Genomic DNA, 110,805 nt, shown 5'->3' on the forward strand with positions numbered 1-110,805 from the left:
TGCCGTAGCCGAGGAACGCCCACGTGGCGAACCCGTAGGCGAGGCCGGCGGCCCAGCCGAGCGGCCCGAGGCCCGCGGTCGCCCCCACCACGGCCAGCAGGAGCACCTGCGCGACGGCCCAGGCTGCGGGCTCCCGTACGACGACGGGAGTCCTGGTGTGCTGAAGTGTGATCATCAGGTGCCCCTAACGAACTTCGTGCGGCGGAGGTGTTGTGAGTGACACGTACGGCGAGTGCGTTCTGGCTCAATGAATCCGGAAGAGGTGAAGTCCGTCCGGCGGAGCTGGCGGAGCCCGGCCCGGGCGAGGTCGAGGTGCGCACGCTGTTCTCGGGGGTCAGCCGCGGCACGGAGACGCTCGTGCACCGCGGAGGTGTCCCGGAGAACCAGTACGCGGTGATGAGGGCTCCCTTCCAGGAGGGCGACTTCCCGTGGCCGGTGAAGTACGGGTACCTCAACGTGGGTGTCGTTGAACATGGCCCCGAACGACTGCGCGGGCGCACGGTGTTCTGCCTGTACCCGCACCAGACCCGTTACGTGGTCCCGGAATCGGCCGTCACGCCCGTGCCGGACGCCGTTCCCGCCGCCCGCGCGGTGCTGGCGGGCACCGTCGAGACCGCGGTGAACGCGGTGTGGGACGCGCGGCCGTTGATCGGCGACCGGATCGCCGTCGTCGGCGGGGGCATGGTCGGGTCGAGCATCGCGGCGGTGCTGGCGACGTTCCCCGGCGCCCGCGTCGAGCTGGTGGACGCCGACCCGGCCCGTGAGGCGACCGCGCGGGCACTCGGCGTCGGTTTCGCCTTGCCGGGCAACGCTCTCGGCGACTGCGACCTCGTCTTCCACGCCAGCGCGACGGAAGCGGGCCTCACGACCGCGCTCGGCCTGCTCGCGCCGGAAGGGAGGGTCGTCGAGCTGAGCTGGTACGGGGACCGGAAGATCGCCGTGCCGCTGGGCGAGTTCTTCCACTCGAAGCGGCTGACGATCCGCAGCAGCCAGGTCGGCACCGTCGGCCGTCCCGACCGCTCCTACGCCGAACGCATGGCGCTCGCGCTCGACCTGCTCGCCGACGCCAGGTTCGACGCGCTGGTCACCGGCAGCAGCCCGTTCGAGGAGCTGCCGGACGTGCTGCCGAAGCTGGCCGACGGCACGATTCCGGCGCTGTGTCACCGGATTGACTACGGTCTCGGTCATGTTCCCGAGTGACACGACCGTCGACGTCCGCGACCGGCGGGTGGCCGTGCTCCCGGTCGGCAGCACCGAGCAGCACGGCCCGCACCTGCCGCTCGCCACCGACTCGGTGATCGCGTGGACCATCGCGTCGGAGATCGCGGCGCGGTACCCGGTGCGGCTGCTGCCGCCGATCCAGTTCTCCTGCTCGCAGGAGCACGCGGACTGGGCGGGCACCGTCAGCATCACCGCCAGCACGCTCATCTCAGTGGTCACGGACATCGCGGCCTCCCTGCGGCGCACCGGAGTCACGGGCCTCGTGCTGGTGAACGGCCACGGCGGCAACTACGTCCTGCAGAACGTCGTGCAGGAGGGCGAAGGGCTGGCGCTGTTCCCCGGCCGCGACGACTGGGCGTTCGCGCGGGAGAAGGCCGGGATCGAGACCCCGGCTTTCAGCGACATGCACGCGGGCGAACTGGAGACGTCCGTCCTCCTGCACGCCCACCCCGACCTCCTCCGGCCCGGCTACGAGAGCTCCGACCACCTGGCGGAGGACCGCAGGCACATGCTCACCCTGGGGCTGGCCCCGTACACGTCCTCCGGCGTGGTCGGGCGTCCGTCCCTCGCGTCAGCGCGCAAGGGCGAGCTGCTGCTCGCGGGTCTGACCGAGTCCTTCGGGAACTACCTCGGCCTGTTCGACCTCGGCACGGCGTGACAGGAACAGCACGACGGAACCGGGCAGCGCGGCGACCAGCGCCAGCACGCCGTAGACGACGCCGGTGGTGAAGCCCTGCTGGGCGCCGAACCCGGCGGCGCCGAACGCCACCGCGAGAAACGCCTCGCGCGGCCCGAACCCGCCGATGTTGACCGGGATCGCCATGATCAGCAGCGCCAGCACCACGACCGGCGCGAGCTGCGCCACCGTCGCGTCCGCCCCGGCGGCGCGGGCCGCCACGACGAACATCGCCACGTAGCCCGCGACCGCCGCCGCCGACAGCGCGACGAGCGCGGGCCAGGTCCGCAGCGACAGCAGGCGGATGCCGTCGGCGAGCGTGGCGACGAGGACGCGGCGCACCGGCCGGACGAACCAGCCGGCGACCAGCGCGGCGGCCAGTCCGGCGACGGCGAGCCCGGCCGTGGCGCCGTCCAGGCCGAGGTCCAGACCGGGAGCGGGGTAGGCGAGCAGCACCGCGAGGCCGATCCCGATGAGCACGACCTGCCCGGCGAACCGCTCGAAGAACACGGCGCGCACACCCCGTCCGACGTCACCGGACTCGCGGCCGTGGTTGAGCGCGCGGTGCACGTCGCCGAGCACGCCCGCGGGCAGGACGGCGTTGATGAGCTGCGCCCGGTAGTAGTCGCTGATCGCGCCGCGCAGGCACAGCGTCAGGCCGAGGCGGCGGGCGACGATCACCCAGCGCCCGGCGCTGGCCACCGTCGTCACGAGCCCGATCGCGAGCGCGGCGGCGACGGAGTGCGCGTCGATCGCGCGCAGCCCGTCGACGAACGCCCCCGTGCCCAGGCGCAGGCCCAGGCCGACGAGGATCGCCGCCGCCAGCACGAGACGGAGCCACGGCCAGAACTTCTTCATCACACAGCTCCCGGTATTGCCAGCAGGTCGACGTGGTGGACCACAGCGGACACCGTCGACCTGCGGCGCAGGTAGTCGGCGGCCTCGGTGGCGAGTGCGGGTTCCTGCTCCACTGCGGCGCCGACCCAGCCCTTCAGCCACTCGGCCTGCAGGGCGTCGCCGTGCGTGCGCCAAGGGCTCGGTGCCGTGTGGACCGTCGCACCCAAGGCGCGGAACGCCTCCTCCGCGACGGCCGGTGCGTCCGGCCCGAGGAGCCGCCGTCCGTCCACGACGCGGCGCTGGTGGGCGTTGAACGCGTCCTGGAAGGCGACGTCGAGCGGGTCGGCCGGGTCGAACTCGACCCGGCCGGCGACCGAGAGCGTGAACAAGGCGGGCACATGTGCTTCTACGGAGGCGGCGGCCAGAGCGTTCACCTCGTCCGCGGTGAGCAGGTCGAGCAACGCGGAGCAGGTGAGGAGGTCGGCGCCCGCGAGGTCGGCGGCACGCAGCGTCGTGAGGTCGCCCTCCCGCGTCTCGGCGGTGACGTTCTCGACGGCGTTCATGCCGGCCTCCGCCAGCGCGAGCAGCCGGGGGTCGCGGTCGTGCAGCACCCAGTGCTGCGCGCCGCCGAGTCTCCCGGCGAGCCATCGTCCCATCGATCCCGTTCCACACCCGAGGTCACGGATCGTCAGGGGGGTTCGGTTCACCAGAGTTTCGCGGACGATCTCCACGAGCCCGGCCGAGCGCGCTCGCGCGTCGGCGGTTTCCCGCAGTGCCAGCCATTCCGGGGCGAAGGTCATGGCGGCAGAGTAGCCAGCACCCTCCGCAGGTCCTCTGTGGACACGTCCCAAGTGGACAGAGAACGGCGTCGCGACCGGGCGCGGGCGCGCAGCTCGTCCCGGAACCGCTGGTCGTTGAACCAGCAGGTCAACGCGCCTTCCCAGGCGCTCACGTCACCCGATCGGACGAGCAGTCCGCCGTCCCCCAGCGCGTCCGGGACAGCACTCGCGATCACCGGCAGACCGCGGGCGAGCGCCTCGGTGACGACCATGCCGTACGTCTCGGCGCGGGAGGCCAGCACGAACAGGTCCGCGCGGTCGTACGCGCTGGTCAGCGCCTCGCCGGTGAGCGGCCCGGTGAAGCTGACGCGCTCGTCGCGCGGCAGCTCGCGCAGGAACGGCCCGTGCGGGCCCACGCAGGTGAGCCGCCAGTCGGCTTCGACCTTCCGCAACGCGCTGATCAGCACGTCGTGGCCTTTGCGGGGTGTGACCGACGCGACGCAGAGCAGGTGGTGGACGCCGTCGGTCCCCGTCGCGAGCGGCGCCGGGTCGGTGCCGGGGACGACGACGTGGACCGCGGCGAGACCGTGCCGGATCCTGATGTCGCGGGCGGCCGCCGGGCTCGTCGCGACGACCGCGCTCGCGGCCCGCAGGACCTCGCGCTCGCAGCCGTCCAGGAACCGGGCGGTCGCCGGGTCGAGCCCCGTCTCGTCGGCGAGCGGCAGGTGCACGAGCACGACGAGCCGCAGGCGCCGGGCGTGCGGCACGACGACCTCCGGCACCCCGCAGGCGACGAGGCCGTCGACCAGGACGACCTCACCGTCCGGGATGCCCGCAAGCGTTTGCTCCAGCGGTCCGGTGTCAGCGGGCCGCGGCCAGGTCCCGGCGACGAGCAGGTGGTCCATGCCCGCGCCGACGCGCAGGTCGTAGACGTTGCCTCCGCTGGGACCGGCCGGGTCGCCGACGTCAGCCGGAAGGACGAAGCGCACGTTCGTAGCTCGCCCACGCCACGTGGGACTCGTGGAGTGTGACGCTGATCCCATCGATGCCGTGCGCACCCTCGCCCAGGGCACCCTCGGAGATCTTCTCCGCGAGCTGGTCCGCGATGTGCTTCGCGAGCCACTCCGTCGAGGTGTTGATGCCCGCGAACTGCGGTTCTTCGTCGAGGTTGCGGTAGTTGAACGCCGCCAGGACCTTGTTCAGCTCCTGGGTCGCGAGTCCGATGTCGACGACGATGTTGTCCGAATCGAGCTCGGCACGTTTGAACGTCGCGTCCACCAGGAACGTTGCCCCATGCAGACGTTGTGCCGGACCGAAGACCTCGCCGCGGAAACTGTGGGCGATCATGACGTGATCGCGGACGGTGATGCTGAACAGGATGACCTCCGCTGTGCGGTCGGGTTACGGTGCGAAGTCCGTCCGAGCGTAGCTGCACGCTCGGAAGGCACCTGGTGACGAGGGGACCGTAGATGTTCGAAGATGCCTTCAACGAGGAAGACGTGGCGGAGTCCGACCTGGTGACTCGCAGAGGCACCTTCCGGGCAGTGGCGTTCCGCGCCGACGGCCACGAGCACATGGCCCTCGTCTACGGCAAGACGAAGCTGCGCGAGAACGTGCTGGTGCGCATCCACTCCGAGTGCATGACCGGCGACATCTTCGGCGCCATGCGGTGCGAGTGCGGCGAGCAGCTCGACGCGGCGCTGAACACCATCGTGCGTGAGGGCAACGGGATCCTCATCTACCTGAGAGGCCACGAGGGCCGCGGAATCGGTTTGGTGGCGAAGGTCCGCACGCACGTCCTGCAGGACGCCGGGATGGACACGCTGGACTCCGCCACGTCCCTGGGGTTGCCCGTCGACGTGCGGGACTACACCCCCGCGGCGCGGGTGCTGAAGCACCTGCGGGTCCAGTCGGTCCGGCTGATGTCCAACAACCCCGACAAGATCGCGGCACTGGAGGACAACGGCATCACGGTCACCTCGCGCGTGCCGTTGCTGATGCCGCCGAACACGCACAACATCGCGTACCTGACGGCCAAGCGCGACCGGCTCGGGCACGACCTCCCGCAGGTCGACTCGTTCACCCTGCCGCACGCCCGCTGACCGCCACTGCCGCACCGGGCCGCTGCGAGCCGGCCCGGTGCCGTCCCGGGGGTCAGACGGTGACGACGACCTTGCCGAGCGACCGTCGCGAGTGGACGTGCTCGATCGCGGCGACGCCCTCCGACAACGGGAACTCCCGCTCCACCGGCGGCTTCACCCGCCCCGCCTCGATCAGCACGCGCAGCTCCTCGAAGACGTCGGCGCGTTCGGTCGCCAGCAGCGGCACGTACTTCTGCGACACGAACAGGTTGAGCGCGAGCGCGACGAGCGTCCGTTCGACCCCGCCCGTCAGCTTTCCCCCGGTCTCGGCACCGACCATGACGATCCTGCCCTTCGGGGTGGCCGCCCTGCGCAGCGTGGCCAGCGACCGACCGCCGCCGCAGTCCAGCACCACGTCGTAGGTGCCCGTGTAGTCGGCAACGGTGTAGTCCACGACCTCGTCGGCACCCAGCGACCGCACCAGGCCGACCTTGCCCGTGCTGCACACCCCGGTCACGTGTGCGCCGAGGGCCTTCGCGATCTGCACGCCGTACGAGCCGACACCGCCACCCGCGCCGAGGACCAGAACCCGTTGCCCCGGCTGGACACCGCGCAGCCCCTGCAGCGCGGTCCCGCCCGAGATCGGCACGGCCGCCGCCTCCGCGAACGAGACGTTGCCCGGCTTGCGCGCCAGCCGTGAGACACGGGCGACCGTGTACTCGGCGAACGCCCCGCTGCCGCACGTGCCGAACACCTCGTCGCCGACCGCGAACTCCGTGACGCCGGGACCGAGCGCCGTCACGACGCCGGCGACGTCACGTCCCGGGACCGGCGTTCCCGGACCGCGGAGCCCGACGGCCCGCACGAGGTAAGGCCGTCCGGCGAAGAGGTGCCACGTGCCCATGTCGACGCCCGCCGACCGCACCTCCAACAGAACCTCGCCCTTCCCGGGCACAGGCACGTCCAGTTCACCCAGCACCGCCGATCCGTATCTTCGTTGCACCACAGCCTTCACAAGTCCTCCTCCGGGTACTGGAACACGTCTTCGAGCGGCACCGCGAACACACGCGCGATCTTGAACGCGACCTCCAGCGAGGGCGAGTACTTGCCCTGCTCGATGGCGATCAGCGTCTGGCGCGTCACCCCGATGGCCGACGCGAGATCGGCCTGCTTCATCTCGCCGTGCGCGAACCGCAGCGCGCGGATGGAGTTCGTGACCTTCGTGGGCTTCACGGCATCCCCTGCCGGTAGGCCGAGACCTTGGCCGCCGAGCCGAGCACCGCGGACAGCACGAAGCACAGGTAGAGCACGTTCGCGATCCAGAAGTGCGGCGCCTCGACCATCGCGAGCACCAGCGCGCACACCCCGCCGATGGCGACGAACGACTGCCCGACGACGTCGCCGAACCGGCCGATCTCGCGGTCGCGCTCGTCGCTCTGCAGGCCGTCGTGGCGCGCGGCGATGCCGAACCAGATGCCCGACACGATGCCGGCGACGATGCCTAGCCCCATCGTCCACAGCATGGCGCCGATGTAGGGCACCTCGGCCAACGGCCGTCCGTCCACCTGGCTCAGGACGAGCACCGCGTACAGCGCGTACCCGATGATGGCGATCACACCCAAGGCCCACGCGCGCTTCTCTTCGAACGCCACGTCACCGCTCCTGATGTCAAAGAAACCTGACATCGCCAAGGTAAAACGAACCCGACACCGTGTCAAACATCTTTTACATGATCAGGTGACGGCCGGATGGCGGTCGACTACCTCCGTTCGGACCCGTTAGCGTGCGGCACATGCTTCGTCCGATCCTTCTCGTGTGCGCGCTCGCGCTCACGGCGTGCGGACACGCCGTGACGGGGGAGCCACCCGCGAACGCGAGGCAGCACACCCCGGCCGCGGCACCGCGCGTCGCCACGCCCGACCTCTGCCCCATGCCCGACAGCGGGTTCGACTGCGAGTTCCAGAAGCGCATCAAGGCGGCACAGGCGTACGCCGAGACCAGGCCGGGCACCGTCGGCATCGTGCTGCGCGACCGCAAGACCGGCGCGACCTGGCGCAACGACAGCGCGTCCGAGCTGACCTGGACGGCGTCGACGATCAAGCTCGCGATGGTCGTGAACCTCCTGGAACGCCACCGCACCGGGAACATCCGGCTGAGCGCCCAGGACCGCAGGCTGATGACCGCCATGCTGCACAGCTCCGACGACGACGCGGCGGACACGCTCTGGAAGCGCTACGGCGGCGCGACGTTCAACGCGGCGTTCGCCAGGTACGGCATGACGGAGCTGGCCGCCCAAAGAGGATATTCGTCCACCTTCCCCTACTGGGGCTTCGAGAAGTGCACGGCGAACGACCTCGACCGCCTGATCAACTACGTGCTGGACGAGCTCCCCGCCGAGGACCGCGCGTACGTCGTCGGCCAGATGCGCGACGTCGGCCCCGAGCAGCAGTGGGGCGCCTGGGGACCCGACTCCGGCACGAAGAACGGCTGGTCGGAGGAGGACAGCGGCTGGGTGATGAACTCGGTCGGGTTCATCGGGCCGGACGAGCGGTACACGGTCGCGATCATGAACAACCTCAAGGGCGAGGGCGGCTACGACGAGGGCCGCGCCACGGACACGGAGATCACCCGCATCCTGTTCCGCTGACCGCCGGCGAGCCGGCGTCCCGGAGCCGGCCTGGAACCGAGGATTCGAGCACGAGTGACCTTCTCGGCGTCACTGGGCCCCGGCCACGTCGCCCGGCAGCTCTGCCGGCCGGGCGAGCACCTGGTCTGGGCGATGTACCGGACCACGTTCCACTACGCCGTGGACGGCCTCGACCACCTCGGCGCACCGAGCCGTTCCCTGCTCACCCGCGACGCCTCCGCGGTCATGCGCGAGGTAGGCGATGCCTCGGCGATCGGACGCGGAGTCGGCGCCTCGGCGGCCGGGCGTGGAGGCGGCGCGCTGTCGATGGTGCTCGGCGGCAGCGACGAGAACGACTCGAAGACTTCCGCCGATCACCTGGTCTTCGGCCCGTCCGGCGACGCACTCGCCCCGGCGGCCATGTCCCGGTTCGAACCGGGCAGGAAGCAGGACCGGCTGTGGGCGCTGACGTCCGAGCGCCTCGTCGTCGCCGAGCGCCAGCTCCCCCCGGCTGAGCAGGAGAGGTCGATCCTGGGTGCCGTCGTCGGTCTCGGCAAGGCGGTCAGCTTTGGCAAGGCGGTCGGCTTCAGCAAGGCGGTCGGCGGATTCCTGACCGACCGCCGCCGGACGTACGGCGAGGGCGAACCGGTCACCGTGCCCGTCCACGACGTCGTGGCCGAGTTCCCGCGCACCTGCATCGCCGCGGCGGCACCGGACCGCGTGACGCTCACCGACGGCTCGGGGTTCGAGTTCCTCCTCGGCACCCCCGCCCCGGTCTCGGACGAGGTGGTCGTCCGCGAGCTGACCAGGTTCTGGCTGCGCCCCGGCGAACACCTCGTGCTGGGCCTGCCCCCGATCGCCGGCCACGTGGGCGGCGTGGTCGGCGGCACCCTGCACGTCCCGTGGACCGCCGTCGGCGACACCCCCGCCCTGGAGCCGGCCGAAACGCGCTGGCTTTTGCCCGCACCACCGTCCCCACCGGACTGGATCGACGACCCGGCCCTCGGCTACTGGCTCGAGGCCCCCGACACGTCCTGCGCCGCCGTCCGCTTGGCGGACCACTTCGCGTCCAGCCGCGGCAACGCCCGGCTCGCCGTGAGCGACCAGCGCGTGGCCGTCGTCTACCCCAGCCACCTGCTCGCGACCAAGCCGTCCACCGTGTTCACGACGTTCGCGGAGATCCCGCGCACCGCCGTGCGGTCGATGGAGCACGCCCGCGCCGGACTCAGCCTTCCGGCACGGCCGGTGGTGCGGCTGACGTTCGCGGACGGATCGGTGCTGACCCTGCGCCAACCGTGACCCGCCGCCAGCCCTGCCCCGCTGCCAGCCCTGCCCAGCCGTCAGCCCTGTCCTGCGGTCAGCGCGCGAGGTCCGGCACTTGGGCGACGACGTCGTCCGGTGCCGACAACCGCCACGCCTCGAACACCAGCTCGCCCAGCTCATCCGCGTCGATGCCGTCCAGGTGCACGACGACCCAGCCGAACCCGCCCGCCGTGAACTGCACCTCGAACACGTCGGGCCGCTCCGCCACGAGCGCCAGCTGCTCGGACAGCGTCTGCTTCAGCCCGACCGTCTGGGTGCGCGGCCAGAAGTAGCCGAACACCTTGCCCCGCACCCGGAACGTGTCGTACTGCTGTCCCGACGAGCGCTGCACCTCGGCGAGCGCGTCCACGATCCCGAAGAGCTGTCTGTCCGTCGTCGCCATAGCCGAAACCCCCCAAAGCCGAAGGCACGCAGTATAAATCGGTCAATTCTCTGACGGCCTCCTCAGGTGTTCGGCGATCAACGCCGCGTGGGACAACGGTGTGCTCAGATCCTGGACGTCGCCGTTCGTCGTGTAGTCGAGCAGCACGACGTCCTCCGAGCGCGTCAGCTCACGCAGCTGCGCGACCTCGGCCTGCAACCGGTTCTCCAGAACCCAGCGGTAGGCCGGTAAGTAGATCTCCCGCCGGGCCGAGAGATAGCCGAGCAGCCGCTCCCCCGCCAGCCCCGCCCGGTGCCCGCGCACCGGACCGAAACGACGCACCGTGCGCTTGAGACCCTTCATCGACGTGACGGCGAGCTTCGACCGGTCGACGTCGGCACCCTCGAAGACCTTCAGCGCCTGCCAAAGACCTTCCACGGACGCGCTCGTGACGCCGGGCGACAACGGCACCGGGATGTCGCCGTGCGGGTAGAACGGGCTGAACCGCACCCACGGGTCCGGGCCGCGGGAGGTCACGTCGACGACCACCGCGCCCGGACGTTGCACCTTGCGGCGCTTGCTCGCCACTTCGATCGGCATGGGTCCGAGCATGACAGGAGGGTCTGACAATTTCGGAAGCTCAGCGGACGGCCTGAGCGGTTTCCGCCGCAGGCGCCGGGGCGCGGTTGCGCTGGGTCAGCACCACGCACACGAGCACGACGGCCGATGTCGCGAGCGCGAGCCAGCCGACGGACTCGCCCAGGACGAGAGCCGACCACATCAGGGTCAGAACCGGTTGTGCCAGCTGGATTTGACCGATCTTCGCCACCCCGCCCGCGGCCAGTCCGGCGTACCAGGCGAAGAAGCCCAGGAACATCGAGATCAGCGCCACGTAGGCGAAACTGAGCCAGACGACGCCCGTCGCACGCGAGAAGTCCGCTGTGTACAAGGAGATCGGGAGAGTCACCGGCAGTGAGACGACCAAGGCCCAGCACACGGTCCGCGCGCCGCCGAGCTCACGCGAGAGCGCGCCGCCTTCGGCGTAACCCAAGCCGCACAACACGACCGCGACCAGCAGGTAGACGTCGGCGAGGCTGAGCGAGCCGGAGAAACCACCGCCGGTCGCGACGAACGCGAGGACCGCGAGCAGGCCCGCTCCGCTGGAGAGCCAGAACGCGAGCGGTGGACGTTCGGAGGCGCGCACGACCGCCCAGATCGCCGTGCACATCGGGAGCACCGCGATCACCACGGCGCTGTGGGCCGAGGTCTGGGTGGTGAGAGCCAGAGAAGTGAAGAGCGGAAAACCGACCACGATGCCGACGGCGACGACGACCAGGCGACGCAGCTGCGTTACCGACGGGAGCGGCGCGCGCGATAACGCGAGATATGCGATCGCCAGGACACCCGCGACGAGCGCCCGTCCGAACGCGACGAACCACGGGTCCAGTCCGGCTACTGCCAAACGAGTTGCCGGGAGCGAGAAGCTGAACCCCACCACGCCCAGCGCGCCGAGTGTTACCCCCGGCGGCACGATAACGTTACTCTTGGCCCTCATGAACGAGGATAACGCAGCCGTCCGCGTTATCGAGGACCTGAGAGCGACAGCACTCTCCGGGCACGTGGGCGACCGGATGCCGTCGGTCCGCGAGCTGATGGCCCGGCACCGCGCGTCGCCCGCGACGGTCCAGCAGGCCATCCAGCGGGTCGCCGCCGAAGGGCTCGTGGAGGTGCGGCCGGGCCGGGGCAGCTACGTCGCCCCGCGCACGACCACGGCCTCGCACGACCTGTCGTGGCAGGCGGTCGCGCTCGGCGAAGGCCGTCCCGGCGAGGACCTGGTGGCGAACCTCGTCGCCGTGCCCAAGCCCGAAGCCATCCCGTTGACCAGCGGTTACCTCGACCCCGACCTGCAGCCGACCGACGCACTCGGAGCGGCGCTCAGCCGTGCCGCGCGGCGACCCGCGTCGTGGGGACGGGTGCCCGTCGAGGGCAGGGAGGAGCTGCGCGCGTGGTTCGCGAGGGAAGCGGGCGGCGAACTGCGCAGCGGCGACATGACGGTGTGCGCCGGAGCCCAGGAAGCCCTCGCGACGGTGTTCCGCGGCCTCGGCGACCGCGGTGACGCCGTGCTCGTCGAGTCACCCACCTACCTCGGCGCCATCGCCGCGGCACGCGACGCCGGGCTCAAGGTCGTCCCCGTGCCGGCGGACCAGGACGGCGTGCGGCCGGACCTGCTGCGGGCCGCGTTCGAGCGGACCGGCGCGAAGCTCTTCTACTGCCAGCCGCTGCACGCCAACCCGCACGGCGCCGTGCTGTCCGACGACCGCCGCGCCGAGGTGATGCGCATCGTCCGCGACGTCGGCGCGTTCCTCGTCGAGGACGACTGGGCGCGCGGCTTCACGATCGACGGCACCGCGCCGCCGACGCTCGCCGCACAGGACACCGACGGCCACGTCGTCTACGTGCGCTCGCTGACGAAGGTGGCCGCGCCGGGGCTGCGCGTCGCCGTCATCGGCGCGCGGGGACCGGCGGGCACGCGACTGAAGAACACCCGGTCGCGCCAGGACCTGTACGTCGCGGGGCCGTTGCAGGAGGCCGCGATCGACTTCGTGACCTCCCCGGTCTGGCGCCGCCACCTGCGCACGCTCCAGCAGTCGTTGAGGTCCAGGCGGGACGCTCTGGCACGTGCGGTGGCCGAACACCTGCCAGAGCTCTCGGTCGCCAGGTCGTCCGGCGGCCTGCACCTGTGGGCTGAGCTGCCCGACGGCGTCGACGACCTGGAGCTCACGACAGCGGCCGCGGCGCGCGACGTGGTGGTGTTCCCGGGACGAGCTTGGTTCGCCGCTGAACCGCCGGGCAGTTTTCTCCGTTTGACCTACGGTGGCGCACCCGAGCACGTGCTCGCCGAGGGTGTCCGCCGGCTCGCGGACGCGATGTCCGCCGTGCGGAGATGACCGGCGCACGTGTCTTGCACGACTCAGTAACTTGACTGATTCCAGAAAAGACGGCAGGGTGGTTCTCGTGCCCACGGCTTCCGACTTCGAACGCATGCTGCGTGGAGCGTCACTGCGAGTGACAGCTCCGCGGATAGCGGTGCTGTCCGCCGTGCACGGCCATCCGCACGCCGACACGGATTCGATCATCGGTGTCGTACGTCAGAACCTGGGTGCGGTCTCCCACCAGGCCGTCTACGACGTGCTCCGCGCGTTGACGGCAGCCGGCCTGCTGCGCCGCATCGAACCCCAGGGCTCGGTCGCGCGCTACGAGGCGCGCGTCGGGGACAACCACCACCACGTTGTGTGCCGATCCTGCGGCTCGATCGCCGATGTCGACTGCACAGTCGGCCACGCACCGTGCTTGAACGCATCCGACGACCACGGCTTCGTCATCGACGAGGCCGAGGTCATCTACTGGGGCATCTGCCCCGAGTGCACGAACGCCGCGAGTAGTTCCTGAACACCCGGAAGGATTTCTGTGTCCGACAGCACTGACGCCAAGGTGAGCGAGTCGAAGGGTGAGTGCCCGGTCGCTCACAACCGGCGCAGCTACCCCAGTGAGGGCGGCAGCAACCGCGACTGGTGGCCCAACCAGCTCAACCTCCGGATCCTCCGCAAGCACCCGGTCCAGGCGAACCCCATGGGGGGCGACTTCGACTACGGCAAGGAGTTCCTGACCGTCGACCTCGACGAGCTGGCGCGCGACGTCGACGCCGTGCTCACCGAGTCGAAGGACTGGTGGCCCGCGGACTTCGGGCACTACGGCCCGTTCATGATCCGCATGGCGTGGCACAGCGCGGGCACCTACCGCACGCACGACGGCCGCGGTGGCGCGGGCGCCGGCATGCAGCGCTTCGCCCCGCTGAACAGCTGGCCGGACAACGGCAACCTGGACAAGGCCCGCCGCCTGCTGTGGCCGGTCAAGAAGAAGTGGGGCCGCAAGGTCTCCTGGGCCGACCTCATGATCTTCACGGGCAACCGCGCCCTGGAGACCATGGGCCTGCAGACCTTCGGCTTCGCCGGCGGTCGCGAGGACGTGTGGGAGCCGGACGAGGACGTCTACTGGGGCCCCGAAACCGAGTGGCTGGGTGGCGACAGCCGCTACAGCGGTGAGCGCGACCTCGAGTCGCCGCTCGCGGCCGTGCAGATGGGCCTCATCTACGTCAACCCCGAGGGCCCCAACAGCAACCCGGACCCGCTGGCCGCCGCCCGCGACATCCGGGAGACGTTCAGCCGCATGGGCATGAACGACGAGGAGACCGTCGCCCTCATCGCCGGTGGCCACACCTTCGGCAAGGCGCACGGCGCGGGCGACCCGTCGCTCGTCGGCGCCGAGCCCGAGGGCTCGCTGATGGACGCGCAGGGCTTCGGCTGGATCAGCACCCACGGCACCGGCAAGGGCCGTGACGCGATCACCTCCGGCCTCGAGGTGACCTGGACGCAGAAGCCCACCGAGTGGACGAACCTGTTCTTCAAGAACCTGTTCGGCTTCGAGTGGGAGCTCACCAAGTCCCCGGCCGGCGCCCACCAGTGGAAGCCGAAGGGCGACGCGGGCGCCAACACCGTGCCCGACCCCGAGGACGGCACCCTCAACCGCCAGCCGATGATGCTGACGACGGACCTCTCACTGCGGTTCGACCCGATCTACGAGCCGATCTCGCGCAGGTTCGCCGAGGACCACCAGGCGTTCACCGAGGCGTTCTCCCGCGCCTGGTTCAAGCTGACCCACCGCGACATGGGCCCGATCCAGCGCTACCTCGGCCCGCTGGTGCCGCAGGAAGAGCTGATCTGGCAGGACCCGGTGCCCGCCCGCGACTACGAGCTGGTCACCGCCGCCGACGTGGCGACGCTGAAGGCCAAGATCCTGGAGACCGGCCTGTCGGTCTCGCAGCTCGTGAAGACCGCGTGGGCCTCGGCCGCGTCGTTCCGCCAGAGCGACAAGCGCGGTGGCGCCAACGGTGCCCGCATCCGCCTGGAGCCGCAGCGCAACTGGGAGGTCAACGAGCCCGACCAGCTCGCCCAGGTCCTGCGCACGCTGGAAGGCGTCCAGGAGGCGTTCAACAGCTCCGCGACCGGCGGCAAGAAGGTCTCGCTGGCCGACCTGATCGTCCTCGGCGGCGCCGTGGCGATCGAGCAGGCCGCCAAGGCCGCGGGCCGCCACATCGAGGTGCCCTTCCTCGCGGGCCGCACCGACGCCACCCAGGAGCAGACCGACGTCGAGTCGTTCGCCGTCCTGGAGCCCAAGGTCGACGGTTTCCGCAACTACGGCACCAAGGCCAACCCGCTGCCGTCCGAGTACCTGCTGATCGACAAGGCGAACCTGCTCGGCCTCTCCGCACCGGAGATGACCGTGCTGCTCGGCGGTCTGCGCGTCCTCGGCGCGAACTACGGCGGCTCGTCGGCCGGCGTGCTCACCGACAAGCCGGAGACGCTGACCAACGACTTCTTCGTCAACCTGCTCGACATGGAGACGGAGTGGAAGTCGGTCACCGAGGACCAGGAGCACTTCGAGGGCCGCGACCGCGCCACCGGTGCGGTGCGCTGGACCGCGACGCGCAACGACCTGGTGTTCGGCTCGAACTCCGAACTGCGCGCCGTCGCCGAGGTGTACGCGAGTGACGACGCGTCCGACAAGTTCGTCGTCGACTTCGTGAAGGCGTGGAACAAGGTCATGAACGCTGACCGGTACGACGTCTGATCCTCGCTGGTTGTTCGAGTGCCCCTGGACCGGGATTTCCGGTCCAGGGGCACTCGCCTTTTGCGGGGAGTGCTCGGGCTTGTAGGGCTGGTCGAGGTAGCCAGGCTGGTCGAGGTGGCCGGGTTGAGCGGGTCGGGCGGGTTGGCCGGGTTCGCTGGTGAGATGGCGATGAGATCACCTCCGGTGTGGTTGAGGGTGGATGCGTCTCGGGCGGGTGTGCCCGGGGACGTGTGTCCGGGGTGGACGCGGCATTTGCGGCAGGTGTCCGGAGTGGACGTGGGGCTGGAGTGGCGCGGTGCTTTCGGGTGCGACACGTACCGGTGCGGGGTAGGCGGAACGCGTCTGGGGTGGGACGCGTCTGGGTCGGATGCGTCCGGGATGAGTGGATTTTTGGTGCGATGCCTCCCTTTCTGCCTCCGGCACTGGTGCTGCAGTGGCGGCGCGGCGGGTTGGTGGACGGTCTTGGGTGCGGCGGGCAAGGCGGCGGGTGCGGTGCGGAGAGGCGGGCGGCGGGGTGGGTGCGGTGGGGCGGCGGTGCTGGCTGGGGTCAGCGGTTGATGCGGGGCAGGACTTCTGTGGCTTCCGGGTCGCCTGCGGGGCGTTGGCGGAGCCTGGTCACCACGAAGAGGACGACGGCGATGGCCACCGCTGCCAGGACCAGCTTCTGGAAGATGCCCGCGTAGTCCTCCACTCGGTGCCAGTTCTCGCCCAACGCGTAGCCCGCGCCGACGAACACCGTGTTCCAGATCAGGCTGCCTGCCGTGGTGAGTGCCAGGAACTTCGGGAAGTTCATGCGTTCCACGCCCGCGGGCAGCGAGATGAAGCTGCGGAACAGCGGCACCATGCGGCCTAAGAACACCGCTTTCGTGCCGTGGCGGTGGAACCAGGCTTCGGTCTTGTCGAAGTCGGTGACGCGGACCAGCGGGATCTTGGCCACCAGCTTGCGAGTCCTGGTGCGGCCCAGGAGAAGGCCCGCGTAGTAGACGATGACGGCGCCCGCCACGGAGCCGGCCGTCGTCCAGAACAGGGCCTCCGGGAGGCTGAAGACGCCTTTGCTCGCGGAGAAACCCGCCAGTGGCAGCACCAGCTCGCTCGGGATCGGCGGGAACAGGTTGTCCAGGCCCACGACGATCGCGGCGCCCACGCCTCCCAGCGACTCCATCACGTCCACTGCCCACTCGGCCAGCATGTGTTCTCCCCCTCGGGTGGTTGGAATGTCGAGGTCAACGCTAGGAAGCGGGCAGGGGGCGGACCATGAGGTAAGCCGTCAGGATCGGTGGGGGAAACCGCATGACGCGATTGCGGGAAACCGCATTCGGGGATTGCGGGAAACCTCAATGCCGGGGTGTGGAGGGGTCGGTACGGTGGCTTTCGTGCAGCAGGACGAGCAGCTCAGTGCGGGGTCACTCGTCCGGGGGTGGTTCCGGACGCTCTACGGGGTGCTCATGGGATCCATGACCGCCCTGCCGGGGCTGGTGGCCGCGGTGCTGGGGCTCGGTGTCATGCGGATGACCGAGTTCGAGCTCGGGCGGATCGCGCGGTTCGGGCAGGGGGCGCACGCCGACCCGCTGACGGCGGGGAGGTGCCGGCGCTACCTCGGGGTGCGGTGGCTCGTGGGCGGGCTGGGCGCCGGGGTGGTGCTCATGCTGATGCTCTACCTCATGACGGCGTTGTCGATGGTCACGGCGTGGCTCTTCGACGGCAAGTGGGGGTTGGTCAGGGACGGCGACGTCGTCGACACCCAGCTGATCCTGATCGCGGCTGTGCCGGGGACTCTGCTCATCTTCGTCGCGCTGGCGGGCGTGAGCGGGGTGGCGGTGCTCGACCGGTGGCTCGCGACGACGATGCTCGGGCGGAGCCAGCAGACGTTGCTGCGGCAACGCGTCGCGGAGCTGACCAGCACGCGGGCCGAGGTCATCGAGGCGATCGACGACGAGCGGCGGCGGATCGAGCGCGACCTGCACGACGGTGTGCAGCAGCGGCTCGTCGCGCTCGGGATGATGATCGGCAGGGCGCGCCGGGCCAGGGACGACCAGCAGCTGCGGGAGCTGCTGCGGCAGGCGGCGGACACGGCCGGTGCGGCGATCGACGAGCTGCGCGAGGTCGCGACGCGGGTGTACCCCGCCGTGCTCGACGACTCGGGGCTGGACGCGGCGCTCGAGGTGCTGGCCGAGCGGGCGAGCGTGCGGGTCGAGGTGGCCAACGAGCTGCGGGGGTCGCCCGGCACCGCGCTGGAGACGGTGATCTACTTCGTGGTGTCCGAGGCCGTCACGAACGCGACGAAGCACGCCTCGCCGTCGGTCGTCGAGATCGCGGTGCGGACGGACGGGGACGAGATCGCGGTCGTGGTGTCGGACGACGGCGTGGGTGGCGCCGACCCGTCGGGCAGCGGCCTGTCGGGGCTCGCCAGGAGGGTCAAGGCGGTGGACGGCGACTTCGAGGTGACGAGCCCGCCCGGTGGGCCCACCAGGATCTCCGCGAGGGTGCCGTGCGCGTGATCCTGGCCGAGGACTCGACGCTGCTGCGCGAGGGCCTCATCCGCCTGCTGGCCGAGGAGGGCCACGAGGTCGTGGCGGCCGTCGGCACCGCGCCGGAGCTGCTGAAGGCCACCGAGGAGCACCGACCGGACATCGTGGTCACGGACGTGCGCATGCCGCCCGGCCATAAGGACGACGGCATGCGCGCCGCTCTGCAGATCCGGGAGTGCTGGCCGGAGGTGAGCGTCCTGGTGCTGTCGCAGTACCTGGAGAACCGCTACGCCACCGAGCTGATCACCGGTACCGGCGGCAAGGTCGGCTACCTGCTCAAGGACCGGGTGGCGCAGGTCGACGAGTTCCTGGAGGCGCTCGACCGGGTCGCGGCGGGTGGTGCCGCGTTCGACCCGGAGGTCGTGCGCAGGCTGCTCACCAGGACGTCGCACGTCGACCCGCTCGACACCCTGACGGCGCGCGAGAAGAACGTGCTCGAACTGATGGCGCAGGGCCTGACGAACACCCGCATCTCCGAGACCCTGCACGTGTCGCTGAGCTCCACGGAGAAGCACATCAACGCGATCTTCGACAAGCTCGGCCTGAGTGGCGAGGCCGGTCTGAGCAGGCGGGTGCTGGCCGTCGTGCGCTACCTGGGCAGCTGATGACCGGCGAGAGGAGAACCGAGAAGAAGACAACCGGCGAGAGGGCAGTCGGCGAGATGAAGACCGGCGAACTGCTCCGCACGCCCGGTGCGGTGCTCGCGCGTAGCATGTGCAACGACGCCGTCGTGCTGCCGGGCGAGTGGGTGGCGCGGTTCCCCCGCCGCGACCTGGCCGAGGCGCGGCGGCGGACGCGGGCGCTCGACCGGATCGGGCGGCTCGGGTTGCCGTTCGCGGTGCCGGAGGTCGTCGAGGACCGGCTGGAGCTGCCGCTGGGCGAGGCGCACGTCGTTCTCTCGTACGTGTCCGGCGAGCAGGCCGAGACGGCGAGCGACGACGCCGTCCGCGAGGTGCTGGACGCGCTGGCGTCGGTCGAACCGGACGACGAGCTCCGCGCCCTGCTCGACGAGCCGCTACGGCGCGCGGGCGGCGCGCAGGTCGCGGAGACGATCACGGAACTGGTGTTCCCGCTGCTCAGCGAGGACGAACGTGGCCAGGCCGCCGAGGTTCTGCGCCGGTTCGCGGACCTGCCGCGGGTGGCCGGGTTCGTGCACGGCGACCTGGCGCCGGTGAACCTCCGCTGGCACGGTGGCAGGGTCACCGGGGTCATCGACTGGGACTTCGCCTGCGTCGGCGACCCCGCACTGGACGCGGCCGCGTTCGCGCACTACGGCTGGCCGCTGGTCGGGCGCGTCCGGCCGGAGTTGTACGAACGGGCGCGCACGCACGCGGCGATGTTCCCGCTGACGGGCGCGGTGGCCGCGCTGCGGCAGGACCAGGACCCGGAGCGGTTCCTCGCCTGGTTCCGCCGCCGATGCGCGGTGCGCGAGCACCCTCCGTCGAGCTGACCGGACGGCCCGATAGACCTGCGATGAATTCGAAGCGAGGCAAGGACTTCACTCGGACGGACGAGTTGATCATTATGATGGTCGGGTGCCCTTGAGACGCCGACCGCTCGTGCTGCTCGCTGCGTTCGCACTCATCGGTGCGGTCACCGCGTGCACCAGCGAGATGGCCGAACCGGTGGGCCGACCCGCCACGCAGCTGCCGGCACCCACCGCCCAGACGGACACCCCTCCGCCGCGCGACCGGCTCAAGCTCACGGTCGAGAACGGCAGGGAGAGCCCCGGCACGGTGGTCACCGGCGTCGGTGACGCCGTCTACAACTACGCGCCCGCCGTGATGCTCGAGAACGGCAAGGTCCGCACGTGGTGGTGCAGCCAGATGGGCATCGCCCCGCCGAACGGTGACGACATCCTCTACAGCGAGGGCCCCGCCGTGGGCGGGCCGTTCACCACCGCGTACCCGGTGTTCTCCGGCAGCGGCGGCAGCTTCGACGCCATGCACACCTGTGACCCGTCGCTGGTCAAGATCGGCGACACGTACTACATGTACTACACGGGCGCGAGCAGGGACGACCACGCCAACGGCAGCTCTGCCGGTGTCGCGACCAGCAAGGACGGTCTGAACTGGACGCGGGCCAACGGTGGCCAGGCGATCCTCGGGTCGTCCGGCGACATCATCCGCGAGAACGTCTACGGCACCGGTCAGCAGTCGGCCATCTACCTCGACGGCTGGGTGTACCTGCTGTTCACGGACACCACCGGGTACGCGGGTGCCGCCAACGGTGCCGGTCAGTACGTGCTGCGGTCCAGGGACCCGCTGTTCACCAAGGACATCGAGACGCTGAGCCCGCAGGGGTTCAAGCCCGTGCGGCAGACCAACGAGGCCCGCACGCGGTCGGTCGTCGAGGCGTTCAGCGCGGACTGGATGTGGATCAGCGCCGCCTCGGCGTTCGCGATCGCCCACTCCACCGCCGACGGCACCACCATCACGTTCTGGAACAAGGAGTTCACCCGCCACCCGTACGACCCGGTGGTCATCCCCGGCGTGTGGAAGGAAGGTCCGGGACTGCTCCGCACGCCGGAGGGACACGCGCCCGTGCACGCGGGGGGCCCGTGCGACAAGGTGGCGATCGACGTCCTGCGCGCCACCTCGATGCACGAGTCCGGCGCGCCCACGAACATCCGCCACTTCGGCATCGACGCGCTGGGTCTCAACGGGTGCGCCACGCCGGAGGAGGCGGAGGTGCTCGACGGGTTCGCCGTGCCCTCCCCTGAACGCACCGCGGACGTCGTCGTCGACGGCAAGGTCGTGCGGTTCGAGCGGGGTTCGGCGGCGGCGAAGTACGCGCGCGGCGTGATCGGCTGGCGGCCGAAGATCGTCGACTCGTTCCAGGTGGCGGCGCGCGTCCCGGCGGCCGCGCCCGCGCTGGTCGGCCCGGACGGGCTGGCGGGTCTCCTGGTCGACGACAAGCTGGTGGTCATCGGCTCGCTCGAGGTCGCGGAGTCCAACTCGTCCGAGGTCACCGTTGTGACGCGGGAGCAGTGGGACCGCTACGAGCGTCTGCTCGGCTGAGCGACGCCCGTCCCGCGGCCTCGGCAGCCGTGGGACCGGGCGTGCGCGGAGCTACCCGGCGGGCGTCCGGCTGAGGAGCTCGGAGTAGAACGCGCGGAACGACCTGGCGGGCCTGCCGGTCACGTCCTCGACGGTCGTGGTGACCCGGTCCTCCGCGCCGTGGCTGATGGCCTCGTCGAGGCCGGCGAGCAGGGTGGCGAACTCCCGGGGCACGGTCTTCGCGAACCGCTCCGCGAGCTCGGCGGTGCCGATCGAGCGGTGCCGGACCACCCGGCCGGTGATCTCGGTGATGATCGCGGCGGCGTCGGCGTAGCTCAGCGCTTCCGGCCCGGTGATCAGGTGGTCGGTGTTGTGGGGCACCGGGTCGGTGAGCGCCCGTGCGGCGACGGCGGCGATGTCGCCGGCGTCGATGAACGCGACGCGGCCGTCACCGGTGGCCGAGACGATCTCGCCGGCGCGCACGCCCTGCGCCACCTGGTGGTCGCCGGTGAAGTTCTGCATGAACCACGACGGGCGCAGCACGGCCCACTCCGGCATCGTGCGCACCAGGGAGGGGAGAGCGCCCATCTCCGTGGCGCTCTCCGGCACCGCGGACGAGCTCAGGAGGACGACCCGCCGCACGAGTCGCGCCCTCGCGAGGAACGACTCTACCACCGGCACGGGGTCCACGACCCCGACCGGAGGGATGAGGTAGACGCCGTGTACCCCGTCGAGTGCGCCGTCGAACGTCGCGGGGTCGTCCCAGTCGAACCGGACCTGGCCGGGGTGCCGGGGTGTCCTGGTGCCCGCGACGGCGTCGGGCAGCATCCGGGCGAGACGGCTGCCGGTGGTGCCGGTGCCGCCGATGACCAGCACGCTCATGCCCACATCTCCTGCACGAACAGCGGGTTCCAGTAGTCGCGGTACGAGGTGATCTCACCGTCACGGGTTTCGAAGACCACGATGTAGGAGGCCCGGTACGGCTTGCCGGTGGCGACGACGACGCCCTCGGCGTCGAACTCGACGATCTGCACGTCCGGGTCGGCCGTCCGGTGCACGACCTGCTTCGGGAACGACCGGATGTCGAGCGTCTTCGGGTAGTCGCGCAGGTAGTCCTCGATCGCGGCGCGCCCTTCGAGCCGGGACGGCCAGCCGGGCGGGGCGAAGGGGAACTCCGCCACGCCGTCCTCGGCCCACAGGCCGGCGAAGCCGGTCATGTCCTTGTCGAGCAGCAGCTGCAACGCCTTCGGGATGAGGTCCACGGAAGTCCTCCGAACGAAATGGACGAGACGGTCCCGTCCCGTCCATCACGTTAGGCGGGACGGGACCGTCTCGTCCAGTCCTATGATGTGCGTCATGACCAAGCGCACCCCGACCGGCGCCGCCGTCCTGCAGCCGCAGGTGACGAAGGCGATCACCGAGGCGGTCCTCGACGAGCTCGCGCGCACCGGCTACGCGCGGTTGTCGATGGAGGCCGTCGCCAAGCGCGCGGAGGTCGGCAAGAGCGCCCTGTACCGGCGCTGGCCGTCCAAACAGGACATGGTGCTCGCGGCGCTGTCGGAGTTCTCCGTGCCGCTGGCGGAGGTCGAGGACACCGGGTCGCTGCGCGGCGACCTGCTCGCGACCGTGAAGGCGGTGCACGACTGGCTCACCCACCCGCGGTTCGCCACGATCCTGCCCGACCTCACCGCCGAGGCGGTGCGCAGCCCGGCGTTGTCCGAGGCCATCGCGAAGACCATCGGCGGGCCGCGCAGGGCACTCGGCGCCGTGACGCTGCGGCGGGCGATCGACCGGGGCGAGCTACCGCCCGACGTCGACTTCGAGATCGCGCTGGACCTGGTCGCGGCGCCGGTCTACTGGCGGCTGTCCGTCCGGCAGGTCGAGGTCGAGCCCGACTACCCGGAACGGCTCGTCGACCACCTGCTGCGCGCGCTTCAGTGCTGATAGCTGGGGTAGTCGATGTAGCCGTGCGGTGTCTGGAACCACGTGTCGCGCTCGGTGCCGACGAGCGGCAGGCCGAGCCGGAACCGTTCGACGAGGTCGGGGTTGCCGAGGTACGCGCGGCCGTAGCTGATCAGGTCCGCACCGTTGGCGAGCCAGCGCTCCCCTTCCTCACGCGTGCTCTCGTCCGGCCCGATCTGGCCGCCGGGGTTGAGGATGAACGCGGTCGGCCACGTCTTGCGCAGCTCCATCAGAGCCTCGTCGTCCACAGTGGCCAGAACGTGGATGTAGGCGATGTCCGGCAACGCCTTCAGCAGCTCGCGGTAGAGCGTCGGCACGTTCTCCTCGACGATGCCCTGGATCTCGCCGCCGGGTGAGAGCCGGATGCCGACGCGCTCCGGTCCGATGGCGTCCGCCGCCGCCTCGACCGCCTCGACGGCGAACCGGATGCGCCCGGCGATCGAGCCGCCGTAGCCGTCGGTGCGCTGGTTGGCGCTGGAGGACAGGAACTGCTGGATCAGGTACCCGTTGGCACCGTGCAGCTCCACGCCGTCGAACCCGGCCTCGACGGCGTTGCGGGCCGCGTCCGCGAACGCCCTGACCTGGTCGGCGACCTCCGGCGTCGACAACGCGCGCGGCACCGGCGCCGGCACCATCCCGGCCGCGGTGAACACGTGGGTGTCGGCCGCGATCGCCGACGGCGCGACGGGCTGGTGGCCCGCGACGTCGGTGTGCCCGATGCGTCCGCCGTGCATGAGCTGGGCGAAGACGCGGCCGCCGTTGGCGTGCACGGCGTCGGTGACGACCCGCCAGGCCGCGACCTGTTCCGCGGAGTGCAGACCCGGCATGAAGGGTCCGGCCTGGCCGACGGCGTTCGGGTGCACGCCCTCGGTGACGATCAGGCCCGCGGTGGCGCGCTGGGCGTAGTAGGTGGCCATGTCCGCCGTCGGCGTGCTGCCCGCGGCCCGTGCGCGGGTCATCGGCGCCATGACGAGGCGGTTCGGCAGTGTCAGGTTTCCGAGCTGGTAGCTGGTGAGAAGCATGGGGCTACGCTAGAAACCTGACACTAACGTCAGGGGTAGGTTTTGTGACGGGGGTCTCATGCGGATCGGCGAGCTGTCGAAACGCACGTGCGTGAGCGTGCGCGCGTTGCGCTACTACGAGGAGCAGGGACTTCTCGTTTCCGAACGCAGCGCGAGCGGCCAACGGCGGTACGGAGACGATGCGGTGGCTCGGGTGCAGTTCATCCAGCAGCTCTACGCCGCCGGCATCTCCAGTGCGTCGATCGCGGAGATGTTGCCCTGCATAGCGACGGGGGTGGCGTCGCCGGAGGTGCTGGCCAGGTTGCACGGCCACCGGGCGTCGGTGGTCAAGCAGATCGAGGACCTCCGGGCCACGCTCCGCCAGCTCGACCGGGTGATGGACGGCGCCACCAGGTCCGCCGAGTCGGGAACGCCTTGCCCGCCGCGGTACCACGAGCAGGACGGCGCGCGTCCGATGGCCGAGGCGTCTGCCGGGAGCCGGGCATGAGGACACCGCGGCTGGAGATCGAGTACTGCACCCAGTGCCGCTGGCTGCTGCGCGCCGGGTGGACCGCGCAGGAGCTGCTGACCACGTTCACCACCGAGCTGGGCGAGGTCGCGCTGATCCCCGGCACCGGCGGCGTGTTCGACGTGCGGCTGGACGGCGAGACGGTGTGGTCGCGCAAGGACCGGGACGGCTTTCCCGACCTGGCCGTGCTCAAGCAGCTGGTGCGCGACCGGGTCGCACCGGACCGGTCGCTCGGCCACTCCGACCGCAGGAACGCCTGACCGGTCACCCATGACCATCGCCTGGCTCGCCCAAGGCGACGACCTGGCCGAGCTGCACCGGAGTGGACGGTGAGTCAGTCGGTGCTGATGAACCCCTTGGACACCATCCAGTCCCTGGCGACCACGCCCGCGTCCTTGCCATCCACGTCGACCTGACGGCACAGCTCGATCATCTGGTCGTTGGTCAGCTCACGGCTGACGGTCTCCAGCGGGCCGCGCACGTTCGGGTGCCGCTCCAGGAACTCCGCCCGCACGGTCGGCGCCACGTTGTACTGCGGGAACGCCTTCTTGTCGTCGTCGAGGACGCGCAGCTTCTGCGCGGCGATCCGGCCGTCGGTCGTGAACACCTCGCCGACCGGGCACGTGCCCCCGGCGATCGCGGAGTAGATCGTGCCGATGCCGAAGTTCTTCACCTCGGTGGTCGTCAGGCCGTACGTCCGCTGCGCCGCCGGGAACCCGTCCTGGCGGCTGGTGAACTCGGTCTCCAGGCAGAACACCGCCTGGTCGGGGTTCTGGACGAGGAACGCGGCCAGGTCGGACGTCGTCCGCAGACCGTGCTGCTCGCCGTACGCCTCGGTGACGGCGAACGCGTACTGGTCGTTCAGCGGGGAGTAGGCGAGCCACTCGACGCCGAACCGTTCGAGGTCCGCCTTCTTGACGGCGTCGTACTGCGCCTGCTCACCGCCGGTCACCGGGGTCTCGTTGCCCTGGTAGTTGATCCAGCCGGTGCCGGTGTACTCCCAGACGACGTCGATCTCGCCGTTGATCAGCGCCTGCCGGGCGGTCTGCGAGCCCTTCAGGTCGGTGAGGTCGATGATGTCCGCGCCCGCGGCCGACAGCGCCATCTCGGCCATGTAGCCGAGCAGGATGTTCTCGGTGAAGTCCTTGGACCCCACGGTGATCTCGACGCCCCGCAGCGACTCGTCCGGCTGGATCGAGCCGGGGAACACCTTGTACGGCAACGCGGTGTTGAGGTCCAGGCCGCAGCCGGACAGCACCAGTGCCAGGACGAGCACGAGCCGTTTCATCGCGTCCCCTCCGGGCCGAACCACCGTTCGAGCACCGCCCCGACCCAGTCGACCAGCAGCGCGAGCGCCGCGGCCAGCACCGACCCGGTCACCAGCACCTTCATCAGGTTCAGCTTGTAGCCCGTGTCGATCAGCAGCCCGAACCCGCCCGCGTTGACGAACAGCCCGAACGTCGCCGTGCCCACCGCGAGCACCAGCGAGGTGCGCAGGCCGGCGAGGATCAGCGGGACCGCGAGCGGCAGCTCCACCCGCCACATCACCGCCGAGGACGACATGCCGATGCCGCGTCCCGCGTCCACAAGGGACGGATCGACCTGCTGCAAGCCCACGATCGTGTTGCGCAGCACCGGGAGCAGCGAGTAGAACGCGAGCGGCAGCGCGGCCACCCACAGCCCGCCCGACGCGCCGGTGACCAGGAACCACAGCACCAGCACGCCGAGCGCGGGCGCTGCCTGGCCGACGTTCGCGACGGCGAGGAACGCCGGTGCGAGCCAGCGCGCCCACGGACGGGTCGCGACGATCCCGGCCGGAACGGCGACCACCACGACGATCGCGGTCACCACGAGCGTCATGGCCAGGTGGTCGCGCAGCGCCGTCAGCAACGAGGACGCGTTCAGCGTGCCCTGCTCGGTCGCGGTCAGCTCGCCACCGAACACCCACGCCAGCACGCCGCCGACGATCAGCAGGACGAGGACGGGCTGCGCCCAGAAGCGGATCCGTTCCGCCGTCATGCGGTCGCCCGCAGCTGCTGGACGAACTCCGTCACCGTCGCGAGGTCGACCGTGCCGACGTACTCGCCCCTGCTCCCGGTGACGACCGCGCGGCCTCCCTCGGTGAGCATGGCCTCCAGGGCGTCGCGGAGCGTCGACTGCAACGACACGGAGTCCTGCACGGGGCTGCCGACGGAGGCGAGCGACGACGCGCGCCTCAGCTCGTTCTGGTGCACCCAGCGCACCGGCCTGTCACGGCGGTCGAGCACCAGCAGGAACTTCTCACCACGCAGATCCACAGTGGACGGGTCGGCGTCGGCCCGCGCGGTGACGGCCTGCCCCAGCTCGACGTCCCTGACCCTGGTCAGCGTCAGCGCCTTCAGCGACGCGCCCGCGCCGACGAACCCGGCCACCGTGTCGTCCGCCGGGTTGGTCAGGATCGCGTCCGGCGTGTCGTACTGCAGGATCGTCGACCTGTCGCCGAGCACCGCGATCTTGTCGCCGAGCTTCACGGCCTCGTCGAAGTCGTGGGTGACGAACACGATCGTCTTGTGCAGCTCGGACTGCAGCCGCAGCAGCTCGTCCTGGAGGTGGCCGCGGGTGATCGGGTCGACCGCGCCGAACGGCTCGTCCATCAGCAGCACCGGCGGGTCCGCGGCGAGCGCCCGTGCGACGCCGACCCGTTGCTGCTGGCCGCCGGAGAGCTGGCGCGGGTAGCGGCCGGCGAACTCCGCCGGGTCGAGCCCGACGAGGTCCATCATCTCTTCGACCCTGTCCGCGATCCGCTTCTTGTCCCAGCCCAGCAGGCCGGGCACGATGCCGATGCTCTGCGCCACGGTGAAGTGCGGGAACAGGCCCGCCTGCTGGATCGCGTAGCCGACGCGGCGGCGCAGCTCGTCCGGGTCGATCCGCAGCGCGTCCTCGCCGCCGATGGTGATCGTGCCGGACGTCGGCTCGATCAGCCGGTTGATCATCCGCATGGTCGTGGTCTTGCCGCACCCGGACGGGCCGACGAACACCACGATCTCCCCGGCCGGCACCACCATCGAGAAGTCGTCGACCGCGGGCGCCTTCTGCCCGGGGAACCGCTTCGTGACGTGGTCCAGCCTGATCTCGATGCCTTCTTCAGCCACGAACGCCCCTCGAGACGGTGAGACGGTTGACGAGCACGTAGACACCGTCGAGCAGCAGGGCGAGGACCACCACGCCGATCGTGCCGGTGAGGGCCTGGTTCATCGCGTTCGCGCTGCCCGCGTTGGCGAGACCGGAGAACACCTCGGACCCCAGGCCGGGTCCCTTCGCGTAGGCGGCGATCACCGCGATGCCCATCAGCATCTGGGTGGCCACCCGCATCCCGGCGAGGATCGCGGGCCACGCGAGCCGCAGCTCCACGCGGGTGAGCACGCCGACGCGGCTCATGCCGATGCCCCGTGCCGCGTCGCTCACCGCCGGGTCGACGCCCGCCAAACCTACGATCGTGTTACGAACTATCGGCAGCAGCGCGTAGAGCACCAGCGCGACCACCGTCGTGTCGGCGCCGAGGCCGAACACCGGGATCAGCAACGCCAGCAGCGCGAACGACGGGATCGTCAGGATGGTGCTGGCCAGCGCCGTGGCCAGCGCGGACCCCACCGGGCTGCGGTAGACGGCGACCCCGATCGCCACACCGAGCACCGCCGCCAGCACCGTGCACTGGACGACAGCGCTGACGTGCAGGAACGCCTGCAACGACAACCGGTCCCAGCGATCGGTCACGTACTCGAGCACAGTCATTTCCTCGTGGCCCCGCCCTCGAAGGTTGGCGTCCACCCAACACCACTGTGGACGGTCCGGCAACCTCTGCCCTCCGGCCCGCCCGTCTCAGGTGGCGGGAATCCGTTGCGGCTCAAGGCTGTTCTGGTAAACCTCCTCGGCTGGTCACCGGGTGGTCCGCTCCAGCGGGTTTCGAGCCACGACTCATACGTTCGTCACCAAACCGGAACGCCTTCGCACCTGCTCAAGCCCGCTGACCGCTTGGGGGATCTCTGAGATGTCGCACGAAGCTGAAGTGGACGGTGGCTGCCTCCCCGACCTGCTGCGCAAGCAGGTCGAGGTACAACCCGATCGCACGGCCGTCGTCTTCGGTGAGGAGAGCATCACCTACGGCGAGCTCTTCGAGCAAAGCTCGGCACTCGCCACACACCTGCGCAGACTCGGCATCAGCGCGGACGACTGCGTCGGCATGTTCGTGGAACCGTCCCTCGACCTCGTGGTCGGCGCCTGGGGCATCCTCTGCGCCGGCGGCGCCTACCTGCCGCTCAGCCCGGAGTACCCGGAAGAGCGACTTCGGTACATGATCGAGGACTCCCGCACGAAGGTCGTCGTCACGCAGCGCGCCCTCAAGCAGCGGCTGGCCGAGCTCGCGCCCGCCACGACCCGGATCGTCACGCTCGACGACTGCGACGAGGCGTTCGACGACGGCTTCTCCCCCGCGCACGACAGCCTCGCGTACATCATCTACACCTCGGGCAGCACCGGCAGGCCCAAGGGCGTGATGATCGAGCACCGCAGCATCGTCAGCCAGATGCAGTGGCTGCACGACGCGCACGGCATCGACAGCACCAAGCGCGTGGTGCAGAAGACGCCGATGAGCTTCGACGCGGCGCAGTGGGAGATCCTGGCGCCCGCGGTCGGCAGCACCGTCGTGATGGGCCGTCCCGGCATCTACCGCGACCCGGAGATGCTGATCGAGACCATGCGCGAGCACGCCGTCACGACGCTGCAGTGCGTGCCGACGCTGTTGCAGGCGTTGATCGACACCGAGGAGCTGCACACCGTCACGTCGTTGCGGCAGGTCTTCAGCGGCGGCGAGGCGTTGTCCCGCACGCTCGCGCAGAGCTTCGTCGACACGATGCCCGGCACGGCGCTGATCAACGTCTACGGCCCCACCGAGACGACGATCAACTCCTCGTCGCACGTCGTCGACCCGGCCGAGCTGGCGGAGGCGCCGAAGTCGATCTCGATCGGCCTGCCCGTCGCGAACACCACCTACCTGGTGCTCGACGCCAACCGCGACCCCGTCACGCCCGGCGAGATCGGCGAGCTGTACATCGGCGGCATCCAGGTCGCCCGCGGCTACCTGCACCAGCCGGAGCTGACCGCGGAACGGTTCGTGGACGGCCTGTTCCGCACCGGCGACCTCGTGACGCAGAACCTCGACGGCACCGTGCAGTTCGCCGGACGTGCCGACAGCCAGGTGAAGCTGCGCGGCTACCGCGTCGAGCTGGACGAGATCCGGCTCGCGATCGAGACGCACGACTGGGTGCGCAACGCCGCGGTCATCGTGAAGTCCGACGAGCGCACCGGGTTCCAGAACCTGATCGCGTGCGTCGAGCTGAACCCCAAGGAAGCCGCCCTGATGGACCAGGGCAACGCGGGCGCGCACCACCAGTCGAAGGCGAGCAGGCTGCAGGTCCGCGCGCAGCTGTCGAACCCCGGCGTGCGCGACGACGTCGGCGGCCGCGAGACGTTCGAGCTGCCCGGCGAGGAAGCCTCGTGCCTGCAACGGAAAGTCGTCTTCTCGCGCAAGTCGTACCGGTTCTACGAGGGCGGCCAGGTCACCGACGCCGACCTGGCGCGGCTGCTGGAGCGCAAGCCCGCCGGGGCGGGCACGAAGGACCCGGCGACCATCCGCTTCGCCGAGCTGGGCGAGATCCTGCGCTACTTCGGCGCGCACTTCAGCGACCAGCGGCTGCTGCCGAAGTACGGCTACGCCTCACCGGGCTCGCTCTACGCGACCCAGCTGCACCTGGAGCTGCACCACATCGCGGGCCTGCCGGCCGGGCTGTACTACTACCACCCGCTGCGCCACCAGCTCGTGCTGATCTCGGCGGTGCCGGAAAGCTCGCAGCCGCTGGCGAAGCTGCACTTCATCGGGCGCAAGGCCGCGATCGAGGCGGTGTACCTCAACAACATCCGCGAAGTCCTGGAGATCGAGACCGGTCACATGGTCGGCCTCTTCGAGGAGGTTCTGCCGGGCTACGGGCTCGACGTCACGGCCTCCGCGCACACCCCGGAGACCAAGGACCTGCTGGACGTCTCCGACGAGGACTACTACCTCGGCACGTACGAGCTGTGCGCGTACGACGGTGTCCGCGAGGACGACGTCGACATCTACGTGCAGACGCACCCCGGCCGCGTCACGAACCTGCCCGGCGGCCAGTACCGCTACGCCGACGGCGAGTTCGAGCGCGTGTCCGACGAACTGGTGCTGCGCAAGCACGTCATCGCGATCAACCAGGCCGTGTACGAGCGGGCGAGCTTCGGCGTCACCGCGGTCAGCCGCGCGCCGGAGACCTGGCGGCGGTACATCGACCTCGGCCGGACCATGCACCGGTTGTCCGCCAACGACGTCGACCTCGGCTTCATGTCGTCGGGCTACAGCTCCAAGTCGGACAACGACCTGCCGTCGGCCAAGCGCATCAACGGCATCCTCGCGGACATCGGCGAGGAGCCCGGCCCGTCGTACTTCTTCCTGGGCGGCAAGGTCTCCTACGAGCAGCGCCGCAGCCCCGGCATGAAGGAAGACGTCGTCCACATGAAGGGGCCGGCCGAGCTGATCCGCGACGACCTGGTCAACTTCCTGCCGGACTACATGATCCCCAACAAGGTCGTGGTGCTCGACCGGCTGCCGGTCACGGCCAACGGCAAGATCGACGTGAAGGCCCTGGAAGCGTCCGACAAGACCGACGTGGACGACCAGGACCGCCCGTTCGTCGCCCCGCGCACCCTCACCGAGCGCCGCATCAGCGAGATGTGGAAGAAGCTGATGAAGCGCGAGACGGTCTCGACGCACGACGACTTCTTCGAGACCGGCGGCAACTCCCTGATCGCGGTGGGCCTGGTCAACCGCATCAACAAGGACTTCGGCACGGCCCTGCCGCTGCAGGTGCTCTTCGAGTCGCCGACGATCGAGCAGCTCGCCCGCCGGGTCGACGGCCTGCACGACGGACCTGTCTCGCGGCTGGTCCCGTTGCAGCCCAACGGGGACGCGACGCCGGTGTTCTGCTGGCCGGGTCTCGGCGGCTACCCGATGAACCTGCGCACGCTGGCGAGCCGGTCGGAGCGGCCGTTCTACGGCGTGCAGGCGCACGGCATCAACGAGGGCGAGACGCCGTACCGCACCATCCGCGAGATGGCCGCCGCCGACATCGAGGCCATCAAGGAGGTGCAGCCGGAGGGCCCGTACACGCTGTGGGGCTACTCCTTCGGCTCGCGGGTCGCGTTCGAGACGGCCTACCAGCTCGAACAGGCGGGGCACGAGGTCGCGAACCTGTTCCTGATCGCACCCGGCTCGCCGAAGGTGCGGTCGGAGCGGGCGAGCGACGAGGCGTCCTACGACAACAGCGCGTTCGTCACGATCCTGTTCTCGGTGTTCGCGGGCAGCATCACGGACCCGAAGCTCGCCCGGTGCCTGGAGGTCGCGAAGGACGAGGACAGCTTCGCGGCGTTCATCAGCAGCGAGTTCCGCGACCTCGACAGCGAACTGGTCCACCGGATCATCAAGATCGTCACGGAGACGTTCACGTTCAAGTACACGTTCAGCGAGCTGGCCGAGCGCACGATCTCGGCTCCCCTCACCATCTTCAAGGCCCAGGGCGACGACTACTCGTTCATCGAGGGCAGCGAGGGCTTCTCCGTCACCGAACCGGTCGTGGTCGAGCTGCGGGCCGACCACTACAGCCTGCTGCGCGAGCCCGACATCGACGAGCTGCTGGCGTCGATGGAACGGCGTGCGACCGTCCAGCAGGAGGTCTCCCGCATCCCGGTGCAGCTGTCGGAGCAGCAGATGTCCGAGCTGATCGCCGCCGTCACCAAGGCCGTCACCCTCGCCATCACGGCGAACCAGTCGTGAGGAGGCTCCCGTGCCACACGTGAACATCAAGCACTTCCCGAAACAGCTCACCGCGGAGGAGTCCGCGGAGCTGGTCGCGGGCGTCACCGCGGCGGTCACGAAGGCGTTCGGCTGCGACGAGGGCGTCGTCTCGATCGCCGTCGAGCCGGTGGCTCAGGAGGAGTGGCAGGACCGGGTCTACGGGCCGGAGATCGCCGACCGCAAGGACCTGCTGCACAAGACCCCGAGCTACTGAGGCGCAGATGAACATCCCCCTGGTGTACAGCGAGGAAGTGGCCGAGGCGATCACGGCCGGGCAACCGGTCGTGGCGCTGGAGTCCAACGTCATCACGCACGGCCTCGACTACCCCGACAACGCCGAGACCGCGCGCCGGGTCGAGGACGCGGTCAGGGCGGGCGGGGCCGTGCCCGCGACCATCGGCATCGACAACGGCAGGATCCTCGTCGGCCTCACCGAGGACGACATCGAGCGGTTCGCGACCACTCCGGGCATCCCGAAGGTCAGCAGCCGCGACCTGCCGATCGTGCTGGCCCGCGGCGGGATGGGCGCCACCACGGTCGCCTCGTCGGTGATCGCCGCCGAGCTGGCGGGGCTGAGGTTCTTCTCCTCGGCAGGGATCGGCGGCGTGCACCGCGGTGCCGAACGCACGATGGACATCTCGTCGGACCTGGTGCAGTTCACCAGGTCCAAGGTCGCGGTCGTGTGCGCGGGGGCGAAGAACATCCTCGACCTCGGGCTCACGATGGAGTTCCTGGAGACGCACTGCGTGCCGGTCGTGGCCTACCGGTCCGACGACTTCCCGGCGTTCTACTGCGTCTCCAGCGGGCTGCGCAGCCCGCACCGGATCGACGACGCCGCGGTGCTCGCGCGGGCCGTCGAGAACCACTGGGCGGTCGGCAACCCCGGCGCGTTCCTCGTCACCACCCCGACCAGGCTCGCCGACGCCATCGACGGCGACGAGGTCGAGGCGGTGATCAACGAGGCCGTCGCACGGGCCGAACGCGAGGGCGTGAGCGGTCAGGCGATCACGAAGTACCTGATGCGGGCGGTCGACAGGGCCACGGAAGGCCGTTCCGCCAAGGCCAACCAGGCCGTGCTGATCAGCACCGCCGAGGTCGCCGCGGAGCTGGCCGTCGCGCACGCGAAGGAGTTCTCCTCATGAGCCGGTGCGTGGTCTTCGACCTGGACGGCACGCTCGTCGACACCCCGCGCGGGATCGTCACGACGTTCGCCGCCGTGTTCACCCAGCTCGACCTGCCCACGGCCGACTCCGGCACGATCCGCGGCACCATCGGGCTGCCGCTGCCCGCGGCGTTCGCGAAGGTGCTCGGCACCGCCGAGGACGACCCGGTGGTCGGGACGTGCGTCGAGCTGTACCAGTCGACGTTCCGCCGGATCGTGCTGCCGATGGCGACGCAGCTGGTCTTCGCCGGGGTGTACGACGGGCTGAGGACGTTGCGGGACAGCGGTTTCCTGCTGGCCGTCGCGACGAGCAAGTACATCCGCAACGCCGAGGCGCTGCTCACCGCCGCCGGGCTGCGCGAGGAGTTCTCGGTGGTGGTCGGCGCGGACCAGGTCTCGAAGCCCAAGCCCGACCCCGAGTCCGGCTTCCTGGTGCTGGAGAAGCTCGGCGTGGCCGCGGGCAACGCCGTGATGGTCGGCGACACGACGCACGACGTCCTGATGGCGCACGGTGCCGGGATGTCGTCGATCGCCGTCAGCTACGGCGTGCACAGCGTCGACCAGCTGCTCAACGCCAACCCCACCTGGCTCGTCGACTCGTTCGCAGGCGTCGTCGCCGCCGTGAAGGAGTGCTCGTGATCGAGGCGTACCTGGAGAAGAACGTCCACCTGTTGCCGCAGACCAACCAGCTGCGCGCGATGCACACGATCGTCCGCGACCGCAACGCCTCGCGTGAGGACTTCGTCTTCTACACCGAGCGGATCAACCGGCTGCTCGTCGAGGCGGGCCTGGACCTGCTGCCGTTCGAACCGCACGACGTCACCACCCCGGTCGGCGCGACCTACCACGGTCTGAAGCCGGCCGGGCGGCTCGTCGGCGTCCCGGTCATCCGCGCGGGCGAGAGCATGGAGGCCGGGCTGCGCGCGGTCGTTCCCGCGGCCCGGATCGGCAAGATCCTCATCCAGCGGGACAAGGTCACCAAGCTCCCGAAGCTCTACTACGCCAACCTCCCCGACGACATCGCGTCACGGCACGTGCTGCTGCTCGACCCGATGCTCGCCACCGGTGGCACGGCGAACGCGGCGATCCAGGTCCTCCTCGACCACGGCGTGCGGGAGGAGAACATCGTCTTCGTCACCTTCATCACGGTGCCCGAGGGCGTCGAGGCGGTGTGCTCGCGCTTCCCTCTCGTGCGGATCGTGACGTCCGCGATCGAGGAACGGCTCAGCGAGGACGCGTTCATGCTCCCCGGGATCGGCGACTTCGGCGACCGGTTCTTCGGCACCGACGACTGACGGGACGAAACCCATGCGGGACAAGAGGTTGCTGACCGACTCCGCGATCACGGCGCTGGCGCCGATGATCTGGGGCAGCACGTACCTCGTCACCACCGAGCTGCTGCCGCCGGACCGGCCGCTGCTGGCCGCGGTGGTCCGCGCGTTGCCGGCGGGCCTGGTCCTGCTGCTGTTCGGACGGGTCCTGCCGCGGGGCTCCTGGTGGTGGCGCGCCCTCGTGCTGGGCACGCTCAACATCGGCGCGTTCTTCTTCCTGCTGTTCGTCTCCGCCTACCACCTGCCGGGCGGCGTGGCGGCGCTCGTCGGCTCGGTCCAGCCGGTGGTCACGCTGGTGCTGGCCGCGCTGGTGCTCGGTGACAGGATCCGGCTCCCGCACGTGCTCGCATGCGTCGCCGCCACCGCGGGCGTCGCGTTGCTGGTGCTGAAGGCGACAGCCCAGCTCGACCTCGTCGGTGTGCTCGCGGCGCTCGGCGGCGCGGTGAGCATGGCGTCCGGCATCGTCCTCACGAAGCGGTGGCGGCGGCCGGAGGGCGTGAGCGTCCTGCTGTTCACCGGCTGGCAGCTCACCGCGGGCGGGCTGGTGCTGCTGCCCGCGCTGTTCCTGCTGGAGGGCCTGCCGGACACGATCACCGGCACCAACGCGCTGGGCTTCGGCTACCTGGTCGTGCTCGGCTCGCTGTTCGGCTACTCGGTCTGGTTCCGCGGCACCGAGCGGGTGCCCGCGATCGGGTTGTCGTTCCTGGGGTTCTGCAGCCCGATCGTGGCGACCGCGCTCGGCTTCGTGTTCCTCGGCCAGACCTTGTCGTTCCCGCAGTTCGCGGGCGCGGCGATCCTCATCGGGGCGATCGTGCTGGTGCAGCTCACCCCGGCGAAGGCACCGCCGCTGCCGGAACGGGAGCTTCAGCGCACGACGTCGTAGACGAGCTTCTGGATGCCGTTGGAGTAGGTCTCGCTCTCGACGACCTTCAGCAACTGCTTGTCCTTGTCGGTCTGGCTGAACAGCCGCTTGCCCGCGCCGAGCAGCACCGGGAACACCAGCAGGTGGTAGCGGTCGATCAGGCCCGCGTCGGACAGGTTGCGGTTCAACGTCGCGCTGCCGTGGATGGAGATCGGGCCGCCCTCGGTCTCCTTCACCGCGGCCACGTCGTCGAGCGACCGCAGGATGGTGATCTCACCCCAGTTGTCCACCAGCTGGTCCTCCTTGAGGGTGCTGGAGACGACGTACTTCGGCATGGCGTTGTACTGCGGGAAGTAGTCGAGCGTCGGCCACACCGGGGCGAACTGCTCGTAGCTGACGCGACCCATCATCATGGCCGCGGCCTCCTCCTGCTCACGGCCCTTGATCTCGTAAGCCGCCTCGTCGAACCGGATGTCGTTGAACGTCCAGCCGGAGCTGCGGTGGCCCGGCTCGCCACCGGGGGCCTCGACGACGCCGTCGAGCGAGACGAAGGCGGTGGCGATCAGGGTGCGCATCTGGTTCTCCTCGGTGTCCGTACCTGCTGTCATCGATGCGTCGAACGGGAGGAACCCGGAATCGACATCGCGCGCGGACGAATTCTGCGGCACGGTCCCGGCCGTCGCCGGACCGGTCAGGAATCGAGAAGCACGGCCCGCGTCCCCTCTCCTACCGTCGTCCTCGACGCCAGAACGACCAGGAGGACGCAAGATGAGCAGCAGCAAGGGAATCCGCCAGTTCCACCGCGTGGTGAGCATGGTCTTCATGGCCACCGTGGTCTTCACGGCGGTCGCGCTGACGGTGGACAGCTCGGTGGTGTGGGTGTCCTACATCCCGCTGCTGCCGCTGTTCCTCCTGATGGGAACCGGCGTGTACATGTGGTTCCTGCCGGCGATCGCCAAGCGCCGTGCGGCCCGCCGAGCCGTCGCCTAGAGCCAGCCGCGGTCGCGAGCGGTGTTGGCCGCCTCCGACCGGTTCTTCGCGCCGAGCTTCGCCATCGCCGTCGACAGGTAGTTGCGGACCGTGCCCTCGGCCAGGTGCAGCCGTGCCGCGATGTCGGCGTTGCTCGCACCGGTCGTGACCTCGCGCAACAGCTCGCGTTCGCGGGGCGTGAGCGGGTCGGCGCTGTCCCAGGCGGCCATCGCCAGCTCCGGCGCCACCACCCGCTCACCCGCGTGCACCCGCCGCAACGCCGACACCAGCTCGGCGATCGGGGCGTCCTTGAGCACGTACCCCGCCACCCCCGCGTCCATCGCGCGCCGCAGGTAGCCGCTGCGCGCGAACGTGGTGATGATCAGCACCCGCGTGCCGTCGCCCCGGCGGACGAGCTCCTGCGCGACGTCCAGACCGGACTTCCCCGGCATCTCGATGTCGGTCAGCAGCACGTCCGGCCGGTGCAGGGCGACGGCCGCGAGCGCCTCGTCGCCGTCACCCGCCGTCCCCACCACCGCGACGTCCGGCTGCAGGTCGAGGAGCTGGGCGAACGCGCCGCGCACCATCGCCTGGTCCTCGGCGAGCACGACCCTGATCACGTCGCCACCTCCAGCGGCACCGCGATCGTCACCGTGGTGCCCGGCGAGCAGGTGCGCCGCACCAGCCCGCCCAGTGCCGCGATCCGTTCCCGCATCCCGGTCAACCCGTTGCCCTCCGGTCCCCTGCTGCCGATCCCGTCGTCGGCGACCACCAGCCTCAGCTCGCCGTCACGGGCCTCGACCGCGATGTGGCAGTTCGACGCCCGCGCGTGCCGGACCACATTCGTCACCGCCTCCCGCAGCGCCAGCGCCAGCTCGTGCTCGGTGGACCCGACGATCGCCAGGTCCTCGTCGCGCCGCACGACCACCTCGACGCCGAGGCTCGTCAACGCCGCCCGCGCCGCCTCCAGCTCCGTCTCCAGGCTCGCGCTGCGCCACCCGGTGACGGCGTTGCGGATCTCGCTCAGCGCCGCACGGGCGGTGCGTTCGATCTCCGCCGCCTCCTCGGCAGCCCTGGCCGGGTCCGCGGCCACCAGCTGGGCGCGGACGATGACCGCCGTCAGCGTGTGGCCGAGCAGGTCGTGCAGGTCGCGGGCGATGCGCTCGCGTTCGGCGAGGGTGGCGAGGTGCTCGACCCGTGCCGTGCGGATGCGCAGCTCGGCCGCGTCGCGGTCGCGTTCCGCCGTCTCGGCCTGCACGAGGCCGACCAGCCACAGGAAGACCAGCGACGGCGCCAGGCCCCACAGCCGGTACGGCAGCGGCACCACCGACACCGCGGAGAACAGGCAGATCAGCGCGGTGAGGCCGACGAACCACCGCATCGCGACCCGCCGCGACTCGGTCTCCCCCGCGAACGCCGCCGCGTAGACGAACAGCACCGCCGCGCCGGTGTTGAACGGCGTGACCAGCACCCCGAGCACGACCGTCGGCACCAGGCACCACCACCGGACCCGGTCGGGGCGCCGCCACGACAGCACGTACAGCGGCACGAAGACCGCGACGACCGCGGCGACGAGCGCCCAGTCCGCCCAGCCGGCGGTGCTGTCGAAGAACGGCAGCCACGCGAGGTTGCCCAGGTAGAGCAGGTAGAACCAGCGCGAGACACCAGAGACCTTGTTCATGACCGGGCACGACGATACGACACCGCGGCCAGAGCGGCGGTCACGATCGTCGTGCCGAGCAGCACGAGCACGTGCGTCAGCGCCGGACCGCCGGTGAGCTGCGCCAGCGCCAGCCGTCCCAGATGGTAGGTCGGCAGGAACCGCGCCACGTCGGAGAAGAACGCGGGCATGATCTCCAGCGGCATCCACAGCCCCGAGAGCACGGCCGACGGCAGCAGCACCGCGTTCAGCACCGCCGCGGCCGTCCCCGGCCCCACCTGGAACCCGATGGCGAGGCTGAGCAGCGCGAACGGCAGCGCACCGAACACCAGCACGGCGAGCAGCCGCAGCACCGCGCCCGGTGACGCGTCGAGCACCCCCGTGACCGCCGCCGTCACCGTCATCGCGAGCAGCACACCCAGCGCGTAGGGCAGCGCCGCCACGACTTTCGCGGTGAGCGTGACGCCGATCGGCACCGCGGAGACCTGCTTCGCCCGCAGCCAGCCGCGTTCCCGGTCGGACGCGACGCCGATGCCGGGGTTCATCAGCACGACCGAGATCGCGCCGAACGCCCCGAACGTGGCGAGCATCGCCGTTCCCGCGGGGACCTCGCCGCCGCCGAGCTTGCCGAACAGCGACACGAACAGCGCGAAGAACGCCACCGGCATGATGATCGAGAAGAAGAGCGCGGCGGGCTCGCGGACGATACCCCTCAGCTCGTCCGTGAGCTCGACTCCGAACACCTTCACGCCGCACCCCTGTTCATCAGACCGGCCACCGCTTCCTCCAGCCCGGCGCTCTCGACCCGCAGGCCGGAGAGTCCGGGGTCCTCCGCGAGCAGCACCCGCAGCACCGCCTCCGGCGTGCGGGTGCCGAGGTGCACGTGCTCGCCGTCGGTGCGCACCGACACCACACCGGGCAGCGCTTCCAGCCGTGCCCTGCCGATGGAGGTCTTCGCGATCACCGTGCGGTCGGGCAGCCGCGCCACCAGCTCGTCCGGCGTGCCACTGGCCCGCACCCGTCCGCCGTCCAGGACGACGACGCGGTCCGCGACGGCCGCGGACTCCTCGATGAGGTGGGTGGTGATCAGCACGCCGGTGCCGCGCTCGCGCCGGTGCGCGAGCAGCCGCCAGAACCTCCTGCGGGCGGGCAGGTCCAGGCCCGCCGTCGGTTCGTCCAGCACCAGCAGCCGCGGGTCGGCCACCAGCGCCATCGCGAGCTGCAGCCGTTGCTGCTGACCGCCGGAGAGCTTCGCGGCCCGCCTGCCCGCGAGGTCGGTCAGGTCCAGCTCGGCGAGCACCGGCCCGGCCGCGGACCGGGAGGCCCCCGCCCGCACCGCGGCACCCGTGACCAGCTCGCCGACCTTCAGCGTGGTCGGGAAGCCGAGCGACTGCTGCACCACCCCTAGCCGTCGCCGGGTGGCCGCGACGCGCGGGTCACCCCCGCAGACCCTGACCACGCCATCGCCCGCGGGCAGCAGCCCGACCACCATGTTCACCAGCGTGGTCTTGCCCGCGCCGTTCGGCCCGAGCAACGCCACGCACTCCCCCGCGCCGACGTCGAGATCCACCCCGTCCAACGCTCGCGTGGCACCGTAGCTGTGCCGCGCCCCCCGCACTCCGAGCACCGTTTCCATGGCGTTGAGCCTGGTCGAACGCGTCCGCCGCCAGTAGTGAGGCGCAGTCACGACCCCGGGATGACAAATGTCAGCTTGACTCGGCACCACGGTGCAGGGTCCATCGTGGCGCCCATGACGACCGAACGAACCGCCGTGACCCGCTGGGGCAGAGCGGGTGCGCTGTACGACCTCGTGGCGAGCATCGCGTTCGTGACGCCGTGGACCTCGGGGGTGGTGCTCGACGTGCTGGGCGTGGAGGCGGCCATACCCACACGCCTGTTCGCCACGCTCTTCGGGACCGTGGTGATGATGTGGTCCATCGCCCGCTGGCTGCGTCCCGAACCGGTCCTGATCGGACTCGACACGGCCGGCCGCGCGATGTTCAGCCTGTGGTTCGTCTGGGCGCTCGCGAACGGGGAGACGCGAGTTCTGTGGGGATTCCTCGTGCTGGAGCTGTTCTGGGGCGCGGCCCAGCTGCGCGCACTGGTGCGGAGGTAACGTGCCGTGGTGCGCATCTCCGAACTGGCCCGTGCCGCCGGCGTGGGCATCAGCACGGTGCGGTTCTACGAACGCCGCGGTCTCGTCGTTCCCACGTCCCGCACCAGCGGCGGTTACCGGCACTACGACCGGGAAGCGTTGCGGCGCTTGAAGTTCATCCGCCGCGCCCAGCGGCTCGGCTTCACCCTGGCCGAGGTGCGGCAGCTCCTGTCGATGTCGGTGGAGCCCGGCGACCTCGGCGACGTGATCACCGGCAAGGTCGCCGAGATCGACGAACGGGTGCGCGACCTGGAACGGGTGCGGCTCGCGTTGCTCGACGTCGCCGCGCACGGCGTGCGGGAGCAGTGCCCGGTGGTGGCCGCGCTGAACGACTCCTAAGGTGACCGGCATGGCGGAGACGACAGTCGCGGAACTGATGACGGAACTGGCCGCGCTGGAGGACCCGAAAGCCCGCGCTGTCAACGAGAAGCACGGCGACGACCACGGCGTGAACCTCACCAAGCTGCGCGCGGTGGCCAAGCGCCTCAAGACGCAGCAGGACCTCGCGGTGCAGCTGTGGGCCACCGGTGACACCGCGGCCCGGCTGCTCGCCCTGCTGGTCTGCCGCCCCAAGGCGTTCAGCCGCGACGAGCTGGACACGATGCTGCGCGAGGCCCGCCGTCCCAAGGTGCACGACTGGCTCGTGAACTACGTCGTGAAGAAGAGCCCGCACGCCGAGGACCTGCGCCGGACGTGGTTCGACGACGCCGACCCGGTGGTCGCGAGCGCGGGCTGGGCGCTGACGGTGGACCGCGTGGCCAAGAAGCCGGAGGGCCTCGACCTCCCCGGCCTGCTCGACCGGATCGAGGCGGAGCTGAAGGACGCGCCCGGCCGGTTGCAGTGGGCGATGAACCACTGCCTCGCGCAGATCGGCATCGAGAACCCGGACCTGCGGGACAGGGCGATCGGCATCGGGGAACGGCTGGAGGTCCTCAAGGACTACCCGACGCCACCCGGCTGCACCTCGCCGTTCGCCCCGGTCTGGATCACCGAGGTCGTGCGGCGCCGGTAGCGGCCTCCGCGTCCGGGACGGGTGACGTCAGTCCGTCCCGAACGCGGAGTGCCCCGGAGCCGGGGGCAGCCCCAGGAGTTGGCCCGCGACGTCCAGGAACTCGCCGCCACGTTGCCAGAGCGCGTGGTCGGGATCGACGACGAACGGGTCCGCCGGATCCACGTCCTCCTGGCGAACGCGATAGGCCAACGCTTCGGCCTCCGAGTAGGCGAGCACCGTCTCGTTGGTGCCGCGCCAGACCCGGCGGAACATGACGGCGTTGACGCACGTCATCCGATCTTGCACGACGGAACGCTGAAACCCCCGCCGCAACAACAACTTCATGCACTCTTGGACACTGCTCACGTTCTGTGCCAAGTCACTCCGCCCCTACGTCCGGATTGCCGATTCTGGCCGATGCGTGGGGACCCGCTCACCGTCCGTCACTCGATCAGGTCAAGGTTTTCGGGCACCTGCACAACCTGGCGTGGGTCTTTTCGTGCAGAGCACTCACCGAAGTCGACCGCTTCGGGCGATGGCACCGAGCCTCGCGGTGCGAAAACCTGTGCCGGGTGGTCGACATCCGAACACCTGACCCCGGCGCCCCGCTCTACGAACGCGCCGCGACGCAGATCCCGGGCACCGCCGAGAAGGTGCTGGAGGCGTTCTTCGCCCGCTCCGCCGCCTACCGGCAGCTGCCGCACCAGCTCGTGGACCGGGAGATCACCGAGGCGGTGAGCCGCAACCTCCAGGTCTTCCTGACGTCGTTGCGGGAGAGGCGGCCACCGGCGGCGGAAGAGCTCGCCGACCAGATCGCCACCGCGGTCCGGCGGGCGCAGCAGGGCGTGCCGCTCGACGTCGTGCTGAGCACCTACCACGTCGCCGCGCACGTCGGCTGGACGGCGATGGCGGGGGTGGCGAAGCCGGACGAGGTCGACGACCTGCTGGCGACCGTGCCCGCGCTGCTGCAGTACCTGAGCGTCGCGGTGCCGGCCGTCGCCGCGTCGTACCTGACCGAGCAGCAGGCGCTGCACGCCGAGCGCCGGGAGGCGGGCCGGGCGCTGGTCGCGGCACTGCTGACGGGCAGGGAGGCCGAACCGCTGGCCGAACGGATCGGGCTGGAGCTGTCCAGCCACCACGTCGTCCTCGCGGTGCGGGTGGAGACGCCACCGGCCGACGCCGCGGACGCGCGGTTCGCCGCCCACGCGCTGGTGCGGCGATTACGGGCGGAGCTGCCGAAGCACGCGCTGTCCGCGTTGGACCACGACGGCGGCACCGTGCTGCTGCCCACCACCGCCGAGGGCGTCGAGCAGGAGCTGGCCGAGGCCGCGGAGCTCGTCCGCGGGCTGCACACGGCGGCGGGCGTCCGGCTCGTCGGCGGGATCGCCGCGGCGGAGGGCCGCGAGGAGGTCCCCACCGCGGCCAGGCAGGCCGCCGACATCGCCGAGCTGGTCCAGCGGCTGGGGAAGCCGGCGGGCGCGTACGTCCTCGACGACGTGCTGCTGGAGTACCAGCTGTGCCGGCCCGGTCCCGGGCGCAAGCGCCTCGCCCTGGTGATGGACAAGCTGGCCGAGCACCCCGACCTGCTGCACACGCTGCGGGTGTTCCTGGAGTGCGACCACAACCGTCACCGCACCGCCGAGAAGCTGCACCTGCACCGCAACACGTTGAACTACCGCCTGCGCCGGATCTCGGAGATCACCGGCTACAACCCGGCGGACCCGGCCGACGTCCGGCTGCTCGCGGCGTCGCTCGTCGTGCACGACCTGAGGTCCTGAGACGGCGAACGGGTGGGCGGCGAGGTCGCCGCCCACCCGGTCACGCCGTGCCGGTCAGTCGCCGTACGGGTTCTGGATCGAGACGTGCACGTGGTCGTAGTGACCGTTGGTGACACCGCTGCCCGCGGTGTAGGTGCGCCAGCCCTCGGACGAGCGAGCCACGCTCCAGATCTGGCCCTGCCAGATCACGTACCGGACGTCGAGCCGCGAGGCGTGCTTCTGCAGCCAGCGGGCGAGCTTCCAGCCCTGCTCCTTCTGCGCCGCCGACGGGTACGAGCCGATCGCGTTCGAGATCGTGCAGTCGAGCGCGTTGCCGGTGTTGTGGTTGGTCGTCGACGCCTCGTAGCTGCGGTAGTCGCCCACCCAGCAGTCCTTCTCGCCGGTCAGGGCCCGGATCTGGTCGTCGACGTGCTGCGTGCGCTGCGTCGCCTGCGGCGCGCGGGCCGTGGCGGACGGGTACGGGTTGTCCGCGGGCGTGCCGTAGCTGCCGTCCGGCGGCGTGGTGCCACCGCTGTCACCCAGCTTGTGGGCGGCGTTCTCGTTCTTGAGGTCCGAGTTCAGGTTGGCCTTCGCACCGGCGGCGATGGTCTGCCGCGGACCCGCGTAGCCGCTGTTGAAGTACACGGTGACCGAGCCGCTGGTGCGGTTCCAGACCGCGGCGGCGTTGTTCTTCACGCACAGGCCCTTGCCGTTGCCCGTGCCCTTGAACTCGTAGCAGCTCGGCTGCTCGTCGCCGTAGTCGGGAATGGAGGTGGCGAAGTCGGAGACCGAACCCGCCTGGTTGCTGTTGTAGTACAGGCAGAACTCGCCCGACTCGCAGACACCGTTGCGCGCGGTCGCCGCGTTGGCCGCCCCCGCCCCGAAGGACGCGCTGATCAACGCGCCCATCATCACCACGAAAACAGATTTCTTGAACACAGGAGACCTAACTCGTTGCAGGGGAGAACCCTTGTGCCGAGCAGGTTCGCGAAACGCACTGACATTCCGCTGACACCGGACGCCACCGAGGTGTCAGGCGCGCGGGAACTCGTCGAGGCGGACGGCCTGCGCCTTCGGGTACTTCCTGCCCGCGGCGGGCACGGGCGAGCCGGTGAACGACACGGGGGTGCCCGCCAGCAACAACGTCAGGCCGTCCGGCAGCTCGTCGCGCGAGACGAACCACGACCCGCCGCGCGCGTCGGTGATGAAACCGTGCGCCTGCCCCGACTTCCAGCTGGCGACCGTCCCCCTGCGACGGCCGCGCGGTGCCCCGGCCGGTGACGCCACGGCCTCGGCGGACCGCACGAACGCGCGCCGCAACGGGTAGTCCTCGCGGTCGGCGGGGTCGAACAACGCGTCGAAGCCCGGCGTGAACGGCGTGGCGGACCGCAACGGCGCCGCCGTCCGCGGCGTCCAGGCGGGTGGCTTGTCCACGATCCGCACGTCGACGACCGGCACGACCACGTGCACCCCGCGCTCGGTCAGCCGCGTCACGAGCGGGGCGAAGTCGGCGTCACCGGTGAGCAGCACGACCCAGTCGAGCGGCGCGGACACCGCCCGGTCCCACGCCTCCAGCGCCAGGTGGACGTCGACGCCCTTCTCCTTGCCGCCGACCAGCGGCAGGTCGTGCCGGACGATCCCGGCCGCGCTCAGCGCCGCGTCGAAGGACACGGCGGGCGTCTCGATGCGGCCCCGCGCGTAGTGCGCCTCGGTGACCTCGCACTCGTCGAGCGGGCGGCCGGTCTCCGCGTGCACGAACCAGCGCAGTGCGTCGTGCAGGCCGTCCAGTGAGATCCGTGCGGCTCTGCGGTGCGCGGTCGCGTAGAAGTCGCTGAGGTAGGCGAACCACGTTCCGTCGTAGAACACGCCGATGCGGACGATCTTTCCCACCGCGGCAACACTACCCCTGACCTGCCCGGCACCTACCCGGACCAGTCGACGGCGCCGAGCCCGGCCGCGTGCCCGGCGGGCCACTGCACCAGCTCGATCCGCCGCCCGTCGGGGTCGATGATGAACCGCGTGCTGAACCCGGCCTCGCCGTCGGTCCCCTCGCCGGTGGGCAGGATCCCGTTCCGCCGCAAGCGGTCCAGTGCCAGGAACATCGACTCGACGTGCACGACGATGTGGCTCAGGCCGGTGCCGGGGATGACCGGGCCGCCGTCGTGGACGAGCTCGACGCTCACGAACTCGTCGCCGGGGAGCTTCAGCATGACCAGGTGCCCGATGGGTGTGTCCGGCACGGCGCCGACGACCTCGTAGCCGACGGCGCGGTAGAACGCGAGCGACCGGTCGAGGTCGGCCACCCGCAGGCCGATGTGCAACGTCCTCATCGCGGCACCTCCGACGCCATCACAGCACCACCGGGCCGGGCAGGAGGGTGAACCTGCGCGGCCCGGTGGCCGGGCGGCTCAGATCTGGAGCTCGCCCTCGATGCGCTTGAGCTGGTGCCTGGCGAGCGCGAGGTTCGCGACGTCCCTCTCCAGCACCAGGTAGAGGAAGAGCGAGCCCCTGGCCTTCACCCCGCTCATCAGCCGGATCAGGTGGTACTGGCGGTGCAGGGTGATCAGGATGTCCTCGATGGTGTCGCTCAGTCCGAGCGTCTGCATGACGCGGAGCTTGGACCGCACGACCTCGGTGTTGCCGGCCGCGGCGATCTCCAGGTTCAGCCATTCGCCGCCGCCGGCGTGGCCGAGCGACATGCCGCTGTCGTAGTCGACGAGCGCGACACCGACAGCGCCGCCGATCGACATGGCTTCCTTGAGCGCGGTATCGATGTTCATCACATTCCACTTCCCTAGGTCAACTGGTGGTCGAGGCGACGTGGCGGTGTGCTCACGCCTCGGCCGAGAACGGACACGTCCCCACACGGACTTCGTCGACGAGAGCAAAGAACGAAGGATGGACATGTGCTGCGACCATTCCTCTGTTCGGCGGTGCGCTACGGGGCGAGGATCGTCCCGATCCGCTCGATCGCGGGCCGGGACTCGTGGAGCAGCCGTCCGAGGTTGAGCCCCTTGTCCCCGAGCGCGACCATCAGCGACATCCGGCCGACGGCGTACACGGCCATGTAGCCCTTGCTGCCGAACACCACGGTCTGGCTGAGCGAGCCCAGACCGATCACCTCGGTCGCCTGCCGCGCGATCCCGAGGCCGGCGGCCGCGAGCGCGGAGATGTGCGCGGGGTCGACGCTCTTGGCCACGTCGGAAATGATCGGAATGCCGTCGGACGCGGCTATCACCGTGTCGGTCACTCCGGCTACGTTCTCCCGGAGCTGCCGCAGCTCGGCGACCAGGGCGTCGTAGTCCAATGCTCTTCCTTCCTGCTTTCCGAAAAGCCGGCCGTTCAGACCGGGCGCCCCGCCTCCCGCATTTCCGCACGAGCACGCAGTGCGGTCAGGTCCCCGTGCGAAAAGGTGAACGAGTCCCTCGGCGAGGCGATCTCCAGCACTCCCTCACCGAGCATGCGGGAAATCTCGACGGTGACCGGATAAAGGCTCCTGCCGACCGCGAAGGCCACGTCCCGCACGGTGCGCCGCCCGGTGGCGTGGAAAACGACCTCCCGCCGTTCCGCTGTGAGAACGGCGGGATCCACGCCACCGGCCGGCACCACCCGGTCCCGGTAGGGCGCGACCGGGACCGGCAGCGAGGCCACCGCGTCCAGCCGTCTGGCCGTCTCGGCCAGCAACGACTCCGGCTCGACACCACCGGCCACGGGCAGGGCCGGCACGTCGCCCGGTTCGGCGGCGACCTCGCAGCTCTCGACCTCGCCCGCCGCCACCGCGAACGCCCCGTCCCGCACCGCGGCCAGGGCGAACGCCCTGACCTCCGCGGGTCCGATGACGCCACGGCCGACGAGCGCCGCCTGCACGGACCCGGCCTCGACGCTCGCGACCAGAGCAGCAGCCCAGTCCCGCGCGCCGACCCGGCCCGAGCTCAGCAGCAGCGTCTCCGCTGCCGGTGAGCCGGGGCTGTCCACCGCGACCACCGCGCCGTCGCGCAGGTGGAACACCCCACCCACGTTCCCGGCGACGCGCACCGCTCCGGAAAACCGGTCGGCCCGGCATTCCTCCAGAATGGCCGCGAGGACGGTGAAAGCAGCTCGATGATCGCGTAACAGAAGTCACTCCGAGTTGTTCCGACACTACAGATCGGGTATCCCGCAAACCGGTCACCCGGCCGTGCACCGACCCGTATCGAAAGGCCGGTCGCGGTCGTTACTTCTTATCCGGCAGCACCCCGGAAAGACCCGGCTTGTCACACTATCGAGTGAAGCATTCCACGTCGCGCGGGAAAATCGCCTGGTCGACGCGACCCAATTCATCGGCACCGAAAACAATTCCGTGCGGAAATTGGTCCGGACCGGTGCGTCTACAGGTCCAGCCACATGATCCGCAGACCGACGAACCCCTCCGAGGGATGGCGGAACGCTCCGGGCGCGACCCCCAGCGTCACGAACCCGAGGCTCTCGTAGAGCCGGACAGCGGCCACGTTCGTGTCGACCACGGCGTTGAACTGGACGGCCGCGAACCCGCTCCCCCGAGCCCAGCCGACCAGGTCGGTGGTGAGCTCCCGCCCCACTCCCATGCCCCGCGCCCGCGAGGCGACCATCACCGTGCCGGACGCGACGTGACTCCCCGGCCCGGGCCGGTTGGCGTACATGTTCGCGGTGCCGACGACCTCGTCGTCCCGCGTAGCCACCACCACCCGCGCCGGCGCGGGCAGCATCCACATCCGCTCGGCGTCGTCCTCGGTCATCGCCGGGTCGTACGGGATCGTCCGCTGTTCGGTGACGACGTTCCGGATGATCGGCCAGATCCGCGGCCAGTCGCCGTCACGTGCCTCACGAATCACAGCGGAACCCCCTCGGACAGCACGAACGCCGCCACGCGTCCAGCCTCAAGCGCACAGACAAGCACAGCGCGGACCACGGCGAGAAGCCGTTTTGTCACGTCACCGCTTCACGCCGTCCAACACGGCACCACCGGTAACGAAAAACGCACCCCGGCGACGTCCACACCGCAGGCCGTACCTGAACAGGACGGCGTTACTGCGGGAGGAGATCGCATGCAGGACCCCTCGGACCTGACCGAGACCGCCGAACCCGAGGACAACAGCGAGGGAGGGTCACCCGGCGCGGCGACGGTCCTGCTGGAGGTCCTCCCCGGGGTGGCCGTCGTCGCCGGTGAGGTCCCGCCGGAGCTGAAGCCCGACCTGGTCGACTTCGGGATCGTTCCGGCCGGTGACCGCAGGCAGATCTCGGCGGTCCTCGCGTCGATCGGGAACGCGGCGACCGTGGCCGGGAACATCGGCAAGGCGATCACCGAGGCGCAGGGGCTCTACCGGCTCAGCGACGCCACGCGGACCCTGCTGGCGAACGGCGGGACGCTCGCCGTCAAGGACGGTGCGAACCTCGGAACGGTGATCGGCCCGGGCGGCGCCCTGCGGCAAGCCCGCTTCCACCCCGTGTCCGCGCTGGGCAAGGCGCCGATGGCGGCCTCGGTCGGGCCCGCACTGGCGATGGTTGCACTCCAGATGATGCTGAGCGAGGTGTCGGGCCTGGTCAGGACCACCCTCACGGCGACGAACCAGGTCCTCACCACCGTCCGCAAGGAGCAGTGGGCCGAGCTGACGGGGCTCGTCGCCGCCGTCGACCGCGCGGTCGAGCAGGCGCGGGAGATCGAGTCCGTCCCGACGTCCCTGTGGGAGGACGTCGCGGGCAGCGGGGCGCTGCTGCGCAAGCAGCTCGAGCTCTACCAGGGCAACGTCCGCGACCACGTCAGGCAGATCGGTCAGGCCGACGCACGCGGCCACCGCGAGTACCTGCAGACGAACGCCCAGGTCATCGTCTTCGACGTCAACGCCCTGCTGTCGTCCCTGCAGGCGTGGACCGGGTACCACGCGCTGCGCGCCGCGAGGGCGAGGGCCGCCGGACGTGACGACGACGCCGAGGCGCAGTACGCCGAGGTCATCGCCCGTGACACCCACACGGAGTTCGACTCGACCCTCGCCGAGGTGACCGGTCTCGTCGACGCACTGGTCCGGGACCTGCGGATCACGGCCGAGCTCCGCGAGCCCGACGGGTGGCCGCTGCCGGGCAAGCGGAAGGACGTGAAGGCGGCCCGCGAGACCGCAGCCCGGTTGTTGGAGGCGGTCGAGCCCCTCGCCGACGCGCTCCACTCGCCGGTCCCGCCGCTCGATGTCCCCGAGATCCTCTGCAAGCCGGAGTCGCTGACCCCGGAGCCGTACCTCCGCATCCTGCGCTGGCTCTTCGAGGACGGCGAGACCCTCCGCGCGCTCGGCTTCCCCGACCAGGTCGGCGACACCGCCAGTCCGATCTCGGCGATCGTCGGCGGGGCGATGGACAGGGTCGCGGCGGCGATCGACAAGACCGCGGTGAAGACGCTGGTCGCCGTCACGGACCGCCGGATCATCCTGGCCAAGCCGACCGCGTTCCTCGAACAGGCCGAGATCCGCCAGGCCGTTCCGCTGGACCAGGTGCGCTACGTGCGCGCACCGAGGGGCGGCGGGTCGCGCGCGATGATCGACCTCATCACGCGCGACGAGAACGTCCGCTGGGTCTTCGACGCCGACACCGCTCAGGTGGGGGCGTTCGCCGCCGTGCTCGCCGAGTCGATGGCGATCCCGGACGCCGAACGCGAGGCGCTCCAGCAGCACCGGCCGTGAAAAGGGTGGTGGACCGGCCGCGGTTCACCACCCTTTCGGGTGTTCATCCCGGAACTCGTCCGACGAAGCTCGCAGGATCCCGACGACCTGGCCGCGACGTGAACGCGGTGGTCAAGCAGGTGATCGCGCCGAATGCGTTGTCCAGCCTTCAATTAAAACGCGCAAGATCATTCACGTAACGCCGATTTCGGCAACCGACAAAACCGTTGACATTTTCGTCGGTGATGGACACGCTGTGTTTCGCAGTCAGTCATCATGACTTCTAGGGGGAGAACGATGAAGCTGCTCACTGGGGTTGTTGTCGGCACGCTCGGATTCGCGTTGTTGTCGGCACCGGCGGTGTCCGCCGCACCTGTTTCGACAGAACTGGCCACGACGGAAAGCGTGGCCACCGCGACGGTATCGCGTTCGGAGATGATCCAGCGGGCCAAGTCCTGGAACCCGCACACCTCCAAGCGAATTCCCTACAACCAGAAGAAGACGCACGGGGGTTACCGCACCGACTGCTCCGGCTACGTTTCCATGGCGGCCAAGCTGTCCAAGCCCGGACCGAACACGGTCACCCTGGCCTCCTCGACCTACACGGTCGCGATCAACAAGAACGACATGCGCATGGGCGACCTGTTCATCGACTCCATCGGTGACGCCAACAGCAGGCACGTCGTGATCTTCGAGAAGTGGGCCAACGCGCAGCACACCGCGTACTGGGCCTACGAACAGCGCGGCGGCTACGGTACCGACTACCGCACCCGCAGCTACGGCCTCGGCGGAGACCAGTACAAGGCCCGCCGTCTGAAGAACATCACCGGCTGACACGAAGGACAGGTGCGGACGGCCCGCCACAGGGCCGTCCGCATTCTGGTACGAAAGACGAGAACAAGACCGGCCGAAGACCAGCGGAACCAATGCGTTCTCGCGCACACATTCATTCCGCGACTCAGTCGTCGGATTGCAGAATCATCAGCCTGAACGTCGTGGACGGCGACTCGCGCCCACATGTCTGCAACATGTGCCAGGCCAGGTTGCCGGGGCCGTTGTCGGCCTGCGGAAGCCGTTCCTTGCTGATTCCGAGAATGCCGTCCGGGCTTTCCGCGAGGACCTCCGGCGTGCCGACGAGAACCGCCAGGCCGAAGGCGAGCACATCGGCTCGCAGATCGTCGTCCAGGTCGTCGGTGAGCCCGATCGTGCTTCGCGGTTCGCCGTCTTCGTCGGACCCGATGCCGACCAGGCCCGCGAGTCCCACGCTGTGGTCCGCGGGCAGGTCGACCACGCGGATGTCGGTGCCCATCGCCAATGCCATCAGCCTGGCCGTCGGAGTGGTGAGCAGCGGATCGTTGACGGCAGCGCCACTGTCGCCTGCGGAATTGTCTGTGCGGTCGCCCATGATGTCCCAGATCGTATTGGCGGCGACGGCGCCTGTCCTGTTCGGCGGCAGCGGCGCAGGCTCCGTCGCGTGTTGCACCTGCCGTAGCGGCATGTGATGTCGTGGAGGAACCACAGCGAAAGGCCCTCCTCGATGCACCTCTCCTTCACGCCTCCCCAGCAGGTCAAGATCGGTGATGCGGCCGCGTTCGCCGGGACGACCCCGCGCGCGATCCGCCACTACCACGAGATCGGCCTGCTGCCGGAGCCCGGACGGGGTGCGGACGGCCGCCGCCGGTACGGCTACGACGACATGATCCGGTTGCTGTGGGTCCGCAAGATGGCGGAGGCCGGCATCAGCCTGGACGACATGCGGGCCGCCTTCGACGAGCCCGGGGACATCGAGCAGAACCTGGGTCGCCTGGAGGAGGCCCTGGCGGCCAAGGAGGCGGCCATCAAGCGCCAGCGCGCCGTCGTCGAGCGCCTGCGGGCCGTGGGCACCCCTCTCGGGCTGCTCTCCGAGCTCGTGACGGACCGGCTCAGCCACCTGCCGCCCGGCGCACTGCGCCGCTCCGACCTGGACGCCCTGCTGGTGACGGAGCGCGTCTTCGGGCCGCTGGGCGCCGCCGTCCAGGCGAGCGTGTTCATCGTGCTGGCCACGCATCCGGACCTGCGAGCCGAGAACGACCGCCTGGAGGCCGCCGAGGCCGCCCTCGACGACGGCGTCGATCCTCACGACCCTCGCGTCGAAGAGCTTGCCGCGCAACGGCACGCGCACCACAAAGCCGTGGGGGAGGCCATCGAGGCGGACGGGCTGGATCGCGAGGAGGAGAAGCTCTTCGAGAGCTACGAGGCCGACCTGACGGGCGAGGAGCCCGCGCTGATGAGCGCCGGCGAAGCGGCCATGAAGATGCCCTACGACTTCTCCCCCGCCCGGCTGCGCTACATGGACCTCACGACCGAGCTCCTGGTCCGGGAGCAGTCACCCGAGGACGACAACGGCCGGCTTCCCTGAGTTCTTCCGCGACCACCACGTCTCACCTGGTCGCCAGAGCGCGCACCCTCTCCCGTTGACATGCGGAACACCGTTCAGTAGTTTCCTGAACGGTGTTCCGCGGAACGCCGTTCAGTTACTTCGGGAGAGACTCGTGAACTACCGCACCCTCGGCCGGACCGGCATCAAGGTCAGTCCTTACGGCCTCGGCACACTGATGTTCGCCACCCAGGTCGGCAACCCCGACCCCCAGGACTCGCTCAAGATCCTCCACAAGGCGCTCGACGCCGGGATCAACCTCGTCGACTCCGCCGACGCGTACGGCGACTCCGAGGAGGTCGTCGGCAAGGCCCTCGAAGGCCGCCGCGACGACGTCGTCCTGACCACCAAGGTCAGCCGTCCGATGGGCACCGACCCGAACCGCCAGGGCGCCTCACGGCGGTGGATCACGACGGCGGTCGACAACTCGCTGCGCCGCCTGCGGACCGATCACATCGACGTCTACCAGGTCCAGCGCCCCGACCCCGACACGGACATCGAGGAAACGCTGTCCGTGCTGACCGATCTCGTCCGCGCGGGCAAGATCCGCGCGTTCGGCACGTCGACCATGCCTGCCTCGAACCTGGTCGAGGCGCACTGGGTGGCCGAACGCCGCGGCCTGCACCGCTTCCGGACCGAACAGCCGCCGTACTCGATCCTGAACCGCGGCATCGAGCGTGAAGTGCTGCCCGTCGCACAGCAGTACGGCATGGGTGTCCTCGTCTGGGGCCCGCTCGGGCAGGGCATGCTGACCGGCCGGGTCCGTCGCGACAGGACCACCGACGTCACCCGCGCGAAGTTCTTCAAGGTGTTCGGCGACGAACGCCGCCTGGACGTGGTGGAGCAGCTGATCTCCCTGGCCGCGGAAGCGGGCCTTTCGATGCCCCACCTCGCCATGTCGTTCGCGACAACGCATCCGGCGGTGTCGAGCGCACTGCTCGGGGTTCGCACCATGGAGCAGCTCGACGACCTGCTCGCCGGGCTGGACGTCGTCCTGTCCGACGACGTCCTCGACCGCATCGACGCGATCGTGCCGCCCGGAACCGACGTCGGCACGCTCGACCAGGCATACGTGCCACCGGCGATCCGGCACACCGCGTTGCGCCGCCGCCCGGTTGCCGAGCGCTCCGCCGTCTGAGCGGCGGCACCACCACCTGTCCGGCCAAGGATTCAGGGGAACGAAGATGTCCGCGGAAAGCAGCGTGATTCGCGTCAACGGCACAGCGGTCGCACCACCCGGCGACCCACGGGTGTCCCTGCTCGACTTCCTCCGTGAAACGCTCGGCCTGCACGGCACGAAGAAGGGCTGCGATCAAGGCGGGTGCGGCGCCTGCACGCTGCTCGTCGACGGAGAGCGCATCCTCTCCTGCCTCGCCCTCGCGGTCCAGTACACCGGACGGGACGTCGTCACGGTCGAAGCACTGGCCGACGGGGACAGGTTGCACCCGGTGCAGCAGGCGTTCATCGACCACGACGGTTTCCAGTGCGGCTACTGCACTCCGGGCCAGATCTGCTCGGCGATCGGCATGGCCGGCGAGCTCGAACGCGGTGTCCCCAGCCACGTGACCGAAGACCTGTCGGCGAAGCGGGCCGAGCTCACCGCGGAGGAGCTGCGCGAGCGGATGAGCGGGAACCTGTGCCGCTGCGGTGCCCACAACGGGATCGTCGCGGCGATCGCGAAAGCGCACCAGGCGGGACAGCTCAGCGACTCCGGAAGGGCCGCGCGATGAAACCGTTCGTCTACAAGAAAGCCGGCACCGTCGCGGAGGCCGTCCGCGCGGGTGCGGCGCCGGGCGCCAAGTACCTCGGCGGCGGCACGAACCTGGTCGACCTGATGCGCGAGACGATCGAGCAACCGGCGACCTTGGTCGACGTGACCGGTCTGTCCTCGGACATCAGGCGGCTCCGCGACGGCGGGCTGTTGATCGGAGCCGCGGTGCGCAACACCGAACTGGCAACCCATCGGGAGGTTCGCACCCGATACCCCGTGCTGACTCGTGCCGTCGTGGCGGGCGCGTCGGGACAGATCCGCAACATGGCGACCGTGGGCGGGAACATGTTGCAACGCACGCGTTGTGCCTACTTCTACGACGCCAAGGGTTCGCGCTGCAACAAGCGAAACCCTGGGCAGGGCTGCGACGCGATCGAGGGGTTCAACCGGATGCACGCGATCCTCGGCGCCTCGTCGGCCTGCGTTGCGACTCATCCGTCGGACATGTCCGTGGCACTCGCTGCTCTCGACGCGGTCGTGCACCTCGACGGTCCCGGTGGTCCCCGCGAAGTGCCGCTGACCGAGCTGCACCGGCTACCGGGCGAGACTCCCGAGGTAGAAACCGTTCTGCGGCAAGGTGAACTGGTCACGGCGGTCGAGTTGCCGCCGCTGTCGTGGGCGAAGCGTTCGACGTACCGCAAAGTGCGTGACCGGGCGAGCTACGCCTTCGCGCTGGTGTCGGTCGCCGCCGCCATCGACGTGCGTGGCGGCAAGGTCAAGGAAGTGCGGATCGCCTTGGGCGGCGTCGCGCACAAACCGTGGCGTGCCCGCGAAGCCGAGGCCGCGCTCAGCGGAGGTCCGGCCACCGTCAAAGCCTTCCGTGCCGCTGCGGAGGCCGAGCTGGCCGACGCCCGGCCGTTGCGGGACAACGGTTTCAAGGTCGAGCTCGCCGCGCGAACCATCACCGCCGTGCTCGGCGAACTGGCAGGAGGTGTGCGATGAACGAGTGGTCTTCGTCCAAGCGCGGTGATCTGTCGCGGCGCAGGATGCTCGGCGTCGTCGGCGCGGGTGTCGTGGTGTCGGCACTGCCGAGCCGGTCCGGTGCCGCCACCAGACCCGGAGCACAGGCCAGGACCGCGGGCGAAGGGCTGGTCGGGGCCCCGCTCCCCCGCATCGAAGGACCCTTGAAGGTGCGCGGCGCAGCCCCGTACGCAGCGGAGTTCACCTTCGCCGGCATGGTCTACGCCGCACTCGCGTTCAGCACCATCGCCAAAGGCCGGATCATCTCGATCGACACCGGCGCCGCCGAGGCCGCCCCGGGGTTCGTGCACGTGATGACGCACGTCAACGCACCCCGGATGCGACCGATGATGCCCTGGGCATCGAGCGAGAAGGCCGCCGGCAACGACGCCTGGCCGATCATGCAGGACGACCGGGTCCGCTGGAACGGTCAGCCGATCGCGGTCGTGCTGGCCGAGACGCAGGAGCAGGCCGACCACGCCGCCTCGCTGATCAGCGCGACCTACGAGGAGGAGCCCGCGACCACCTCGTTCGCCCAGGCGAAGGCCAACGGCACCGAGACCGCCGTTCTCGGTGGCCAGCCCGTGCACATCGAGATCGGCGACGCGGAAGCCGCACTGGCAGCGGCGGCGGTGTCGGTCGACGCCACCTTCCACACGCCGTACCAGAACCACAACGCCATCGAGCCGCACGCGGTCACCGTGGCCTGGCACGGAAACGAGCTCGAAGTCCACGACGCGTCCCAGTCGGTCGTGCACAATGCCTGGTCGCTCGCCCAGATCCTGGGGATCGAAGAACACCAGGTCCACGTCACCTCGCCTTACGTGGGCGGTTCGTTCGGCGGAAAGTTCATGGGGATGCACCAAGTTCTGGCCGCGGCGTCGTCCCGGCTCTCCGGCCGGCCGGTGCGGCTCACGCTCTCCCGAGCGGGCGTCTACCGGCTCGTCGGCGGACGTGCGCTCACCGAGCAACGGCTGGCCCTCGGCGCCGGGCGCGACGGCCGCTTCGTCGCGCTGATCCACACCGGCACCTCCACCCACACCCCGGACAGCCCCCATCCCGAGCTGGCCCAGTTCGTCAGCTACAGCTCTTACGCGACAGGCACCTTGAAGATCGACCTCCAGTGGGCGCACCTGGACATGGTCGCCAACGCCGCCATGCGTGCCCCGGGCGAAGCCGTCGGGAGCTTCGCGCTCGAAAGCGCCGTGGACGAGGTCGCCGTCGCCCTGGGCATGGACCCGATCGAACTGCGCATCCGCAACGAACCCCAGGCCGACCCGCTCACCGGTCTGCCGTTCTCCTCCCGCAACATCGTCGAGGCGTGGCGAGCGGGCGCCAAGAGGTTCGGCTGGGAACGCCGCAACCCGACGCCGCGCGCGGTCCGTCAGGGCGACTGGCTGATCGGCATGGGCTGCGGAGCGGGTTCGCACATGTACGCGCGCGAATCCGGCGGAGCGGCGCGCCTCACGCTGACCAAGCACGGCACCGCCACGATCGACATCGCCGCACACGACGCGGGCATGGGAACCGCCACGGTGCTGACCCAGATCACCGCCGACCAGCTGGCGCTCCGGCTGGACCAGGTCCGGCTGCGCGCCGCCGACTCGGCCCTGCCCGGCGTGGTCCCCGGCATCGGCTCCAGCCAGACCACCACCGCCGCGGCGACCATCATCGCCGCCCAGCGAAAGGCAGTCGCCGAACTGCTGAAACTCCTGCGCCGCGACTCACCGCTGGCAGGACTGACCGCCGATGAGGTCACGCCCCGCGACGGCGGCCTCGCCAAGACCGACGACCCCGCACGTCATGAGAGCTACTCGTCGATCCTCACCAGGGCGCGTCGCGACGAGCTCGTGGTGGAGGCGACGGGCGGCAACCCGACCGAGTCGGAGCAGTACTCGATGTACTCCTACGCGGCGGTGTTCTGCGAGGTCCGCGTCAACGCCGTCACCGGCGAGATCCGGGTGAGCCGTCTGCTCGGCTCGATGGACTGCGGCCGGGTCGTGAACGCCAGGACCGCCGCCGGCCAGTTCCGCGGCGGCATGGTCATGGCCATCGGCCTGGCGCTGACCGAGGAGACGCTGTACGACGAGCGCACCGCGCGGATCATGAACCCCAGCCTCTCGGAGTACCACGTGCCGGTCCACGCGGACGTGCCCGAGATCGACGTCATCTGGACCGGAATCCCCGACCCGCAGGCACCCCTGGGCGCCCGCGGCATCGGCGAGCTGAGCATGAACGGCACCGCCGCCGCCATCGCGAACGCGGTCCACAACGCCACCGGCACACGCGTCCGCCGCCTGCCCATCACCCTCGACCAGCTGCTTTGAGCCCGGCCGGGTCCACGGGGTTCCTCACCGCTGCTAGATTCAGCCCGGAACATCGTTCAGTGATCCAGGAAGCCATCTGATCGTGACGGAGCCCGCGGCGAAACCGCCCACCCACCGGCAGCAGGAAGTCCAGCGCAACTTCGACGCCTTGGTGGCCGCCGCGACCGAGGTCTTCGCGACCGAGGGCATGGACGCCCCGGTCCGCAAGATCATCGCCGCGGCGGGCGTCGGCGCGGGCACCTTCTACCGCCACTTCCCCGACCGCTCCGACCTGATCACGGCGGTCTTCCGGCACGAGGTCGACGTCTGCGTCAAGACCGCCGACTCCCTCGCCGACCAGCACGAACCGGTCGAGGCGCTGACCCGCTGGATGCGGCAGGTCACCGCGTTCATCTCCGACAAGTACGGCCTCAAGCCGGCCATGCACTCCGGCGAACCCGCCTACCGGCGCCTGCCCACGTACTTCCTGGAGAGCTTCACCCCCGTGCTCGCGCGGTTCCTCGACGCCGCCGCGGCCACCGGGAAGATCCGGACGGACATCGCCCCGGACGACCTGATGCGCGTTCTCAGCGGCATCGCCGCACCGGACGACCACGCCTTCACGCAGCGCATGATCGACCTCCTCGTCGACGGCCTGCGCCACAAGTAGCTCGCGGCACCATCGTCCACTCAGGACAGAAAACTCTGACCCGAGCCGGGCGTTCAGGGTTCGCAAGCCCTCTTCGTCACCGGCTGAAGATCCGCTGGCCGAGTGACGGGTCGCATGGTCAGTTGCCGACGACGTCGGAGGCAGGCAGACCTGCCTCCGACGTCCACAAGCGACAGTCCCGCTCAGCCACCGGCAGCCGGCTCGGTGGTGCCCTCCGGCCGCCACGGTGCCGGACGCGGGTCCTGGCCACCGAACTGGACCACCCGGTCCCAGACCCAGTCGGCCATCGACGCCGCGACAGGCTCGTCGGGCTGTCCCGGCCTGCGCTTGACCAGCGCGCCGAACGCGACGGCGACCAGGTACGCCCCGGCGTCGTCGGTCATCACCTGCTCCCAGATCTCGTTCTCCGGCCAGTCCGGGTGCGCTGCCTGGTCGGCCTCGATCCCGGCGTCCATGGCGATGATCTCGGCCGCCGACATCAGGCGGAACGGCTCGGCCAGGCCCCAGGCCCCAGGCGGCGCCGGAGCCGGGCGGCTGGCCGTTGTGCCAGGTCAGCAGCTCCTTCGCGACCATGGAGCCGACCTTGGCGTCGCCCTCCCCCAGGTCGGCGGCCCCGGCTCCCGGTCGCAGCGTGGCGCGCAGACCGGCCGGCATCACCTCGTCCAGCGCCACCAGGGCGGAGCCCAGGTCGATGCCGAGCTTCTCGTCGCGGAGCTGCTGCCACGCCATCTCGAGCGCGCCGCTGCGGCGGATGTCGTCCAGGGTGATGTCCTGGGCACTCGCCCTCTCGACGATCTCCAGCATCGTCTTGGCCATCCCCACCATGCTCTGCAGCAGGTCATCGGTCGGGTCCTCGCGCAGCAGCCGGAGACCGAGCTGTTCGGCGTCGGCGAACCGGTACTGCGTGAGGTAGGACCAGCCGAGCATCAGGGCGATGTCGGCGTTCGCCGCGTCGGCACGCATGGCCTCCTCGGCCGCGGCGGAGAACCGGTGGGGCGGCGCGAGGGTGGCCAGCAGGTACTCCGCCCGCCGCCCGAGCGCTCTCGGGAGCTCGTCCTGCGTCATCCGCGCGCACAGCGCCACCGCCTCGTCGAGCTGGTGCCACCCTTTCTCGTGCTCTCCGGCGGACGCCCGGGCGAGACCCAGCTCCATCCAGTCGTCCCAGTCCTCCTGCTCCTCGTCCAGCACGACGCGTGCCCACCGCAGTGCTTCGGCGTGGTCGTGCCCGGCCAGCGCCAGGCGCCGCAGGCCGCGTGCCGCGTTGATGAACTGGCCGTCACGGCGGCCGATCACCTGGAGGAAGAGCCGCCGCGCCTCGTCGACGTCGTCGCAGAACTCGCGGTGGCTGGCGAGCAGGAGCAACGGGGTGCTGCGCTCGGGCTGGGCAGCGGCCACCCGCAGTGCCAGCTCGGCGACCTTGGGATGCGTGGGCTGCGCCGAGAAGAGCTCCCAGGCGAGGTCCAGGTCCCGCTCGACGGCTTCCGCGTCGTCGGCGACGCTCATCGCATACCTCGCTTCACCCGGTACGCCCGGAGCTGGTCGAAGGTGCCGTCGTCGACGCCGTACTCCAGCACCGGCGCCACCTGGTCGAGCCAGGACGTCGTGGACGGGACGATGCCGCCGACAGCGGCCAGCACCGCGTCGGTGGTGACCGGCACCAGCTCACCCCTGCTCATCGACTCGACCATCGCCTGTTGCAGCACGGTGGTCGTCAGGTGGCTGAGGTCGGCACCGGAGAACCCTTCCGTAGCCGCGGCGACCGCCACGACGTCGACCTCGGCGGCGGGCTTGCCCTCCAGCGCCCGCGCGACGATCGCCGCCCTGGCGACCGCGTCCGGCGGCAGCACCAGCACCGTCTTGTCGATCCGGCCAGGACGGCGCAGCGCCGAGTCGATGTCCCACGGCCGGTTCGTCGCGGCCAGGAAGTAGACCCCGTCGTTCACGCTGGCCACGCCGTCGAGCTCTTCCAGCAGCTGGGTGACCAGCATCCGCATCGTCTGCGAGCCGCCACCACCGGAGGTGCGCCGGCCACCGAGCGCGTCGAACTCGTCGAAGAAGATCACACACGGCGCCGCGGCGCGGGCGTGGCGGAACACCCCCTGGATCGCCTTCTCGCTCTCGCCGATCCACTTGCTGAGCAGGTCCGCGAGAGTCACGTGGATGAACGCCGCGCCGAGATCACCCGCGATCGCCTTGGCGATGAACGTCTTGCCGCAACCGGGCGGGCCGTACATCAGCAGCGACCCACCAGGCTTCTGCCCGAACGCCGCCGCCAGCTCGGGATTGCGCAGCGGCGCCAGGAAAGCGGTGTCGAGATGCCGCTTGACCTCGGAGAGACCAGCGACGTCGGACAGCGTCACCGCAGGCCGTTCAACCTCCCACAGCGACGACACCCCGGCGCCGCTGTCGTCACGGTCCTGGTCGCCCGGCACCGGCACCCGAGACCGCACAGCCGGCCTGGCTGGAGGCGCCGCGGCCTCAGCAGGCGGCGGCGGGTTCGAAGAACGCAACCGCGCCGCCATCAACCGAGCGCGCAACACACGAGCCCGCGCCGGATCACCACCATGCGCCTCGAACGCGTCGAGTTCAACGCCGGCACGCGCCGGATCCTGCTCCAGCAACAATGTGACGAAGTCCTCCCGCAACGCCAGGTTGTTCGGATCCGCCGCCACCTCGCGCGCGATCACCTCGACAAAATCGTCACCGCTCACCGTTCGCCCCCTTCGACCCAGCCCTTGAGCAACCCCAGATTCGCCAGCGGGATGTAGCGACCGAGCCGCGGATGGTCGAGCACAACACCGACGACACCGGCCCTGCCGAACGAGGCGACGTAGTCGATCGCGGCAGGCATCGGCACACCGAACAACGGCACCGCAGCACCGTCCGAGCCGGACAGTCCCAACGTGCGAGCGGCTTCGTCCGCCCTCACAGCGCTGCTGTAGAGGCAGATCATCGTGCCCTGCTCGGCAGCCACACCATAGGGCCGCGGCTGGTCAGCGGAACCCCGCGCGATGAAGAACCAGTGCCCCAACCCGGTCACCTGCCGCCACAACGCGATCTCCGCCGACGTGTCCCCCGCGGGCGCTGCTCTGACCGCCTCGTCGAGACGGTCCAGCTCGGCGACCATCTCGGGGTCGTTGTCTCTGGTCATTCGGTTCTCTCTCGTCTGGTCAGGCGTCCGCGATCATGAGCGCACGGACCCGCCCGGTTCCACACCAGAGAAACATGCCGCCGATCACGGCGAACAGGCGGTTCGCCATGTCGGCGACGACCAGCTCTCAGCCCGGCCAGGTGAGCTTCGCAAGTCGTCACCGCCCTCAGTGCCGCCGAGGTCTACTCGCACGTTGCACCCGAAGCCGCACAACGAAGTCAGCCAGCGCTCCACACCGCCGGCGAAACGCACCGCCGAACCGCACGGCTGCAAAGGAAACGTCCGGCTTCCCGCGTCCCTCACCGTCGAGGCGCCCAGCCGGACACGGCAAAGATCGCCCGCCGAATCCGTTCACACGGATCAGCAGGCGATCGACGATCAGGTGACCCGAGGTGAACGGCATGCCGCGCACCTCGGGTCCCTCACTACAGCACGACGTTCAGCAGAACGGTGAGCAGGACCGACAGCACCACCGAGACCACCAGCATCGTCAGGCATCCCGCACGGCCACCCAGAAACTCGACCCGGGTGTTGCCGAAGCGCATGACCAGCCCCCGTCCCGGCCGCCCCCGCTCGCGTCACCGCCCCATGGTGCGGTCGGTGTGGCCGGTGACCTGCTGCCGCTTGCGTCCCGCCAAGCCCGCCAGGCCCAGCAGACCGAGGAGGCCCAGCCAGCCCCAGTTGCCGTTGCTGTCGTTGTCGTCGTTGTTGTCGTTGTTGTCCTGGGCCGTCACCACCGTCGTGCCGCGCGGTGTGGCCTCGTCGGCGAGCGCCGAGGCCGCCGGTGCTCCCGCCAGAGCCGTGCCGAGAACGAGTACAGCAATGAGCCGCTTCGCGGTGTCCATGTCGTCTCCTCTGGGCGATCGTTGTCCAGAGGTGCTGGGTACCGCCGAAAAGACCGTCCATGTGCCGATCGGCGAAGGCCACTCCTTCGAGTGGTGCGCTTGGTACCCGCACTTTGTTCGGAGCCCGCCGACCTCCACACCGGGGTGCGGGCAGCAAGACGGCTCCTGCGAGCCGAGTTCGCGTTCATCGCGCGCCCTCGGTCACCAGACCGTCCGAAGACGATGACGGATGCCACCACCTGTACACAACATGCGAAAGAGCGGTACCCGGAGCCGGGTACCGCTCTTTCGCATGTTGTGTCATTTGTGGAGCTGAGGGGACTCGAACCCCTGACCCTCACACTGCCAGTGTGATGCGCTACCAGCTGCGCCACAGCCCCTTGAAGGTCCACGTTCCCGGGAGGTTTCCCCCTCGTTCTCGTGTGGCAATACCGTACATCACCCCTGCCAGAAGATGAAAATCGGGGGTATCCAAAGCGCATTCGGCCTGGTAGGACCGGGTGATGACCGCCGCAGAGCCGTTCGACCCCAAGATCGAGTGCATGGACCCCGAGGCCCGCCGCGAGCTGCAGGAACAGCGGCTCAGAGGGCTTGTCGACCGCCTTCTGGGGACCGACAACCTCCAGGGCGCCAGGCTCAGGCAAATCGGAGTGACTCGCGGCACAGATGTCAGTCTCGACGAGCTGCACCTGCTGCCGACGATCACGAAGCAGGACCTGTGGGACCACTACCCGTTCGGGCTTCAGCTCGCGCCGCAGGAGGAGATCGTCTGCGTCCACGGGTCGTCGGGGACGGGTGGGCGGCCGACGCTCATCCCCTACACCGCCGGCGATGTCGAGATCTGGGCCGAGGTGATGGCCAGGGCGTTGAGGGGCGCGGGGGCCACGGAGAGGTCCGTCATCCACAACGCGTACGGCTACGGGCTCTTCACGGGCGGGCTGGGGGTGCACCACGGTGGCCTGAGGTTGAAGGCGACGGTCATCCCCATGTCGGGTGGCATGACGGAGCGGCAGGTGCGGCTGATCAACGATCTGCGGCCCGATGTGCTCTGCTGCACGCCGTCGTACGCGCTGAGGCTCGCGGAGGATCTCGGGGAGACGAGCATCCAGGTCGGGGTCTTCGGGGCCGAGCCGTGGACTGACGAGATGCGGCACGAGATCGAGCGGCGGCTCGGGATCCGGGCGTTGGACATCTACGGGCTGTCGGAGGTCATCGGGCCGGGTGTGGCGTGTGAGTCGCTTGACTCCGAAGGGCTTCTCAACATCGCCGAGGACCACTTCTACCCGGAGACGGTCGACGGGGAGCTGGTCTTCACGACGCTCACGAAGACCGGACTGCCGTTGTTGCGGTACCGCACGGGGGATGTGGCGACGCTGCACGAGCCGGCCGGGCAGCGGACGTTGCGGAGGATGAGCAAGCTCAAGGGGCGCAAGGACGACATGCTCGTCATCCGCGGGGTGAACGTGTTCCCGACGGAGATCGAGGCTGTCGTGCTCGATCTCACGAGCAGCCCGCACTACCTGATCGTCGAGGACCGGCGAACGACCACGGCTCAGTTGCACGTGGCGGTCGAGTCCACACTGGACGTCGGGGAGCTGCTTGCCGGGAAGCTGAAGGAACGGCTGGGGGTCACGTGCCGGGTGCACGTGCTGGAGCCGGGGAAGCTGCCTCGCACGGAGGTCGGGAAGGCGCAGCGCCTGGCCCGGTGGTCGCAGGGCCAGGCGCCGGTCGACGGGCTCAGCTAGCGAGGTCGGAGAGCCAGTTCTTGTTGTCCAGGTCGACGAGCTTGCCGTTGGCGGCGACGCTGGGGGTGCCGCGGAAGCGGCCGGTCTCGGCGTCGCGCAGGACAGGGTCGTTGCTGGTCTTCGACATCAGGGCGTCCAGCTCGGACTTGTAGGTCTGGTTGCGCACGCACGGCTCGAAGTCCGCGGAGGTGACGCCGACGTCCTTGCCCAGCTTGATCAGCTGGTCCTGGGTGTAGCCGGCGTCGCCTTCCTCGGGCTGCGTGGCGAACAGGGCCGCGTGGAAGGCGTTGAACTTGCCGTCGTCGGCGACGCACAGGGCGGCGTTGGCCGACTCCGTGGAGTAGCCCTCTGGCTTCGACAGGCGGTTCAGCATCGGCAGGATGTGGTAGCGGACCTTGACCTTGCCGTCCTCGACCGCGTTCTTGATGTCGGTGCCGTAGGTCTTCTCGAACGTGCCGCAGATCGGGCACAGGAAGTCCTCGTAGACGTCCACGGTGACGGTGGCGGTGTCCTTGCCCACCAGCACGGTGCTGCCGTCGCGGACGGCGGGCGCCGAGATCGTGTGGTCGGCGGGGGCCAGCGGGATCGCGCCGTCGGTGCCGGGGCCGGACGACCTCGACTGGTAGACCACGAACCCGATGACCGCCACGGCCAGCACCGCCACGACGGCGATGCCGGCGATGACCTTGGTCCGATCCGCACCGCCGCCGCTCGCGCCCCTGGCCTGGGTCACCGCAAGCGCGGCCTGCTTCCTCTTCCGCGCACTGCGCTCTGCTCCACCCACGGCGACGAGGGTAGCGACACTCTCTGAAAGAAAGCTGAGCGGGCGATCACGCTTCCGGGTGGCTTGGTTTGCCGCCGACGCGTTCGCCGGTCGGGATCTCGGCGCTCTCGTCGAGGCAGCCGCTCTCGGGCGCGACGGCCTTGGCCGTGTGCTCCTCCTCGTGCGAGGGCAGCGTTTCGGGGGCGCCGATCCAGAAGAGCAGGGACAGCAGCAGCGCGGCGCCGGTGACGGCGAACGAGATCTCGAAGCCGAACGAGTCGGCGAGCAGGCCGGTCAGCATCGGGCCGATGATGGCGCCGAGGTCCGTCACCATCTGGAAGCCCGCGAGGACGGGGCCGCCCTTGCCGCGCGGGCCGATGACGTCGGCCACGACGGCGTTCTGCGGCGGGTTCAGCAGGCCCGCGCCCATGCCCGCGACCAGCGAGGCGGCCATGAACGTCCACAGGCTCCCGGTGAAGCCCATGTAGACGGTCGCGGCGCCGCTGACGAACAGGCCGGCCATGGCGACGGGCTTGCGGCCGCGGGTGTCGGCGATCCGGCCGGACAGGAACAGCATCGCGGCGTTGCCGGCGGCGAACACGGACATCGAGATGCCTGCCACGACCGCGCTGTGCTTCAGCGCCTCGATGACGAACACCGGCACGAGCGAGATCCGCACGCCGAAAACGGCCCAGCCGTTGGCGAACCCGGAGGCCAGTGCCGCGCGGTAGGCGCCGTGGCGGACGGCTTCGCGCATCGACATCGGCGCTTCGGTGTTGGTCTTGTCCAACGCCGTGAGCGTCGACCGGCGAAGGAAGAACCAGACGACGAACGCCGCGACGCACAGCAGCAGGCCGTACGACACGAACGGCACCCACAGGCCGAACGGCACGAGGCCGGCGCCGACGATCGGTCCGGCGATGTTGCCGACGAGGAAGCCCGCCGCCCACAGCCCGGACGCACGGCCGCGCATGGGCGCCGGGGTGATCCGGATCAGCAGGCCGAGGGCGGCGACGGTGAACATGGTCGACCCGATACCGGCCATCGCGCGCCACGCCAGCATCTCGGCGTAGCTCGACGCGAACCCGCACATGGCGGTGCCGAGGGCGACGATGAGGATGCCGACGATGTAGACCCGCGGTTCGCCGAACCGGTTGACGAGCCGTCCGCTCATCGGCGCGAACGCGAGCCTGACGAACGCGAAAGCGCTGATCAGAGCCGCCACCGCGGTGTTGCCGACGCCGAACGTCGCCGCGTACACCGGCAGCACGGGTGCGACGATCCCGAACCCGACGGCGATGATGAAACTCGCCGCGACCAGAACCCACACCTCGACCGGCAACCGCTCGCGCACACAGCCTCCTTTAGCCCTGCTAAGGATATGCCACGCAGCAACTAACCATTCCCGCGATCTATTCCTCAGTCGAGCAGCTCGTCGACTCTGCGCACGTAGGCGGTGACGGGATAGGCCGCGACGAACCCGCACGCCTCCGCGAACCGCTCCCCCGGGCCCTCGTCGACCTGTGCGGCCACCAGGTTGGCCCCCGCCGACCGCAGAACGGACACGGCGGACACCACCAGCGACCGCCCGACGCCCCGGCGGCGCCGCGCCGGGCGCACCACGCACTGCTCGACCAGGCCCACGCCGCGTTCGGCGAAGCCCGACACGAACCCGCCGATCCGGTCGCCGTCGTCGACCACCAGCACCGCGCACCGCGGGTCGTCCAGCCGGTGTCCGAGCCAGCGCGACAGCCGCTCGCGGTTGCCGACGAGCTCGTCCGACAGCAGCTCCACGATGCCGGGCAGGTCCGCGTCGACGGCCCGCCTGACCTCGTCGGACTCCGCAGCGGCACCGCGGTGCACGACGGTCTGCAGCTCCTCGACGGCGTACCAGCCGGAGTCGTCGGCGATGCCTTCGATCTCGTCCACGGTCGTCGGCGACGCGTAGACGACGGCCTCGGCGCGGCCGACGTCCGCGAACGTCTGCTCCAGCTGCAGCAGCGTGGACGCGACCTCGACCGACGACCCGTCGAGGGCGCAGCCGAAGTTCCCGGACGGCAGCGGGTTCTCACGGTTGATCACGACAGCGGCGCAGCCGACCCTCCCGACCCGGCCGTAGCGGACGGCGCCGGACGCGAGCCGCGCCCCCTCCACCAGGATCGCGAGCGAGCGGGACTGGTAGGGGTCGAGCAGCTCCGGGTCGTCCGGGTCGCGCAACGGGTCAACCAACGCGGAGGTCCTTCCACTTCTCACCTGGACGCGCGGTCCAGCAGGAACGCCCTGATCGTCGCCCACGACGCCGGGGCGGGCACAGCGGAGGTCCCCGAACCGGCTCCGCGACGACGCCGGGACCATCCCCATGGAACCACCCCGGCACAGCCGCCTGGAAAACTGGACGACGTGCACCTGCCCGACCTCCCGGTCAAGTCCGTCCTGCCCGAGCTCGTCCGCACGCTCGCGGAACGCGGCGCCGCGGTGCTGGTCGCGCCGCCGGGAACCGGCAAGACGACGCTCGTCCCGCTCGCGCTGGAGGGCAAGGTCCTCGTCGCCGAACCGCGCAGGATCGCCGCCCGCGCCGCCGCCGCGCGCATGGCGAGCCTGCTCGGCGAGCCCGTCGGCCACACCGTGGGCTACTCGGTCCGCGGCGACCGCAAGACCAGCAGGCACACCCGCGTCGAGGTCGTGACCAGCGGTCTTCTCGTCCGCAGGCTTCAGCACGACCAGGAGCTGAACGGCGTCGGCACGGTGCTGCTCGACGAGTGCCACGAGCGCCACCTCGACGCCGACCTGCTCCTCACGCTGCTGCTGGACGCCAAGGCGGGTCTGCGCCCGGACCTGCGGATCCTCGCGACGAGCGCCACCGTCGCCGCGCAGCGGCTCTCCGACCTGCTCGACGCCCCGGTGCTGCACACCGAGTCCCGCATGTTCCCGACGGAGATCACCTACGTCCCTCCCACCCGCAACGAGCACATCGAGAACACCGTCGCCAGGGCCATCAGGAAGGCCCTGTCCGAAGTGGACGGCGACGTGCTCGCGTTCCTGCCGGGCGTGCGGGAGATCAACCGCACCGCCCGCCTGCTCGACGTGGAGACCGTGGTCCTGCACGGCCAGCTCAAGGCGCAGGTCCAGGACGCGGCGCTGAAGCGCGGCGACCACCAGCGGGTCGTGCTCGCCACGAGCATCGCCGAGTCCAGCCTGACCGTCCCCGGCGTGCGCGCCGTGGTGGACGCCGGTCTGGCCCGCGTCCCGCGCGTCGACCACCGCCGCGGGCTGGCCGGTCTCGCCACGATCCGCGTGTCCCAGGCCGTCGCCGAGCAGCGCGCCGGGCGTGCGGGACGCGAGGCGCCCGGCCGCGTGTACCGCTGCTGGCCGGAGCACGAGCACTCGACGCTGCCCCGCTACCCGGAACCCGAGATCAAGACGGCCGACCTGACCAGGCTCGCCCTGGAGCTGGCGGTGTGGGGCACCCCGGACGGCAGCGGCCTGAACTGGTGGGACGCCCCGCCGGAGGGTGCGCTCAAGGCCGCCCGGGAGACGCTCGACGCCATCGGCGCGCTGGAACCCGAACGGCGTGACCGCATCGCGAACGTCGGTCTGCACCCGAGGCTCGGCCGCGCCCTCATCGACGGCAGCGCGCTCGTGGGCAACCGCACCGCCGCCGAGGTCGTCGCACTGCTCGACGACAGCACGCACCCGTCGACGACCGACCTCGCGACCGCGCTGAAGTCGCCCGGCAAGTGGCGCCAGGAGGTCAAGAAGCTGGAGAAGCTCGGCAGCAACCCGGCGGGCACCGGTGACGCGGCGCTCGTCGTGGCGCTCGCCTACCCGGAGCGGCTCGCGAAACGCCGGTCCAAGAACAGCAACGTCTACCTGATGGCCAACGGCACGGCCGTCGAGCACTCCGACTCGTACAACAAGTGGCTGGCCATCGCCATCGCCGACCGCGAGCCGGGCAGCAAGCACGGCCGCGTCCGCCTCGCCGCCCCCGCCGACGAGGAGCTGGCCATCACCGCCGCCAGTGCGCTCGTGCACACGGTCGACGACATCCGGTGGCAAGGCGACGTTGTCGCGAACGAGGTCCGCAAGCTCGGCGCGATCACCCTCGACGAGCGTCCGCTGCGCGACCTCGCGAAGGCACAGCAGGCACTCCGGCTGGGCCTGGAGACCGAGGGCCTGGGCCTGCTGAAGTGGACCGACGCGGCGAACCGGCTGCGCGAGCGCATGGCGTTCCTGCACCGCACCCGCGGCTGGCCGAGCGTCGACGACGAGGCCCTGGTCCGCTCGATCGACCTGGGGAAGGCGAAGAAGCGCTCCGACCTCGCCAAGATCGACACGGTGGCGCTGCTGCGGAACCTGCTGCCGTGGCCGGAGGCGGAGGAGCTCGACAAGCTCGCGCCCGAACGCATCGGCCAGGGCAAGGTCGACTACACCCAGGACCAGCCGGTGCTGTCCGTGCGCATCCAGGACGCGATGAAGTGGGCCGACACCCCGCAGATCGCGGGCGTCCCGGTGGTGGTGCACCTGCTCTCCCCCGCCGGGCGGCCCACCGCCGTCACGAGCGACCTCAGGTCGTTCTGGCGCAACGGTTACCTGCGCGTGCGCAGCGAGCTGAAGGGCCGCTACCCCAAACACCACTGGCCGGAACGCCCGTGGGACAGGAGCAGGTGAGCCTCGATCTCCGCCGCCCGGCTCGACGAAGCCTTGCGCGGGTGGGGGACGTCCGGCGGATGATGCACCGGGCGGCCGGCGCCACGGCCGTCGCGGACGTCGCCGAGGAGGAGCTGTCGCGGTGAGGAAGATCTGGGACGACGCGGTCCGCACGCTCGGGGGCACCCCCGACGCGGGTGACCTGATGGAGCGTTACGCGGAACCGCACCGGGCCTACCACAACACCTTCCACGCGGTGTCCGTGGTGCGCGACTCCTCCGCGCTGGCCGACGCGTTCGCGTTCTCGGTGGAGGAACGCGCCGTCCTCGCGCTGGCGGCCTGCGCGCACGACGTGATCTACGACAGCAAGCCGGGCGAGGACGAACGCGCGTCCGCCGCGTGGGCCAGGGAACGCCTGGCGGGCCTGGAAGAGGAGCACATCGCCCGCGTCGAGTCGCTGGTGCTGGCCACGATCACGCACTCGTCCGACGACCCGCTGGCGCACGTGCTGCTCGACGCCGACCTCGCCATCCTCGGCTCGGAGCCGGAGCACTACGACCGCTACAGCGCCGCCGTGCGCCAGGAGTACTCCCAGTACGAGGACGCGGTGTGGCGCGCGGGACGGGCGAAGGTGCTCCGGTCGCTGCTCGACCGCGAGGACCTGTACGTGACCGAGCCCGCACGGCGGCTGTGGGACGGCGCCGCGCGGGCCAACCTCGCCCGCGAGCTTCAGTCGCTCTCCTGAACCTCCAGCCGTGCCCTGCGCACGCTGTACCCGAAGTAGATGACGAACCCGAGCACCATCCAGGCGAGGAACGCGACCCACGTGTCGAGTCCGAGGCTGAACATCATGTAGAGGCAGAACCCGAGGCCCAGCAGGGGCGTCACCGGGGAGAACGGCACGCGGAAGCCGCGTTCGCGGTCCGGCTCGGTGCGGCGCAGGATGATCACCGCGACGTTGACCAGCGCGAACGCGAACAGCGTGCCGATGCTGGTCGCGTCCGCCAGCGCCCCCAGCGGCACCAGGGCGGCGAGCACGGCGATGAACAGGCCGACCAGGACCGTGTTCGCGAACGGCACGCCGGTGCGCGGGCTGAGCTTCGAGAAGAGCGACGGCACGAGCCCGTCACGCGACATGGCGTAGAGGATGCGCGTCTGTCCGTAGAGGACGGTCAGCACGACGCTGGTGATGGCCACGACGGCACCGATCGACAGCAGGATCGGCCAGATCGCACCGCTCACGTTGTCCGTCAGCACCCGGCTCAGCGCGGCCTCGGTGCCCTCGAACGACTGCCACGGCATCGCACCGATGGCGGCGAGGGCGACCGCGCAGTACAGCGCGGTGACGACGACCAGCGAGATGATGATCGCGCGCGGCAGGTCGCGCTGCGGGTTGCGCGCTTCCTCACCGGCGGTCGACGCGGCGTCGAACCCGATGTAGGAGAAGAACAACGTGGCCGCGCCGGCGCTCATGCCCGCGAGCCCCAGCGGGAACAACGGCTGCAGGTTGCCCGCCTTGAACGCGGTGAACGCCACCGCGCAGAACATCACCAGCGCGCCGATCTTCACCCACACCAGGACCGTGTTCGTGCGCGCACTGCCCTTGGCGCCGCCGAGCAGCACCAGCATCGACAGCACCACGACCAGCACCGCGGGGACGTTGACGATCCCGCCCGCCCCCGGCGGCTGGCTCAGCACGTCGGGAATCCGCACGCCCAGCACGAGGTGGAGCAGCTCGTTGACGTACTGCCCCCAGCCGACCGCGACCGCCGCGACCGACACCCCGTACTCCAGCACGAGGCACCAGCCGCACACCCACGCGACGATCTCGCCGAGCGTCGCGTAGGTGTAGGAGTACGACGACCCCGACGCCGGGATGAGGCCCGCGAGCTCGGCGTAGGACAGCGCGGAGAACAACGCGGTGATGCCCGCCAGCACGAACGACACGACGATCGCGGGCCCGGCGAGCGGCACCGCCTCCCCCAGCACGACGAAGATGCCGGTGCCGAGCGTGGCGCCGATGCTGATCATCGTCAGGTGGCCGACGCCCATCGTGCGCCTGAGGTCGCCGCCGGGGTGGGTCAGCTGGTCGATCGGCTTGCGCCGCAACACGCGCGCCCCGATGCGCTGTCCGTTGCTCATCCGGTCAACCTATCCGCCACCGGCCGGACGAAAGGTGCGACGGTACGTGTCCGGAGGCACACCCACCGTTCGGTGGAAGTGCCTGCGCAGCGTCGTGGCGGTGCCCATGCCGGACGCCTCGGCGATCTGGTCGACGCTGTCGTCCGTCCTCTCCAGCAGCTCCTGCGCCCGCCGGATGCGCTGGGCGTGCAGCCACTGCAACGGCGTCGTGCCCGTGACGGCCCGGAACAACCGCGCGAGGTGCCGCGAGCTCACGTTCACCTGCCGGGCCAGGTCCTCGACCGTGATCACCTGGTCGAGCCGCCCCGACACCCAGTCGAACAGCTCGGTGAGCGGATGCCCCTCCCCGGACGGCACCGGCGCCAAGACGAACTGCGCCTGCCCACCGTCCCGATGAGGCGGCACGACAAGCCGCCGCGCAGCCGTGTTGGCCACCGCTGCACCGTGATCGCAGCGGATCAGGTGCAGACTCAAGTCGATCGCCGCAGCCTTGCCCGCACTGGTGAGCACCTGCCCGTTGTCGACGTACAACACGTCCGAGTCGACCTCGACCAACGGATACCGCCGCGCCATCACCTCGGCATGCGCCCAGTGCGTAGTAGCCCGCAGCCCGTCCAACAACCCGGCCTCCGCCAGCACGAACGCCCCCGTGCACAACGACACGATCCGCGCCCCCGCCTCATGGGCCGCCCGCACCGCTTGGACAAGCTCCAAGTCGATCGGCGCGTCCACATCGGCAACAGACGGCACGACCACAGTGCTGGCGCGAGCAAGGTCTCCAAGCGGCAAGTCGGGCTCAACCGTGAACCGCCCGACGCGAACCGGCGCGTCCCCGCAGACAACCACCTCGTAGTCGAGCTGCGGAGCGGCAAAGACCTCATACACAGCAGTCAGCTCGAAGTGCAGCATCCCGTCCGCGACAGCAAACGCCAACATGTCCGAAACTGTACGCATCACGTCGTTCCAGACACTGTCCGGCACCACCCCCGCCCCGTTGAATACTCCACATGGGACACAAGATCGCGGTCTACGGCGCCTCCGGCCACACGGGCCGTTTCGTACTGGCAGAACTGACCAGCCGGGGCCACACCCCACTCCCCTTGGGCCGAGCCCAAGCCAGGGCCGACGACCCGGATGCCCTCGACCGCGCCTTGGCGGGCGCGGACGCCCTGATCAACACCGCTGGCCCGTTCGCGGTGACCGGTCTCCCCCTGCTGGCGGCAACGGAACGAGCGAACATCCCGTACGTGGACGTAGCCGCCGAAATCGAAGCAAACGCCGACACCTTCGCCCGAGGCGCCACAATCCCAGCCGTCCCGGCCATGGCCTTCTTCGGCGGCCTGGCAGACCTCCTGGCAACAGCAGCGATGGCCGACTGGCCCTCAGCCGACTCCGCCCACATCGCCTACGGCCTGAGCAACTGGCAACCCACCCCGGGCACGCTGACCGCGGGCCAAGTCTCCAAAGACCGCCGAGCCGGCCAACGAGTCCGCTACCAGGACAACAAGCTCCAGTACCACGACAACCCCCTGCCAACGCTGCACTGGAACTTCCCCAGCGGCCCGCGCGAGGTGATCGCCGAGTTCTCGATGGCCGACGTAGTCACGATCCCCAGCCACCTGAAGATCCCGACAGTGACCTCGTACATGTCCACAACAGCAGCACAGGGCCTGAGCAAAGGCTCCAAACGCGAAGTCCCGGAAACCTTCGAGGTGGACGTGCAGATCCGACGAGGCACAGAAACCCGCCGCCTGACCGCAACGGGCAAGGACATCTACGCGGTAACCGCCCCACTGGCAGCAGAAGCAACAGAACGCCTGCTAACCGGCAGGTTCACCACGACCGGCGTCGCCTCAGCAGGCCACATGTTCACCCCGGACGACTTCCTGGCAGCCCTGGCACCCACCATCACAACCCAGATGTGGTGACCCCGGACATGGTGAAGGCCCCAACGCTGCGAAGCAGCAAGGGGCCGGGGGGTCCGGGGGGCGAAGCCCCCCCGGCCGGGGTCTGGGGGCTGGGCCCCCAGAGAACACGCGGAACGAAGGTCGGCGAGCGCATCCCGCGAGCATGCGTCGCCCATGAGTGGAGGTGCCGGGAATCGAACCCGGGTCCTGTGGCGGCTCATCAGGGCTTCTCCGTGCGCAGTCCGCTCTGTCTCTGCTCGGCCCCACCAGTCACGCGGACGAGCTGGTGTGACGGGCCCAGTCGCTGTGAGTGTCCCGAACAGGCCCCGCGACCGGGTCTGCTGGTAAGCCCTCTAGCTGATGCCGGACTCTAGGCCGAAGGCGCTCCTAGGCCGACAGCGTTGCTACTCGCCTCAGGCGGCGAGAGCGAACGCGCGCTTGTCGTTAGACTCGGCGCTTATTGGTTTGCGATGACGCTTGCGGTGGTCTCTCGCCTGCACCGGCACGCTTCCCCTGAATCAACGTCCACAGTCGAAACCGTTCACCCCCTTGTAGTGGTACGCCTAGCATAACGACTGGGGCCACCGAGTTCTTCCCGAGGCAGGTAGGGCTGGCCCCACCTCCGATCTCCCGGCTAGCCACATGGTCTCTGACCAGCGGTAACGACAGCATGGACACCATGAGGAAACCGAACGCGCTCGCAGCCGGGTTCTACCTGCTGACCAACCTGGTGACCGGCATCCTGTGGTTCACCCTCGCCGTCGTGCTGACCGCCGTCGGGTTCGCCACAGCGGTCGTGGGGGTGGGTCTGCCGCTGTTGTGGCTCGCGATGAACGTGGTGCGCGGCGGTGCGACGGTGGAGCGGGCGTGGGTTCGGTCGGCGTTGGGCACGGAGGTTCCTCGTCCGTACCGCGACAAGGCGGACGGCTCGCTGTGGCAGCGGGCGAAGGCCCAGTTCACCGATCCGGCGACGTGGCGCGACTACGGGTACTTCCTGCTCCTGCTGCCGGTGGGTGCTTTGGAGTTCACGGCCGTGGTGGCGATGTGGTCGGTCGTGGCGGCGTTCGCGGGTATACCGTTCTGGATCGGTGAGGCGCCGTTCGCGGTGGTCGTGGGTGACTTCTGGACGATCGACTCGTTCTCGTCGGCGTGGCCGATCTCGCTGGTCGGGCTGGCGCTGGTCCCGTTCGCGGTGATGGGCACCCGGTCGCTGGGCGCGCTGCACGGCAGGATGGCCCGTGCGCTGCTGGGGCCGACGCGGGCGGACCAGCTGGCCGTCGAGGCGGAGCGGCTCCAGTCGAGCCGGGCGCGTGGCGTGGAGGCGGCCGAGGCGGAGCGGCGGCGCATCGAGCGCGACCTGCACGACGGGGCGCAGCAGCGGCTGGTGGCCGTGGCCATGGGCCTGGGCCGGGCCAAGTCGAAGCTGGAGACGGATCCGGAGAGCGCGGCGGCGTTGATCGCGGAGGCGCACGCGGACGCGAAGCTCGCCATCAGGGAGCTGCGGGACCTGGCTCGGGGCATCTACCCGTCGGTGCTGGGCGACCGCGGTCTCGACGCGGCGCTGTCCGCGCTGGCGGCGCGCGTGCCGATCGAGGTCGACCTCCAGGTGGACGTGGAGCCGCGGCCGCCGACGGCGGTGGAGAGCGCCGCGTACTTCACCGTGGGCGAGGCGCTCACGAACATCACCAAGCACTCGAACGCCACGAAGGCGACCGCGCGGGTCACGCGGGTGGAGACGGGCGTGCTGGTGGAGGTCACGGACAACGGTCAGGGCGGTGCGGAGCTGAGGCCGGGTGGTGGGCTCGCGGGTCTCGCGGACCGGGCTGCCACGATCGACGGTGTGGTCGTCGTCGTCAGCCCTGCCGGAGGGCCGACCGTGATTCGAGCGGAGTTGCCGTGCGCGTGGTGATCGCCGAGGACTCGGTGCTGCTGAGGGAGGGCGTGCAGAGGCTGCTCGCCGACGAGGGCATCGAGACCGTCGCGGCGGTGGAGGACGGGGACGGCCTGCTGGACGCCGTCACCGAACACAAGCCCGACCTGTGCGTGGTGGACGTGCGGATGCCGCCGACGTTCACCGACGAGGGCCTGCGCGCGGCCATAGAGTGCCGCCGCCGCTATCCGGGGCTGCCGGTGCTGGTGCTGTCGCAGTACGTGGAGGAGCGCTACGCCGTGGAGCTGCTGGCGGGCGGCGCGAGCGGTGTCGGGTACCTGCTGAAGGAGCGGGTGGCCGACGTGAAGGAGTTCGTGGACGCGGTGCGGCGGGTCGCCGACGGCGGCACGAGCATCGACCACGAGGTGATCACCCAGCTGATGGTGCGCAGCAGGAGGAGCCCGGTGGACTCCTTGACCCCGCGCGAACGCGAGGTGCTGGGCCTGATGGCGCAGGGGCTGTCGAACACCGCCATCGCGGCCTCGCTCGTGGTGTCCGACGGCGCCGTGGAGAAGCACGTCGGCAACATCTTCGCGAAGCTCGGCCTGGAGCCGTCGAACTCGGAGCACCGCCGGGTCCGCGCCGTGCTCGCCTACCTCGACAGCTGAAGCAGCCGGGCGCCGTTGTCGTGCAGCACCGCCTGCTCGCCGGCGGCGCCGAGGCCCCACGACCGGACCGCGTCGACCTGGACCTCGTAGGGGTACGGGATGTTCGGGAAGTCGCTGCCCAGCACGACCCGGTCCGCGAGTCCCGCGATCCGCTGCCGCCAGTCGTGCGGCAGCGGCGCCAGCCGTTCGCTGAACGGCGTGCCCACCATCGTCGTGTCGACGTGCACGTTGCGGTAGCGCTCGACGAGGTCCAGCGCGCCCGCGTAGTCGGGCATCCCGGCGTGCGCGAGCACCGCCGTCAGCCGCGGGTGGCGCCGCAGCACCTCCTCGAAGACGGCCAGCCCCGTGAACTCGCCGGGGTACGGGCCGTCGCCGCAGTGCACGACCACCGGAACACCGGCCTCGGCGAGCAGGCCCCAGACGCCGTCCAGGAGCGCGTCACGCGGGTCGAAGGCGCCGACTTGGACGTGCGACTTGAAGCACCGTGCACCGGCCTCCAGGGCCTTGCGCACGTACGCCTCGGCGCCCGGCTCGGGGTAGAACGTCCCGGTCGGCACCGCCTCCGGCACGCGTGCCGCGAAGTCCGCCGCCCAGGAGCTCAGCCACTCGGCCATGCCGGGCTTGTGCGGGTAGACCAAGGGTGCGAACGCGACGACGCCCAGCTCCCGCAGTGCGGTGAGCCGGGCGTTCTCGTCAGTGCGGTACTGGATGAACCAGTCGACACCGGACTCGCGCACGCGGTCGAAGTACGCCCAGACCTTGTCGAGGACGTTCTGCGGCATTCCCGGGGTGCGGGGTGTCCCCGCAGGATGCCGAGGGGCCTTGGGTCCGCGCTGTCCGCGGACAGACCTACCCGGCGACCGAGTGGACATGGATGTCCACCAACGCCATCAGTACCGGCCCTTCAACGCCCGTCCGTGCGCCCTGGCGATCTCGCGGTTCGCGTCGCGCTTCGCGATGTCCTGGCGCTTGTCGTACGCCTTCTTGCCCTTGGCGAGGGCGATCTCGACCTTGACGTAGCCGTCCTTGAAGTACATCTGCAGCGGGATGAGCGACAGACCGGACTCCTTGGTCTTGCCGATCAGTCGCTCGATCTCCGCCTTGTGCAGCAGGAGCTTGCGCTTGCGCCGGACCTCGTGGTTCGTCCAGGTTCCCGCGACGTACTCCGGGATGTGCAGCGCGTGCAACCAGATCTCGCCGTCGTCGACCTGGGCGAAGGCGTCCACGAGGGACGCCCGGCCCATGCGCAGGCTCTTCACCTCGGTGCCGACGAGCTGGATGCCGGCCTCGTAGGTGTCGAGAATGGCCCAGTCGTGCCGAGCCTTGCGGTTCGACGCGATGACCTTCTGCCCGCGTTCCTTGACCATGGGTGCAACTTTACGTGGTCGGTAAAACCGTTAAAGCCGCACGTAGAGACGCAGCGTCACGTAGCCCGTGGTGGCCGAGATGACGATGGCGACGAGGAACAGCCACGGCGACACGATCAGGATGTCCAGGTACCCCGTCGGCGGGATGATGCCCGACTCCGTGAGGTTCCTGGTGATCCGGTCGAGGAAGAACGCCTTGAACAGCACCAGGCCGCCGACCGCGGTGACCGAGCCGATGATGCCCGCGACGACCGCCTCGATGAGGAACGGCAGCTGCGTGTACCACCGGGTCGCGCCGACCAGGCGCATGATGCCGACCTCGACGCGGCGGGTGAACGCCGACACCTGGATGGTGTTCGAGATCAGCAGCAACGCGGCGAACGCCTGGATGAGCGCCAGGATCAGGGCGACGTCGCGCAGGCCGTTCAGTCCCTCGAAGAACCGCTCGAGGAACTTGCCCTGGTCGTCGACTGCCTTGACGCCCGGCTTGCCTTCGAAAGCCTGGCGGATGACGTCGGTGCGCTCCGGGTCTTCGAGCTTCACGCGGAACGTGGCGGGGATCGCCTCGGGACGCGCCAGCTTGAGCAGTTCCGGCTGGGCCTCGAAGATGCGCTTGAAGCGCTCGAAGCCGTCGTCGCGGTTCTGGAACACCACGGACTCGACGCCGGACGTCTGCTCGAGCGCGGACCGCAGACCGGAGCACGGCTGCTGGGTGCAGTCCTTGTCGTTCGCGCTGACGTCGTTCGTCAGCAACACCGAGACCTCGAGCTTGCCCGCGTAGTTGGCCTGCATCTTGTCGACCATGCGGACGACGAGCAGGCCACCGCCGAGCAGCCCGAGCGAGATGGCGGTCGTGAGGATCATCGCGATCGTCATCGTGACGTTCCGGCGAAGTCCGGTGACGACCTCGCTGAACACGAAGCTGGTACGCATCGGGGGCGGGGTTCCTTGGGGGTCGGGGGTTAGGAGCGCTTAGCGGCCGACGCCGTAAACGCCGCGCGCGTCATCACGGACGACCTTGCCGTACGAGAGCTCCACGACCCTGCGGCGCATCGAGTCGACGATGCCGTGGTCGTGGGTGGCCATGATGACGGTCGTGCCGGTGCGGTTGATCCGCTCCAGCAGCAACATGATGTCCTGGCTCGTGTCCGGGTCCAGGTTTCCCGTCGGCTCGTCGGCGATCAGCACCAGCGGCCGGTTCACGAACGCACGGGCGATCGCGACGCGCTGCTGCTCACCACCGGACAGCTCGGTCGGGAACCGGTCCTCCTTGCCGTCGAGGCCGACCAGCTGCAGCACCTCGGGCACCACCTTGACGATGGTGTTGCGGGGCTTGCCGATGACCTCGAGGGCGAAGGCGACGTTCTCCGCCACCGTCTTCGTGGGCAGCAGACGGAAGTCCTGGAACACGCAGCCGATCGACTGGCGCAGGCGGGGGACCCTGCGCCTCGACATCTTCGCGACGTCGAAGTTGGAGACGTAGACGCGTCCCCTGGTCGGCACCTCTTCGCGCAGCAGCAGGCGCAGGAACGTCGACTTGCCGGACCCGGAGGGCCCGATCAGGAAGACGAACTCGCCCTTCTCCATCTCGACGGACACGTCGTCGAGCGCGGGACGCGTGGAGGTCTTGTAGACCTTGGAAACGTGTTCGAGACGAATCACGAGGCGCGAGTCTACTCATGGCCGGGGTAAAGCCCCCGTTCCGGTTAACTTCCCGCACCGGAAGGGCGGTCAGGGCCCTCCACGGGGCGTGTCCGGGCGGCCACTTCGGGTTGAAGAAAGGGCACGTTCGGGGGGCCTGTGCCGCCCAGAACGTGCCCTTCGCCTCAGGTCCCGGCTACGCCTGCTGGGACTGCTTGCGCCAGCGGATGCCGGCCTCCAGGAACTCGTCGATCTCGCCGTCGAGCACCGCGGACGGGTTGCCGACCTCGTGCTCGGTCCGCAGGTCCTTGACCATCTGGTAGGGGTGCAGCACGTAGGAGCGCATCTGGTTGCCCCAGCTCGACCCGGAGTCCTTGAGCGCGTCCATCTTGGCCTGCTCCTCCTGCCGGCGGCGTTCGAGCAGCTTCGCCTGGAGGACGTTCATGGCCGTGGCCTTGTTCTGCAGCTGCGAGCGCTCGTTCTGGCAGGAGACGACGATGCCGGTCGGGATGTGCGTGAGGCGCACCGCCGAGTCGGTCGTGTTGACGCCCTGGCCGCCGGGGCCGGACGAGCGGTAGACGTCGACGCGCAGGTCCTTCTCGTCGATCTCGACGTGGTCGGTCTGCTCGACGACCGGCACGACCTCGACGCCCGCGAACGACGTCTGCCGGCGGCCCTGGTTGTCGAACGGCGAGATGCGCACGAGGCGGTGCGTGCCCTGCTCGACGCTCAGCGTGCCGTAGGCGTAGGGGGCGGTGACGCGGAACGTCGCGGACTTGATGCCCGCCTCTTCCGCGTAGGAGGTGTCGAAGACCTCGATGCCGTAGTTGTGGCGCTCGGCCCAGCGCGAGTACATGCGCAGCAGCATCTCGGCGAAGTCTGCGGCGTCGACGCCACCGGCCTCCGCGCGGATGGTGACCAGCGCGTTGCGCTCGTCGTACTCGCCGGACAGCAGCGTGCGCACCTCGAGGCTCGCGATCTCCTCGCGCAGCTTCGCGCGGTCGTTGTCCGCGTCGGCCTGCGCGTCCGCGTCCTCGGCCTCCTCCGCGAGCTCGTAGAGCAGCGGGAGGTCGTCGAGGCGCTCGCGCAGGTTCGTGATGCGGCGAAGTTCGCCTTGCTTGTGCGAGAGCTGGCTGGTGACCTTCTGCGCCTTCTCCTGGTCGTCCCAGAGGTCCGGGCGGGCCGCCTGCTCCTCCAGGTCCGCGACCGTGGCGCGCAAGCCATCGAGGTCCATCACCGCCTCGATGCTCGAAAGCGTGGCGGAGAGGTCCTTGATGTCTGCTTCGACGTCCGGGTTCACGTCAGAAGATTACGCCAGCACCGGCCGTCGTACGCGACCGGTGCTGCGCTGGCGCTCTTCCTCAGCCGGTCGGAATGGCGTCGAGCAGCTTGAGAACGGCCTTCGCGTGGGCGAGACCGAACTCGGCCACCGCCTTCGAGTAGGGGTCCTCGGCGGTCTTCGCGGCCAGCTTGGCGCTCTCCTGCTCCTGACCGTACGTCGTGCGCGCGGTCGTGATCAGGGTCTCGCGCTGCTTCGCGGTCAGCGAGCCGGCGTGCACCAGGCGCAGGATGAGCGGGCTGCGCAGGTGGTCGGGGCCGGGTTCGGACAGCAGCCAGTTCTTGAAGGCCTTCTTGCCGGCCGCGGTGAGCACGTACTGCTGGCTCGACCGCGGTCCTTGCTTGCCGAGGCGCAGCAGGCCCTGGTCAGCCAGCGCGGGCAGCTCGCGGTACACCTGGCTGCGGGTGACGCTGAAGAACGCGCCGAAGCGCTCTCCCGCCTCCGCAACCAACTGGCCACCGGTCTTGGGTCCGTCGTGCAGCAGCCCGAGCAGGGCGGCTGCGGTCGCATTCAGGTCTGACACAACGACAACGTTCCCACGTCCGGGGGAAGCTGTCCACAATGGTCAGCCGTTCTGTCCACAGTGGCTGATCACCGGGCTAGTCTGATGGGCCATGCGGAGCAACGAAAAGTTCCGCTCCGTAAGCGGCAGTTTTCGCGCCTCACGCGTTTGGCCGCTTGACCGTCCGTGTCCACCCCGGATGGAAAAGTCCTTTGGCAGAAACGAAAGCGGCCCTCCCTCACTCGTTCGGCGGTACGAGTCTCACCGGCCGGAGCCACCCGAATGGACGGACGAGGGGCGTTCGTCGCACGACCCGGTGATGTCCGCTCCGGCCCCTTCCGCACGCCTGCCGAAGCGGGAAAATGATCACTGCCAGACCGGCAGCGAGACTCGGAAGGTCGGGAGCTTCGATGAACATCAAGTGGCTGGACCACAAGAAGGTGGCCGCGCACACCAGGGCGTGGATGACCGGTGGCATCCCGGAGCAGGCGGGCAAGGACGAGTGCATGGTGTGCGGCAAGCAGATCCGCAAGCACCGCACCGTCAGCGGCGAGGGCCGAATCTGCTCCAGCATGCTCTGCGCCCAGTACTGGGCGGAGAACATGACCTGAACCCACCACACCAGCCACAAAGCAGAAGGCCGGAGCCTATGGCTCCGGCCTTCATCCAGTAGCGGGGACAGGATTTGAACCTGCGACCTCTGGGTTATGAGCCCAGCGAGCTACCGAGCTGCTCCACCCCGCGCCGCTTCAAGCTTGTCTTGCTGTCTTGCTGTTGTAAGGAGAACTATACACCCCCGAAAAACCCCTTTTAACCCACCCCCCAAAACCCACATCCCCGCAGGTAAACCCCCCAACAGTCCCCCGCCGCCCACCACCGCGCATCAACCGAGACCAAGCCCCCGAACGGGCACCCAGATCCCACGCTCCAGTTCCGGACACCCCAGATCCGCGCTCCGGTTTTGGACACCAGGTACCGCGCCCCGGTTTTTTTGGGGGGTCCGGGGGGCGCAAGCCCTCCCGGGGGCGGGGTTTGGGGGCTCCGCCCCCAATGAAATGCGAAAAAGTCCTGTCTGCGCTCTCTGCAGACAGGACTTTCCCAACTTTGTAGCGGGGACAGGATTTGAACCTGCGACCTCTGGGTTATGAGCCCAGCGAGCTACCGAGCTGCTCCACCCCGCGTCGGTATGAATGGAACCTTACGCGGGGTGGAGCGGGTAATGCAAATCGGGAGGTCAGCCGGACGGTGTGGGGCTGGGCACAACCGACGACTCGTTCGCCGGCGGGGCCGAGGGCGCCCCGGTGTTGTACTGCTTGAACCGCTTCCCGGCCTCGTCCAGGCGCGCGTACGCCTGGCCGAGCTCGGTGAAGTTGCCGTCCTGCTGGGCCTTGCGGACGTCGGCCAGCGCCGCGTCGATGTCGTTGATCGCCTTCTGCAGCTCGGGGCTCAGCGACCCGCTGACGGGCGGGGTCGTCGTGGGCGGCGTGGACGTCTCACCGTTGTTCTCGCCGTTGTTGTCCGCCGGTGGCGGCACGACCGCGCCGACACCGCTGAGCACCTGGTCCAGCGCCTCGTTCAACGTGGACGCGTACCCGACCCTGTCGCCGTACCAGACGAGCACCTTGGACAGCTGCGGGTAGGACGTGTTGTTCGACGCGCGCTCGATGTAGACGGGTTCGACGTAGAGCAGCGCGCCGCCCACCGGGAGGGTGAGCAGGTTGCCGTAGACGACGGTCGTCTTCTGCTGGGTCAGCAGGTTGAGCTCGCGGCTGACGTTGTCCGAGGTGAGGAACTGCGTCTGGATCTGCTGCGGGCCCTTCGCGTCCTGGTTGAGCTGCAGGACGCTGATCTTGCCGTAGGTCTCCGGGTCGGACGACGCGGAGACGTAGGCCGCCATGAACTCGCGGTTCTCACGCACCAGCGGGCTCTGCAGCTGGAAGCTGACCTTCTTCGGGTCGTTCGGGTCGCCGGCCAGCACGTAGAACGGCGGCTGGCGGTCCCTGCGCTTGCTCGCCGCGTCGCGCTGGGCGTCGACCGTCGTGGCGTTGTCGATCGTCGGGTCCTGCGGCGGCTCCCAGTAGCCGACACCGGAGTAGAAGTCCGACGGGGACGACACGTGGTACTTCGACAGCATCTGCCGCTGCACCTTGAACAGGTCCTCGGGGTAGCGGAAGTGCTCGCGCAGCTCGTCGGAGATCTCGCTGCCCGGCTTCACCGTGTTCGGGAAGACGCCCATCCACGCCTTGAGGACCGGGTCCTTGTCGTCGATCTGGTACAGGCTCACCGTGCCGTCGTAGGCGTCCACAGTGGCCTTGACGGAGTTGCGGATGTAGTTGACGGGCTTGTTCACCTGCGAGATGACCACGCCGTCCGCGGTGAGCGAGTCGTTCGTCGCGTCACCGAGCTGCGTGCGCTGCGCGTACGGGTAGCTGTCGAGCGTGGTGTACCCGTCGACGATCCACGTGATGCGGCCGTTGATCACCGCGGGGTACGGGTCGCTGTCGACCGTGAGCCACGGGGCGACGGCCTGCACGCGGTCGCGCGGCGTGCGCTTGAACAGGATCTTCGACTCGTCGGTGATCGACTGGTTGAAGAGGATGTTCCGCTCGCTGTAGTAGGCGGCGAAGGCGAGCTTGTTGAACACGTTGCCGATCGGGACGCCGCCGGCACCGGTGTAGGTGTAGGACTTGGCGTCCGTGTCGTACTCCGCGGCCGCGCCGTCCGGCCTGCCGCCGACGATGGAGTAGTCGTTCGGGGCGAACAGCTCGCCGTAGTAGGCGCGCGGCTGGTCGACCTTGATGCCCTTGGGGTCGTTGCCGACCTCCCCGTTGGACTTGACCTCACCGGTCTTGAACTCGGGGTAGCCGCCGTTGCTCTCGTCGGCGACCGCGTTGACCTTGTTCGCCTCGGCGTAGACGAAGCCGTTGCCGTGGGTGTAGACGAGGTGCTGGTTGATCCAGTCGCGCTGGCCCTGCGGAAGGCTGTCGAGCTTCAGCTCGCGCACCGCGACGATGTAGTCGCGCATCTTGCCGTCCACTGTGTACCGGTCGACGTCCAGCTTGTTCGGGAAGCCGTAGAACGGCCGCTGCTGCTGGAACTGCGTGAACGTGCGCGAGAGCACGGCCGGGTCGAGCAGGCGGACGTTGCCCAGGGTGGCCGCGTCGTTGGCCTTGATCTGGTCGTTGCTGACGTTCTGCTTGCCCTCGTACGGCTTGATCTCGACCTTGTCCTCGGTGAGCCCGAACGACTGCCTCGTCGCCGCGATGTTGCGGGTGATCGACTCGGCTTCCTTCTGGATGGCGTTCGGCTTGACCGAGAACTGCTCCAGCACGGCCGGCCAGGCGGCACCGACGAGCACGCTCGACAGCACCAGCAGCACGGTCGCGATGGCCGGCAGCTGCACGTTGCGCATGAACGCGCCCGCGAAGAACGCCACGGCGCAGAACACCGCGATGCACATCAGGATCAGCTTGGCGGGCAGCACGGCGTTGAGGTCGGTGTAGCTCGCACCGACGAACTTCGTCGTGTCGTGCAGCAGCAGTTCGTACCGGTCGAAGAAGTACGCGACGGCCTTCAGCAGGACGAACGTGCCGGCGACGAGCGCCAGGTGCAGCCGGGCGGGACCGGAGAGCTGGCCGCCGCGGCCGGCGAGCCGGATGCCGCCGAACAGGTAGTGCGCGATCACGGCGCCGATGAACGACACCGCGGTCGCGACGAACAGCCACGACAGCAGCCACTGGTAGAAGGGCAGCTGGAACGCGTAGAAGCCGATGTCGTGCCCGAACTGCGGGTCGGTCACGCCGAACGGCTGCCGGTTGAGGAAGAGCTGGATCTCCTGCCACTCCGTCTGCGCCGACGCGCCCGCGACCAGCCCCACGAACACGGGGATGCCGATCGCGAACAACCGCATCCGCCGCATCACGACGGTGCGGTAGCGGGCCACCGGGTCGTCAGGGCCGGACACCGGCACGAAGACGGGGCGCGACCGGTACGCGAGGTACAGGTTGAGCGCCACGACGCCGCCGACGACGAGCCCGACGGCCGCGAACAGCCCGAGGCGGGTGAGCAGGACTGTGCTGTAGACGTCGCGGAATTTCACCTCGCCGAACCACAGCCAGTTCACGTAGGTGTCGAGCAGCCGCGATCCCGTGATGAGACCGAACAGGAGCACGACACCGACGATGAGCAGGATTCGGCTGCGTCGGGACAGTTTCGGCAGTCCGACTGGAGGCCGTGTGGCCACGAGGCACGCTCCTGGATCGCGGTATATCGATACGTACGTTTAGTCCAACTCTACGGATGACGCCCTGGGTTCCCGTGAAGTGCGCGGTCTTACGATGACAGGCGTGTCAGCGAGTGAAACGCCAGCGGTCATCCTCCCGACGGTCGCCCGCGAGGTAGAGGAGTTCGTAGCGGCGGGCGGCTGGGAGCAGCCACCGCAGCTCTTCGCCCTCGTGCCCACGGCCGACCTGATCACCCAGCAACCCGAGCTGCGGGCGCAGCTGGACCCGGAGTCGAGCCCGCTGACCCCGATCGCCCAGGACTCCCTGGAGGGCGACCTCGGCGACGCGCTCGCCGGCATCGAGTGGCCGCCCGCCGTCAGCGGCTGCGCCCTGGCCCAGGAGATCGTCGTCCTGCCGCCGGAGGCGGAGGAGAAGCTGCGCAGCGGCGACCTCGACGACGAGGCGGCCCGCAGGTTCGCCGCCGAGCACCCGTCACGCCGCGAGGCGCGCCTGGTGGCGGCCGTGCTGCGGGACGGCTCCGTCTCCTGCGTGCTGCGGCTGCGCGGCACGGTCGAGGTGCCAGAGGAGGTCGTCGAGCACCCCGAGCTGGCTCCCAACCTCACCGACGCCCTGCTCGCCACGCTGCGGCCCTAGTCGTCACGCCCCCAGGCTGGCACAACCCCGGCGCGGAATCGCGCCGGGGTTGTCATCTCGTTGTGCGGTGTTCGCCGCGAGCGGACACCGGTCCCGAACCGGTGGGCCCGGGACCGGCCGCCGCCTCAGCAGCTCGGCGTCGGCTTGCCCGCGTTGAGCGCCTCCAGCGAGGACACGGCGTCCTTCAGGGTGTCGACCTTGATCAGCGTGAGGCCCTCCGGCGCCTGCTGCCGCGCGTCCTGGCAGTTGGCCGCGGGCACGAGGAACGCCGTCGCACCGGCCTCCTTGGCGGCGACCATCTTGAACGCGATGCCGCCGATCGGCTTCACCGTGCCGTCGCCGGTGATCTCGCCGGTGCCCGCGATGGCCTTGCCGCCGTTCAGCTCGCCGGGCGTCAGCTTGTCGACGATCGCCAGCGCGAAGATGAGGCCCGCCGAGGGCCCGCCGACGTCGGACAGGCTGATCTTGATCTTGAACGGCACGTCGGCGCGGTCGACCGGCGAGATGCCGATGAAGCCGGCGGGGCGGCCGTCGTCGCGCGTGCCGAGGGTGAGCTGCGTCGACTTCGAGGTGCCGTCCTTCTCGAAGGCCACCTCGATCTGGTCGCCCGGCTTGGTGTTCTCCAGCGCCGCGCTCACGTCGGCGGAGCTCTGCACCTGCTTGCCGTTGACGGAGATCATCCGCGCGCCGAGCGGGATCACGTTGTCCGCGGGGCTGCCCTTGGTGACCTGGTTCGCGATGACCTTGCCGGGATAGCCGAGGTAGTCCAGGGCGGCGACCTCGGCGGAGGTCTGCGACTCGCTGAACGCGATCTCGTTGTTCTTCTGCACCTCCTCCTCGGACTCACCGGGCTTGAAGAACTCCTCGCGCGGAGCGAGCGCGTAGCGGCCGGACAGCCACAACCCGAGCGCGCCGAACAACGACACGTCGTCCGTGAGCGAGACCGTCGTCATGCGCAGCGTTCCCTTGGTGGGGAACGTGTCCTGGCCCTCCACCGCGACCACGTCGGTGTCCTTGACCTGGCCGAGCACGTCGTAGGTGGGACCGGGACCCAGCGCGACGTACGGGACTCTGGCGAAACCGCCGAGCAGCCCGAGTGCCGCCACCACCACGAAGCTGGTGACCAGCGTCCAGGTCCGGCGGGTGAGTCCGCGCTCCCTCGGCGGGGGCGCTGGCGGGGGTGCGGTCGCGACGGTTTCACTCACGGCTGAACAGCGTACGACCATGTCGATCCGCGTACGGTAGAGGCATGAGTGACGTGCCGTTCGGGTTCAGCCCGCACAACCCCGACGACAAGGACGGGAAGCCGGGAGACAACCCGTTCGACTTCAGTCAGCTGGGCAGCATGCTGAGCCAGCTGGGCGCGATGTTGAGCAGCGCCGGAACGTCGAGCGGGCCGGTCAACTACGACCTCGCCAAGCAGATCGCGTTCCAGCAGCTGTCGTCGACGACCACCACCGTCGGTTTCGCCGCCGACCAGTCGAGCGCCGTCACCGACGCGGTGCACCTGGCCGAGATGTGGCTGGACCCGGTGACGTCGCTGCCCGCGGGCAGCCGCACGACGCAGGCGTGGACCGCCCGCGACTGGATCGAACGCACCATCCCGACCTGGCAGCGCCTGTGCGACCCGGTCGCGCAGCGCATGTCCGGCGCGTGGGTCGAGGCGATGCCCGCCGAGGCGAAGCAGGCGGCTGGCCCGCTGCTGTCGATGCTCGGCCAGATGGGCGGCATGGCGTTCGGCTCCCAGCTCGGCAACGCGCTGGCGCAGCTCGGCTCCGAGGTCCTCACCTCCGCCGACGTCGGCCTGCCGCTCGGCCCCGAGGGCACCGCGGCCCTGCTGCCCGCGAACATCGAGAAGTTCACCGAGGGCCTGGAACGCCCCGCGTCCGAGGTGATGGTCTTCCTCGCCGCCCGCGAAGCGGCGCACCAGCGCCTGTTCACCCACGTGCCGTGGCTGCGCCAGCGCCTGCTCGACACCGTCGAGGAGTTCGCGAAGGGCATCAAGGTCGACACCTCCGCCCTGGAGCAGCTCGCGGGCCAGATCGACCCGTCCAACCCGGCCTCGATCGAGGAGGCCATGGGCTCCGGCCTGCTCGAACCGCAGACCACCCCCGAGCAGAAGGCGGCGCTGGCCCGCCTGGAGACCATGCTGGCCCTGGTCGAGGGCTGGGTCGACGTGGTCGTGGACGCCGCCGTGGCCGACCGCCTGCCCGGCGCCCCGGCGCTGCGCGAGACGCTGCGCCGCCGCCGCGCCTCCGGCGGCCCCGCCGAACAGACCTTCGCCACCCTCGTCGGCCTGGAGCTGCGCCCGCGCAAGCTGCGCGCGGCCTCCGCCCTGTGGAAGCTGGTCGGCGACCAGCACGGCGTCGAGGTGCGCGACAGCGTGTGGGAGCACGCCGAGCTCATCCCGACCGCCGAGGACCTCGACGACCCGCTGGAGTTCGCCGAGCGCCTCACCAACACCCGCAACGCCCTCGACGACCCGATCGCCGAGCTGGAGCGCACCATGCGCGCGGAAGGCGACAAGAAGACCGACGAGGAGGACGGCAAAGCCGGCGAGAGCTGACCTGCCCGTTCCACCTCCACCACGCCCGGCCGGGGTTTCCCCGCCGGGCGTTCGCCTGCGCCGGGCTCACGACCGGACCGCGCGGCGACAACTTCCGGGCCTGCACCCTGCTGCCCGCACCGCCCGCCCGTCACCGCCTGACCGCGACCAGCGAAATCCCGCGCAAGACCCTGCCGCGCGCACCACCGGACGCCGCTCCTGACCCGCCCTCCTCGTCCGCCCCTCCGGCGGCGGTGACGACGCCGCGCCCGGCCAGGGACTCCCCGGCCGGGCGCGGCGTCTCACCACCTAGTCCTCCGAGATCCCCCAGCCTGCGGCAGCCGAGAGTCCTTCTAGGTACCCCATCGCCCGCTCGGTCTTCGGGTAGCGGTGGACCCACTCCCAGAAGTCCTTCCCGTGCCCCGGGACCAGCAGGTGCGCCAACTCGTGCACCAGCACGTAGTCGAGCACCCACGGCGGCACATCGCGCAGCCGCTCGGACACCCTGATGGTGCCCTCGGTCGGCGTGCACGACGCCCAGCGCGTGCGCATGGGCGGCACCCAGCGCACGCTGACGGGATCGGCGAGCGAGTCCAGGTAGCGCGCCGACAGCTCGGTGCACCGCGCCATGAGCGCCTCGTCCGATGCACGCGCAGGCGACTTCCTGCGCGTCTCGCTGCGCTGGAGGCGGCTCAACATCTCCGCCACCCAGTGCTTCTCTTCCCCCTTGGTCATCCGTGCCGGCAGCAGGACGACGACCGTGTCGCCCTCCCGGTACGCGCTGACCATGCGGCGGCGCCGGGAGCTCCGCCGCACCTCCACCCGCGGTTCGGCCATGAAGTCACCGTAAACGTCGGCACCGACAATTTTCGGCCTCCAACCGGCCGCAGGGGCGCACCCGGCGGGTGAAGTTCCACCGAACGGCGGCTGGACACGCGCGAAGGCGACATGCGCGCGATCAACGCCTCGCGGATGTACCGTCGCGCCAAGGTCCCCGAGTGTGTCCGCACTCACAACTGCAAGGGAGGGGCTGTGGCCGAGACCTACAACGGCTACTGCGTCAAGTGTCGGGAGAAGCGCGACTTCGACGGACAGGTCGAGGAAACCAACGGCCGGCGCATGGCGAAGGGCACCTGCCCTGTCTGCGGGACGAAGATGACGCGGATCCTCGGCAAGGCCAAGGTCTGACGTTTGCGCTGGCAGGGGGCCTCGCCCCCTGCCAGTCTCCTCCCGTGGACACCAGACCCCGCGTCCGTGCCGGACTGGCCGTGGTGCGCCGCGGCCCCGGCGTCGTGCAGATCGGAACCGACCCGAAGCACGCCGTCGTCATCGACTCGCTGCCCGAGGCACTGGTCGGCGAGCTGCTCACCCTCGACGGCCGCCACACCATCACCGAACTGGGTGAAAGGCTGAAATCCCGAGGCGAGGACCCCACCCAGCTGGGTGAAGTTCTCTCCGCGCTCGACGACGCCGGACTGCTCGACACGGGCTTTCCCGCGGCGGGTTCCACGGTCTCCGTCCAGGGTTCAGGGCACCTGGCGTTGTCCATCACGTCGCTGCTGTCGCAGTCGGATGTGCGGCTGGCGCACCACGCGGACCTCGTCGTCCTGGCGGCCACGCTCGTTCCCGATCCGACGGTCGTGAACGCGCTGATGGAGTCCCGCACGCCCCATCTCGCCGTGCGCGTCCGTGAGGGCGTGGGCATCGTCGGACCGCTGGTCCTGCCCGGTCGCACGAGCTGCCTCAACTGCGCCGACCTGCACCGCACCGACCACGACCCGGCGTGGCCGGTCATCGCGGCGCAGCTCGTCGGCAGATCCGCCTCCTACGACGTGCTGTTCGCGTCGGCGACGGCGGCGCTGGCCGTCGTCCAGGTCCTGGAGTCGCTGATCCACCTCCGCGGGCACGGCCTCGCGCCGCCTCCCGTGGTCAACGCCACTGTCGAGCTCGACCTCGTGACGGGCGTTGCTGAGAGGCGAAGCTGGTATCCGCACCCTGACTGTCAGTGCAACGCACATAGCATGGCCAGGTGACCGAGATTCCGCGCAAGGCCGTGCAGCGCACCGCCAAGCTGGCGAGCCTCCCCCTCGGGGCGGCGGGCCGGGTGGTGGGCGGCTGGGGGAAGCGACTGACCGGACGCGCGGCCGACGAGGTCAACGCCGAGGTGACGGCCAAGACGGCGGAACAGGTCTTCGCGGTGCTCGGCCAGCTCAAGGGCGGCGCCATGAAGTTCGGCCAGGCCCTGAGCGTGTTCGAGGCGGCCGTCCCCGACGAGCTCGCGGCCCCGTACCGCGAGGCGCTGACGAAGCTGCAGTCCGCGGCCCCGCCGATGCCCGCCCGCACCACGCACCGCGTGCTGGCCGAGCAGCTCGGCGCGTCCTGGGCGAAGCGCTTCCAGGAGTTCGACGACGACCCGGCCGCTTCGGCCTCCATCGGCCAGGTGCACCGCGCGGTGTGGCACGACGGCCGCGAGGTGGCGGTCAAGGTCCAGTACCCCGGTGCCGACGAGGCCCTGCGCGCCGACCTGAAGCAGCTGCTGCGCTTCAGCCGCCTGCTTCAGGCCGTCATGCCCGGCACCGACGTGCGCCCCCTGCTGGAGGAGCTGCGCGACAGGTACCTGGAGGAGCTCGACTACCGCGACGAGGCAGCGAACCAGCGCACGTTCGCGAAGGCTTTCGAGAACGACCCGCACGTCCTGGTCCCCCGTGTCGTCGCCTCGTCCCCCAAGGTCATGGTGACCGAGTGGACCAGCGGCGTGGGCCTGTCCAAGATCATCCGTGAGGGCTCGGCCGAAGACCGCGACCTGGCAGGACAGCTGCTGGCCGAGTTCCACTTCTCGGCACCGTCGCGCTCCGGCCTGCTGCACGCCGACCCGCACCCCGGCAACTTCATGTTGGGCGACGACGGCCGCCTGCGCGTGATCGACTTCGGCGCCGTGGCCCGCCTCCCCGACGGCCTGCCCAAGACCCTGGGCCTGATGACGAGGCTGGCCCTAGACGGCCGCTCCGCCGACCTGGTGGAGCTCCTGCGCACGGAGAACTTCATCCGCGAGGGCATGTCGTTGAACGGCGAGGACGTGCTCGGCTACCTGGCCCCGTTCGTGGAGCCGCTGCGCACCGAGTCGTTCCACTTCACCCGCCGCTGGCTGCAGTCGCAGGCCGAACGTGTCGGCGACCTGCGCAGCCCCGACTCGCAGACGGGCAGGTCCCTGAACCTGCCGCCGCAGTACCTGCTGATCCACCGCGTGACGCTGGGCGCGACGGGCATCCTCTGCCAGCTCGACGCCCACGTGACAGCCCGCGAAATCGTCGCCCGCTGGCAACCGGGCTTCGACGACTGACCACGACCGGGTGAACCAGGGCCGAGTTGTCCACAGGTTGGCCTCAGCCCCGCCCGACCCCCTCCCCCATCCGCCACGATGACCACATGGCACCCATCGCAACCACCGCTGACCTGCGTGATTCCGGCCTCTCCCCGCGCGAGATCAGGCGCGCCTGCACCGGCCACTGGCAGCAGGTCCTGCCCGGCGTGGTCCTGACCAAGCCCTCCCCGCCCACCCGCCTGGACAGGCTTCGAGCAGTCCTGCACTTCGCGGGCCCGTCCGCGGTCATCACCGGAGCGGACGCCCTGGTCAGGCAGGGAGCCACCGTGCCGCTCCCCCGGCACGTCCACGTGCTGGCAGCGAGCAACACCCGCCGCACCCACCCACTGATCCTCCTGGAACGCACCACCCGCCTGCCGGACGTGGTGCCCCGAGCAGGTCTGCGCCTGGCACCACCAGCCCGCGCCGCCGTAGACCTGGCACGCCGCGAGACGAACCCGCACGCGGTGATCGCCATCCTCGACGCCGTGGTGGAAGCACGCCTGTGCACCCCAGGCGACCTGCACCAGGAGATGCAGGACTGCAGCCGCCGGGGAACGGCCCTGGTCAGGCAGGCATTACGCCACCTCTGGCGACGAAGCTGACCAGCCACCTCGCCAGCGGCCCAGAGCAACCACCTACCGAGAAGGCCCCGGCCGAAGCGGTAGCCCTCACGACACATCCGCCCACCCAAAGCGGCATCCCACCGAGCACTGAGGGGCTCACCCAACACGGCGGCCCACCCGGCACACGGTCCCACCCGACGCGCCGAAGTCATCCCGCACAGCGAACCCACCCGGCACACCTCTCAGTGCACCGAACCCGCGAGGCACACCTCGGCACGGCGAACTCACCCGATATCCGGCTGACCTGGCGCGCCCCGGCATCCGGACTCACCCAGGCATCCGGACTCACCCAGGCGCCAGCGGCCGCACCCCAATGACAACCCGCCCCAACGACGCCCCGCCCCATCCACCCCAAGGAGGCCCACCCCAGAGCAAACCCAACCGCGAGCGGCGAGGGGTCAGCGCCAGTACTCGTCCGGCAGCTTGCCCTCGATGTCCCGCACGTGCGCCTTGGCGCACACGTGGCACAGCCACCGGACCGTGCCCCCGGTCCGTTCCGAAGACCAGGCCAGGAACTCCAGGTCGGAGACGGAGGTACGTGACCGGCCGCACCGGTGACAGGCCGTCATCGCTTCCGTCCCAGGTGGACGGTGTCGGTCTCCAGCAGGAACACGTCCTCGCGGGCTCCGACGTACTCGGAGTCGGAGGGGTTGAGCAGGCGGCGCAGGGCGGCGCGGTCGGCGGCGTGCAGTAGTGGGCCGGTGACGTCGGTCAGCCAGGTCAGGCGGTCGACGGCCCAGTCGCGCACCGACTGCTTGGCCGGGGCCGGGTGGTCCACGACGAAGCTGAAGGCGCTGACCTCGCCGAGGCCGGCGTCGGCGAGGGCGACGTTCCAGCCGACGGGCAGGCGCACGGAGCCGGGCATGTTCTCGCGCATCGACGTGAACCACGATGCGCGGGCCGCTGCCAGGCGGTCTTGCAGGCCCGGTTCGCCGACGCCCAGGTCCCAGGGCAGGAACCTGGTTTCCAGGCCGCCCTCGGCAAGGGCCAGCCAGCCGCCTGGCGCGAGGGCGCCTGCCAGGCGTTTCACTCCGCGCAGCTGATCAGGGAGGTGATGCACGACCCGGGAACCCCAGATGAGCTCGACCGGGCCGGTGAAGGAGAGCGGGTCTTCCGCGGACAGGTCCGCCAGGACCGGCTTGACCGATACTGCGCCGTCGGACTCGGCGCGTGCCGCGGCGCAGGCCGCGTCGAGGAGTTCCGGTGTGGCGTCGACGAGCACCAGGACGCCGCCGCCGTGTTCGCGCAGTGCCGAGACGAGCGGCACGCTCATCGCACCCGCGCCGCAGCCGACGTCCATGACGACCGGCGAGTCCGGCAGGGGTGCGACGAGTCTGCGCGCGACCGCGGAGAGCGCCTCCGCCTGCAGCGCGCCGTAGCGCCTCATCGCGTGGAGCCGGGATGACCAGTCGATTCCGTCCTGAGTGTGGTGCGGCACAAGGGGAACGGTACGGAGGAACGGCCGAGGCCGCCATCCACCTTCTCGTGGACGACGGCCTCTGCTCGAAACTGCTAGAGGTCGAAGCGAGCCGCTCTGCGTCCCGCCCATCGCGACAACCTGCGCCAACGTTGCGCTGTCGCGAGGCGGTTCGCCAGGCGTTGCTCTTCCGCGTACCTCTGGGCTTCTTGTATTCGTATTCGCACGAACTCGTCGTTCAGGGACATGGCTGTCAGGGCCTCGTTCCGGTAGGCGGAGAAGGTGTCGTGGTTGAGCTGCACGGTGTTCACGCCGCTGCCTCCGTCTTGCCGGTGGTGACAACCGAAGCGTCCTTGCGCGGGCGGCCACGCGGCCGCTTGCGCGCGATCACGACACCGCGCTCGAAGATCTCCCCACCCCAGACGCCCCACGGCTCGTGACGAGCGAGCGCGCCGGCGAGGCACTCCGCCAGCACCGGGCAGGTCCCGCAGAAGGACTTGGCCTTCTCGAGGTCGGCCGGCGCGTCAGCGAACCAGAGGTCGGGGTTGTGGGTGCGGCAAGGGATGTCGAGTCCCTCCGCGAGGTCCGGAAGTGTCTCGCCGGTGAGCGGGACAGTCGCGGTCAACATCAGGTGTTTCTCCTTGTGTGGGGTAGTGCAAAAAACACGAAGGCCGCGGACTCTGTGCGAGTCCGCGGCCTTCGTGAGCCTGATGGTCCTTCGACCTCTATGAGGTCGGCAGGAGCCTTCTCACTTGATGCGCGGACAGCGCATTCGTGTAGTTGTCAACGTCATCGACGGCAGGCAGCAGGATCGGCTGCTCGGCGAGCAGTCCGGTGCCGCGCTCACGGCCGACGGGTGCCACTGGCAGGAGGGCAGACTTGTGCCACATCGCCTGAGTGGACGCGGACGCGCAGAGGCCCTCGGTCACCGGGAGGCCGAGCGCGCGCGAGATGCTGAAGATCTTCACAACGGGCCACCTCCTCCGAACAAGAGAGCTCTGCTGTCGAGAGCTGTGAGTAGTAGTAGTTCTTCTTTCCCCAGACGGGTCCTCCGGACCCGGCTAGAGCAGGTTATGACCCCGTCCCGGGGGCTCGCAACCTATTTAACGAAACTTGTCCCGATCAGGTGGCGGGGTAGCCGACACCGGCCCGGACCAGGCTCAACACGTCGTCACCGAACTTGTCGAGCTTCGACGCGCCGATGCCGGAGATCGCCACCAGTCCTGCCGTGTCCGTGGGCCGCTGCTCGGCGATCGCCATGAGAGTGGCGTCGGTGAAGACGACGTACGCGGGCACCTTCAGCTCCCGCGCCCGCGCCGACCGCCAGCTCCGCAGCGACTCGAGCAGCTCTTCGTCCACATCGGACGGACAAGACCGGCACCGGCCCAGCTTGACGGCCTGCGCTTCGACCAGGGTCGCCGCGCACACCCGGCAGGTCGGCTTCTCCTTCTTCATCAGAGGAGGACGCTGCGCGCCGGCAGATACACGTGCGGCCGGATGGTTCTCGGGGACGAGGTTGTAGAGGAAGCGCGAACGACGGCGGTACTTGCGGCCACCGGCCGCGCGCGACAACGCCCACGACAGCCAGAGGTGCTCACGCGCGCGCGTGACGCCCACGTAGAGAAGACGTCGTTCTTCTTCGACCTTGGCCTCGTCGCCATCGGCGTACTGGATCGGCATCGTGCCCTCGACGAGTCCGACGAGGAACACGGCGTCCCATTCGAGGCCCTTCGACGCGTGCAGCGACGCCAGCGTCACGCCTTCCACCGTCGGCGGGTGCTGCGCCTCGGCGCGGACGTCCAGCTCGACGCAGAACCGCGGCAGGTCGGCTTCGGGTGCGGAGGCGGCGAACTCCTCGGCCAGCTCGACGAGCGCGAGCAACGACTCCCAGCGCTCCCTCGCGGAGCCACCGGCCGGCGGCTCGTCGGTCAGGCCGACGCGGCCGAGCACAGACCGGACGACCTCGGGCAGGCTGCCCGGCACCTCGCCCGCGGTGCGCAGCGCGATCAGGGCCTGGCGCACCTCGGCGCGTTCGAAGAACCGCTCGCCGCCGCGCACCAGGTACGGGATGCCGAGCGAGGCGAGCGCCTGCTCGTAGACCTCGGACTGGGCGTTCACCCGGTAGAGGATCGCGATCTCGGAGGCGGCGACGCCCTCGTCGAGCAGCGTCTTGACCCTGCCCGCGACGGCGTCCGCCTCGGCGGGCTCGTCGTCGAACTCGTGGAAGCGGGGCGGCGGGCCGTCCGGCCGCTGGCCGACGAGTTTGAGCCGCGACCCGGCGGGGCGGCCCCGCGCCCACTTGATGACGTCGTTGGCCAGCTCCACGACCTGTGGCGTCGACCGGTAGTCGCGCTCCAGCCGCACGACGACCGCCTCCGGGAACCGCCGCCCGAAGTTGAGCAGCGGCTGCGGCGAGGCGCCGGCGAAGGAGTAGATGGTCTGGTTCGCGTCGCCGACCACCGTCAGGTCGTCGCGGCCGCCGAGCCACGAGTCGAGCACGCGTTGCTGCAGCGGCGTCACGTCCTGGTACTCGTCGACGACGAAGCAGCGGTAGCGGTCGCGGAACTCCTGCGCGACCTCGGCGTTGTCCTCCAGCGCGCCCGCCGTGTAGAGGAGCAGGTCGTCGAAGTCGAGCAGCTGCGCCTCGTTCTTGAGCTGCTCGTAGGTCGCGTAGAGCTTCATGATCTGCTCGGCGGGCGCGGGGATGTCCCTGGCGGCGCGGGCGGCGGCGACCGGGTAGTCGTCCGGGCCCAGCAGCGACGCCTTCGCCCACTCGATCTCGCTGGTGAGGTCGCGCAGCGCGTCCGCCTCGGTCGGCATGCCCAGCCGGGCCGCGGCGCGGGCGACGACGCGGATCTTCTGGTCGACGAGCTCCCAGCGGGGGCCGCCGATGACGCGCGGCCAGAAGTAGCGCAGCTGGCGGGACGCGGCGGCGTGGAACGTCACGGCCTGCGCGCCGTGCACGTCGAGGGAGCGCAGCCGGGTGCGCATCTCCCCGGCGGCGCGTTTGGTGAACGTGACGGCCAGGACCTGCGACGGAGCGACGTGACCACGCTGGCAGAGGTAGGCGATGCGGTGCGTGATGGTGCGCGTCTTGCCCGTACCGGCGCCCGCCAGGACGCACACGGGGCCGCGCGGCGCCTCGACCGCTGCGCGCTGTTCCGGATCAAGACCCTCCAGCAACGCCTCCATGCCCCGCAGTCTCGCAGATGGCCGATGCAACGCCGAGACCAGCGCGCCGTATCCTGGTGGGTATGGCTGGTAAGCAGGACAAGGCGGCTGCCAAGGAAGCGGCGAAGGCTCGTCGCGCGGCATCACGCGAGCGGCGGAAGCAGATCTTCGAGGCGTTCAAGATGCAACGCCGCGAGGACAAGGCGCTCGTCCCGCTGATGCTGGCGGCGGTGCTCGGCGTCACCGCGATCGCCGTGGTCCTCGGCCTCGTCTTCGACATGGTCTGGATGTTCGTGCCGCTCGGCGTCGCGCTCGGCGCGCTGCTGGCCGTGATCATCTTCGGCCGCCGCGTGCAGAGCAACGTCTTCCGCAAGGCCGACGGCCAGCCGGGCGCCGGCGCGTGGGCGCTCGAGAACCTGCGCGGCCGCTGGCGCGTCACCCCTGCCGTCGCGGGCACCACGCAGCTCGACGCCGTGCACCGCGTGCTCGGCCGTCCGGGCGTGGTCCTGGTCGCGGAGGGCGCGCCGCAGCGGGTGAAGCCACTCCTCGCGCAGGAGAAGAAGCGCATCTCGCGCGTCGTCGGCGAGACCCCGATCTACGACTTCATCATCGGCTCCGGCGAGGGCCAGGTGCCCCTGAAGAAGCTGCAGTCGACCCTGATGAAGCTGCCGCGCAACATCACGGCCGCCCAGGTCGACACGCTGGAGACCCGCCTGTCCGCGCTGGCCAGCCGCGGTGCCGCGCTGCCGAAGGGCCCGATGCCCCCCGGCGCGAAGATGCGCAACGTCCAGCGCACCCTGCGCCGCCGCTGACCTGACGTCCTGACGAGCAACGCCCGCCCCCTCACCAGCAGGGACGGGCGTTGTTCCAATTCAGGGGCCAGCCGGGTCAGCGAACCTTGACGACCACGGTGCCGGCGGCCTTGTCGTGCAGGCAGCGCCCGTCCGAGTCCCAGACCAGCGCGGGGATCAGCGGGAAGATGAGGATCGTGCGCAGCAGCGCGCGGGGCAGGTGCACGTACTGCTTGCCGTCGATGCGCGCCACCCGCAGCCCGAGCAGCGCGTGCCCCGGCGTGAACCCGAAGAACGCGACGGCGACGACGGTGATGACGAACCAGGCCAGCAGGCTCCAGTTCTGCGGCAGCTCGGGCCGCGTGAACACCGCGGCGACGCCCGCCGAGAGGAGGAAGTCGACGAGGATGGCGGCCGTGCGGCGCCCGATGGACGCGATCGAGCCCGGCCCGTCCTGGGGGAAGCCGTGGCGTTCACCCCGCCATCGCTGCTGCCCGCCGTCGTTCGCTCCCTCGCCCGGCTCCAGTACGGAGTCGGGTCCTGACAGCCACGAACCGGTCCACCTGCTCACCCCACCAGAGTAAAGCCGTGCTCACCCGGTGTGCACCGGCAGGTCGCCTTGCTCACCCGAGGACCCCCGTTAACACTGGCGAAACATCAGAGAGACGGGCGGGCAACACCGCCGACATACGGTCGCTCGCGATGACAAGCCGTTGTCCATAGTCAAGGAGTCGACGAGGGTGTTCAAGAATTCCGACGAGGTGCTGAAGTTCATCACCGACGAGGGTGTCAAGTTCGTCGACGTGCGGTTCAGCGACCTGCCCGGCGTGATGCAGCACTTCACGCTCCCGGCGAAGGCGTTCGACGCCGACGCGATCGAAGAGGGTCTCGCCTTCGACGGCTCCTCCGTGCGCGGCTTCCAGTCCATCCACGAGTCGGACATGCTGCTGCTGCCCGACCTGTACACCGCGCGTCTCGACCCGTTCCGCATCGAGAAGACGCTGATCGTCAACTTCTTCGTGCACGACCCGTTCACGCGTGAGGCGTACAGCCGCGACCCGCGCAACATCGCGCGCAAGGCCGAGCAGTACATCACCGACTCCGGCATCGCCGACACCGCCTACTTCGGTGCCGAGGCCGAGTTCTACATCTTCGACTCGGTCCAGTTCGACACGACCGCGAACGCCTCCTTCCACAAGATCGACGCGGTCTCCGGCTGGTGGAACACCGGCCGTGAGGAAGAGGGCGGCAACCTCGGCTACAAGGTCAAGTACAAGGGTGGCTACTTCCCCGTCACCCCGAACGACCACTACGCCGACCTGCGCGACAAGATGGTCCTCAACATGGAGGCCCAGGGCTTCACCGTCGAGCGCGCCCACCACGAGGTCGGCACCGGCGGCCAGGCCGAGATCAACTACAAGTTCAACACGCTGCTGCACGCGGCCGACGACCTGATGCTGTTCAAGTACATCATCAAGAACACCGCGTGGCAGGCCGGCAAGTCGGTCACCTTCATGCCGAAGCCGCTGTTCGGCGACAACGGCTCGGGCATGCACACGCACCAGTCGCTGTGGAAGGACGGCGCGCCGCTGTTCCACGACGAGAGCGGCTACGCGGGCCTGTCCGACACCGCCCGCCACTACATCGGCGGCATCCTGCACCACGCGCCGTCGCTGCTGGCCTTCACCAACCCGACGGTGAACTCCTACCACCGCCTGGTCCCCGGCTACGAGGCCCCGGTCTCGCTGGTGTACTCGCAGCGCAACCGCTCGGCGTGCGTCCGCATCCCGATCACGGGCAACAACCCGAAGGCCAAGCGCATCGAGTTCCGCTGCCCCGACTCCTCGGGCAACCCGTACCTCGCCTTCTCGGCGATGGTCATGGCGGGCCTCGACGGCGTGAAGAACAAGATCGAGCCGCCGGCCCCGATCGACAAGGACCTCTACGAGCTCCCGCCCGAGGAGGCCCGCGACGTCAAGCAGGTCCCGGCCACCCTCGACGCGGTGCTGGACAACCTGGAGGCCGACCACGAGTTCCTGCTCGAGGGCGGCGTGTTCACGCCGGACGTCATCGACACCTGGATCTCGTACAAGCGCGAGCAGGAGATCGACCCGCTGCGCCTGCGCCCGAACCCCTACGAGTTCGCGCTCTACTACGACGTGTGATCGGCGCGGGGCTCTGACCAGCAACTTCGCTGGCCGGAGCCGCCGCCGGACCTCCGTCAGGCCGTCTTCAGGAGAGACTGCCTGACCCGCTCGAAGGCCGAGGGCCGGGTGACTGTCCAAGTCACCCGGCCCTCGGCCTTTCACGTCCGGTGACGGCGGTACGCGCAAGCCGGTCCGCACCGACGCGTTCAGTACGAGCGGGTGTCCGCGCTGATCAGCGTCACGCTGCACGACACCCCGCGCGCGCCTTCGCTGACCCGCACGTTCGACACGACGACGTCGGCCTCGCCGCCGGTGGGCAGCTTGATGCGGGCCTCACCGGCGGCGAGGACCTCCGCGGCCGTTCCGGCGCCGGAGAGCTGCCACAGGCCGTTCGTCTCCGTCTCGATCAGGTCGACCCGGTCCAGGTCCGCCGCGGTGCCGTCCGCGTAGACGAGCCGGGCAGGCCCCGAGTAGCTGAACATCGTCTCTCCCCTGCTGTGCCTACGTCCGGGTACACGTACGGCGGCCGCGAAGGGTTCACGATGATCCACAAAGGACTGTTCAGGCCGCGAGCCTGGAGCGGACCTCCATCAGGGCCTCGCCGAGCAGGTTGAGGCCGCGCCACTGCGCGGGGTCGGTCGCGCGGGGATCGGTTTCGGCCAGGCCGATTCCCCACACGCGGTCCATCGGGCTGGCCTCGACCAGCACGCGCGAGCCCGTGCTCAGCAGGTACGAACGCAGGTCGGGGTGCTGGCCGAACTTGGCCAGGTTGCCGTCGACGACGATGCCGACTCGCTCGGAATCCCACACGTCGCCGACGAAGTTCCTCACCTGGCGGCCCAGCGACTTGGCCTCCGCGGGGGTGCGGGCGGCGAGGATGCGCCGGGCGGTCGCGTCGTCGTCGAACAGCAAAGCCTTGCGCCACATCATGTAGTGCTCGGCTGAGGGGAACTCCTGGCCGTCCGCCTCGAACGTGCGCGGGTACCACTGCGACAGGCATCCCTTGCCGATGCTGTCGTCACGTCCGGTCTGATGACCCCAGAAGAACAAGAACTTCACACGGGCACAGTAGGTGAGCTAGCCGCGCGACTCCTCCGGATTTTCGTCCGGCTCGGGCATCTCGGGTTCGCGCCACGCCTCCGCCCTGGTCGGGCCGTTGGCGCGCAGCTCGTTCTCGACCTCCTTCTTCAGGTGGTCGTCCTTCATGAACCCGTGCTGGTCACTTCCGCGTTGAGTCATGCCTGAGGCGTACCCACGCGACGGGGAAAATCACTTCGGCAGCGGGATGTCCGTGACGGTGATGGCGGCGCCGGTCGGCGCGAACTGGCCGGAGATCGAGTTGAACGTCAGAGTGAGCGACTTCACATCCGGGCTGACCTTCTCGTCCAGCACGACGGTGCCGGAGGTGGTGCTGCCCCGGGTGATGGCTGGCTCCCACTTGCTGCTGGACGCCGCGTAGGTGCGCTGGAGGTCGTCCAGCACGGCGATGCCGTCGACGGGGAGGGTCATGCGGGCCTGGGAGGCGTTCGTGGCCGTCACGAACAGCTTGACCCTGCCGGTGGTCGTGGCCTCGACGCGGGTGACCTCGACGGTCAGCATGCCGCGCTGCTGCTTGAACGAGCCCGTGGCCACCTTGACCTCGGCGGACGGCTCTGTCGTCTCCTGCACCGGGTCGGGCGTCTGGAACTCGTTCTGCGTGGTCGTCGTGGCTGTGACGTTAGGACGTGCCGACGAGTCGCTTCCGCTCAGCACGTACTCGATGACACCGAGTAACGCCAGTACGCCGACAGCCACGCCCGCTATGGCGATCACGGTCTTCCCTCGGCGCGTGATGACCTTGCGATGTTGCATGACTTCCTCTGCTCGTCCCCGCGACAAAACACAGCTCCCCCGATGAGCGCCGCCCAGTCTCGGCTCGATCGGGTGAAACGTCAATGCGCTAGGGTCCGGCCGTGTCTCAAGAAGTCGCCGAATTCACGGCTCCGCAGCTGCTCACCACCCACATCGTCGGCTCGGTGGCCGAGGCGCTCGAAGCGGTCCAGGCCGCTGACGTCCTCGACCTCGGTGTCCGCGCCTACAACCGCCTCGTGCCCGACGCCGACGACGCCGAGTCGTTGGAAGAGGAGTGGGTGATCGAGGTCTACACCAGCGCCCCCGCTGTCGACCCCGACTCCGACGAGGACTGAGCAGGTAAGCAACGGGGGCACCCCGTCAGGGAGTGCCCCCGAACCTGGAACAGCGCCGCGAAGGATTTCAGACGGTCAGCACGAGCTTTCCGCGCACATGGCCGCCTTCGAGCACCTTGTGCGCTTTCACCGCTTCTGCCAGCGGGAAGGTCTGCTGCACCTCGACGCGCAGCTTCCCGGCCGCCACGAGGTCGACGAGCCACTGCGTCTGCTCCGCGTTCGGCCTGGCCCACGTGTTCGCGACGCCGTGTTCCAGCGCGGTCGGTCCCTCCACGATGGACGTCATCCGCGCCCGGTCGCGCACCAGCCGCAGCGACTGTTCGAACGCGAGCCCGCCGACGTTGTCGACCACCACGTCGACCTGGCCGTCCCCGCCGAGCAGCTCCGCGACCGCGTCCACCAGCGCGTCCCCGTACGCGACGGGTTCGGCTCCGAGGGAGCGCACGAACTCGTGGTTGCGCGGTGACGCGGTGCCGATCACCCGTGCGGCGCCGAGCTCGCGGGCGATCTGCACCTGGAGGTGCCCCACTCCGCCGGCCGCGGCGTGCACCAGCACGACGTCGCCGGGGCCGGTGCCGACCTCCTTCAACGACTGCAACGCGGTGAGGCCCGCCAACGGCAGCGCGGCGGCCGTCACGAAGTCCACCGTGGACGGTTTGCGCGCGACCGAGCGGTCCGGCACCGAGACCAGCTCCGCGTACGCGCCGAACTGCACGTGGTCCTTGCGCGCGTAGGCGAGCACCTCGTCGCCCGGTTTCCAGGCTCGCACGCCGATGCCGACCGCCCGCACGACGCCGGAGACGTCCCAGCCGGGGATCAGCGGTACGTGGTGCGGCATCAGCTCCTGCAGATAACCGGCTCTGACCTTGTAGTCCACCGGGTTCACCCCGGCCGCGCGCACCTCCACCAGCACCTGGTCGGGGCCGAGCAACGGGTCGGGCAGCTCCTGCAACGACAGGACGTCGGCATCACCGAACCGGGTCAACGCGATGGCTTTCACAGTCCCTCACCGTAGAAGACGCGCTCGGCCACCGCACGTGCACGACGGGTGGTCCTGCGGTACTCCTCCAGGAACTCGCCGGGGTCGCCGCCGGGCGGATGTCCCATCACGCACGCCACGGCCACGAGGTCGCGCCCGGACGTCGGCAGCTGGTCGGAAGCCTTGCCCCGCACCAGCGTCACGGCGTTGCGCGCCTGCGTCGCGAGGTTCCACGCGGCGACCAGCGCGGCGGCGTCCTCCTCTGCCAGCAGGCCCGCGTCGACGGCGGCCCGCATCGCGGCCATTGTGGACGGTGTGCGCAGCGCGGGAACGGCGCCGGAATGCTGCAGCTGCAACAACTGCACGGTCCACTCGACGTCAGCCAGCCCGCCGCGGCCGAGCTTGGTGTGGGTGCTCGGGTCGGCTCCGCGCGGCAGCCGTTCGGCGTCGACCCGCGCCTTGATGCGGCGGATCTCCCGCACCGAGGCCGCGTCCAGGCCCTCGGCCGGGTAGCGCAACGGGTCGATCAACGCCTCGAACTCGGCTCCCAGCGCCTCATCGCCCGCGATGAACCGCGCCCGCAGCAGCGCCTGCTTCTCCCAGAGCTCCGCCCACTGCCGGTAGTACGCGCGGTACGAGTCCAGGGTCCGCACCAGCGGTCCCTGTTTGCCCTCCGGCCGCAGGTCGGCGTCCACCTGCAAGGGAGGGTCCTGCGACGCCGCGCCGAGCAGCCGCCGGATCATCTCGACGACGCCGCTCGCCCACTTCGCCGCCTCGGAGTCCGAGACGCCGTCCTTGGGCTTGCACACGAACATCACGTCCGCGTCGGAGCCGTAGCCGAGCTCGTGCCCGCCGAGCCGTCCCATGCCGATCACGGCGATCGTGGCGCGTGGCTCGCCGGACGACCGCACCGCCGCGTCGAGGGCGCTTTGCAGCACCGCGCTCCACACCTCGGACAGCGAGACGCACACCGTTTCCAGCGGCATGAAGCCGAGCAGGTCGGCGGCGGCGATGCGCAGCAGTTCGTGGCGCCGCAACGACCTCGCCGCGGCGATGGCCCGTCCGGCGTCGCCGTAGCGGGAGACCGCGCTGCGCAACGGGTTCCCGATCGCGTGCGGGTCACCGCCGACCAGCGCGTCCGTGTCGGCGAGCAGCCGCAGCACCTCCGGTGCCCGCACCAGCAGGTCGGGGATGAAGCGGGACGTGCCGAACAGCGCGGCGAGCCGTTCGACGACGGCGCCCTCGTCCCGCAGCAGCCGCAGGTACCAGGGCGTCTCCGCGAGCGCCTCGGACACCTTCCGGTACGCGAGCAGCCCGCCGTCCGGGTCCGGGGTGCCGGCGAACAGGTCGAGCAGCACCGGCAGCAACGCGCCCTGGATGCGCGCACGCCGCGACATGCCCTGGGTCAACGCCTGGATGTGCCGCAGCGCGCCGTCGGGCGAGGTGTAGCCGAGCGCGGCCAGCCGGGCCACGGCCTCCTTGGTGGTGAGCCGCAACGCCTCGGTCGGCACGCCCGCCACCGACTGCAGCAGCGGCCGGTAGAACAGCTTCTCGTGCAGCCGCCGGACCTGGTTGGCGTGCCGCCGGAACTCGGCGAGCAGCACCTGCCACTCCGCCTTGCGCCCGTCCGGCGCGAGCCCCACGGACCGGGCCAGCCAGCGCAACGCCGTCACGTCGTCGTCAGCCGGGAAGAGGTGCGTGCGCAGTAGACGCTGCAACTGCAACCGGTGCTCCAGCGTGCGCAGGAACCGGTACGAGCGCCCGAACGCCGCCGCGTCCTCCCGCCCCACGTAACCGCCGGTGCCCAGCACGGCCAGCGCGGCCGTGGTCGCCTGGATCCGCAGGTCCTCATCGGACCGGCCGTGCACGAGTTGCAGCAGCTGCACGGCGAACTCGACGTCGCGCAGTCCGCCGCGGCCGAGCTTCAGCTCGCGTTCGGCCAGCTCGGACGGCACGTGGTCCTCGACGCGGCGGCGCATCGCCTGCACGTCCTCGACGAAGTTCTCGCGTTCGGCCGCGGTCCACACGAGAGGCCGCACGACGTCGAGGTACGCCTGCCCCAGCTCGGCATCCCCGGCGACCGGCCGTGCCTTCAGCAGCGCCTGGAACTCCCAGGTCCGCGCCCACTTCTTGTAGTACGACGCGTGCCCGTCGAGCGTGCGGACCAGCGCACCAGCCTTGCCCTCCGGCCGCAGCGCCGCGTCGACCTCGAAGCACGACTGGCCCGCGATCTGCATCATCGTGCTGGCCAGCCGGGTCGCGACGTTCAGGTCGCCCTCGGCGACGAACACGACGTCGACGTCGCTGACGTAGTTCAGCTCGTTCGCGCCGCACTTGCCCATCGCGATCACCGCGAGCCGGCACCGGTCGGGGCCGTTGACGCGTTCCTCCGCGAGCTTCAACGACGCGCGCAACGCGGACACGGCCAGGTCGGACAGCTGCGCCGCCACCGTGTCGTAGGGGACGAACGGCAGCTCGGGCTCGACGACGTGCGCCAAGTCGTTGGCGGCGACGAGCAGCAGCTTCGCCCGGTACTCGGTGCGCAGCACGTCACCGTCTGCCAGCTCCAGCGACACGTCGACGTCGTCGGTGAGGCAGCGCCAGCGGTCGGGGTTCGCGACCAGGAAGTCGGCCAGGGCCGTGGACGACCCGAGCACGGCGAGCAGACGGCCCCTGACCACGACGTCGTCGTGCAGCGCGGCCGACAGCGCCTCCCAGTCGGCGACGGGCTGGAGGCGTTCGAGGCCCCGCAGCGCCAGGTCGGGATCGGGGCTGCGGGACAGCGCGGCCAGGACCGGTTCGGCTCCGTCGGCGGGACGGCGCTCAGCCCACAGGCCGAGGCCGCGCAGCACTTCCTCGCTGCGGGCCTCGGTGAGTCCGAACCTGGCGGGTGACGCGTGGCGGACTGGTTCGCTCATCGAGCAACAACTTAGTCCTCACACGGTCAGAAGACGATCAGTGAGAGCCCGTAGAGCACAACGGCGACGCATCCGGCGAAGCTCGCGTACGCGGGCCCCTTCTTCTCGTCCGACAGCGCGCGGATGCCGATGACGAACAACGTCACGACGAGGACCGTGACGAGCAACGTGGCGCCGAAGACCTGCAGCAGCGCCTCCCACTTGATCGTCATGCCGGCACCTTGTGCAGCTCGGCCTGCGCGGCGACCTCGTCGACGATGTGCTCCGGCCGCACCGGCTCGCGCCGCGACAGGATCCAGATGCCGATCGACACGACGATGCCGATCACGGCGACGCCGATGACACCACCGGTGCCGGTGGACGCCCACTTGCCCGCGATGGCGCCGACGATGCCGGCGGCGGGCAGCGTGAGCAGCCAGCCGGCGGCCATCTTGCCCATGGTGCCCCACTTGACGCCGCGGCGGTCCCTGCCGAGGCCGGAGCCCATGATGCCGCCGGACGCGACGTGCGTGGTGGACAGCGCGAACCCGAGGTGCGACGACGCGAGGATGGCCGTGGCGGTCGAGGTCTGCGCCGCGAAGCCCTGGGCGGGCTCGATGGTCGTGAGGCCGCGGCCCAGGGTGTGCGTGATGCGCCAGCCGCCCAGGTACGTGCCGAGCGCGATCGCGACACCGGCGCTGACGATGACCCAGGTGGGCGGCGCCGAGCCGGGGGCGAGCGAGCCGGACGTGATCAGCGCCAGCGTGATGATGCCCATCGTCTTCTGGGCGTCGTTCGTGCCGTGCGCCAGGGAGACGAGCGAGGCGGACGCGACCTGGCCGACCTTGAAGCCGGTGTTCGACACGCGCGGGTCCGACGCCTTCTTGAGGCGGTAGACGACGATCGTGGCCAGTGCGGCGACGAGACCGGCGATGAGCGGCGCGGCGACGGCGGGCACCAGGACCTTGTCGACGACCTTGGCGAAGTGGATGGCGTCCACGCCGGACGCGACCCACGCGGCGCCGATCAGGCCGCCGAACAGCGCGTGCGACGAGCTCGACGGCAGCCCGGCGTACCAGGTGACGAGGTTCCACATGATCGCGCCGACCAGCCCGCCGAAGATGATCGCGGGCGTGATCTTGGCGTCGTCGACGATCCCGCCGGAGATGGTCTTGGCCACCTCGACGGACAGGAACGCGCCTACCAGGTTCAACACCGCCGACAGCGCTACCGCCGTGCGGGGCTTCAGCGCACCGGTGGCGATGGAGGTGGCCATGGCGTTGGCCGTGTCGTGGAACCCGTTGGTGAAGTCGAAGATGAGAGCAGTGACAACGACGATGATCACTACAAGAGCGGGATCCACACTGATCCTCCGGCTGGATCGAACAAGGTGCTCGATGATGACGGTACCGGGTAGTCAGGATGCCTTATAACCTACGAAAGTAACGTCACACCAAGGGAAGTTGTGTGCCCGAACACCCCGCCGGCAACAGTTCTCCCCGAACGAGTTGGGCGAATCTCCCGACGAACGGACGCCACACCTCTTCGAAGTCCCGGTGTGCCTCTTCGAGGAAGTCCTGGTCGAAGTGGTGCGCCCGCGCGCACGCGGCCGACTCGGGGTCCTTGGCGGCCCAGCTGAGCACGATTTCCGGGGTCGTCTCGATGTGGAACTGCAGGCCGTAAGCGCACGAGCCGACTCGAAACGCCTGATTCGGGTATTTCGGGGAGGCCGCGAGGTGCTCCGCGCCGGGCGGCAGCAGGTGCACCTCGTCGTTGTGGAACTGCAGGACGTCCGGCGTGAACGGCAGGTCCGCGAACAGCGGGTCACCGGCCGCCGCGTCTCGTTTCGCGACGAGCAGGACGCCCACCTCCGGCCCCTGCGGACCCTTGCGGACCTGACCGCCCGTGGCGGCGGCGAGCAGCTGCGCGCCGAGGCAGATGGCCAGCGTGGGAACCCGCTGCGCCACGGCGTTCGACAGCAGCCGGCGGGCGTCGGCGAGCCACGGGTGCCGCAGGTCGTCGAGCGCGCCCATCTCACCGCCGAGGCAGACCACGCCCTGGTAGCCGTCGAGGCTCTCCGGCGCGGGCTCGTCCTTCAGCGGCACGAGGTGGAGCTCGACGCCCTCGGCGACGAGCCACTCCCCCAGCTTGGCCAGCGGGTCGGACTGCGACGGCTGCAGGACGAGCAGGCGTGGTGCGTTCACGCACTTGAGCCTATGTCGGCTGTGGTCAGCAGTGACACGCGACCTTGGCTACATCGGCCCCCTCGTCGGACTCGACGGGATACCCCGCCTCCTTCCACGCCGTGATGCCGCCGGAGAGCCTCTTCACCCGGTAGCCGCGCCGGGCCAGCGCGAGCGCGCCTTTGGTGGCGGCGTTGCACTGGAAGCTCTCGCAGTAGCAGACGTAGACCAGGGACGGGTCGAGGTCGAGCCGCTCGGGCAGGTCGCGGTAGGGCAGGTTGATCGCGCCGGGGATGCGCTCGCGGGCGAACGCCTCCGGTGCGCGCGTCTCGACCAGGACGTATCCCGTGACGTCCCCGGCCAGCAGGTCGCGGTGGACGTCGTCGGGATCGGCCTCGAACGCCAGCTCGGCGGCGAAGAACGCGGCGGCGGTGTCCGGGTCGGCGGCGGGGAAGCGCAGTGCGTTGCTCATGGGTTCGATCCTGCTGGCACCCGACCGGCACCGAACAGGCGAAAGTCCAGGTATCGCACGGGTTCTGCCTATGATTTCCAGGTGGAGCTGGACGCCGTGGACTGGAAGATCCTCTCGCTGCTCCAGACCGACGGGCGCATGTCGTTCACGGCGCTGGGCCGCGAGGTGTCGCTGTCCGCGCCCGCGGTGACCGAACGGGTGCGCCGCCTGGAGGCGCTGGGCGTGATCACCGGCTTCACCGCCGTGGTGTCCCCCGCCCGGCTGGGCCTGCCGATCGAGTCGATCGTGCGGGTGCGGGTCAGGTCGCTCGACACGCCGCGGTTCCGCGACACGGTGCTGGCACTGCCGCAGGTCCGCGACGCCGACCACGTGACCGGTGACGACTGCTGGCTGCTGCGCGTCGTCTGCCGGTCGACGGGCGAGCTGGAGGAGCTGGTCGAGGTGATGCAGCGCTACGGCGACACCACCACGTCGCTGGTGTTCTCCTCGCACGTGCGGAACCGGCCCGTCACCTCAGAGCTCTTCGGCTGACCACCGGTACTCGGACCAGTCCGTGACGTACCGGAACCCGATGCCCTGGTAGATCGAGTTGGCCGTCGGGTTGGCGTGGTCCGCCGCCAGCACGACGTGGTCCGCACCCGCGTGCCTGGCCCATCGGCAGACCGCCGCCGTGGCAGCGGCGCCGTAGCCCTTCCGGCGGTGCTCCGGCGGCGTGTACACCGGACCGACCCGGGAGACCCCGGCCACAGGTTCGGTGGTCGCCGCCCACGAGACGGGCCGCCCGCCGTCGACCCACAGCACGTGCCCGGCCGGCCTGACCAGACCGCCGCGCGCCACCTCCCGCGCCTCGGCCCGGTCCATCCCTTCGAGCTCGACGGCGAACCGCACCCACCACTCGGTCAGCAGGTCGTGGTCGGTGGCGGTCGTGCGTCTCGCTTCGCCGGGCACGTCCGGGACGACCAGGTCCTCCAGCCGGTGGAACCGGAGCCGGAACGACTCCCTGCCGCCTTCTCGCCACCGCGACCGGAACGCCTCCACCCTGGCGCGTGGCCCGCTCACGGCGTCGATCGGCTGACCGCGCAGGACCTCGGCGACGAGTGGGGCGGCGTCGACCGGCATCGCGGCGACGTGCAGCGGCCAGTCCTCCAGCCGCGTGACCGCGCCGACCAGTGCGCCGCCGTCGTGCAGGGAGACGAGGGCCGCGGCGGGCCCGATGCCCCGCCGGGCGGACTCCACCCCGGTCAGGTGGACGTTGTAGGTCACGGGGTCGGCGTCGAGGAACTCACCGGCGACGGCCAGGAAGTCCTCGACGGTGCCGTGGGTCAGCGCTTCCACAGGAACTCCGCCCAGTCCTCGACCGGGCGGTAGCCGATGCGCTGGTAGATCGAGTTGGACACCGGGTTGACCAGGTCGGCGAAGAGCACGACGTCGGTGGCCCCCCGCTCCAGCGCCCACCGCGTGACCATCGCGCTGACCGCGGCGCCGTAGCCGTGCCGGCGGTGCTCGGGTGGCGTGTAGACGGGGCCGATGCGGGTCATGCCGGACTGGGGCAGGCTCGCGACCGCCCAGGCGACCGTTCCGTCGACCTCCCAGACCGCGTGACCGTTGCCCAGCCGCAGTGAGCTGCGGACGGCCTCGGTGGTCTGCTCGTCCGGCGCCTCCGGCACCGCTTCGGCGAGGAACTCGGCTCGCCAGGCGCCCAGGAGCTCGACGTCGTCCTCGGTGGCCAGGCGGCCGGTGCCCTCGACGGCCGGCTCTACCAGCTCCTCCAGTCGGTAGAGCCGGGTGGCGATGGACTCGGTGTACTTCTCGCCCGTGGCTGTGGCGAACGCCTCGGAGCGCTCCCGCGGGCCGGTGACGCCGGGTGCGTCCGGGTCGATCTCGGCGGCGGTCCGCACGGCCAGTTCCACCGCTTCCAGCGGAAGATCTGCCGCCTGGAACGGCCAGGGCGGCGTGCGGACCAGTGAGCCGACGACCTGGCCGCCGTCGTGGAACGTGATCAGGGTCGGCGGGTGTTCGCCCGGCAGCCGGCGGAGGCGGTCGAGTGACGTGAGCGCCACCGTGTTGCGCACCGGATCGGCGGCGAGCCGGGCGAGGGTGGCGGCGTCGAACGACTCCAGGCTGCTGTGCACGAACGCGTCCATGAAATCCATGACATCAGGCCGGGCAACCGAGTTTCGTGGTCCGGACATGCCGAAGACCCCTGAGGGGAGCACTGGTGTGCTCGACCCTCAGGGGTCTTCGGAAAGATTGTCCGGCGGCGACCTACTCTCCCACACCGTAACCAGTGCAGTACCATCGGCGCAGAAGGGCTTAACTACCGGGTTCGGAATGGGACCGGGTGTTTCCCCAACGCTATAACCACCGAAAC

The 110,805-nt window shown here is 70.0% G+C and carries 121 protein-coding genes, 3 tRNA genes, 1 rRNA gene and 1 other RNA gene (1 of these 126 cut by a window edge); 52 read left to right on the forward strand and 74 right to left on the reverse strand.

Going from position 1 to position 110,805, the window contains the following annotated elements; genetic code table 11:
- A protein-coding gene (locus BLT23_RS16480; protein ID WP_090050100.1) for a CDP-alcohol phosphatidyltransferase family protein crosses the window boundary here: on the reverse strand, positions 1–175 show its start. The gene continues 560 nt to the left of window position 1, outside the view; the window shows 175 of its 735 coding nt (coding positions 1–175); it begins with the start codon at positions 173–175; the stop codon falls past the left edge of the window.
- Positions 176–216: 41 nt separating this feature from the next.
- On the opposite strand from BLT23_RS16480, the gene BLT23_RS16485 reads away from it, so the two are divergent.
- Together BLT23_RS16485 and BLT23_RS16490 are read left to right on the forward strand one after the other, a co-directional pair.
- Positions 217–1,200 carry a zinc-dependent alcohol dehydrogenase gene (locus tag BLT23_RS16485; RefSeq protein ID WP_090050102.1) on the forward strand — a complete coding sequence of 328 codons (984 nt, stop codon included), beginning with the start codon at positions 217–219 and terminating at the stop codon, positions 1,198–1,200.
- Positions 1,187–1,879, forward strand: a complete 693-nt coding sequence (locus BLT23_RS16490; protein ID WP_090050104.1) for a creatininase family protein — start codon at positions 1,187–1,189, stop codon at positions 1,877–1,879. Before BLT23_RS16485 ends, BLT23_RS16490 begins: the two co-directional genes overlap by 14 nt.
- Here the strand turns inward: BLT23_RS16490 and BLT23_RS16495 are convergent.
- From BLT23_RS16495 to BLT23_RS16510, 4 genes are read right to left on the reverse strand one after another with little or no spacing between them, the layout of a single operon-like run.
- Entirely contained in the window at positions 1,793–2,755 is a 963-nt protein-coding gene (locus BLT23_RS16495) for a lysylphosphatidylglycerol synthase transmembrane domain-containing protein (protein WP_090050106.1), read from the reverse strand. The two genes, BLT23_RS16490 and BLT23_RS16495, sit on opposite strands and share 87 nt — an antisense overlap.
- Positions 2,755–3,534: a class I SAM-dependent methyltransferase gene (locus tag BLT23_RS16500; RefSeq protein WP_090050108.1), complete on the reverse strand. Its 780-nt coding sequence runs from the start codon at positions 3,532–3,534 to the stop codon at positions 2,755–2,757. The genes BLT23_RS16495 and BLT23_RS16500 overlap by 1 nt, the downstream gene beginning before the upstream one ends.
- Positions 3,531–4,502 carry a glycosyltransferase family 4 protein gene (locus BLT23_RS16505; protein WP_245743994.1) on the reverse strand — a complete coding sequence of 324 codons (972 nt, stop codon included), beginning with the start codon at positions 4,500–4,502 and terminating at the stop codon, positions 3,531–3,533. Before BLT23_RS16505 ends, BLT23_RS16500 begins: the two co-directional genes overlap by 4 nt.
- Positions 4,480–4,890: a 6-pyruvoyl trahydropterin synthase family protein gene (locus BLT23_RS16510; RefSeq protein WP_090050112.1), complete on the reverse strand. Its 411-nt coding sequence runs from the start codon at positions 4,888–4,890 to the stop codon at positions 4,480–4,482. The genes BLT23_RS16505 and BLT23_RS16510 overlap by 23 nt, the downstream gene beginning before the upstream one ends.
- Positions 4,891–4,982: 92 nt before the next feature.
- On the opposite strand from BLT23_RS16510, the gene ribA reads away from it, so the two are divergent.
- On the forward strand, positions 4,983–5,615 hold the full coding sequence (gene ribA, locus BLT23_RS16515) for a GTP cyclohydrolase II (protein ID WP_090050114.1): 633 nt from the start codon (positions 4,983–4,985) through the stop codon (positions 5,613–5,615).
- A gap of 52 nt (positions 5,616–5,667) precedes the next feature.
- Here the strand turns inward: ribA and BLT23_RS16520 are convergent, their stop codons facing one another.
- The 3 genes from BLT23_RS16520 to BLT23_RS16530 are packed head-to-tail and all read right to left on the reverse strand — an operon-like array spanning position 5,668 to position 7,246.
- Positions 5,668–6,555 carry an NAD(P)-dependent alcohol dehydrogenase gene (locus tag BLT23_RS16520; RefSeq protein WP_342713667.1) on the reverse strand — a complete coding sequence of 296 codons (888 nt, stop codon included), beginning with the start codon at positions 6,553–6,555 and terminating at the stop codon, positions 5,668–5,670.
- Positions 6,556–6,605: 50 nt separating this feature from the next.
- The gene (locus tag BLT23_RS16525; protein WP_090050439.1) at positions 6,606–6,770 is read right to left on the reverse strand and encodes a helix-turn-helix transcriptional regulator; all 165 of its coding nucleotides are present in this window, start codon (positions 6,768–6,770) and stop codon (positions 6,606–6,608) included.
- A 53-nt stretch (positions 6,771–6,823) separates the two neighbouring features.
- Positions 6,824–7,246 carry a hypothetical protein gene (locus BLT23_RS16530; RefSeq protein ID WP_176946775.1) on the reverse strand — a complete coding sequence of 141 codons (423 nt, stop codon included), beginning with the start codon at positions 7,244–7,246 and terminating at the stop codon, positions 6,824–6,826.
- Between the two features lie 140 nt (positions 7,247–7,386).
- Here BLT23_RS16530 and BLT23_RS16535 point away from each other — a divergent pair, with 140 nt between their 5' ends.
- The gene (locus BLT23_RS16535) at positions 7,387–8,241 is read left to right on the forward strand and encodes a serine hydrolase (RefSeq protein WP_090050122.1); all 855 of its coding nucleotides are present in this window, start codon (positions 7,387–7,389) and stop codon (positions 8,239–8,241) included.
- 54 nt (positions 8,242–8,295) lie between these two features.
- Positions 8,296–9,519, forward strand: coding sequence for a hypothetical protein (locus BLT23_RS16540; protein WP_090050124.1), 1,224 nt, complete (start codon positions 8,296–8,298; stop codon positions 9,517–9,519).
- Between the two features lie 58 nt (positions 9,520–9,577).
- Here the strand turns inward: BLT23_RS16540 and BLT23_RS16545 are convergent, their stop codons facing one another.
- From BLT23_RS16545 to BLT23_RS16555, 3 genes are read right to left on the reverse strand one after another with little or no spacing between them, the layout of a single operon-like run.
- Positions 9,578–9,925, reverse strand: a complete 348-nt coding sequence (locus tag BLT23_RS16545; RefSeq protein WP_090050126.1) for an MmcQ/YjbR family DNA-binding protein — start codon at positions 9,923–9,925, stop codon at positions 9,578–9,580.
- A 42-nt stretch (positions 9,926–9,967) separates the two neighbouring features.
- Positions 9,968–10,504, reverse strand: coding sequence for a DUF6939 family protein (locus BLT23_RS16550; protein ID WP_090050440.1), 537 nt, complete (start codon positions 10,502–10,504; stop codon positions 9,968–9,970).
- 40 nt (positions 10,505–10,544) lie between these two features.
- Positions 10,545–11,459, reverse strand: coding sequence for a DMT family transporter (locus BLT23_RS16555; protein WP_090050128.1), 915 nt, complete (start codon positions 11,457–11,459; stop codon positions 10,545–10,547).
- Here BLT23_RS16555 and BLT23_RS16560 point away from each other — a divergent pair.
- The 3 genes from BLT23_RS16560 to katG all read left to right on the forward strand — a co-directional run bounded on the left by BLT23_RS16560 (position 11,458) and on the right by katG (position 15,592).
- Entirely contained in the window at positions 11,458–12,852 is a 1,395-nt protein-coding gene (locus tag BLT23_RS16560; protein WP_090050130.1) for an aminotransferase-like domain-containing protein, read from the forward strand. The genes BLT23_RS16555 and BLT23_RS16560 overlap by 2 nt on opposite strands.
- Before the next feature lie 67 nt (positions 12,853–12,919).
- Entirely contained in the window at positions 12,920–13,354 is a 435-nt protein-coding gene (locus BLT23_RS16565) for a Fur family transcriptional regulator (RefSeq protein WP_090050443.1), read from the forward strand.
- Positions 13,355–13,372: 18 nt separating this feature from the next.
- Positions 13,373–15,592, forward strand: a complete 2,220-nt coding sequence (katG, locus tag BLT23_RS16570) for a catalase/peroxidase HPI (RefSeq protein ID WP_090050131.1) — start codon at positions 13,373–13,375, stop codon at positions 15,590–15,592.
- Between the two features lie 547 nt (positions 15,593–16,139).
- Here katG and BLT23_RS16575 read toward each other — a convergent pair.
- Positions 16,140–16,781 carry a DedA family protein gene (locus BLT23_RS16575; RefSeq protein ID WP_090050133.1) on the reverse strand — a complete coding sequence of 214 codons (642 nt, stop codon included), beginning with the start codon at positions 16,779–16,781 and terminating at the stop codon, positions 16,140–16,142.
- A 184-nt stretch (positions 16,782–16,965) separates the two neighbouring features.
- Between BLT23_RS16575 and BLT23_RS16580 the strand changes: the two genes are divergently transcribed.
- The 4 genes from BLT23_RS16580 (at position 16,966) to BLT23_RS16595 (ending at position 21,140) form a co-directional block, all read left to right on the forward strand.
- Complete coding sequence (locus BLT23_RS16580; RefSeq protein WP_245743996.1) at positions 16,966–18,090, forward strand: sensor histidine kinase; 1,125 nt, start codon at positions 16,966–16,968, stop codon at positions 18,088–18,090.
- Positions 18,081–18,725 (forward strand): response regulator transcription factor, encoded by a 645-nt coding sequence (locus BLT23_RS16585; protein WP_090050137.1) that lies wholly within the window; start codon positions 18,081–18,083, stop codon positions 18,723–18,725. Before BLT23_RS16580 ends, BLT23_RS16585 begins: the two co-directional genes overlap by 10 nt.
- Positions 18,726–18,781: 56 nt before the next feature.
- Positions 18,782–19,570 carry a phosphotransferase gene (locus BLT23_RS16590; protein WP_176946776.1) on the forward strand — a complete coding sequence of 263 codons (789 nt, stop codon included), beginning with the start codon at positions 18,782–18,784 and terminating at the stop codon, positions 19,568–19,570.
- Between the two features lie 85 nt (positions 19,571–19,655).
- Positions 19,656–21,140: a glycoside hydrolase family protein gene (locus tag BLT23_RS16595; protein ID WP_090050141.1), complete on the forward strand. Its 1,485-nt coding sequence runs from the start codon at positions 19,656–19,658 to the stop codon at positions 21,138–21,140.
- 51 nt (positions 21,141–21,191) lie between these two features.
- Here the strand turns inward: BLT23_RS16595 and BLT23_RS16600 are convergent, their stop codons facing one another.
- Positions 21,192–22,001: a Rossmann-fold NAD(P)-binding domain-containing protein gene (locus BLT23_RS16600; protein WP_090050448.1), complete on the reverse strand. Its 810-nt coding sequence runs from the start codon at positions 21,999–22,001 to the stop codon at positions 21,192–21,194.
- Positions 21,998–22,381, reverse strand: a complete 384-nt coding sequence (locus tag BLT23_RS16605; protein ID WP_218133770.1) for a nuclear transport factor 2 family protein — start codon at positions 22,379–22,381, stop codon at positions 21,998–22,000. Before BLT23_RS16605 ends, BLT23_RS16600 begins: the two co-directional genes overlap by 4 nt.
- A 94-nt stretch (positions 22,382–22,475) precedes the next feature.
- Between BLT23_RS16605 and BLT23_RS16610 the strand changes: the two genes are divergently transcribed.
- Complete coding sequence (locus BLT23_RS16610; protein WP_218133771.1) at positions 22,476–23,063, forward strand: TetR/AcrR family transcriptional regulator; 588 nt, start codon at positions 22,476–22,478, stop codon at positions 23,061–23,063.
- On the opposite strand, the gene BLT23_RS16615 is transcribed toward BLT23_RS16610, so the two are convergent.
- Positions 23,054–24,103 carry an alkene reductase gene (locus tag BLT23_RS16615; RefSeq protein ID WP_090050142.1) on the reverse strand — a complete coding sequence of 350 codons (1,050 nt, stop codon included), beginning with the start codon at positions 24,101–24,103 and terminating at the stop codon, positions 23,054–23,056. The genes BLT23_RS16610 and BLT23_RS16615 overlap by 10 nt on opposite strands.
- A 58-nt stretch (positions 24,104–24,161) precedes the next feature.
- On the opposite strand from BLT23_RS16615, the gene BLT23_RS16620 reads away from it, so the two are divergent.
- Both BLT23_RS16620 and BLT23_RS16625 read left to right on the forward strand, forming a co-directional pair.
- Entirely contained in the window at positions 24,162–24,590 is a 429-nt protein-coding gene (locus tag BLT23_RS16620; RefSeq protein ID WP_090050143.1) for a MerR family transcriptional regulator, read from the forward strand.
- On the forward strand, positions 24,587–24,871 hold the full coding sequence (locus BLT23_RS16625) for an Rdx family protein (RefSeq protein ID WP_090050145.1): 285 nt from the start codon (positions 24,587–24,589) through the stop codon (positions 24,869–24,871). Before BLT23_RS16620 ends, BLT23_RS16625 begins: the two co-directional genes overlap by 4 nt.
- Before the next feature lie 74 nt (positions 24,872–24,945).
- Here the strand turns inward: BLT23_RS16625 and BLT23_RS16630 are convergent, their stop codons facing one another.
- The 4 genes from BLT23_RS16630 to BLT23_RS16645 are packed head-to-tail and all read right to left on the reverse strand — an operon-like array spanning position 24,946 to position 28,382.
- Entirely contained in the window at positions 24,946–25,899 is a 954-nt protein-coding gene (locus BLT23_RS16630) for a glycine betaine ABC transporter substrate-binding protein (protein WP_090050147.1), read from the reverse strand.
- Positions 25,896–26,630 carry an ABC transporter permease gene (locus BLT23_RS16635; RefSeq protein ID WP_090050149.1) on the reverse strand — a complete coding sequence of 245 codons (735 nt, stop codon included), beginning with the start codon at positions 26,628–26,630 and terminating at the stop codon, positions 25,896–25,898. The genes BLT23_RS16630 and BLT23_RS16635 overlap by 4 nt, the downstream gene beginning before the upstream one ends.
- Entirely contained in the window at positions 26,627–27,742 is a 1,116-nt protein-coding gene (locus BLT23_RS16640; protein WP_245743997.1) for an ABC transporter ATP-binding protein, read from the reverse strand. The genes BLT23_RS16635 and BLT23_RS16640 overlap by 4 nt, the downstream gene beginning before the upstream one ends.
- A complete protein-coding gene (locus BLT23_RS16645; RefSeq protein ID WP_090050151.1) occupies positions 27,735–28,382 on the reverse strand; it encodes an ABC transporter permease in 648 nt (215 codons plus the stop codon). The genes BLT23_RS16640 and BLT23_RS16645 overlap by 8 nt, the downstream gene beginning before the upstream one ends.
- Before the next feature lie 256 nt (positions 28,383–28,638).
- On the opposite strand from BLT23_RS16645, the gene BLT23_RS16650 reads away from it, so the two are divergent.
- From BLT23_RS16650 to BLT23_RS16675, 6 genes are read left to right on the forward strand one after another with little or no spacing between them, the layout of a single operon-like run.
- Positions 28,639–32,502, forward strand: a complete 3,864-nt coding sequence (locus BLT23_RS16650; protein WP_090050153.1) for an amino acid adenylation domain-containing protein — start codon at positions 28,639–28,641, stop codon at positions 32,500–32,502.
- Between the two features lie 10 nt (positions 32,503–32,512).
- A complete protein-coding gene (locus tag BLT23_RS16655) occupies positions 32,513–32,737 on the forward strand; it encodes a tautomerase family protein (protein ID WP_090050155.1) in 225 nt (74 codons plus the stop codon).
- A 7-nt stretch (positions 32,738–32,744) separates the two neighbouring features.
- On the forward strand, positions 32,745–33,665 hold the full coding sequence (locus BLT23_RS16660; protein ID WP_090050157.1) for a pseudouridine-5'-phosphate glycosidase: 921 nt from the start codon (positions 32,745–32,747) through the stop codon (positions 33,663–33,665).
- On the forward strand, positions 33,662–34,324 hold the full coding sequence (locus tag BLT23_RS16665) for an HAD family hydrolase (RefSeq protein WP_090050158.1): 663 nt from the start codon (positions 33,662–33,664) through the stop codon (positions 34,322–34,324). The genes BLT23_RS16660 and BLT23_RS16665 overlap by 4 nt, the downstream gene beginning before the upstream one ends.
- Complete coding sequence (gene upp / locus BLT23_RS16670; RefSeq protein ID WP_218133772.1) at positions 34,321–34,980, forward strand: uracil phosphoribosyltransferase; 660 nt, start codon at positions 34,321–34,323, stop codon at positions 34,978–34,980. Before BLT23_RS16665 ends, upp begins: the two co-directional genes overlap by 4 nt.
- Positions 34,981–34,993: 13 nt before the next feature.
- The gene (locus tag BLT23_RS16675; RefSeq protein WP_090050160.1) at positions 34,994–35,899 is read left to right on the forward strand and encodes an EamA family transporter; all 906 of its coding nucleotides are present in this window, start codon (positions 34,994–34,996) and stop codon (positions 35,897–35,899) included.
- Here the strand turns inward: BLT23_RS16675 and BLT23_RS16680 are convergent.
- Positions 35,881–36,453, reverse strand: a complete 573-nt coding sequence (locus tag BLT23_RS16680) for a dihydrofolate reductase family protein (protein WP_090050162.1) — start codon at positions 36,451–36,453, stop codon at positions 35,881–35,883. The two genes, BLT23_RS16675 and BLT23_RS16680, sit on opposite strands and share 19 nt — an antisense overlap.
- 193 nt (positions 36,454–36,646) lie before the next feature.
- Here BLT23_RS16680 and BLT23_RS16685 point away from each other — a divergent pair, with 193 nt between their 5' ends.
- On the forward strand, positions 36,647–36,868 hold the full coding sequence (locus BLT23_RS16685; RefSeq protein ID WP_090050164.1) for a hypothetical protein: 222 nt from the start codon (positions 36,647–36,649) through the stop codon (positions 36,866–36,868).
- Here BLT23_RS16685 and BLT23_RS16690 read toward each other — a convergent pair.
- The 4 genes from BLT23_RS16690 to BLT23_RS16705 are packed head-to-tail and all read right to left on the reverse strand — an operon-like array spanning position 36,865 to position 40,143.
- Positions 36,865–37,467, reverse strand: coding sequence for a response regulator transcription factor (locus tag BLT23_RS16690; RefSeq protein WP_090050166.1), 603 nt, complete (start codon positions 37,465–37,467; stop codon positions 36,865–36,867). The genes BLT23_RS16685 and BLT23_RS16690 overlap by 4 nt on opposite strands.
- Positions 37,464–38,528, reverse strand: a complete 1,065-nt coding sequence (locus BLT23_RS16695; RefSeq protein ID WP_090050168.1) for a sensor histidine kinase — start codon at positions 38,526–38,528, stop codon at positions 37,464–37,466. Before BLT23_RS16695 ends, BLT23_RS16690 begins: the two co-directional genes overlap by 4 nt.
- Entirely contained in the window at positions 38,525–39,256 is a 732-nt protein-coding gene (locus BLT23_RS16700) for an ABC transporter permease (protein ID WP_090050171.1), read from the reverse strand. Before BLT23_RS16700 ends, BLT23_RS16695 begins: the two co-directional genes overlap by 4 nt.
- Positions 39,253–40,143 carry an ABC transporter ATP-binding protein gene (locus BLT23_RS16705; RefSeq protein WP_090050173.1) on the reverse strand — a complete coding sequence of 297 codons (891 nt, stop codon included), beginning with the start codon at positions 40,141–40,143 and terminating at the stop codon, positions 39,253–39,255. The genes BLT23_RS16700 and BLT23_RS16705 overlap by 4 nt, the downstream gene beginning before the upstream one ends.
- 114 nt (positions 40,144–40,257) lie before the next feature.
- On the opposite strand from BLT23_RS16705, the gene BLT23_RS16710 reads away from it, so the two are divergent.
- Genes BLT23_RS16710 through BLT23_RS16720 form a run of 3 tightly spaced genes read left to right on the forward strand, consistent with a single transcriptional unit; the run spans position 40,258 to position 41,674 of the window.
- A complete protein-coding gene (locus BLT23_RS16710; protein ID WP_090050175.1) occupies positions 40,258–40,623 on the forward strand; it encodes a hypothetical protein in 366 nt (121 codons plus the stop codon).
- A gap of 9 nt (positions 40,624–40,632) precedes the next feature.
- Entirely contained in the window at positions 40,633–41,001 is a 369-nt protein-coding gene (locus BLT23_RS16715) for a MerR family transcriptional regulator (protein WP_176946777.1), read from the forward strand.
- 10 nt (positions 41,002–41,011) lie between these two features.
- The gene (locus BLT23_RS16720) at positions 41,012–41,674 is read left to right on the forward strand and encodes a DNA alkylation repair protein (RefSeq protein ID WP_090050460.1); all 663 of its coding nucleotides are present in this window, start codon (positions 41,012–41,014) and stop codon (positions 41,672–41,674) included.
- 27 nt (positions 41,675–41,701) lie between these two features.
- On the opposite strand, the gene BLT23_RS16725 is transcribed toward BLT23_RS16720, so the two are convergent.
- A complete protein-coding gene (locus BLT23_RS16725) occupies positions 41,702–41,959 on the reverse strand; it encodes a hypothetical protein (RefSeq protein ID WP_143035953.1) in 258 nt (85 codons plus the stop codon).
- 266 nt (positions 41,960–42,225) lie between these two features.
- Here BLT23_RS16725 and BLT23_RS16730 point away from each other — a divergent pair, with 266 nt between their 5' ends.
- A complete protein-coding gene (locus BLT23_RS16730; protein ID WP_090050181.1) occupies positions 42,226–43,431 on the forward strand; it encodes a PucR family transcriptional regulator in 1,206 nt (401 codons plus the stop codon).
- Positions 43,432–43,485: 54 nt separating this feature from the next.
- Here BLT23_RS16730 and BLT23_RS41315 read toward each other — a convergent pair whose 3' ends face one another.
- From BLT23_RS41315 to BLT23_RS16765, 7 genes are all read right to left on the reverse strand, one after another.
- Entirely contained in the window at positions 43,486–44,349 is an 864-nt protein-coding gene (locus BLT23_RS41315; protein ID WP_245743998.1) for a peptidase inhibitor family I36 protein, read from the reverse strand.
- Between the two features lie 93 nt (positions 44,350–44,442).
- On the reverse strand, positions 44,443–45,300 hold the full coding sequence (locus BLT23_RS16740) for an NYN domain-containing protein (RefSeq protein ID WP_090050183.1): 858 nt from the start codon (positions 45,298–45,300) through the stop codon (positions 44,443–44,445).
- A gap of 32 nt (positions 45,301–45,332) precedes the next feature.
- Positions 45,333–45,740 (reverse strand): VOC family protein, encoded by a 408-nt coding sequence (locus BLT23_RS16745; RefSeq protein WP_090050185.1) that lies wholly within the window; start codon positions 45,738–45,740, stop codon positions 45,333–45,335.
- 78 nt (positions 45,741–45,818) lie between these two features.
- On the reverse strand, positions 45,819–46,190 hold the full coding sequence (locus BLT23_RS16750; RefSeq protein WP_176946778.1) for a hypothetical protein: 372 nt from the start codon (positions 46,188–46,190) through the stop codon (positions 45,819–45,821).
- 158 nt (positions 46,191–46,348) lie between these two features.
- Complete coding sequence (locus BLT23_RS16755) at positions 46,349–46,717, reverse strand: roadblock/LC7 domain-containing protein (protein ID WP_090050189.1); 369 nt, start codon at positions 46,715–46,717, stop codon at positions 46,349–46,351.
- Between the two features lie 35 nt (positions 46,718–46,752).
- On the reverse strand, positions 46,753–47,418 hold the full coding sequence (locus BLT23_RS16760; protein WP_143035954.1) for a hypothetical protein: 666 nt from the start codon (positions 47,416–47,418) through the stop codon (positions 46,753–46,755).
- Positions 47,419–47,777: 359 nt separating this feature from the next.
- Positions 47,778–48,260, reverse strand: a complete 483-nt coding sequence (locus tag BLT23_RS16765; protein WP_090050194.1) for a GNAT family N-acetyltransferase — start codon at positions 48,258–48,260, stop codon at positions 47,778–47,780.
- A 213-nt stretch (positions 48,261–48,473) separates the two neighbouring features.
- Between BLT23_RS16765 and BLT23_RS16770 the strand changes: the two genes are divergently transcribed.
- The gene (locus tag BLT23_RS16770) at positions 48,474–50,093 is read left to right on the forward strand and encodes a hypothetical protein (protein ID WP_176946779.1); all 1,620 of its coding nucleotides are present in this window, start codon (positions 48,474–48,476) and stop codon (positions 50,091–50,093) included.
- 276 nt (positions 50,094–50,369) lie between these two features.
- Entirely contained in the window at positions 50,370–50,906 is a 537-nt protein-coding gene (locus BLT23_RS16775; RefSeq protein ID WP_218133773.1) for a hypothetical protein, read from the forward strand.
- Positions 50,907–51,030: 124 nt separating this feature from the next.
- Here BLT23_RS16775 and BLT23_RS16780 read toward each other — a convergent pair whose 3' ends face one another.
- Positions 51,031–51,555: a hypothetical protein gene (locus tag BLT23_RS16780; protein WP_143035955.1), complete on the reverse strand. Its 525-nt coding sequence runs from the start codon at positions 51,553–51,555 to the stop codon at positions 51,031–51,033.
- 54 nt (positions 51,556–51,609) lie between these two features.
- Between BLT23_RS16780 and BLT23_RS16785 the strand changes: the two genes are divergently transcribed.
- From BLT23_RS16785 to BLT23_RS16810, 6 genes are all read left to right on the forward strand, one after another.
- On the forward strand, positions 51,610–52,470 hold the full coding sequence (locus tag BLT23_RS16785; RefSeq protein ID WP_090050199.1) for a MerR family transcriptional regulator: 861 nt from the start codon (positions 51,610–51,612) through the stop codon (positions 52,468–52,470).
- 133 nt (positions 52,471–52,603) lie between these two features.
- The gene (locus tag BLT23_RS16790) at positions 52,604–53,626 is read left to right on the forward strand and encodes an aldo/keto reductase (RefSeq protein ID WP_090050201.1); all 1,023 of its coding nucleotides are present in this window, start codon (positions 52,604–52,606) and stop codon (positions 53,624–53,626) included.
- Positions 53,627–53,672: 46 nt separating this feature from the next.
- The gene (locus BLT23_RS16795; protein ID WP_090050203.1) at positions 53,673–54,218 is read left to right on the forward strand and encodes a 2Fe-2S iron-sulfur cluster-binding protein; all 546 of its coding nucleotides are present in this window, start codon (positions 53,673–53,675) and stop codon (positions 54,216–54,218) included.
- Positions 54,215–55,201, forward strand: a complete 987-nt coding sequence (locus BLT23_RS16800; protein WP_090050206.1) for an FAD binding domain-containing protein — start codon at positions 54,215–54,217, stop codon at positions 55,199–55,201. The genes BLT23_RS16795 and BLT23_RS16800 overlap by 4 nt, the downstream gene beginning before the upstream one ends.
- On the forward strand, positions 55,198–57,546 hold the full coding sequence (locus BLT23_RS16805) for a xanthine dehydrogenase family protein molybdopterin-binding subunit (RefSeq protein ID WP_090050208.1): 2,349 nt from the start codon (positions 55,198–55,200) through the stop codon (positions 57,544–57,546). The genes BLT23_RS16800 and BLT23_RS16805 overlap by 4 nt, the downstream gene beginning before the upstream one ends.
- Before the next feature lie 82 nt (positions 57,547–57,628).
- Complete coding sequence (locus BLT23_RS16810; protein WP_245743999.1) at positions 57,629–58,195, forward strand: TetR/AcrR family transcriptional regulator; 567 nt, start codon at positions 57,629–57,631, stop codon at positions 58,193–58,195.
- A 182-nt stretch (positions 58,196–58,377) separates the two neighbouring features.
- Here the strand turns inward: BLT23_RS16810 and BLT23_RS41660 are convergent, their stop codons facing one another.
- From BLT23_RS41660 to BLT23_RS16835, 5 genes are all read right to left on the reverse strand, one after another.
- The gene (locus BLT23_RS41660; RefSeq protein ID WP_245744000.1) at positions 58,378–58,674 is read right to left on the reverse strand and encodes a hypothetical protein; all 297 of its coding nucleotides are present in this window, start codon (positions 58,672–58,674) and stop codon (positions 58,378–58,380) included.
- A gap of 1,020 nt (positions 58,675–59,694) precedes the next feature.
- The gene (locus BLT23_RS16820; RefSeq protein ID WP_090050210.1) at positions 59,695–60,906 is read right to left on the reverse strand and encodes an ATP-binding protein; all 1,212 of its coding nucleotides are present in this window, start codon (positions 60,904–60,906) and stop codon (positions 59,695–59,697) included.
- Positions 60,903–61,346: a hypothetical protein gene (locus BLT23_RS16825; protein ID WP_090050213.1), complete on the reverse strand. Its 444-nt coding sequence runs from the start codon at positions 61,344–61,346 to the stop codon at positions 60,903–60,905. Before BLT23_RS16825 ends, BLT23_RS16820 begins: the two co-directional genes overlap by 4 nt.
- 578 nt (positions 61,347–61,924) lie before the next feature.
- A complete protein-coding gene (locus tag BLT23_RS16830) occupies positions 61,925–62,191 on the reverse strand; it encodes a WGxxGxxG family protein (RefSeq protein ID WP_090050215.1) in 267 nt (88 codons plus the stop codon).
- A gap of 307 nt (positions 62,192–62,498) precedes the next feature.
- Positions 62,499–62,571, reverse strand: a tRNA-Ala gene (locus BLT23_RS16835).
- A 123-nt stretch (positions 62,572–62,694) separates the two neighbouring features.
- On the opposite strand from BLT23_RS16835, the gene BLT23_RS16840 reads away from it, so the two are divergent.
- Positions 62,695–63,936 (forward strand): phenylacetate--CoA ligase family protein, encoded by a 1,242-nt coding sequence (locus BLT23_RS16840; protein ID WP_245744001.1) that lies wholly within the window; start codon positions 62,695–62,697, stop codon positions 63,934–63,936.
- Here the strand turns inward: BLT23_RS16840 and BLT23_RS16845 are convergent.
- The 3 genes from BLT23_RS16845 to BLT23_RS16855 form a co-directional block, all read right to left on the reverse strand.
- Positions 63,929–64,720 carry a DsbA family protein gene (locus BLT23_RS16845; protein ID WP_090050217.1) on the reverse strand — a complete coding sequence of 264 codons (792 nt, stop codon included), beginning with the start codon at positions 64,718–64,720 and terminating at the stop codon, positions 63,929–63,931. The genes BLT23_RS16840 and BLT23_RS16845 overlap by 8 nt on opposite strands.
- A gap of 46 nt (positions 64,721–64,766) precedes the next feature.
- Positions 64,767–66,053, reverse strand: a complete 1,287-nt coding sequence (locus BLT23_RS16850; RefSeq protein ID WP_090050219.1) for an MFS transporter — start codon at positions 66,051–66,053, stop codon at positions 64,767–64,769.
- Between the two features lie 65 nt (positions 66,054–66,118).
- Positions 66,119–66,928, reverse strand: a complete 810-nt coding sequence (locus BLT23_RS16855) for a GNAT family N-acetyltransferase (protein WP_218133774.1) — start codon at positions 66,926–66,928, stop codon at positions 66,119–66,121.
- Between the two features lie 171 nt (positions 66,929–67,099).
- Between BLT23_RS16855 and hrpB the strand changes: the two genes are divergently transcribed.
- The 3 genes from hrpB to BLT23_RS16865 are packed head-to-tail and all read left to right on the forward strand — an operon-like array spanning position 67,100 to position 70,091.
- Positions 67,100–69,367, forward strand: a complete 2,268-nt coding sequence (gene hrpB, locus BLT23_RS16860; RefSeq protein WP_090050224.1) for an ATP-dependent helicase HrpB — start codon at positions 67,100–67,102, stop codon at positions 69,365–69,367.
- Positions 69,364–69,492, forward strand: coding sequence for a hypothetical protein (locus tag BLT23_RS42045; RefSeq protein ID WP_281248849.1), 129 nt, complete (start codon positions 69,364–69,366; stop codon positions 69,490–69,492). The genes hrpB and BLT23_RS42045 overlap by 4 nt, the downstream gene beginning before the upstream one ends.
- The gene (locus BLT23_RS16865) at positions 69,489–70,091 is read left to right on the forward strand and encodes an HD domain-containing protein (RefSeq protein ID WP_090050225.1); all 603 of its coding nucleotides are present in this window, start codon (positions 69,489–69,491) and stop codon (positions 70,089–70,091) included. Before BLT23_RS42045 ends, BLT23_RS16865 begins: the two co-directional genes overlap by 4 nt.
- Here BLT23_RS16865 and BLT23_RS16870 read toward each other — a convergent pair.
- Together BLT23_RS16870 and BLT23_RS16875 are read right to left on the reverse strand one after the other, a co-directional pair.
- Entirely contained in the window at positions 70,076–71,488 is a 1,413-nt protein-coding gene (locus BLT23_RS16870) for an amino acid permease (protein WP_090050227.1), read from the reverse strand. The two genes, BLT23_RS16865 and BLT23_RS16870, sit on opposite strands and share 16 nt — an antisense overlap.
- 9 nt (positions 71,489–71,497) lie before the next feature.
- Positions 71,498–72,442, reverse strand: a complete 945-nt coding sequence (locus BLT23_RS16875; RefSeq protein ID WP_090050469.1) for a GlxA family transcriptional regulator — start codon at positions 72,440–72,442, stop codon at positions 71,498–71,500.
- A 53-nt stretch (positions 72,443–72,495) separates the two neighbouring features.
- Between BLT23_RS16875 and BLT23_RS16880 the strand changes: the two genes are divergently transcribed.
- Complete coding sequence (locus tag BLT23_RS16880; protein ID WP_090050229.1) at positions 72,496–73,416, forward strand: saccharopine dehydrogenase family protein; 921 nt, start codon at positions 72,496–72,498, stop codon at positions 73,414–73,416.
- A 155-nt stretch (positions 73,417–73,571) separates the two neighbouring features.
- On the opposite strand, the gene ssrA is transcribed toward BLT23_RS16880, so the two are convergent.
- Positions 73,572–73,944, reverse strand: a transfer-messenger RNA (tmRNA) gene (ssrA, locus tag BLT23_RS16885).
- 121 nt (positions 73,945–74,065) lie between these two features.
- On the opposite strand from ssrA, the gene BLT23_RS16890 reads away from it, so the two are divergent.
- Both BLT23_RS16890 and BLT23_RS16895 read left to right on the forward strand, forming a co-directional pair.
- Positions 74,066–75,304, forward strand: coding sequence for a sensor histidine kinase (locus tag BLT23_RS16890; protein ID WP_425434387.1), 1,239 nt, complete (start codon positions 74,066–74,068; stop codon positions 75,302–75,304).
- Entirely contained in the window at positions 75,292–75,933 is a 642-nt protein-coding gene (locus BLT23_RS16895) for a response regulator transcription factor (protein ID WP_176946780.1), read from the forward strand. Before BLT23_RS16890 ends, BLT23_RS16895 begins: the two co-directional genes overlap by 13 nt.
- Here the strand turns inward: BLT23_RS16895 and BLT23_RS16900 are convergent.
- The 6 genes from BLT23_RS16900 to BLT23_RS16925 all read right to left on the reverse strand — a co-directional run bounded on the left by BLT23_RS16900 (position 75,918) and on the right by BLT23_RS16925 (position 80,803).
- The gene (locus BLT23_RS16900; RefSeq protein WP_245744002.1) at positions 75,918–76,715 is read right to left on the reverse strand and encodes an amidohydrolase family protein; all 798 of its coding nucleotides are present in this window, start codon (positions 76,713–76,715) and stop codon (positions 75,918–75,920) included. The two genes, BLT23_RS16895 and BLT23_RS16900, sit on opposite strands and share 16 nt — an antisense overlap.
- Positions 76,716–76,823: 108 nt before the next feature.
- Positions 76,824–77,300 carry an SsrA-binding protein SmpB gene (smpB, locus tag BLT23_RS16905; RefSeq protein WP_090050233.1) on the reverse strand — a complete coding sequence of 159 codons (477 nt, stop codon included), beginning with the start codon at positions 77,298–77,300 and terminating at the stop codon, positions 76,824–76,826.
- Between the two features lie 30 nt (positions 77,301–77,330).
- On the reverse strand, positions 77,331–78,233 hold the full coding sequence (gene ftsX, locus BLT23_RS16910) for a permease-like cell division protein FtsX (RefSeq protein WP_090050235.1): 903 nt from the start codon (positions 78,231–78,233) through the stop codon (positions 77,331–77,333).
- A 39-nt stretch (positions 78,234–78,272) separates the two neighbouring features.
- On the reverse strand, positions 78,273–78,962 hold the full coding sequence (gene ftsE, locus BLT23_RS16915) for a cell division ATP-binding protein FtsE (protein ID WP_030470385.1): 690 nt from the start codon (positions 78,960–78,962) through the stop codon (positions 78,273–78,275).
- A 175-nt stretch (positions 78,963–79,137) separates the two neighbouring features.
- Positions 79,138–80,241 carry a peptide chain release factor 2 gene (gene prfB, locus BLT23_RS16920; RefSeq protein ID WP_090050238.1) on the reverse strand — a complete coding sequence of 368 codons (1,104 nt, stop codon included), beginning with the start codon at positions 80,239–80,241 and terminating at the stop codon, positions 79,138–79,140.
- A 61-nt stretch (positions 80,242–80,302) separates the two neighbouring features.
- On the reverse strand, positions 80,303–80,803 hold the full coding sequence (locus BLT23_RS16925) for a PadR family transcriptional regulator (protein WP_090050241.1): 501 nt from the start codon (positions 80,801–80,803) through the stop codon (positions 80,303–80,305).
- Between the two features lie 389 nt (positions 80,804–81,192).
- On the opposite strand from BLT23_RS16925, the gene BLT23_RS16930 reads away from it, so the two are divergent.
- Positions 81,193–81,393 carry a hypothetical protein gene (locus BLT23_RS16930; RefSeq protein ID WP_090050243.1) on the forward strand — a complete coding sequence of 67 codons (201 nt, stop codon included), beginning with the start codon at positions 81,193–81,195 and terminating at the stop codon, positions 81,391–81,393.
- A 59-nt stretch (positions 81,394–81,452) separates the two neighbouring features.
- On the opposite strand, the gene BLT23_RS16935 is transcribed toward BLT23_RS16930, so the two are convergent.
- The 3 genes from BLT23_RS16935 to BLT23_RS16945 form a co-directional block, all read right to left on the reverse strand.
- Positions 81,453–81,526 (reverse strand) — tRNA-Met (locus BLT23_RS16935).
- A 363-nt stretch (positions 81,527–81,889) separates the two neighbouring features.
- Positions 81,890–81,963 (reverse strand) — tRNA-Met (locus BLT23_RS16940).
- 53 nt (positions 81,964–82,016) lie between these two features.
- Positions 82,017–85,025 (reverse strand): UPF0182 family protein, encoded by a 3,009-nt coding sequence (locus tag BLT23_RS16945; RefSeq protein WP_090050245.1) that lies wholly within the window; start codon positions 85,023–85,025, stop codon positions 82,017–82,019.
- Between the two features lie 94 nt (positions 85,026–85,119).
- On the opposite strand from BLT23_RS16945, the gene BLT23_RS16950 reads away from it, so the two are divergent.
- On the forward strand, positions 85,120–85,659 hold the full coding sequence (locus BLT23_RS16950; RefSeq protein WP_090050246.1) for a PPA1309 family protein: 540 nt from the start codon (positions 85,120–85,122) through the stop codon (positions 85,657–85,659).
- A 125-nt stretch (positions 85,660–85,784) separates the two neighbouring features.
- Here the strand turns inward: BLT23_RS16950 and BLT23_RS16955 are convergent, their stop codons facing one another.
- Complete coding sequence (locus BLT23_RS16955) at positions 85,785–86,864, reverse strand: YlbL family protein (protein WP_245744003.1); 1,080 nt, start codon at positions 86,862–86,864, stop codon at positions 85,785–85,787.
- A 44-nt stretch (positions 86,865–86,908) separates the two neighbouring features.
- Here BLT23_RS16955 and BLT23_RS16960 point away from each other — a divergent pair, with 44 nt between their 5' ends.
- Positions 86,909–88,225: a zinc-dependent metalloprotease gene (locus tag BLT23_RS16960; RefSeq protein ID WP_090050250.1), complete on the forward strand. Its 1,317-nt coding sequence runs from the start codon at positions 86,909–86,911 to the stop codon at positions 88,223–88,225.
- Between the two features lie 288 nt (positions 88,226–88,513).
- Here the strand turns inward: BLT23_RS16960 and BLT23_RS16965 are convergent, their stop codons facing one another.
- Positions 88,514–89,041, reverse strand: coding sequence for a M48 metallopeptidase family protein (locus BLT23_RS16965; protein WP_090050252.1), 528 nt, complete (start codon positions 89,039–89,041; stop codon positions 88,514–88,516).
- A gap of 195 nt (positions 89,042–89,236) precedes the next feature.
- Here BLT23_RS16965 and BLT23_RS40760 point away from each other — a divergent pair, with 195 nt between their 5' ends.
- The 4 genes from BLT23_RS40760 (at position 89,237) to BLT23_RS16980 (ending at position 92,170) form a co-directional block, all read left to right on the forward strand.
- Positions 89,237–89,392 carry a DUF5679 domain-containing protein gene (locus BLT23_RS40760; RefSeq protein WP_176946781.1) on the forward strand — a complete coding sequence of 52 codons (156 nt, stop codon included), beginning with the start codon at positions 89,237–89,239 and terminating at the stop codon, positions 89,390–89,392.
- Positions 89,393–89,436: 44 nt separating this feature from the next.
- On the forward strand, positions 89,437–90,237 hold the full coding sequence (locus BLT23_RS16970) for a TOMM precursor leader peptide-binding protein (protein ID WP_245744004.1): 801 nt from the start codon (positions 89,437–89,439) through the stop codon (positions 90,235–90,237).
- Positions 90,234–91,544 carry an ABC1 kinase family protein gene (locus BLT23_RS16975; protein WP_090050254.1) on the forward strand — a complete coding sequence of 437 codons (1,311 nt, stop codon included), beginning with the start codon at positions 90,234–90,236 and terminating at the stop codon, positions 91,542–91,544. The genes BLT23_RS16970 and BLT23_RS16975 overlap by 4 nt, the downstream gene beginning before the upstream one ends.
- Before the next feature lie 86 nt (positions 91,545–91,630).
- The gene (locus BLT23_RS16980; protein ID WP_090050257.1) at positions 91,631–92,170 is read left to right on the forward strand and encodes a hypothetical protein; all 540 of its coding nucleotides are present in this window, start codon (positions 91,631–91,633) and stop codon (positions 92,168–92,170) included.
- Positions 92,171–92,589: 419 nt separating this feature from the next.
- On the opposite strand, the gene BLT23_RS40765 is transcribed toward BLT23_RS16980, so the two are convergent.
- The 5 genes from BLT23_RS40765 to BLT23_RS17010 all read right to left on the reverse strand — a co-directional run bounded on the left by BLT23_RS40765 (position 92,590) and on the right by BLT23_RS17010 (position 96,800).
- Positions 92,590–92,760 (reverse strand): hypothetical protein, encoded by a 171-nt coding sequence (locus BLT23_RS40765; protein ID WP_090050259.1) that lies wholly within the window; start codon positions 92,758–92,760, stop codon positions 92,590–92,592.
- A complete protein-coding gene (locus BLT23_RS16990) occupies positions 92,757–93,629 on the reverse strand; it encodes a class I SAM-dependent methyltransferase (RefSeq protein ID WP_090050261.1) in 873 nt (290 codons plus the stop codon). Before BLT23_RS16990 ends, BLT23_RS40765 begins: the two co-directional genes overlap by 4 nt.
- Before the next feature lie 286 nt (positions 93,630–93,915).
- Positions 93,916–94,236, reverse strand: a complete 321-nt coding sequence (locus BLT23_RS17000; protein WP_090050266.1) for a WhiB family transcriptional regulator — start codon at positions 94,234–94,236, stop codon at positions 93,916–93,918.
- Positions 94,237–94,333: 97 nt separating this feature from the next.
- Complete coding sequence (locus tag BLT23_RS17005; RefSeq protein ID WP_090050268.1) at positions 94,334–94,576, reverse strand: hypothetical protein; 243 nt, start codon at positions 94,574–94,576, stop codon at positions 94,334–94,336.
- A 154-nt stretch (positions 94,577–94,730) separates the two neighbouring features.
- Positions 94,731–96,800 (reverse strand): ATP-dependent DNA helicase UvrD2, encoded by a 2,070-nt coding sequence (locus BLT23_RS17010; RefSeq protein ID WP_090050270.1) that lies wholly within the window; start codon positions 96,798–96,800, stop codon positions 94,731–94,733.
- Positions 96,801–96,862: 62 nt separating this feature from the next.
- Between BLT23_RS17010 and BLT23_RS17015 the strand changes: the two genes are divergently transcribed.
- A complete protein-coding gene (locus BLT23_RS17015) occupies positions 96,863–97,591 on the forward strand; it encodes a DUF4191 domain-containing protein (protein WP_090050272.1) in 729 nt (242 codons plus the stop codon).
- A 76-nt stretch (positions 97,592–97,667) separates the two neighbouring features.
- On the opposite strand, the gene BLT23_RS17020 is transcribed toward BLT23_RS17015, so the two are convergent.
- Entirely contained in the window at positions 97,668–98,141 is a 474-nt protein-coding gene (locus tag BLT23_RS17020) for an RDD family protein (RefSeq protein WP_090050275.1), read from the reverse strand.
- A gap of 169 nt (positions 98,142–98,310) precedes the next feature.
- Between BLT23_RS17020 and glnA the strand changes: the two genes are divergently transcribed.
- Entirely contained in the window at positions 98,311–99,735 is a 1,425-nt protein-coding gene (glnA, locus tag BLT23_RS17025; protein ID WP_090050277.1) for a type I glutamate--ammonia ligase, read from the forward strand.
- Between the two features lie 188 nt (positions 99,736–99,923).
- On the opposite strand, the gene BLT23_RS17030 is transcribed toward glnA, so the two are convergent.
- From BLT23_RS17030 to BLT23_RS17040, 4 genes are all read right to left on the reverse strand, one after another.
- Positions 99,924–100,199: a hypothetical protein gene (locus tag BLT23_RS17030; RefSeq protein ID WP_090050279.1), complete on the reverse strand. Its 276-nt coding sequence runs from the start codon at positions 100,197–100,199 to the stop codon at positions 99,924–99,926.
- 79 nt (positions 100,200–100,278) lie between these two features.
- Positions 100,279–100,776, reverse strand: coding sequence for a riboflavin biosynthesis intermediates N-glycosidase (locus tag BLT23_RS17035; RefSeq protein ID WP_090050281.1), 498 nt, complete (start codon positions 100,774–100,776; stop codon positions 100,279–100,281).
- Positions 100,777–100,794: 18 nt separating this feature from the next.
- Positions 100,795–100,956: a hypothetical protein gene (locus tag BLT23_RS40770; protein ID WP_176946783.1), complete on the reverse strand. Its 162-nt coding sequence runs from the start codon at positions 100,954–100,956 to the stop codon at positions 100,795–100,797.
- 30 nt (positions 100,957–100,986) lie between these two features.
- The gene (locus BLT23_RS17040; protein ID WP_090050283.1) at positions 100,987–101,568 is read right to left on the reverse strand and encodes a hypothetical protein; all 582 of its coding nucleotides are present in this window, start codon (positions 101,566–101,568) and stop codon (positions 100,987–100,989) included.
- Positions 101,569–101,669: 101 nt separating this feature from the next.
- Here BLT23_RS17040 and BLT23_RS17045 point away from each other — a divergent pair, with 101 nt between their 5' ends.
- Positions 101,670–101,903 (forward strand): hypothetical protein, encoded by a 234-nt coding sequence (locus BLT23_RS17045; protein ID WP_090050285.1) that lies wholly within the window; start codon positions 101,670–101,672, stop codon positions 101,901–101,903.
- Between the two features lie 67 nt (positions 101,904–101,970).
- Here BLT23_RS17045 and BLT23_RS17050 read toward each other — a convergent pair whose 3' ends face one another.
- The 6 genes from BLT23_RS17050 to BLT23_RS17075 all read right to left on the reverse strand — a co-directional run bounded on the left by BLT23_RS17050 (position 101,971) and on the right by BLT23_RS17075 (position 108,434).
- Positions 101,971–102,903: an NADP-dependent oxidoreductase gene (locus tag BLT23_RS17050; protein ID WP_090050286.1), complete on the reverse strand. Its 933-nt coding sequence runs from the start codon at positions 102,901–102,903 to the stop codon at positions 101,971–101,973.
- Positions 102,900–105,800: a bifunctional [glutamine synthetase] adenylyltransferase/[glutamine synthetase]-adenylyl-L-tyrosine phosphorylase gene (locus tag BLT23_RS17055; RefSeq protein WP_090050288.1), complete on the reverse strand. Its 2,901-nt coding sequence runs from the start codon at positions 105,798–105,800 to the stop codon at positions 102,900–102,902. Before BLT23_RS17055 ends, BLT23_RS17050 begins: the two co-directional genes overlap by 4 nt.
- Before the next feature lie 26 nt (positions 105,801–105,826).
- On the reverse strand, positions 105,827–106,012 hold the full coding sequence (locus BLT23_RS17060) for a hypothetical protein (protein WP_090050290.1): 186 nt from the start codon (positions 106,010–106,012) through the stop codon (positions 105,827–105,829).
- Entirely contained in the window at positions 106,009–107,142 is a 1,134-nt protein-coding gene (locus BLT23_RS17065; RefSeq protein WP_090050292.1) for an inorganic phosphate transporter, read from the reverse strand. The genes BLT23_RS17060 and BLT23_RS17065 overlap by 4 nt, the downstream gene beginning before the upstream one ends.
- A gap of 85 nt (positions 107,143–107,227) precedes the next feature.
- The gene (locus tag BLT23_RS17070) at positions 107,228–107,983 is read right to left on the reverse strand and encodes a type 1 glutamine amidotransferase (RefSeq protein ID WP_090050295.1); all 756 of its coding nucleotides are present in this window, start codon (positions 107,981–107,983) and stop codon (positions 107,228–107,230) included.
- A 25-nt stretch (positions 107,984–108,008) separates the two neighbouring features.
- Positions 108,009–108,434: a rhodanese-like domain-containing protein gene (locus tag BLT23_RS17075; RefSeq protein WP_090050297.1), complete on the reverse strand. Its 426-nt coding sequence runs from the start codon at positions 108,432–108,434 to the stop codon at positions 108,009–108,011.
- Between the two features lie 81 nt (positions 108,435–108,515).
- On the opposite strand from BLT23_RS17075, the gene BLT23_RS17080 reads away from it, so the two are divergent.
- Positions 108,516–108,965 carry an Lrp/AsnC family transcriptional regulator gene (locus tag BLT23_RS17080; RefSeq protein ID WP_090050300.1) on the forward strand — a complete coding sequence of 150 codons (450 nt, stop codon included), beginning with the start codon at positions 108,516–108,518 and terminating at the stop codon, positions 108,963–108,965.
- Here the strand turns inward: BLT23_RS17080 and BLT23_RS17085 are convergent.
- The 3 genes from BLT23_RS17085 to rrf all read right to left on the reverse strand — a co-directional run bounded on the left by BLT23_RS17085 (position 108,948) and on the right by rrf (position 110,803).
- Positions 108,948–109,769, reverse strand: coding sequence for a GNAT family N-acetyltransferase (locus tag BLT23_RS17085; RefSeq protein ID WP_218133775.1), 822 nt, complete (start codon positions 109,767–109,769; stop codon positions 108,948–108,950). The genes BLT23_RS17080 and BLT23_RS17085 overlap by 18 nt on opposite strands.
- On the reverse strand, positions 109,757–110,578 hold the full coding sequence (locus BLT23_RS17090; RefSeq protein ID WP_176946784.1) for a GNAT family N-acetyltransferase: 822 nt from the start codon (positions 110,576–110,578) through the stop codon (positions 109,757–109,759). Before BLT23_RS17090 ends, BLT23_RS17085 begins: the two co-directional genes overlap by 13 nt.
- 108 nt (positions 110,579–110,686) lie before the next feature.
- A 5S ribosomal RNA gene (gene rrf, locus BLT23_RS17095) occupies positions 110,687–110,803 on the reverse strand.
- Between the last annotated feature and the right edge of the window lie 2 nt (positions 110,804–110,805).

The organism is Lentzea fradiae (genome assembly GCF_900100955.1).
GTDB lineage: Bacteria > Actinomycetota > Actinomycetes > Mycobacteriales > Pseudonocardiaceae > Lentzea > Lentzea fradiae.

Excerpts from the sequence above, each read along its gene's own strand:
- BLT23_RS16490 (WP_090050104.1), top strand. The coding sequence starts at position 1,187 with ATGTTCCCGAGTGACACGACCGTCGACGTCCGCGACCGGCGGGTGGCC.
- BLT23_RS16495 (WP_090050106.1), bottom strand. The coding sequence starts at position 2,755 with ATGAAGAAGTTCTGGCCGTGGCTCCGTCTCGTGCTGGCGGCGGCGATC.
- BLT23_RS16500 (WP_090050108.1), bottom strand. The coding sequence starts at position 3,534 with ATGACCTTCGCCCCGGAATGGCTGGCACTGCGGGAAACCGCCGACGCG.
- ribA (WP_090050114.1), top strand. The coding sequence starts at position 4,983 with ATGTTCGAAGATGCCTTCAACGAGGAAGACGTGGCGGAGTCCGACCTG.
- BLT23_RS16525 (WP_090050439.1), bottom strand. The coding sequence starts at position 6,770 with ATGAAGCAGGCCGATCTCGCGTCGGCCATCGGGGTGACGCGCCAGACG.
- BLT23_RS16535 (WP_090050122.1), top strand. The coding sequence starts at position 7,387 with ATGCTTCGTCCGATCCTTCTCGTGTGCGCGCTCGCGCTCACGGCGTGC.
- BLT23_RS16545 (WP_090050126.1), bottom strand. The coding sequence starts at position 9,925 with ATGGCGACGACGGACAGACAGCTCTTCGGGATCGTGGACGCGCTCGCC.
- BLT23_RS16550 (WP_090050440.1), bottom strand. The coding sequence starts at position 10,504 with ATGCCGATCGAAGTGGCGAGCAAGCGCCGCAAGGTGCAACGTCCGGGC.
- BLT23_RS16560 (WP_090050130.1), top strand. The coding sequence starts at position 11,458 with ATGAACGAGGATAACGCAGCCGTCCGCGTTATCGAGGACCTGAGAGCG.
- BLT23_RS16555 (WP_090050128.1), bottom strand. The coding sequence starts at position 11,459 with ATGAGGGCCAAGAGTAACGTTATCGTGCCGCCGGGGGTAACACTCGGC.
- BLT23_RS16575 (WP_090050133.1), bottom strand. The coding sequence starts at position 16,781 with ATGCTGGCCGAGTGGGCAGTGGACGTGATGGAGTCGCTGGGAGGCGTG.
- BLT23_RS16590 (WP_176946776.1), top strand. The coding sequence starts at position 18,782 with ATGAAGACCGGCGAACTGCTCCGCACGCCCGGTGCGGTGCTCGCGCGT.
- BLT23_RS16600 (WP_090050448.1), bottom strand. The coding sequence starts at position 22,001 with ATGAGCGTGCTGGTCATCGGCGGCACCGGCACCACCGGCAGCCGTCTC.
- BLT23_RS16610 (WP_218133771.1), top strand. The coding sequence starts at position 22,476 with ATGACCAAGCGCACCCCGACCGGCGCCGCCGTCCTGCAGCCGCAGGTG.
- BLT23_RS16615 (WP_090050142.1), bottom strand. The coding sequence starts at position 24,103 with ATGCTTCTCACCAGCTACCAGCTCGGAAACCTGACACTGCCGAACCGC.
- BLT23_RS16620 (WP_090050143.1), top strand. The coding sequence starts at position 24,162 with ATGCGGATCGGCGAGCTGTCGAAACGCACGTGCGTGAGCGTGCGCGCG.
- BLT23_RS16625 (WP_090050145.1), top strand. The coding sequence starts at position 24,587 with ATGAGGACACCGCGGCTGGAGATCGAGTACTGCACCCAGTGCCGCTGG.
- BLT23_RS16630 (WP_090050147.1), bottom strand. The coding sequence starts at position 25,899 with ATGAAACGGCTCGTGCTCGTCCTGGCACTGGTGCTGTCCGGCTGCGGC.
- BLT23_RS16635 (WP_090050149.1), bottom strand. The coding sequence starts at position 26,630 with ATGACGGCGGAACGGATCCGCTTCTGGGCGCAGCCCGTCCTCGTCCTG.
- BLT23_RS16645 (WP_090050151.1), bottom strand. The coding sequence starts at position 28,382 with ATGACTGTGCTCGAGTACGTGACCGATCGCTGGGACCGGTTGTCGTTG.
- BLT23_RS16650 (WP_090050153.1), top strand. The coding sequence starts at position 28,639 with ATGTCGCACGAAGCTGAAGTGGACGGTGGCTGCCTCCCCGACCTGCTG.
- BLT23_RS16660 (WP_090050157.1), top strand. The coding sequence starts at position 32,745 with ATGAACATCCCCCTGGTGTACAGCGAGGAAGTGGCCGAGGCGATCACG.
- BLT23_RS16665 (WP_090050158.1), top strand. The coding sequence starts at position 33,662 with ATGAGCCGGTGCGTGGTCTTCGACCTGGACGGCACGCTCGTCGACACC.
- BLT23_RS16675 (WP_090050160.1), top strand. The coding sequence starts at position 34,994 with ATGCGGGACAAGAGGTTGCTGACCGACTCCGCGATCACGGCGCTGGCG.
- BLT23_RS16680 (WP_090050162.1), bottom strand. The coding sequence starts at position 36,453 with ATGCGCACCCTGATCGCCACCGCCTTCGTCTCGCTCGACGGCGTCGTC.
- BLT23_RS16685 (WP_090050164.1), top strand. The coding sequence starts at position 36,647 with ATGAGCAGCAGCAAGGGAATCCGCCAGTTCCACCGCGTGGTGAGCATG.
- BLT23_RS16695 (WP_090050168.1), bottom strand. The coding sequence starts at position 38,528 with ATGAACAAGGTCTCTGGTGTCTCGCGCTGGTTCTACCTGCTCTACCTG.
- BLT23_RS16705 (WP_090050173.1), bottom strand. The coding sequence starts at position 40,143 with ATGGAAACGGTGCTCGGAGTGCGGGGGGCGCGGCACAGCTACGGTGCC.
- BLT23_RS16710 (WP_090050175.1), top strand. The coding sequence starts at position 40,258 with ATGACGACCGAACGAACCGCCGTGACCCGCTGGGGCAGAGCGGGTGCG.
- BLT23_RS16720 (WP_090050460.1), top strand. The coding sequence starts at position 41,012 with ATGGCGGAGACGACAGTCGCGGAACTGATGACGGAACTGGCCGCGCTG.
- BLT23_RS16745 (WP_090050185.1), bottom strand. The coding sequence starts at position 45,740 with ATGAGGACGTTGCACATCGGCCTGCGGGTGGCCGACCTCGACCGGTCG.
- BLT23_RS16750 (WP_176946778.1), bottom strand. The coding sequence starts at position 46,190 with ATGAACATCGATACCGCGCTCAAGGAAGCCATGTCGATCGGCGGCGCT.
- BLT23_RS16770 (WP_176946779.1), top strand. The coding sequence starts at position 48,474 with ATGCAGGACCCCTCGGACCTGACCGAGACCGCCGAACCCGAGGACAAC.
- BLT23_RS16775 (WP_218133773.1), top strand. The coding sequence starts at position 50,370 with ATGAAGCTGCTCACTGGGGTTGTTGTCGGCACGCTCGGATTCGCGTTG.
- BLT23_RS16785 (WP_090050199.1), top strand. The coding sequence starts at position 51,610 with ATGCACCTCTCCTTCACGCCTCCCCAGCAGGTCAAGATCGGTGATGCG.
- BLT23_RS16795 (WP_090050203.1), top strand. The coding sequence starts at position 53,673 with ATGTCCGCGGAAAGCAGCGTGATTCGCGTCAACGGCACAGCGGTCGCA.
- BLT23_RS16800 (WP_090050206.1), top strand. The coding sequence starts at position 54,215 with ATGAAACCGTTCGTCTACAAGAAAGCCGGCACCGTCGCGGAGGCCGTC.
- BLT23_RS16805 (WP_090050208.1), top strand. The coding sequence starts at position 55,198 with ATGAACGAGTGGTCTTCGTCCAAGCGCGGTGATCTGTCGCGGCGCAGG.
- BLT23_RS41660 (WP_245744000.1), bottom strand. The coding sequence starts at position 58,674 with ATGTCGGCGGCCGAGATCATCGCCATGGACGCCGGGATCGAGGCCGAC.
- BLT23_RS16825 (WP_090050213.1), bottom strand. The coding sequence starts at position 61,346 with ATGACCAGAGACAACGACCCCGAGATGGTCGCCGAGCTGGACCGTCTC.
- BLT23_RS16830 (WP_090050215.1), bottom strand. The coding sequence starts at position 62,191 with ATGGACACCGCGAAGCGGCTCATTGCTGTACTCGTTCTCGGCACGGCT.
- BLT23_RS16840 (WP_245744001.1), top strand. The coding sequence starts at position 62,695 with ATGACCGCCGCAGAGCCGTTCGACCCCAAGATCGAGTGCATGGACCCC.
- BLT23_RS16870 (WP_090050227.1), bottom strand. The coding sequence starts at position 71,488 with ATGAGCAACGGACAGCGCATCGGGGCGCGCGTGTTGCGGCGCAAGCCG.
- BLT23_RS16875 (WP_090050469.1), bottom strand. The coding sequence starts at position 72,442 with ATGCGTACAGTTTCGGACATGTTGGCGTTTGCTGTCGCGGACGGGATG.
- BLT23_RS16880 (WP_090050229.1), top strand. The coding sequence starts at position 72,496 with ATGGGACACAAGATCGCGGTCTACGGCGCCTCCGGCCACACGGGCCGT.
- BLT23_RS16890 (WP_425434387.1), top strand. The coding sequence starts at position 74,066 with ATGGACACCATGAGGAAACCGAACGCGCTCGCAGCCGGGTTCTACCTG.
- BLT23_RS16900 (WP_245744002.1), bottom strand. The coding sequence starts at position 76,715 with ATGCCGCAGAACGTCCTCGACAAGGTCTGGGCGTACTTCGACCGCGTG.
- smpB (WP_090050233.1), bottom strand. The coding sequence starts at position 77,300 with ATGGTCAAGGAACGCGGGCAGAAGGTCATCGCGTCGAACCGCAAGGCT.
- ftsX (WP_090050235.1), bottom strand. The coding sequence starts at position 78,233 with ATGCGTACCAGCTTCGTGTTCAGCGAGGTCGTCACCGGACTTCGCCGG.
- BLT23_RS16930 (WP_090050243.1), top strand. The coding sequence starts at position 81,193 with ATGAACATCAAGTGGCTGGACCACAAGAAGGTGGCCGCGCACACCAGG.
- BLT23_RS16950 (WP_090050246.1), top strand. The coding sequence starts at position 85,120 with ATGACAGGCGTGTCAGCGAGTGAAACGCCAGCGGTCATCCTCCCGACG.
- BLT23_RS16960 (WP_090050250.1), top strand. The coding sequence starts at position 86,909 with ATGAGTGACGTGCCGTTCGGGTTCAGCCCGCACAACCCCGACGACAAG.
- BLT23_RS16965 (WP_090050252.1), bottom strand. The coding sequence starts at position 89,041 with ATGGCCGAACCGCGGGTGGAGGTGCGGCGGAGCTCCCGGCGCCGCCGC.
- BLT23_RS16980 (WP_090050257.1), top strand. The coding sequence starts at position 91,631 with ATGGCACCCATCGCAACCACCGCTGACCTGCGTGATTCCGGCCTCTCC.
- BLT23_RS40765 (WP_090050259.1), bottom strand. The coding sequence starts at position 92,760 with ATGACGGCCTGTCACCGGTGCGGCCGGTCACGTACCTCCGTCTCCGAC.
- BLT23_RS17000 (WP_090050266.1), bottom strand. The coding sequence starts at position 94,236 with ATGTTGACCGCGACTGTCCCGCTCACCGGCGAGACACTTCCGGACCTC.
- BLT23_RS17010 (WP_090050270.1), bottom strand. The coding sequence starts at position 96,800 with ATGGAGGCGTTGCTGGAGGGTCTTGATCCGGAACAGCGCGCAGCGGTC.
- BLT23_RS17015 (WP_090050272.1), top strand. The coding sequence starts at position 96,863 with ATGGCTGGTAAGCAGGACAAGGCGGCTGCCAAGGAAGCGGCGAAGGCT.
- BLT23_RS17030 (WP_090050279.1), bottom strand. The coding sequence starts at position 100,199 with ATGTTCAGCTACTCGGGGCCTGCCCGGCTCGTCTACGCGGACGGCACC.
- BLT23_RS40770 (WP_176946783.1), bottom strand. The coding sequence starts at position 100,956 with ATGACTCAACGCGGAAGTGACCAGCACGGGTTCATGAAGGACGACCAC.
- BLT23_RS17040 (WP_090050283.1), bottom strand. The coding sequence starts at position 101,568 with ATGCAACATCGCAAGGTCATCACGCGCCGAGGGAAGACCGTGATCGCC.
- BLT23_RS17055 (WP_090050288.1), bottom strand. The coding sequence starts at position 105,800 with ATGAGCGAACCAGTCCGCCACGCGTCACCCGCCAGGTTCGGACTCACC.
- BLT23_RS17060 (WP_090050290.1), bottom strand. The coding sequence starts at position 106,012 with ATGACGATCAAGTGGGAGGCGCTGCTGCAGGTCTTCGGCGCCACGTTG.
- BLT23_RS17075 (WP_090050297.1), bottom strand. The coding sequence starts at position 108,434 with ATGAGCAACGCACTGCGCTTCCCCGCCGCCGACCCGGACACCGCCGCC.
- BLT23_RS17090 (WP_176946784.1), bottom strand. The coding sequence starts at position 110,578 with ATGGACGCGTTCGTGCACAGCAGCCTGGAGTCGTTCGACGCCGCCACC.